Annotated in this window: 112 protein-coding genes (1 of these 112 running past the window's edge); 39 read left to right on the top strand and 73 right to left on the bottom strand. The window is 55.3% G+C overall.

Annotated features, from left to right (window positions below):
- From carA to greA, 3 genes are all read left to right on the top strand, one after another.
- Positions 1-533, top strand: the end of a protein-coding gene (gene carA / locus HOL66_06040) for a glutamine-hydrolyzing carbamoyl-phosphate synthase small subunit (protein MBT5243785.1). 658 nt of this gene lie to the left of the window's left edge; the window shows 533 of its 1,191 coding nt (coding positions 659-1,191); the start codon falls outside the window, past its left edge; its stop codon occupies positions 531-533.
- Complete coding sequence (carB, locus tag HOL66_06035) at positions 533-3,784, top strand: carbamoyl-phosphate synthase large subunit (GenBank protein ID MBT5243784.1); 3,252 nt, start codon at positions 533-535, stop codon at positions 3,782-3,784. The genes carA and carB overlap by 1 nt, the downstream gene beginning before the upstream one ends.
- Before the next feature lie 89 nt (positions 3,785-3,873).
- Positions 3,874-4,347 (top strand): transcription elongation factor GreA, encoded by a 474-nt coding sequence (gene greA, locus HOL66_06030; GenBank protein ID MBT5243783.1) that lies wholly within the window; start codon positions 3,874-3,876, stop codon positions 4,345-4,347.
- 4 nt (positions 4,348-4,351) lie between these two features.
- On the opposite strand, the gene HOL66_06025 is transcribed toward greA, so the two are convergent.
- Positions 4,352-4,747 carry a hypothetical protein gene (locus tag HOL66_06025; protein MBT5243782.1) on the bottom strand — a complete coding sequence of 132 codons (396 nt, stop codon included), beginning with the start codon at positions 4,745-4,747 and terminating at the stop codon, positions 4,352-4,354.
- The gene (locus HOL66_06020) at positions 4,744-5,244 is read right to left on the bottom strand and encodes an Lrp/AsnC family transcriptional regulator (protein ID MBT5243781.1); all 501 of its coding nucleotides are present in this window, start codon (positions 5,242-5,244) and stop codon (positions 4,744-4,746) included. The genes HOL66_06025 and HOL66_06020 overlap by 4 nt, the downstream gene beginning before the upstream one ends.
- A 125-nt stretch (positions 5,245-5,369) precedes the next feature.
- On the opposite strand from HOL66_06020, the gene trxB reads away from it, so the two are divergent.
- Together trxB and HOL66_06010 are read left to right on the top strand one after the other, a co-directional pair.
- Positions 5,370-6,317 (top strand): thioredoxin-disulfide reductase, encoded by a 948-nt coding sequence (gene trxB, locus HOL66_06015; GenBank protein ID MBT5243780.1) that lies wholly within the window; start codon positions 5,370-5,372, stop codon positions 6,315-6,317.
- A 7-nt stretch (positions 6,318-6,324) separates the two neighbouring features.
- Complete coding sequence (locus HOL66_06010) at positions 6,325-7,233, top strand: LysR family transcriptional regulator (GenBank protein ID MBT5243779.1); 909 nt, start codon at positions 6,325-6,327, stop codon at positions 7,231-7,233.
- Between the two features lie 467 nt (positions 7,234-7,700).
- Here HOL66_06010 and HOL66_06005 read toward each other — a convergent pair whose 3' ends face one another.
- The 3 genes from HOL66_06005 to HOL66_05995 form a co-directional block, all read right to left on the bottom strand.
- Positions 7,701-9,722 (bottom strand): elongation factor G, encoded by a 2,022-nt coding sequence (locus HOL66_06005; protein MBT5243778.1) that lies wholly within the window; start codon positions 9,720-9,722, stop codon positions 7,701-7,703.
- A 215-nt stretch (positions 9,723-9,937) separates the two neighbouring features.
- Complete coding sequence (locus HOL66_06000; protein ID MBT5243777.1) at positions 9,938-11,140, bottom strand: pyridoxal phosphate-dependent aminotransferase; 1,203 nt, start codon at positions 11,138-11,140, stop codon at positions 9,938-9,940.
- Between the two features lie 44 nt (positions 11,141-11,184).
- A complete protein-coding gene (locus tag HOL66_05995; protein MBT5243776.1) occupies positions 11,185-11,826 on the bottom strand; it encodes a class I SAM-dependent methyltransferase in 642 nt (213 codons plus the stop codon).
- A 265-nt stretch (positions 11,827-12,091) separates the two neighbouring features.
- Here HOL66_05995 and uvrB point away from each other — a divergent pair, with 265 nt between their 5' ends.
- On the top strand, positions 12,092-14,236 hold the full coding sequence (gene uvrB, locus HOL66_05990; protein MBT5243775.1) for an excinuclease ABC subunit UvrB: 2,145 nt from the start codon (positions 12,092-12,094) through the stop codon (positions 14,234-14,236).
- Positions 14,237-14,363: 127 nt separating this feature from the next.
- Positions 14,364-14,768 carry a hemerythrin family protein gene (locus tag HOL66_05985; GenBank protein ID MBT5243774.1) on the top strand — a complete coding sequence of 135 codons (405 nt, stop codon included), beginning with the start codon at positions 14,364-14,366 and terminating at the stop codon, positions 14,766-14,768.
- Here HOL66_05985 and sixA read toward each other — a convergent pair.
- The 7 genes from sixA to HOL66_05950 all read right to left on the bottom strand — a co-directional run bounded on the left by sixA (position 14,765) and on the right by HOL66_05950 (position 22,553).
- The gene (gene sixA, locus HOL66_05980; GenBank protein MBT5243773.1) at positions 14,765-15,226 is read right to left on the bottom strand and encodes a phosphohistidine phosphatase SixA; all 462 of its coding nucleotides are present in this window, start codon (positions 15,224-15,226) and stop codon (positions 14,765-14,767) included. The two genes, HOL66_05985 and sixA, sit on opposite strands and share 4 nt — an antisense overlap.
- A 26-nt stretch (positions 15,227-15,252) precedes the next feature.
- A complete protein-coding gene (gene atpC, locus HOL66_05975; GenBank protein ID MBT5243772.1) occupies positions 15,253-15,654 on the bottom strand; it encodes an ATP synthase F1 subunit epsilon in 402 nt (133 codons plus the stop codon).
- Positions 15,655-15,668: 14 nt separating this feature from the next.
- Positions 15,669-17,093, bottom strand: coding sequence for a F0F1 ATP synthase subunit beta (atpD, locus tag HOL66_05970; GenBank protein ID MBT5243771.1), 1,425 nt, complete (start codon positions 17,091-17,093; stop codon positions 15,669-15,671).
- A 49-nt stretch (positions 17,094-17,142) separates the two neighbouring features.
- Positions 17,143-18,036: a F0F1 ATP synthase subunit gamma gene (locus HOL66_05965; protein MBT5243770.1), complete on the bottom strand. Its 894-nt coding sequence runs from the start codon at positions 18,034-18,036 to the stop codon at positions 17,143-17,145.
- Positions 18,037-18,050: 14 nt separating this feature from the next.
- On the bottom strand, positions 18,051-19,583 hold the full coding sequence (locus tag HOL66_05960) for a F0F1 ATP synthase subunit alpha (GenBank protein ID MBT5243769.1): 1,533 nt from the start codon (positions 19,581-19,583) through the stop codon (positions 18,051-18,053).
- Entirely contained in the window at positions 19,583-20,143 is a 561-nt protein-coding gene (locus HOL66_05955; GenBank protein ID MBT5243768.1) for a F0F1 ATP synthase subunit delta, read from the bottom strand. Before HOL66_05955 ends, HOL66_05960 begins: the two co-directional genes overlap by 1 nt.
- 208 nt (positions 20,144-20,351) lie before the next feature.
- Positions 20,352-22,553 (bottom strand): primosomal protein N', encoded by a 2,202-nt coding sequence (locus HOL66_05950; GenBank protein MBT5243767.1) that lies wholly within the window; start codon positions 22,551-22,553, stop codon positions 20,352-20,354.
- A 46-nt stretch (positions 22,554-22,599) separates the two neighbouring features.
- Between HOL66_05950 and HOL66_05945 the strand changes: the two genes are divergently transcribed.
- The 3 genes from HOL66_05945 to HOL66_05935 all read left to right on the top strand — a co-directional run bounded on the left by HOL66_05945 (position 22,600) and on the right by HOL66_05935 (position 25,288).
- Positions 22,600-23,316, top strand: coding sequence for a DUF484 family protein (locus HOL66_05945; protein ID MBT5243766.1), 717 nt, complete (start codon positions 22,600-22,602; stop codon positions 23,314-23,316).
- A gap of 26 nt (positions 23,317-23,342) precedes the next feature.
- Positions 23,343-24,248: a tyrosine recombinase XerC gene (locus HOL66_05940; GenBank protein MBT5243765.1), complete on the top strand. Its 906-nt coding sequence runs from the start codon at positions 23,343-23,345 to the stop codon at positions 24,246-24,248.
- Between the two features lie 113 nt (positions 24,249-24,361).
- Positions 24,362-25,288 (top strand): hypothetical protein, encoded by a 927-nt coding sequence (locus HOL66_05935; protein MBT5243764.1) that lies wholly within the window; start codon positions 24,362-24,364, stop codon positions 25,286-25,288.
- Between the two features lie 24 nt (positions 25,289-25,312).
- Here the strand turns inward: HOL66_05935 and HOL66_05930 are convergent, their stop codons facing one another.
- The 18 genes from HOL66_05930 to HOL66_05845 all read right to left on the bottom strand — a co-directional run bounded on the left by HOL66_05930 (position 25,313) and on the right by HOL66_05845 (position 47,194).
- Positions 25,313-26,473 carry an MFS transporter gene (locus HOL66_05930; GenBank protein ID MBT5243763.1) on the bottom strand — a complete coding sequence of 387 codons (1,161 nt, stop codon included), beginning with the start codon at positions 26,471-26,473 and terminating at the stop codon, positions 25,313-25,315.
- Positions 26,474-26,536: 63 nt separating this feature from the next.
- Positions 26,537-26,893, bottom strand: coding sequence for an STAS/SEC14 domain-containing protein (locus tag HOL66_05925; GenBank protein ID MBT5243762.1), 357 nt, complete (start codon positions 26,891-26,893; stop codon positions 26,537-26,539).
- Positions 26,894-26,931: 38 nt separating this feature from the next.
- Positions 26,932-28,335, bottom strand: coding sequence for a dihydrolipoyl dehydrogenase (locus tag HOL66_05920; GenBank protein MBT5243761.1), 1,404 nt, complete (start codon positions 28,333-28,335; stop codon positions 26,932-26,934).
- A gap of 23 nt (positions 28,336-28,358) precedes the next feature.
- Positions 28,359-29,612: a 2-oxoglutarate dehydrogenase complex dihydrolipoyllysine-residue succinyltransferase gene (odhB, locus tag HOL66_05915; protein ID MBT5243760.1), complete on the bottom strand. Its 1,254-nt coding sequence runs from the start codon at positions 29,610-29,612 to the stop codon at positions 28,359-28,361.
- Between the two features lie 38 nt (positions 29,613-29,650).
- On the bottom strand, positions 29,651-32,635 hold the full coding sequence (locus HOL66_05910) for a 2-oxoglutarate dehydrogenase E1 component (GenBank protein ID MBT5243759.1): 2,985 nt from the start codon (positions 32,633-32,635) through the stop codon (positions 29,651-29,653).
- Between the two features lie 59 nt (positions 32,636-32,694).
- Entirely contained in the window at positions 32,695-33,570 is an 876-nt protein-coding gene (gene sucD, locus HOL66_05905) for a succinate--CoA ligase subunit alpha (GenBank protein ID MBT5243758.1), read from the bottom strand.
- Positions 33,571-33,575: 5 nt separating this feature from the next.
- Positions 33,576-34,769: an ADP-forming succinate--CoA ligase subunit beta gene (gene sucC, locus HOL66_05900; protein MBT5243757.1), complete on the bottom strand. Its 1,194-nt coding sequence runs from the start codon at positions 34,767-34,769 to the stop codon at positions 33,576-33,578.
- 61 nt (positions 34,770-34,830) lie between these two features.
- Complete coding sequence (gene mdh / locus HOL66_05895; GenBank protein ID MBT5243756.1) at positions 34,831-36,180, bottom strand: malate dehydrogenase; 1,350 nt, start codon at positions 36,178-36,180, stop codon at positions 34,831-34,833.
- A 146-nt stretch (positions 36,181-36,326) separates the two neighbouring features.
- A complete protein-coding gene (gene nadC, locus HOL66_05890; protein ID MBT5243755.1) occupies positions 36,327-37,292 on the bottom strand; it encodes a carboxylating nicotinate-nucleotide diphosphorylase in 966 nt (321 codons plus the stop codon).
- Positions 37,174-38,169: a quinolinate synthase NadA gene (nadA, locus tag HOL66_05885; protein MBT5243754.1), complete on the bottom strand. Its 996-nt coding sequence runs from the start codon at positions 38,167-38,169 to the stop codon at positions 37,174-37,176. The genes nadC and nadA overlap by 119 nt, the downstream gene beginning before the upstream one ends.
- Positions 38,170-38,282: 113 nt before the next feature.
- Positions 38,283-39,365 (bottom strand): cell division protein ZapE, encoded by a 1,083-nt coding sequence (locus HOL66_05880; protein ID MBT5243753.1) that lies wholly within the window; start codon positions 39,363-39,365, stop codon positions 38,283-38,285.
- Positions 39,366-39,434: 69 nt separating this feature from the next.
- A complete protein-coding gene (locus tag HOL66_05875; protein MBT5243752.1) occupies positions 39,435-40,790 on the bottom strand; it encodes a Gfo/Idh/MocA family oxidoreductase in 1,356 nt (451 codons plus the stop codon).
- 15 nt (positions 40,791-40,805) lie between these two features.
- On the bottom strand, positions 40,806-41,582 hold the full coding sequence (locus HOL66_05870) for a succinate dehydrogenase iron-sulfur subunit (GenBank protein ID MBT5243751.1): 777 nt from the start codon (positions 41,580-41,582) through the stop codon (positions 40,806-40,808).
- A gap of 1 nt (position 41,583) precedes the next feature.
- Complete coding sequence (locus HOL66_05865) at positions 41,584-43,374, bottom strand: succinate dehydrogenase flavoprotein subunit (protein ID MBT5243750.1); 1,791 nt, start codon at positions 43,372-43,374, stop codon at positions 41,584-41,586.
- 7 nt (positions 43,375-43,381) lie between these two features.
- A complete protein-coding gene (gene sdhD, locus HOL66_05860) occupies positions 43,382-43,765 on the bottom strand; it encodes a succinate dehydrogenase, hydrophobic membrane anchor protein (GenBank protein ID MBT5243749.1) in 384 nt (127 codons plus the stop codon).
- Between the two features lie 13 nt (positions 43,766-43,778).
- A complete protein-coding gene (gene sdhC, locus HOL66_05855) occupies positions 43,779-44,198 on the bottom strand; it encodes a succinate dehydrogenase, cytochrome b556 subunit (protein MBT5243748.1) in 420 nt (139 codons plus the stop codon).
- 1,062 nt (positions 44,199-45,260) lie between these two features.
- A complete protein-coding gene (locus HOL66_05850) occupies positions 45,261-46,319 on the bottom strand; it encodes a MaoC family dehydratase (GenBank protein ID MBT5243747.1) in 1,059 nt (352 codons plus the stop codon).
- Positions 46,316-47,194 carry a CoA ester lyase gene (locus tag HOL66_05845; protein MBT5243746.1) on the bottom strand — a complete coding sequence of 293 codons (879 nt, stop codon included), beginning with the start codon at positions 47,192-47,194 and terminating at the stop codon, positions 46,316-46,318. Before HOL66_05845 ends, HOL66_05850 begins: the two co-directional genes overlap by 4 nt.
- Positions 47,195-47,397: 203 nt before the next feature.
- On the opposite strand from HOL66_05845, the gene HOL66_05840 reads away from it, so the two are divergent.
- Positions 47,398-47,985 (top strand): response regulator, encoded by a 588-nt coding sequence (locus HOL66_05840; protein ID MBT5243745.1) that lies wholly within the window; start codon positions 47,398-47,400, stop codon positions 47,983-47,985.
- A 6-nt stretch (positions 47,986-47,991) separates the two neighbouring features.
- Here HOL66_05840 and HOL66_05835 read toward each other — a convergent pair whose 3' ends face one another.
- From HOL66_05835 to ffh, 9 genes are all read right to left on the bottom strand, one after another.
- Complete coding sequence (locus HOL66_05835; GenBank protein MBT5243744.1) at positions 47,992-49,011, bottom strand: aspartate-semialdehyde dehydrogenase; 1,020 nt, start codon at positions 49,009-49,011, stop codon at positions 47,992-47,994.
- Positions 49,012-49,252: 241 nt separating this feature from the next.
- Positions 49,253-50,362, bottom strand: a complete 1,110-nt coding sequence (gene leuB, locus HOL66_05830) for a 3-isopropylmalate dehydrogenase (GenBank protein ID MBT5243743.1) — start codon at positions 50,360-50,362, stop codon at positions 49,253-49,255.
- A 27-nt stretch (positions 50,363-50,389) separates the two neighbouring features.
- Complete coding sequence (gene leuD, locus HOL66_05825; GenBank protein MBT5243742.1) at positions 50,390-50,995, bottom strand: 3-isopropylmalate dehydratase small subunit; 606 nt, start codon at positions 50,993-50,995, stop codon at positions 50,390-50,392.
- Positions 50,995-52,401: a 3-isopropylmalate dehydratase large subunit gene (leuC, locus tag HOL66_05820; GenBank protein MBT5243741.1), complete on the bottom strand. Its 1,407-nt coding sequence runs from the start codon at positions 52,399-52,401 to the stop codon at positions 50,995-50,997. The genes leuD and leuC overlap by 1 nt, the downstream gene beginning before the upstream one ends.
- A gap of 86 nt (positions 52,402-52,487) precedes the next feature.
- A complete protein-coding gene (rplS, locus tag HOL66_05815) occupies positions 52,488-52,988 on the bottom strand; it encodes a 50S ribosomal protein L19 (protein MBT5243740.1) in 501 nt (166 codons plus the stop codon).
- A gap of 57 nt (positions 52,989-53,045) precedes the next feature.
- Complete coding sequence (gene trmD, locus HOL66_05810) at positions 53,046-53,765, bottom strand: tRNA (guanosine(37)-N1)-methyltransferase TrmD (GenBank protein ID MBT5243739.1); 720 nt, start codon at positions 53,763-53,765, stop codon at positions 53,046-53,048.
- A 4-nt stretch (positions 53,766-53,769) separates the two neighbouring features.
- Positions 53,770-54,309: a 16S rRNA processing protein RimM gene (gene rimM, locus HOL66_05805; protein MBT5243738.1), complete on the bottom strand. Its 540-nt coding sequence runs from the start codon at positions 54,307-54,309 to the stop codon at positions 53,770-53,772.
- A gap of 20 nt (positions 54,310-54,329) precedes the next feature.
- Positions 54,330-54,977 (bottom strand): 30S ribosomal protein S16, encoded by a 648-nt coding sequence (gene rpsP, locus HOL66_05800; protein ID MBT5243737.1) that lies wholly within the window; start codon positions 54,975-54,977, stop codon positions 54,330-54,332.
- Positions 54,978-55,039: 62 nt separating this feature from the next.
- Positions 55,040-56,440: a signal recognition particle protein gene (gene ffh / locus HOL66_05795; GenBank protein ID MBT5243736.1), complete on the bottom strand. Its 1,401-nt coding sequence runs from the start codon at positions 56,438-56,440 to the stop codon at positions 55,040-55,042.
- A 328-nt stretch (positions 56,441-56,768) separates the two neighbouring features.
- Between ffh and HOL66_05790 the strand changes: the two genes are divergently transcribed.
- From HOL66_05790 to ftsY, 5 genes are read left to right on the top strand one after another with little or no spacing between them, the layout of a single operon-like run.
- Positions 56,769-57,164, top strand: coding sequence for a helix-turn-helix domain-containing protein (locus HOL66_05790; GenBank protein ID MBT5243735.1), 396 nt, complete (start codon positions 56,769-56,771; stop codon positions 57,162-57,164).
- A gap of 36 nt (positions 57,165-57,200) precedes the next feature.
- Entirely contained in the window at positions 57,201-57,902 is a 702-nt protein-coding gene (locus HOL66_05785; protein ID MBT5243734.1) for a hypothetical protein, read from the top strand.
- Positions 57,903-57,951: 49 nt separating this feature from the next.
- Positions 57,952-58,785 (top strand): diaminopimelate epimerase, encoded by an 834-nt coding sequence (locus tag HOL66_05780; GenBank protein MBT5243733.1) that lies wholly within the window; start codon positions 57,952-57,954, stop codon positions 58,783-58,785.
- Between the two features lie 5 nt (positions 58,786-58,790).
- Positions 58,791-60,047, top strand: coding sequence for a tRNA (N(6)-L-threonylcarbamoyladenosine(37)-C(2))-methylthiotransferase MtaB (gene mtaB, locus HOL66_05775; protein MBT5243732.1), 1,257 nt, complete (start codon positions 58,791-58,793; stop codon positions 60,045-60,047).
- Entirely contained in the window at positions 60,044-60,976 is a 933-nt protein-coding gene (ftsY, locus tag HOL66_05770) for a signal recognition particle-docking protein FtsY (protein ID MBT5243731.1), read from the top strand. The genes mtaB and ftsY overlap by 4 nt, the downstream gene beginning before the upstream one ends.
- Positions 60,977-60,988: 12 nt before the next feature.
- On the opposite strand, the gene HOL66_05765 is transcribed toward ftsY, so the two are convergent.
- From HOL66_05765 to HOL66_05755, 3 genes are all read right to left on the bottom strand, one after another.
- Positions 60,989-62,266, bottom strand: a complete 1,278-nt coding sequence (locus tag HOL66_05765) for a S8 family serine peptidase (GenBank protein MBT5243730.1) — start codon at positions 62,264-62,266, stop codon at positions 60,989-60,991.
- Positions 62,267-62,386: 120 nt separating this feature from the next.
- Complete coding sequence (locus HOL66_05760; GenBank protein ID MBT5243729.1) at positions 62,387-62,611, bottom strand: hypothetical protein; 225 nt, start codon at positions 62,609-62,611, stop codon at positions 62,387-62,389.
- A 260-nt stretch (positions 62,612-62,871) separates the two neighbouring features.
- Complete coding sequence (locus HOL66_05755; GenBank protein MBT5243728.1) at positions 62,872-63,072, bottom strand: hypothetical protein; 201 nt, start codon at positions 63,070-63,072, stop codon at positions 62,872-62,874.
- A gap of 232 nt (positions 63,073-63,304) precedes the next feature.
- Here HOL66_05755 and HOL66_05750 point away from each other — a divergent pair, with 232 nt between their 5' ends.
- A complete protein-coding gene (locus HOL66_05750) occupies positions 63,305-65,239 on the top strand; it encodes a hypothetical protein (GenBank protein ID MBT5243727.1) in 1,935 nt (644 codons plus the stop codon).
- On the opposite strand, the gene HOL66_05745 is transcribed toward HOL66_05750, so the two are convergent.
- The 5 genes from HOL66_05745 to HOL66_05725 form a co-directional block, all read right to left on the bottom strand.
- A complete protein-coding gene (locus HOL66_05745) occupies positions 65,228-66,421 on the bottom strand; it encodes a phosphoglycerate kinase (protein ID MBT5243726.1) in 1,194 nt (397 codons plus the stop codon). The two genes, HOL66_05750 and HOL66_05745, sit on opposite strands and share 12 nt — an antisense overlap.
- Positions 66,422-66,516: 95 nt before the next feature.
- On the bottom strand, positions 66,517-67,851 hold the full coding sequence (locus tag HOL66_05740; GenBank protein MBT5243725.1) for a sensor histidine kinase: 1,335 nt from the start codon (positions 67,849-67,851) through the stop codon (positions 66,517-66,519).
- 9 nt (positions 67,852-67,860) lie between these two features.
- The gene (locus HOL66_05735) at positions 67,861-68,532 is read right to left on the bottom strand and encodes a response regulator transcription factor (protein ID MBT5243724.1); all 672 of its coding nucleotides are present in this window, start codon (positions 68,530-68,532) and stop codon (positions 67,861-67,863) included.
- Positions 68,529-68,936: a hypothetical protein gene (locus HOL66_05730; GenBank protein ID MBT5243723.1), complete on the bottom strand. Its 408-nt coding sequence runs from the start codon at positions 68,934-68,936 to the stop codon at positions 68,529-68,531. The genes HOL66_05735 and HOL66_05730 overlap by 4 nt, the downstream gene beginning before the upstream one ends.
- Complete coding sequence (locus HOL66_05725; GenBank protein MBT5243722.1) at positions 68,933-69,634, bottom strand: cytochrome B; 702 nt, start codon at positions 69,632-69,634, stop codon at positions 68,933-68,935. The genes HOL66_05730 and HOL66_05725 overlap by 4 nt, the downstream gene beginning before the upstream one ends.
- A 172-nt stretch (positions 69,635-69,806) precedes the next feature.
- Here HOL66_05725 and HOL66_05720 point away from each other — a divergent pair, with 172 nt between their 5' ends.
- The 6 genes from HOL66_05720 to HOL66_05695 are packed head-to-tail and all read left to right on the top strand — an operon-like array spanning position 69,807 to position 73,534.
- Positions 69,807-70,928, top strand: coding sequence for a cytochrome B (locus HOL66_05720; GenBank protein ID MBT5243721.1), 1,122 nt, complete (start codon positions 69,807-69,809; stop codon positions 70,926-70,928).
- 17 nt (positions 70,929-70,945) lie between these two features.
- Positions 70,946-71,368, top strand: coding sequence for a DUF1924 domain-containing protein (locus HOL66_05715; GenBank protein MBT5243720.1), 423 nt, complete (start codon positions 70,946-70,948; stop codon positions 71,366-71,368).
- Between the two features lies 1 nt (position 71,369).
- Positions 71,370-71,897, top strand: a complete 528-nt coding sequence (locus HOL66_05710) for a cytochrome C (GenBank protein ID MBT5243719.1) — start codon at positions 71,370-71,372, stop codon at positions 71,895-71,897.
- 16 nt (positions 71,898-71,913) lie between these two features.
- Complete coding sequence (locus HOL66_05705; GenBank protein ID MBT5243718.1) at positions 71,914-72,582, top strand: class I SAM-dependent methyltransferase; 669 nt, start codon at positions 71,914-71,916, stop codon at positions 72,580-72,582.
- A gap of 6 nt (positions 72,583-72,588) precedes the next feature.
- Positions 72,589-72,810: a hypothetical protein gene (locus HOL66_05700; GenBank protein ID MBT5243717.1), complete on the top strand. Its 222-nt coding sequence runs from the start codon at positions 72,589-72,591 to the stop codon at positions 72,808-72,810.
- Complete coding sequence (locus HOL66_05695; protein ID MBT5243716.1) at positions 72,803-73,534, top strand: hypothetical protein; 732 nt, start codon at positions 72,803-72,805, stop codon at positions 73,532-73,534. The genes HOL66_05700 and HOL66_05695 overlap by 8 nt, the downstream gene beginning before the upstream one ends.
- 4 nt (positions 73,535-73,538) lie before the next feature.
- Here HOL66_05695 and ccmI read toward each other — a convergent pair whose 3' ends face one another.
- The 10 genes from ccmI to HOL66_05645 all read right to left on the bottom strand — a co-directional run bounded on the left by ccmI (position 73,539) and on the right by HOL66_05645 (position 81,563).
- Positions 73,539-74,699, bottom strand: coding sequence for a c-type cytochrome biogenesis protein CcmI (gene ccmI / locus HOL66_05690; GenBank protein MBT5243715.1), 1,161 nt, complete (start codon positions 74,697-74,699; stop codon positions 73,539-73,541).
- Between the two features lie 3 nt (positions 74,700-74,702).
- Positions 74,703-75,266: a cytochrome c-type biogenesis protein CcmH gene (locus HOL66_05685; protein MBT5243714.1), complete on the bottom strand. Its 564-nt coding sequence runs from the start codon at positions 75,264-75,266 to the stop codon at positions 74,703-74,705.
- Entirely contained in the window at positions 75,263-75,799 is a 537-nt protein-coding gene (locus HOL66_05680; GenBank protein ID MBT5243713.1) for a DsbE family thiol:disulfide interchange protein, read from the bottom strand. Before HOL66_05680 ends, HOL66_05685 begins: the two co-directional genes overlap by 4 nt.
- Positions 75,796-77,781 (bottom strand): heme lyase CcmF/NrfE family subunit, encoded by a 1,986-nt coding sequence (locus HOL66_05675; protein MBT5243712.1) that lies wholly within the window; start codon positions 77,779-77,781, stop codon positions 75,796-75,798. The genes HOL66_05680 and HOL66_05675 overlap by 4 nt, the downstream gene beginning before the upstream one ends.
- Positions 77,778-78,257 (bottom strand): cytochrome c maturation protein CcmE, encoded by a 480-nt coding sequence (gene ccmE, locus HOL66_05670; GenBank protein MBT5243711.1) that lies wholly within the window; start codon positions 78,255-78,257, stop codon positions 77,778-77,780. The genes HOL66_05675 and ccmE overlap by 4 nt, the downstream gene beginning before the upstream one ends.
- A complete protein-coding gene (ccmD, locus tag HOL66_05665) occupies positions 78,258-78,410 on the bottom strand; it encodes a heme exporter protein CcmD (protein MBT5243710.1) in 153 nt (50 codons plus the stop codon).
- Positions 78,411-78,435: 25 nt separating this feature from the next.
- A complete protein-coding gene (locus HOL66_05660; GenBank protein ID MBT5243709.1) occupies positions 78,436-79,158 on the bottom strand; it encodes a heme ABC transporter permease in 723 nt (240 codons plus the stop codon).
- Between the two features lie 65 nt (positions 79,159-79,223).
- The gene (gene ccmB / locus HOL66_05655; GenBank protein ID MBT5243708.1) at positions 79,224-79,889 is read right to left on the bottom strand and encodes a heme exporter protein CcmB; all 666 of its coding nucleotides are present in this window, start codon (positions 79,887-79,889) and stop codon (positions 79,224-79,226) included.
- Positions 79,886-80,515 carry a heme ABC exporter ATP-binding protein CcmA gene (ccmA, locus tag HOL66_05650; GenBank protein ID MBT5243707.1) on the bottom strand — a complete coding sequence of 210 codons (630 nt, stop codon included), beginning with the start codon at positions 80,513-80,515 and terminating at the stop codon, positions 79,886-79,888. Before ccmA ends, ccmB begins: the two co-directional genes overlap by 4 nt.
- Before the next feature lie 346 nt (positions 80,516-80,861).
- Positions 80,862-81,563 (bottom strand): helix-turn-helix transcriptional regulator, encoded by a 702-nt coding sequence (locus HOL66_05645; GenBank protein ID MBT5243706.1) that lies wholly within the window; start codon positions 81,561-81,563, stop codon positions 80,862-80,864.
- A 107-nt stretch (positions 81,564-81,670) separates the two neighbouring features.
- Between HOL66_05645 and HOL66_05640 the strand changes: the two genes are divergently transcribed.
- Positions 81,671-82,831 carry an acyl-CoA dehydrogenase gene (locus tag HOL66_05640; protein ID MBT5243705.1) on the top strand — a complete coding sequence of 387 codons (1,161 nt, stop codon included), beginning with the start codon at positions 81,671-81,673 and terminating at the stop codon, positions 82,829-82,831.
- A 10-nt stretch (positions 82,832-82,841) separates the two neighbouring features.
- Complete coding sequence (locus HOL66_05635; GenBank protein ID MBT5243704.1) at positions 82,842-83,360, top strand: flavin reductase; 519 nt, start codon at positions 82,842-82,844, stop codon at positions 83,358-83,360.
- A 31-nt stretch (positions 83,361-83,391) separates the two neighbouring features.
- On the opposite strand, the gene HOL66_05630 is transcribed toward HOL66_05635, so the two are convergent.
- The 8 genes from HOL66_05630 to HOL66_05595 form a co-directional block, all read right to left on the bottom strand.
- Positions 83,392-84,621 (bottom strand): alpha/beta fold hydrolase, encoded by a 1,230-nt coding sequence (locus tag HOL66_05630; protein MBT5243703.1) that lies wholly within the window; start codon positions 84,619-84,621, stop codon positions 83,392-83,394.
- A gap of 186 nt (positions 84,622-84,807) precedes the next feature.
- Positions 84,808-86,043 carry an AMP-binding protein gene (locus HOL66_05625; GenBank protein ID MBT5243702.1) on the bottom strand — a complete coding sequence of 412 codons (1,236 nt, stop codon included), beginning with the start codon at positions 86,041-86,043 and terminating at the stop codon, positions 84,808-84,810.
- A 5-nt stretch (positions 86,044-86,048) separates the two neighbouring features.
- On the bottom strand, positions 86,049-86,864 hold the full coding sequence (locus HOL66_05620) for an ABC transporter ATP-binding protein (protein MBT5243701.1): 816 nt from the start codon (positions 86,862-86,864) through the stop codon (positions 86,049-86,051).
- A 91-nt stretch (positions 86,865-86,955) separates the two neighbouring features.
- On the bottom strand, positions 86,956-88,275 hold the full coding sequence (locus HOL66_05615) for an ABC transporter substrate-binding protein (GenBank protein MBT5243700.1): 1,320 nt from the start codon (positions 88,273-88,275) through the stop codon (positions 86,956-86,958).
- A 93-nt stretch (positions 88,276-88,368) separates the two neighbouring features.
- Entirely contained in the window at positions 88,369-89,448 is a 1,080-nt protein-coding gene (locus HOL66_05610) for a branched-chain amino acid ABC transporter permease (protein ID MBT5243699.1), read from the bottom strand.
- Positions 89,449-89,452: 4 nt separating this feature from the next.
- Positions 89,453-90,388 (bottom strand): branched-chain amino acid ABC transporter permease, encoded by a 936-nt coding sequence (locus tag HOL66_05605; GenBank protein ID MBT5243698.1) that lies wholly within the window; start codon positions 90,386-90,388, stop codon positions 89,453-89,455.
- 21 nt (positions 90,389-90,409) lie between these two features.
- Complete coding sequence (locus HOL66_05600) at positions 90,410-91,198, bottom strand: ABC transporter ATP-binding protein (protein MBT5243697.1); 789 nt, start codon at positions 91,196-91,198, stop codon at positions 90,410-90,412.
- Positions 91,198-93,141, bottom strand: a complete 1,944-nt coding sequence (locus tag HOL66_05595) for an AMP-binding protein (GenBank protein ID MBT5243696.1) — start codon at positions 93,139-93,141, stop codon at positions 91,198-91,200. The genes HOL66_05600 and HOL66_05595 overlap by 1 nt, the downstream gene beginning before the upstream one ends.
- 253 nt (positions 93,142-93,394) lie before the next feature.
- Here HOL66_05595 and acnA point away from each other — a divergent pair, with 253 nt between their 5' ends.
- Positions 93,395-96,076 (top strand): aconitate hydratase AcnA, encoded by a 2,682-nt coding sequence (gene acnA, locus HOL66_05590; GenBank protein MBT5243695.1) that lies wholly within the window; start codon positions 93,395-93,397, stop codon positions 96,074-96,076.
- A gap of 12 nt (positions 96,077-96,088) precedes the next feature.
- On the opposite strand, the gene HOL66_05585 is transcribed toward acnA, so the two are convergent.
- Positions 96,089-97,771, bottom strand: coding sequence for an aminotransferase class V-fold PLP-dependent enzyme (locus tag HOL66_05585; protein ID MBT5243694.1), 1,683 nt, complete (start codon positions 97,769-97,771; stop codon positions 96,089-96,091).
- A gap of 74 nt (positions 97,772-97,845) precedes the next feature.
- Between HOL66_05585 and HOL66_05580 the strand changes: the two genes are divergently transcribed.
- The 4 genes from HOL66_05580 to HOL66_05565 all read left to right on the top strand — a co-directional run bounded on the left by HOL66_05580 (position 97,846) and on the right by HOL66_05565 (position 101,519).
- Positions 97,846-98,580 (top strand): DUF1223 domain-containing protein, encoded by a 735-nt coding sequence (locus tag HOL66_05580; GenBank protein MBT5243693.1) that lies wholly within the window; start codon positions 97,846-97,848, stop codon positions 98,578-98,580.
- Positions 98,581-98,644: 64 nt separating this feature from the next.
- Positions 98,645-100,120: a DNA-3-methyladenine glycosylase 2 family protein gene (locus HOL66_05575; GenBank protein MBT5243692.1), complete on the top strand. Its 1,476-nt coding sequence runs from the start codon at positions 98,645-98,647 to the stop codon at positions 100,118-100,120.
- Positions 100,117-100,611: a methylated-DNA--[protein]-cysteine S-methyltransferase gene (locus HOL66_05570; protein ID MBT5243691.1), complete on the top strand. Its 495-nt coding sequence runs from the start codon at positions 100,117-100,119 to the stop codon at positions 100,609-100,611. The genes HOL66_05575 and HOL66_05570 overlap by 4 nt, the downstream gene beginning before the upstream one ends.
- Positions 100,612-100,622: 11 nt before the next feature.
- Complete coding sequence (locus tag HOL66_05565) at positions 100,623-101,519, top strand: DMT family transporter (GenBank protein ID MBT5243690.1); 897 nt, start codon at positions 100,623-100,625, stop codon at positions 101,517-101,519.
- Here the strand turns inward: HOL66_05565 and HOL66_05560 are convergent.
- Entirely contained in the window at positions 101,497-101,976 is a 480-nt protein-coding gene (locus HOL66_05560) for a YchJ family protein (protein ID MBT5243689.1), read from the bottom strand. The two genes, HOL66_05565 and HOL66_05560, sit on opposite strands and share 23 nt — an antisense overlap.
- The gene (htpG, locus tag HOL66_05555) at positions 101,976-103,886 is read right to left on the bottom strand and encodes a molecular chaperone HtpG (GenBank protein ID MBT5243688.1); all 1,911 of its coding nucleotides are present in this window, start codon (positions 103,884-103,886) and stop codon (positions 101,976-101,978) included. The genes HOL66_05560 and htpG overlap by 1 nt, the downstream gene beginning before the upstream one ends.
- Positions 103,887-103,997: 111 nt before the next feature.
- Between htpG and HOL66_05550 the strand changes: the two genes are divergently transcribed.
- Genes HOL66_05550 through HOL66_05535 form a run of 4 tightly spaced genes read left to right on the top strand, consistent with a single transcriptional unit; the run spans position 103,998 to position 108,311 of the window.
- Positions 103,998-104,684, top strand: a complete 687-nt coding sequence (locus tag HOL66_05550; protein MBT5243687.1) for a protein-L-isoaspartate(D-aspartate) O-methyltransferase — start codon at positions 103,998-104,000, stop codon at positions 104,682-104,684.
- Between the two features lie 10 nt (positions 104,685-104,694).
- Complete coding sequence (locus HOL66_05545) at positions 104,695-107,160, top strand: disulfide oxidoreductase (GenBank protein MBT5243686.1); 2,466 nt, start codon at positions 104,695-104,697, stop codon at positions 107,158-107,160.
- Positions 107,157-107,543 (top strand): RNA-binding S4 domain-containing protein, encoded by a 387-nt coding sequence (locus HOL66_05540; protein ID MBT5243685.1) that lies wholly within the window; start codon positions 107,157-107,159, stop codon positions 107,541-107,543. Before HOL66_05545 ends, HOL66_05540 begins: the two co-directional genes overlap by 4 nt.
- Positions 107,544-107,582: 39 nt before the next feature.
- Entirely contained in the window at positions 107,583-108,311 is a 729-nt protein-coding gene (locus tag HOL66_05535; protein MBT5243684.1) for a TerC family protein, read from the top strand.
- Here the strand turns inward: HOL66_05535 and HOL66_05530 are convergent.
- Positions 108,298-108,894 carry a DUF938 domain-containing protein gene (locus tag HOL66_05530; GenBank protein MBT5243683.1) on the bottom strand — a complete coding sequence of 199 codons (597 nt, stop codon included), beginning with the start codon at positions 108,892-108,894 and terminating at the stop codon, positions 108,298-108,300. The genes HOL66_05535 and HOL66_05530 overlap by 14 nt on opposite strands.
- Before the next feature lie 93 nt (positions 108,895-108,987).
- Here HOL66_05530 and HOL66_05525 point away from each other — a divergent pair, with 93 nt between their 5' ends.
- The 3 genes from HOL66_05525 (at position 108,988) to HOL66_05515 (ending at position 110,659) form a co-directional block, all read left to right on the top strand.
- Positions 108,988-109,464, top strand: coding sequence for a TerB family tellurite resistance protein (locus tag HOL66_05525; GenBank protein ID MBT5243682.1), 477 nt, complete (start codon positions 108,988-108,990; stop codon positions 109,462-109,464).
- A gap of 42 nt (positions 109,465-109,506) precedes the next feature.
- The gene (locus tag HOL66_05520; protein MBT5243681.1) at positions 109,507-109,842 is read left to right on the top strand and encodes a ferredoxin family protein; all 336 of its coding nucleotides are present in this window, start codon (positions 109,507-109,509) and stop codon (positions 109,840-109,842) included.
- A 271-nt stretch (positions 109,843-110,113) separates the two neighbouring features.
- Complete coding sequence (locus tag HOL66_05515; protein ID MBT5243680.1) at positions 110,114-110,659, top strand: CarD family transcriptional regulator; 546 nt, start codon at positions 110,114-110,116, stop codon at positions 110,657-110,659.
- A 64-nt stretch (positions 110,660-110,723) separates the two neighbouring features.
- On the opposite strand, the gene HOL66_05510 is transcribed toward HOL66_05515, so the two are convergent.
- Genes HOL66_05510 through HOL66_05500 form a run of 3 tightly spaced genes read right to left on the bottom strand, consistent with a single transcriptional unit; the run spans position 110,724 to position 113,426 of the window.
- On the bottom strand, positions 110,724-112,193 hold the full coding sequence (locus HOL66_05510; protein ID MBT5243679.1) for a M48 family metalloprotease: 1,470 nt from the start codon (positions 112,191-112,193) through the stop codon (positions 110,724-110,726).
- 16 nt (positions 112,194-112,209) lie between these two features.
- Complete coding sequence (locus tag HOL66_05505; GenBank protein ID MBT5243678.1) at positions 112,210-113,007, bottom strand: thermonuclease family protein; 798 nt, start codon at positions 113,005-113,007, stop codon at positions 112,210-112,212.
- A gap of 2 nt (positions 113,008-113,009) precedes the next feature.
- Positions 113,010-113,426, bottom strand: coding sequence for an OsmC family protein (locus tag HOL66_05500; protein ID MBT5243677.1), 417 nt, complete (start codon positions 113,424-113,426; stop codon positions 113,010-113,012).
- 90 nt (positions 113,427-113,516) lie between these two features.
- Here HOL66_05500 and pip point away from each other — a divergent pair, with 90 nt between their 5' ends.
- Both pip and HOL66_05490 read left to right on the top strand, forming a co-directional pair.
- Entirely contained in the window at positions 113,517-114,506 is a 990-nt protein-coding gene (gene pip / locus HOL66_05495; GenBank protein ID MBT5243676.1) for a prolyl aminopeptidase, read from the top strand.
- A 97-nt stretch (positions 114,507-114,603) separates the two neighbouring features.
- Positions 114,604-115,098, top strand: a complete 495-nt coding sequence (locus HOL66_05490; GenBank protein ID MBT5243675.1) for an acyloxyacyl hydrolase — start codon at positions 114,604-114,606, stop codon at positions 115,096-115,098.
- 9 nt (positions 115,099-115,107) lie between these two features.
- Here the strand turns inward: HOL66_05490 and HOL66_05485 are convergent.
- Positions 115,108-115,343: hypothetical protein (locus HOL66_05485; protein ID MBT5243674.1), on the bottom strand; the 236-nt coding region annotated here is incomplete at its 5' end.

The following is a 115,343-nucleotide window of genomic DNA, read 5'->3' as shown; positions in this document are numbered from 1 at the left end:
AGAACATCTTACGGTGTCTGGCCGCTGCCGGCTGCAAGGTCACCGTGGTTCCCGGTAACACCACGGCCGAAGAAATTCTCGGTCACAAGCCGGACGGCGTCTTCCTGGCCAACGGTCCCGGCGACCCGGCGGCCACCGGTGAGTACGCGGTGCCGATGATCAAGGCGATCATGGATGCGGACATGCCGCTGTTCGGAATTTGCCTGGGCCACCAGATGATAGCGCTGGCCATGGGTGCGAGCACGACAAAGATGCACATGGGCCACCGCGGCGCCAACCACCCGGTCAAGGACCTGAAAACCGGCAAGGTCGAAATAACCAGCCAGAACCACGGTTTCGTGGTCGAGCGGGACAGTTTGCCCGAAGGCGTCATCGAAACCCACACGTCATTATTCGATGGCACCCTCGAAGGCCTCCGCATCGAAGGCAAAAAGGCCTTCTCCGTCCAATACCACCCCGAAGCCTCCCCCGGCCCGCAAGACAGCCACTATCTGTTCGAGCGGTTTGTCGAGATGATGGGGGAAAACGGTTAATGCCCAAAAGAACCGACATAAATTCCATCATGATCATCGGCGCTGGCCCTATTGTTATTGGCCAGGCGTGTGAGTTTGATTATTCCGGGGCGCAGGCTTGCAAGGCGCTTAAGGAAGAGGGCTTTCGGGTAATCCTCGTGAATTCCAACCCGGCGACAATCATGACCGACCCGGCGATGGCCGACGCCACCTATATCGAGCCGATTACCGTCGATATGCTGGAGAAAATCATCGCCAAGGAGAAGCCCGACGCGATCCTGCCGACCATGGGTGGGCAGACGGCCCTGAACGCCGCCATGGATCTGGAGGCCGCCGGAATCCTTGAGCAACATAACGTCGAGCTGATCGGCGCCAACTCCGCCGTCATCGCCAAGGCCGAAGACCGCCAGCAGTTCCGCGACGCCATGGAGAAAATCGGCCTCGACTGCCCGAGAAGCCAGGTCGTCGCAAACATGGATCAGGCCCGCGAGGCGATGAATGATATTGGCCTGCCGATGATCATCCGGCCGTCCTTCACCATGGGTGGCATCGGTGGCGGTATCGCCTACAACAAGGCCGAGTTTGAAGACATTGTCGCAGGCGGGCTGGACGCCTCGCCGGTGACCGAGGTACTGGTCGAGGAATCGGTGCTGGGCTGGAAAGAATACGAAATGGAGGTTGTCCGCGACCACGCCGACAACGTCATCATCATTTGCTCCATCGAAAACGTCGATCCCATGGGTGTGCATACCGGCGACAGCATCACCGTCGCCCCGGCCCTGACGTTGACAGACAAAGAATACCAGATCATGCGCAACGCCTCGATCGCGGTGTTGCGCGAGATTGGCGTCGATACAGGTGGATCGAACGTGCAGTTCGCGGTTAATCCCGAAGACGGGCGGCTGATCGTTATTGAAATGAACCCGCGTGTGTCGCGCTCATCGGCGCTTGCCTCGAAGGCGACGGGCTTCCCGATCGCCAAGGTCGCCGCCAAACTGGCCATCGGTTACACCCTTGATGAGCTGATGAACGACATCACCGGGGTGACACCAGCCAGTTTCGAGCCGACCATCGATTATGTGGTCACTAAAATCCCGCGCTTCACCTTCGAGAAGTTCCCCGGCACCGATGCGCTTTTGACCACCGCCATGAAATCGGTCGGCGAGGCCATGTCCATTGGCCGGACCTTTGCCGAGTCCCTGCAAAAGGGCCTGCGTTCCATGGAAACAGACCTGACCGGCCTCAATGAAGTGGTCATTGAAGGCGCTGAAGGTGGCGACAAAAACGCCGTCAAGCTGGCCCTGACAATTCCCAGCCCGGAGCGCTTGCTGGTTATCGCCCAGGCCTTCCGCCATGGGTTGAGCCTTGCCGAAGTCCAGGCCGCGTCCAAATACGATCCCTGGTTCTTAGGGCAGATCGAGCACATCGTCGCCACCGAGGAGCAGATCAAACAGGACGGCCTGCCCAAGGACGCGCCGAGCCTGCTTAAGCTTAAAAAGATGGGCTTTTCCGACGACCGTCTGGCTGAGTTGATCGGCTGCAAGGGCCGCGACATCGCCCGCATTCGCGGCACACTTAACGTCCACCCGGTTTACAAGCGGGTCGATACCTGCGGCGGCGAATTCCCGGCCAAAACCCCCTACATGTATTCCACTTACGAAGGCGACGGGGTCAACCCGCCGCAATGCGAAGCCGACCCGTCGGCGCGCAAGAAGGTGGTTATTCTGGGTGGTGGCCCCAACCGGATCGGCCAGGGCATCGAATTCGACTACTGTTGCGTCCACGCCGCCTATTCGACCAAGGAAGCCGGTCACGAGGCGATTATGGTCAACTGCAACCCGGAGACCGTCTCCACCGACTACGATACCTCTGACAGGCTCTATTTTGAGCCCCTGACGGCCGAGGACGTGATCGAGCTTATCCGGGTCGAACAATCAAACGGCACGCTTCTGGGTGTCATTGTGCAGCTTGGCGGGCAAACGCCACTGAAGCTGGCCGAAGCGCTGGAAGCCGCCGATATCCCGATCCTGGGGACCTCGCCCGACGCCATCGACCTGGCCGAAGACCGGGAACGCTTCCAGGCCCTGCTCCACGACCTGAAGCTCAAGCAACCGGCTAACGGCATTACCCGCTCGGTCGAAGAATCCGTCGCCGTTGCAGACAAAATCGGCTTCCCGCTGGTTGTCAGGCCTTCCTACGTGCTGGGCGGGCGGGCCATGGAAATCGTCCACGATCACCAGTCCCTGCATCGCTATATGACGACGGCGGTGAAAGTTTCCGGCGACAGCCCGGTACTGCTCGACAGCTACCTGCAGGACGCCATCGAGATTGATGTCGACGCCCTAAGCGACGGCGCCCAGGTTTATGTGGCCGGTATCATGCAGCATATCGAGGAAGCGGGCATCCATTCAGGCGACAGTGCGTGCTCGCTGCCGCCCTATTCCCTGTCCGAGGCGATGATTGCCGAAATCAAGGTTCAGACCACATCCCTGGCGCTGGCCCTGAAGGTCGTCGGCCTGATGAACGTGCAATTCGCGATCCAGGGCGAGGATATTTATATTCTGGAAGTCAACCCGCGGGCCAGCCGCACCGTGCCGTTCGTCGCCAAGGCGACCGGCATCCCCATAGCCAAAATCGCGGCCCGGGTGATGGCCGGTGAGAAGCTCGCCGACTTCGACATCCAGGAAAACCCGAAGCGGGCCCATGTGGCGGTCAAGGAAGCGGTGTTCCCGTTCCAGCGCTTCCCCGGCGTCGATATTATTTTAGGGCCGGAAATGAAATCAACCGGCGAAGTGATGGGCCTGGATACGGACTTCGGCCGGGCCTTCGCCAAATCGCAACTGGGTGCCGGCATGCACGTGCCGGAGGCGGGTACGGTCTTTATTTCCGTCAAGGACAAAGACAAGCCTGCCGCCGCCGAACTGGCCCGGCGTCTGGCGGCAAAGGGCTTCACCTTGCTGGCAACCGGCGGCACAAGCACTTACCTGAGCGAACAGGGGCTGGATGTTAAGCACGTCAATAAAGTGCTCGAAGGACGCCCCCACTGTGTCGATGCGATCCTCTCAGGTGAGGTGCAGCTTGTCCTTAACACCACCGAAGGGGCGCAGGCTATCGAGGATAGCTATACGATCCGTCGCTCGACCCTGACCAATAACATTCCCTACTACACAACCATGGCCGGGGCGGCAGCGGCAGTTGGCGGGATCGAAGCGTTAAGTGACGGCGGACTTGAAGTTGCGCCGTTACAGTCCTATTTTAGCCCTTCGTTCTAATTCTCATTTTGATGATTGTTAGCGCGGCCTCTTAAAAGGTGGAGGGCGCGGGATAAATTTTTTGTTCGCAGTGAAGAAAGTTTAAGGCCATGGATAAGTTACCGATGACCAAAGAAGGTGTTGTCAGACTGGAAGAAGAGCAACGCCGCCTGCTGGAAGAAGAACGCCCGGCGATCATCCGGGCCATTGCCAGCGCCCGCGAACATGGTGATCTTTCCGAAAATGCCGAATATCACGCGGCCCGCGAACGCCAGAGCTTTGTCGAGGGCCGCCTGGCTGAACTGAAATCGATTATCTCGCTTGCCGAAATCATCGACCCTGGGGCGCTGTCCGGCGATGTCGTGCGCTTTGGCGCCACCATTGAACTGGCCGACGAGGAAACCGACGCCGAGTCCACCTATCAGATCGTCGGCACCCACGAGGCCGACGTCAACAGTGGCCGCCTGTCGGTAACAGCCCCCCTGGCCCGCGCCCTGATCGGCAAATCCCTGGGCGACAGCATCGAAGTTGTCAGCCCCGGCGGTTCCAAGTTCTATGAAATCATCAAGGTCGATTATAAGTAACAGACTAAATCTCTTTTAGTACCTGCAAGGGATCGTCTTCTTTCAGGCGTTGTTCGGGTTTGTCGTCTTTTTTGTTCGCCTGTTGCTGGGCGTACAGGTGGGCACGCTCTTCCCGGTCATACATGATACGACTGAGCAGTAGATTGATCTTGGCCTTTTGGGACACCAGTTTTTTACTGCCCCGGGTAAACAACTCGTCGATGGAAGCCAGAAACGAGCGCCTGACATCCGCGTCGCTGTCGCGTGAAAACAGGGCGCTGACGATGACGTGCATACAGGCCTGAAGTTTTTCGGTGCTGTCGGCGCGCTCGATATTGGCCATCAGGCCGTTTTCAGGATGCTGGAAGACGCTTGCCCAATCTACTGACCCGTTTGGCAGTGTCGGCCACTTGTCTTTCACGAACCAGCACGGAAAATATCGATTGGTACGCCCGGTTGATGCTTGGAGGTGCGAATGGTTTCCAGGGTCGTTACCTTGATGACGTTATCAGCCGCCGTCAATTTCATGGTCAAGGCGTCTCGCTGTTCTTTGTCGCGGGCGACGATCTTAAGCAGAAAGTCACCACCGCCCCTGATCATGTGACATTCGCGGACTTCCGGCCAGGCCGCGACCTGTTCTTCGAATCCTTGCAGGACGGACTGTGCCTGCGAGGAAAGCCCGACCAGGGCGAAGAACATTTCCTTGAAGTCGAGGCGGGTCGGATCAATTTCAGCGTGATAGCCCAGGATGAAACCGTCGTCTTCAAGGGCGCGCACCCGGCGCAGGCAGGGTGGTGCTGAAATACCGGCGTTTTCGGCCAATTTGACGTTGGTAATGCGGCCATCGGCCTGCAAATCATGTAAGATTCGCTGGTCAATCTGGTCAAGTTTGACCTTTTTGGGTTCTTTGTTGTTCAGGGCACCCTCCAATTTGGGTAATTATATTACAATGGACGCCGGTAAAGTCAAAGAACACTGGCGTCTCCATCAATCCCTTTCTATTTTAGGGGAATCATTTAATTCACATCGGAAGTTTCCACACCATGTCTGATCGTCACCACTCCAAAGCCCTTATTCTGGGTTCCGGCCCGGCCGGTTATAGCGCCGCCATTTACGCCGCCCGCGCCAGCTTGCAGCCTATCCTTGTCAAAGGCCTGCAACCGGGCGGACAATTGACCATCACCACCGAGGTTGAAAACTATCCGGGCTTTGCTGAAGCCGTGCAGGGCCCCGATCTGATGATCGCCATGCAGGCCCAGGCCGAAAACGTGGGCTGCGAAATGTTTGATGACATTATTGTCGAGGCCGATTTATCCAGCCGTCCGTTCACCCTGACCGGCGATTCCGGAACGGTTTATACCGGCGACACGCTTATTATCTGTACCGGCGCGCAGGCCCGCTGGCTTGGTTTGCCGTCGGAAGAAAAGTACATGGGGATGGGCGTATCGGCTTGCGCCACCTGTGACGGATTTTTCTTTCGCGAAAAGGAAGTCTGCGTTATCGGCGGCGGCAACACGGCTGTAGAAGAAGCCATCTATCTGACCAATCATGCCTCGAAGGTGACCCTGATCCACCGCCGTGATGAGCTTCGCTCGGAAAAAATCCTGCAAGAGCGGGCCATGGCCAATCCGAAGATCGAAATTCTGTGGGATAGCGTTCTTGAAGAAGTTCTTGGACAGGACAGCCCGCCGGGGGTAACCGGTGTGAAGGTCAAAAACGTTAAAACCGGTGACTTTTCCGAACTTGATCTGGACGGTGTCTTCGTCGCCATTGGCCATACTCCCAACACCGGGCTGTTTAAAAGCCAGGTCGACATGGATGATGAAAACTACATTCTGACAACCCCGGGCACCACCAAGACAAACGTCCCCGGGGTTTATGCCGCAGGAGACGTGCAGGACAAAATTTACCGCCAGGCCGTCACCGCCGCCGGCACCGGTTGCATGGCCGCCCTTGAAGTTGAAAAGTTTCTCGCCGAACAGGAGACTTAAAGTCGTTATGGATTGGGATAAACTTCGCGTCTTTCACGCCGTTGCCGAAGCAGGCAGTTTCACCCATGCGGGTGATGCCCTGAACCTGTCCCAATCGGCGGTCAGTAGACAAATCAGCGGCCTGGAGGAAAGCCTCAATGTTTCCCTGTTTCATCGCCACGCCCGCGGCTTGATCCTGACGGAACAAGGCGAACTTTTGTACCGCGAAGCCCATGATGTCTTTAACAAACTGTCACTCGTCGAACAACGGATCAGCGACACCAAGCACAGTCCCGAAGGGTCCTTGAAAATTACCACCACCGTCGCTTTTGGTTCGGTTTGGCTGACCTCCCGGATGGCTGAATTCCTGAAACTTTATCCCGGTATCGAGGTCTCGCTGGTGCTTTCGGATGTCGACCTTGATCTTTCCATGCGGGAAGCCGACGTCGCCATCCGCATGGCGCCACCGACCCAGGGCGACTTGATCCAGCGCCACCTGATGAACATGCCGTTTAAAAATTTCGCCAGTCCCGATTACCTGAAGCGTCACGGTATCCCCAAAGACGTAGCAGATCTGGACCGGCATAAACTGATCGTCTATGGCGAGGATGCCAACCCGCCCATTGAAAAAGTAAACTGGCTGCTTGAAGTGGGTCTGAAAATTAATCAGAAGCCGCGCCCTGCGGCCCTGCGGGTAAATTCCATCTACGGCATCTTCCGGGCCGTCGAGGGGGGCCTGGGTATTGGCGCCCTGCCCGATTATATGCAGCGGGAATCATCGCAACTGGTCGAGGTTCTGCCTGAAATGAAAGGCCACCATATTGACGCTTACTTCGTCTATCCTGAAGAACTCAAAAACATGAAACGAATCGCCGTTTTTCGTGATTATCTGATCCGTCGAATCGCCGAAGATGGCCTTATGCACAATAAATCATGAAATTTCAGCTTTAATATTGATCAGTAAATTCGTCTAATTTATTGATTTTAAACTGGTTTTTATAAGCCATGTGAATTTTGCATGGCTGGGATGCCAAAATGTTCATGGCGGACCCGAAAATCCCCCCCTATATTTCCATTATGCAATGTTGCAGTGCAGCATTACACAGAGTTTTGGGCGCAACGCCCGAAAAAAGGGACCACCCATGTGGCCCCTTGCGTCCCCCCCGACGCGAAACCTCCCTGTTAAACTCGCCGGACCTTTTTAGGTCCGGCTTTTTTTTGCCTGAAAATATTTTTACACTTTACATACATTAGAATTTCATTATATTAGAAAAACATCATGAATTCGATGTTGGGACCGGCCATCTTCTCTCCCCCCATGATATCCGGCCCCTTCGTCTTTTGGACGTAAAGCCTCCTCTGTTGAACTTGCCGGGCCTTCGGGTCCGGCATTTTTTTGCTCTCTCAGCCAGACCGGCCGGACTGGGCGGCGACAACCTTATCGGCTTGTTTGCCGACAAATTCCTGCAAGTGATCAAAGCTCCAGCTAAACGTGCCAATGCCCAGTGTCATGGAACGCAGGTCAATAATCAGGTCATGCATTTCCGACTGCGGCAACTGCACAGAAACCTCATCCCAGCCCTTCCAACCCTGTTTGGCGTCGAAGCCCAGGATGTGGCCTCGACGGCCGCTAACCAGGCGCTGAATTTTCGAGGTAAATTCATTGGGAATGGAAATATCAACTTTGCAGATGGGCTCCAGCAGCACCGGCTGGCAATTTGGCATAGCCGTGCGCATTCCCAGTTGCGCCGCCGCCCTGAACGCCATTTCAGAACTGTCAACGGCGTGGAACTGGCCGTCTGTCAGGGTGACGGCGATATCGACCACGGGGAAACCCAAAGGCCCGCGCTTCATGTAGTCATTGATACCGTGTTCAACAGCGGGAATGTATTGCTTGGGCACAACCCCGCCGGTGATGGTGTCGTTGAAGTTAAAGCCCGAACCGCGGGCCAGCGGCTTGATGTCCAGATGAACATCGCCGAACTGGCCATGACCGCCGCTTTGTTTTTTGTGTCGGGCGTGTTGGGATATGGGTTTCTTGATGGTTTCCTTGTAGGGAACTTCAGGACGGGCGACGGTGACAGTCATGTTAAAGCGGTTGCTCATACGATCAATGGCGATCAACAGATGCATCTCGCCTTGCCCCCAAAGCAGCAACTCGCCGCTGTCCTGACTTTGTTCGATGGCCAGGGACGGGTCTTCCTCAACCAGTTTTGTCAAAACGCCTGAAAGTTTCACTTCGTCAGAGCGATTTTCTGCATGAACCGCCATGGAAAACAACGGCGTCAGCGGGGCGGGCCATGCATCGGCCAATTTGGCGCCCTTCTCGCTTAGAGATTTTCCCGTCTCGGCATTATCCAGACGCCCCAGGGCGACCACTTCACCAGCTGTGGCAAGGGCCTGTTTATTTTGCTTTTGACCCAAAAGTCCATAAACGCCACTGACCCGCTGCCCATTCAGATCCGATCCATCCTTGATGGAGCCCGCGAAAACCCGCACATAAGAAAGTTTGCCGGCGTGCCCGGCGTAGAGGGTCTTGAAAACCTGCGCGCTGGGGGCGGACTTATCCAAACCCAGCCGTTCGGCTGTCAGGTCGGCCTCGGGCGCTTCATGACGAAGAGCTTTTAGCAAACGCACGACCCCATGGTCATTTTCGGCGGAACCAAAAAATACCGGAACGATACTGTCCTGTTGAAAATCACGAGTCAGGTTTTGATATATCTCTTCCGTTGAGGGGGCAATATCTTCAAGCAATTCTTCCAGTAACTTGTCATCGAAATCAGCCAGGGTTTCCAGCATTTCGGTTCGCGCGTCAGCTTCCCGAGTCTCGATGGATTCGGGAATTTGCATCAGGTCGGAAGCCTTGCCTTCTTTCCACTCGAACGCCCGCTCACTGACCAAGTCAACATGGCCGCTGACCGTCTCGCCATCGCGCATGGGAATTTCACGAAGAACAAGCGGCCGTTCGGAAACCGCCTGCAACCCTTCAAGCGTCGCCTTAACGCCGACGGAGGCACTGTCCATTTTATTGATAAATATAATGTGGGGGATTTGGTGGTCATCGAGGAATTTGAGTAACGGAGAAATCATCAGCGCCTTGTCGAGTTCAGGTTCGCAAACAATAACCGCGCAATCGGCCACCATCAGGGCGTTATAGGTTTCCTGAATCAGTTCGACAGAACCTGGGCAATCAATAAATGACCACTTCTCATCAATGTATTCTGCATTTGCGACGCTCAATTCCGTGCCCATTTCGCGGGATTTGGATTCAGGCGAGCCATCGCCAACGGCGTAGCCTTCTTTGGCGTTTCCTTTTCGGCTGATGGCTTCGCAGACTACGAGAATGCTTTCAAGCAGGGCCGTCTTACCACTCAGGTAAGGGCCCACAAGGGCCGCCACACGGGGTCCGGATGGAGTTTTAGTCACGACTGCGCCTCCCAGGTTTGATTTGTCTCAACCACTTTGGACGCTTTTGATTAATTGAACTGCGTTTAATGAAACACAGGTTGCTCTTGGGCGCTTTTGTTCGAGCGCCCATTTAAAGGCGTCACCCAGAAGGTTAGGACTCTGGCTTAAGGGAGTCCAAGAAAAAAGGCGAACATAAGCCCTCCTTTTTCTTTTAATCATTCCAAAGATATCAATTATTGCAAAGCGGCACAGGCCCGTTGAATGCGTATGCAAGCTTCCTCAAGCAGTTCCGTCGAAGTCGCATAGGAGACTCGAAAGTGTGGCGACAACCCAAAGGCTTCACCATGGACGGCGGCCACGCCCTCGCTTTCCAGAAAATACCCAACGACATCTTCGTCGGTTTCAAGGGTTTTACCCTCCGGCGTCGTCTTGCCGATCATCCCTGCACAGGAAGGATATACGTAAAACGCGCCGACCGGTGTTGGACAGGACAGGCCCTTGGCCTGATTAAGCATGGAAACGACCAGATCACGGCGCTCCTTGAAAACAGCGTTGTGTTCAGCGATGAAGTCGTGTGGTCCGTTCAGGGCGGCAACGGCGGCAGCTTGACTGACCGACGCCGTGTGGGTCGTGCTTTGCGACTGGATCTTGTTCATGGCTTTGATGATTTCGTCAGGACCCGCAGCGTAACCAACGCGCCAACCGGTCATGCAATATGCCTTTGAAACACCGTTCAGGGTCAGTGTGCGATCAAACAGGGCCGGCTCCACCTGAGCCGGCGTGACGAATTCAAAGTCGTCATATACAAGATGTTCGTACATATCATCGGTCATCACCCAGACATGGGCGTGCCTGACCAGGACGTCGGTCAGCGCCTTCATATCGGCATGGCTGTACCCGGCGCCAGTCGGGTTTGACGGCGAGTTCAGGATCAGCCATTTGGTCTTCGGCGTGATCGCCGCTTCCAGGGCTTCCGGGGTCAGCTTGAAGCCAGCTTCCGCCGGGCAATTAACAATCACCGGATTACCTTCGGCCAGCAGGGTAATATCAGGGTACGACACCCAGTAAGGGGCCGGGATGATCACTTCGTCGCCCGGATCAAGGGTCGCCATCAGGGCGTTATAGATATTCTGCTTTCCGCCGCAACCGACCGAAATCTGGTCGATGGTGTAATCCAGATTATTATCGCGCTTCAACTTGTCGACAATGGCCTGACGTAATTCGGGGGTACCGGCGACGGCGGTGTATTTTGTATCACCCCGGTCCATGGCCGCCTTGGCGGCTTCCTTGATATGGTCGGGGGTGTCGAAATCCGGTTCCCCGGCGCCTAAGCCAATAACATCACGACCGGCGGCTTTCAGTTCGCGGGCCTTGGTGGCGACGGCAATTGTCGGGCTCGGTTTGATACGCGACAGACGGGCGGCAATAAAGGGCATTTTTTTGTTCCATTTAAACGCTTGATTATAAATCCGGCGGCAATTTACGCCTTGAGAACCCGTTGCGCAACATTGAAGACGACGGCGTAGTGATAGGGCGGCAATTCAACGACTTCCTTAAGGGCAAATCCGGCGGCGCTGACCACCGCCTTTACACTTTCGGGGGACATCCGCATCTCGTCTTTTGGGCCCCGCGGCTGGCCAAGAACGACCGTCTCCGCGCGGGGCCGGGTATGCCAGTTGATAATCATGTATGACCCACCCGGCTTTAGCACCTTTGCGACAGTTGTCGACAGGGCTGGCTGGTCGGGAACCCCGTGAAATGTATTGGCAATAACCAAGGCGTCCGCCTTGATATTTGCCGCGAGAACCTGATCGAGTCTGCAGGCATCGGCCTCGATCCATTGACAAGACGCTGCCGGGTTTCCTTGCGTTGCTTGTGCGACCCGCAGGCGCGCCTGCTCCAGCATATTAAAATCAAGATCAACGGCGATAACTTTACCCTTTGGCCCAACAAGGCCGGCCAGAGCCGCCGTAAAATGACCATTTCCACAGCACAGATCGATGACCGTCATACCGGGAACAATGCCAATCGAGGTTAGAGTACCTGCAAGGTCTGGCCACAGCGCCTGCCACCAGTCATCGTCGGGCATCATGGTTGCCGGGAATAGAACGCCTTCTGCCATAGAGGGACAGTAACACAGGATATTTTGAGGGGGAATTCAGGATGACGCCGGAAGGGATTTGGGGAAAGGGGGCGGGAGTATCAATCCCTTCCGGAGACTCCTGCAAAAAAAAGCAGAAGCCCGGTCGTCGATCCTGATGAGGATCATCGTATAACCCAGTATTTTAGTCAAGTATTAATTGATAAACTTTTTAAACCACGGCAAATAAATTCCCTTGCCCCACATGGGACTCGCATCCAGAGCGGCCCACGCTTATAAAACAAGGATGAACAGCGCCCTGACAAAACCCCTTTTCATCCCCAATAAACGCCCGGCCCTGAAGCCCGGCATCCCCTTCCGGCTGGACTCTGATTTCACGCCGGCTGGCGATCAACCCGAAGCCATTGCGGCACTGACCAAAGGCATCAATGAGGGCGAACGTGACCAGGTTCTACTCGGCGTTACCGGTTCGGGAAAAACGTTTAGCGTTGCCCATACCATTCAAAACCTGCAACGCCCGGCCTTGCTGATGGCCCACAACAAAACCCTTGCTGCCCAGCTCTATGGCGAAATGAAAAGTTTCTTCCCCGATAACGCCGTCGAATATTTTGTCTCGTACTATGATTATTACCAGCCGGAAGCCTACGTGGCGCGGACCGACACCTATATCGAAAAAGACAGCTCCATCAACGAGCAAATTGACCGTATGCGCCATTCGGCGACCCGCGCCCTGCTGGAGCGCCCCGACGTCATCATCGTTGCCTCTGTCTCCTGCATTTATGGCATCGGTGATGTTGAAACTTACGCTGGTATGACTGAAAAACTGGTCGCTGGTAGCCGCATTGACCGCAATGACATGCTCAAACGCTTCGTCGAATTGCAGTACCGGCGCAATGATGCGGATTTTTCCCGTGGCTCGTTCAGGGTTCGTGGCGATGTTGTCGAAATATTCCCGTCCCACTACGAGGACCGGGCGTGGCGGCTGTCGCTTTTCGGTGATGAACTGGAAACGATCTGGGAAATTGACCCGCTTACGGGGGAAAAGGTGTCCTCCATGGAAAGCGTCACCGTTTATCCCTCAAGCCACCACGTCACCCCCCGGCCAACGCTGATGCAGGCCCTGCCCAAGATCAAGGCTGAAATGAAGGCCCGCGTCGAACAATTGACCGGCGAAGGCCGCCTGCTGGAGGCGCAGCGTATTCAGGAGCGCACCACCTTCGATCTTGAAATGCTGGAAACAACCGGTTTTTGCAGCGGTATCGAAAACTATTCTCGCTATTTGAGTGGACGCAACCCCGGCGAGCCACCGCCAACCCTGTTTGAATACCTGCCCGAAAACGCCCTGCTGTTTGTCGATGAAAGCCATGTCTCTGTTCCCCAGATCGGTGGCATGTACAAGGGCGACCGCAGCCGCAAGGCGAACCTGGCGGAATACGGTTTCCGGCTGCCCAGCTGTCTTGATAACAGGCCCCTTAAATACGAAGAATGGGACGCCATGCGGCCACAAAGTGTATTCGTATCGGCGACCCCGGCGCCCTGGGAGCTGGAACGCACAGGCGGAGTTTTTGTCGAACAACTGGTCCGCCCGACCGGCCTTATCGATCCGTTGTGCATCATTCGCCCGGTCGAAACCCAGGTCGATGATCTTCTCAAGGAAGTCAAGGAGTGCGCGACCCGGGCCGAGCGGGTGCTGGTCACCACACTGACCAAGCGCATGGCTGAAGATCTGACCGAATACCTGCACGATCACGGAGTACGTGTGCGCTATATGCATTCGGATATTGATACCCTGGAGCGTATCGAGATCATTCGCGATCTTCGTCTGGGCGCTTTCGATGTCCTGGTCGGCATTAACCTTCTGCGTGAAGGACTGGATATTCCCGAATGCGCCCTGGTCGCCATTCTCGACGCCGACAAGGAAGGTTTCCTGCGCTCGAAGACCTCGCTCGTCCAGACCATCGGCCGGGCCGCCCGGCATGTCGAGGGACGGGTTATTCTTTACGCCGACAAGATGACCGATAGTCTCGATTACGCCATTGGCGAGACCAATCGCAGACGCGAAAAACAACAGGCCTACAACGCCGCCAACGGCATTACGCCAGAAAGCATTCGCTCAAAAATAACAGACGTTCTGGGCAGCGTTTACGAAGAGGACTACGTCACCGTCGATACCGGCGTTTCAGGTGACAAGCACCTTGTCGGGCATAATTTACGTGGCCACATAAAAGATCTTGAGGAACGCATGAAAGCCGCCGCCGCCGACCTTGAATTTGAAGAAGCGGCCAGATTGCGTGATGAAGTGCGAAGACTTGAAGCCTCTGAGCTGGGCCTGAACAAAGCCGGGATCGCCCCCAAAGCAGCGGCCAAAAGTGGCTGGGACTCGAAGGCCAAGGCAAAAACAAAAAAGTCCTGGAAACGGCGAAAATCATAGAATTATCGTCCCCACCCGTGCGGATAGGGGGCACCTTGACTCTCGCCTTCCTTGCTGTATTTTGACCCTATTCTTGAAGCCACGTAAGGTTTGTTGGGAATAATTATAGGGTGGGGGCCCATAAAAAATGAGTGCAATGCACATCCAGTGGAAGGACGAATACTGCGTCGGCCATGCGCTGATCGATTACGACCACCAAACACTGGTTAACATTACCAACGAACTGTTTTCTTGCGTTAGCAAAGGTCTCAGTTCTGAAGAAACCTCGACCGTCATCAAATACCTGATTAACTACGTCGAGTTGCATTTCCAGCGCGAAGAGAGCCTGTTTCTGGAAAGCGACTACCCCGATGGCGCGGCGCATATGAAAAAACACCGCGAGATTGAACAGGTGGTGCGCGGCATTTCAGACCAATACGCCACAGACCCGTCAGCTATCAATATTAATGATGTTATGAAATTCCTGGAAAACTGGCTGATCAACCACATCATGCGCACCGACCGCGCTTACGTACCGTTCCTTAACGCTTAAAGCGGCTCCCCCAGCAAAGATGGCCTGAGCATCCAGTGAAGGCTCCAGTTGCCCTCCTCGCCCTTTTTCAGGCAAACCACCGTGCCCGGCTCAAAGGACACCGTATCAGCATCCGGTGTGCCGCCCACCAGGTGCGCAACCAGGCGGCCCATGAACGGCAGGTGGCCGACAATCATGACGTCCTCGTCCCAGCTTTCGATCAGGTTTTTAACAGGTTCCGTCGGATCGTTGGGAGCCAACCCGATATCAATTTCCTCGACCTCACCGCCCGATAACAATTGGGCCGTTTCCATGGCCCGGGCTTTGCCGCTGTGAATAACACGTGCTGGCCTGATGCCCCTGTCAGCCAAAAACGAGGCCATGGAGCGCACGTCCTGCAGGCCCTTTTCACTTAAAGGGCGCAAAGGGTCCTGGGCCTTACCAAGGGCGTCACCATGCTGAACAAGATAGAGCGTCATGATTGCACTCTACTTCAATGAAAGAATTAATCGGCGGCGGAAACCATGGCTTCGGCGGCAGTCACTTCGGGGCCATCAAGACCATCGACATGATCCTTGTCAGCGCCCTGGGCCGCTTTGGCGTCAGTCAGGCGCTTTTCGGCTGCTGCCTTGTCAATGTCGGCGACCATCATCGCCGTCTCCACAAGTACCGTGCAGCGCTCGTCGGTCACTTCGGCAAACCCGCCTTCAACGAAAACCTGGGCCGTGACCTTGTCACCGTCGTAAATATCAATGGTACCGGCCCGCACGGTTGAAAGCATCGGTGCGTGACCCGGCAGCATACCAAAATCGCCTTCCCCGCCAGGGACGACAACCATGTCGGCGGCGCCGCTGAACAGCAGCTTGGCCGGGGTGACAATTTCCAGTTCTATTTTTTCTTCGGCCATCGGATGGTCCTAACCTAAGCCGCTTCTTCGGCCATCTTCTTGGCTTTTTCTACAGCCGATTCAATGGTTGAAATCATGTAGAACGCCGCTTCAGGCAGGTGATCGTATTCGCCATCGACGATGCCCTTGAAGCCCTTGATGGTGTCTTCCAGGTTGACGAACACGCCCGGCGTACCTGTAAAGACTTCGGCAACATGGAACGGCTGGCTGAGGAAGCGCTGGATTTTACGGGCCCGGGCGACCGTCACTTTATCGTCTTCGGAAAGTTCATCCATACCCAGAATGGCGATGATGTCCTGCAGCGATTTGTAGGTCTGCAAAATACGCTGAACTTCACGGGCGGTGTTGTAATGTTCGTCGCCGATAACCCGCGGCTCAAGAATGCGCGAGGTGGAATCGAGCGGATCAACAGCCGGGTAAATACCAAGTTCGGCGATTTGACGACTCAGCACCGTCGTTGCGTCCAGGTGGGCGAACGATGTCGCCGGGGCCGGATCGGTCAAATCATCGGCAGGAACATAAATCGCCTGCACCGAGGTAATCGAACCCTTGTTGGTCGAGGTAATGCGTTCCTGCAAGGTGCCCATATCGGTGGCCAGGGTCGGCTGGTAACCAACGGCCGAAGGAATACGACCAAGCAGCGCCGACACTTCCGAACCAGCCTGGGTGAAGCGGAAAATATTATCCATGAAGAACAGCACATCCTGGCCTTCTTCGTCGCGGAAATATTCGGCCATGGAAAGCCCCGAAAGGGCGACCCGGGCGCGGGCACCTGGCGGCTCGTTCATCTGGCCATAGCAAAGCGCCGCCTTGGAATTGTCGCCTTCCAGGTCGATAACGCCGGATTCAATCATTTCATGGTAAAGGTCGTTACCTTCACGGGTACGCTCGCCAACACCGGCAAACACCGAATAACCGCCGTGGCCTTTGGCGATGTTGTTGATCAACTCCATGATCAGAACCGTCTTGCCGACACCAGCGCCGCCGAACAGGCCGATCTTGCCACCTTTCACGTACGGGGCCAGCAGATCGACGACCTTGATACCGGTGGCGAGAATTTCCGTTTCCGTCGATTGCTCGATGAATTCCGGGGCGGCCCTGTGAATGGGGAAACGCATCTTGGTATTGACCGGGCCGCGTTCATCGACCGGCTCACCGATAACGTTGACGATACGACCCAGTGTTTCGGGTCCAACGGGAACCGAAATCGGCTCGCCCGTATCGGTCACTTCGTGTCCACGGACAAGGCCGTCGGTGGTGTCCATGGCGATGGTACGAACCGTCGATTCACCCAGATGCTGGGCAACCTCAAGGACCAGTCGGTTGCCGCCATTGTCGGTTTCCAACGCGTTCAGGATATTGGGCAGATCACCTTCAAAATGGACATCGACGACAGCGCCGGTGACCTGGGTAATAGTTCCAACATTATTCTTACTCATGGCTCAGGCTCCTAAAAATGCCTTCTTCGTTAACTTTGCCAGCGCGACCCTAAAGGGCCTCGGCGCCGGAGATGATTTCAATCAGTTCGCTGGTAATAACGGCCTGACGGGTACGGTTGTAGGTCATGGTCAAATCGTCGAGCATGTCGCCGGCGTTGCGGGTTGCATTGTCCATGGCACTCATTCTGGCACCGTGTTCCGATGCATTGCTCTCCAATAGCGCCCTGAACAATTGCACCGACAAATTACGCGGCAGCAACTCATCAAGGATTTCTTCTTCCGAAGGCTCCATCAAATACATGGCGTTCTGCGATTTATCGGCGGCTGCGTCTTGCTCGTCCACTTCGGGAACCGGGAACGGAATCACTTGCTGGACGGTGACGTCCTGGGAAATCGCCGAAACAAAACGGTTGTAGATGATGGTGCAGATGTCAAATTCTTCGGCCTCGAAACGTTCGACCAGATTGACCGCCACATCGCTAACCATGTTGTATTCGACGCCTGTCTTGGTCAGGCCTTCCAGGGTATCGATGATATCGTTGGGGAAATTCCGGTTCAGGCCATCGCGGCCCTTGCGACCAAGGCAAAGAATTTTGACTTTTTTACCTTGCGCCTGCAAATCGATTACCTGACGCCTGGCTTCGCGGATGATCGATCCGTTAAAACCGCCGCACAGGCCACGATCAGCGGTGATGGCGACGATCAGGTGGGTATCATCGGCACCGCTACCCGAAAGCAGTTTCGGCGCGCCGTCCATGGTCGACAGGCTGGAAGTCAATTCCCCCAGCATCCGTTCCATGCGTTCGGCATAAGGACGACCTTCTTCCGCAGCACTTTGGGCCCGTTTGAGCTTCGATGCGGCAACCATTTTCATGGCCGACGTGATCTTACGCGTCGATTTGACGCTGTTGATCCGGATTCTCAGGTCTTTCAGGTTAGCCATAAGACGGTGCGCCCTTAAGCAAATGCCTTGGTGAATTTTTCAAGGAAATCCTTGAGCTTGTCCTCGGTCTCCTGGCTCAGGTCACCGCTATCACGAATGGCTGCAAGGATGCCTGTGCCGTTGGCGCGCACATCATCAAGCAGCGATTGCTCAAAGCGGGTGACGTCGCCCGTCCCGATACCATCAAGATAGCCATTAACACCGGCAAAAATGACGACAACCTGCTCTTCAACGGGGTAAGGCACGAACTGGCCCTGCTTGAGAACTTCCGTCAAACGGGCACCACGGGCCAGCAAACGCTGGGTCGAGGCATCAAGATCGGAGGCAAACTGCGCGAACGCAGCCATTTCACGGTACTGGGCCAGTTCCAGCTTGATCGAGCCGGAAACTTTCTTCATGGCCTTGACCTGGGCGGCAGAACCGACACGAGACACCGAAATACCAACGTTCACGGCTGGCCGGATGCCCTGATAGAACAGTTCCGTTTCCAGGAAGATCTGACCGTCGGTGATCGAAATCACGTTGGTCGGGATATAAGCCGAAACGTCCGAAGCCTGGGTTTCAATAACCGGAAGCGCAGTCAGTGAACCAGAGCCATTGTCTTCGTTCATCTTGGCGGCGCGTTCCAAAAGGCGTGAATGCAGGTAGAAAACGTCACCCGGGAAAGCTTCACGTCCAGGCGGGCGGCGAAGCAATAGCGACATCTGCCGGTAAGCGACGGCCTGTTTGGACAAATCGTCATAACAGATAACCGCGTGCATACCGTTATCGCGGAAATATTCGCCCATGGTGCAGCCGGTGTACGGGGCCAGGAACTGAAGCGGCGCCGGTTCCGACGCGGTGGCAGCGACGACAATGGAATATTCCATAGCGCCATTTTCTTCCAGGGTTTTAACGATCTGGGCGACGGTCGAGCGCTTTTGGCCGATCGCAACATAAATGCAGAACAGTTTTTCGCTATCGTCCTTGGCGGCGTCGTTGGTTACCTTCTGATTAATGATGGTATCCATGATGATGGCGGTTTTACCGGTCTGACGGTCACCAATGATCAATTCGCGCTGACCACGGCCAATGGGGATCAGGCTATCAATAGCCTTAAGGCCGGTCTGCATGGGTTCATGCACTGATTTACGCGGGATAATGCCCGGCGCCTTGACCTCAACACGCATCCGCTCGGCATCGACAATCGGGCCCTTGCCGTCAATGGGGTTGCCAAGACCGTCAACAACACGGCCCAGCAGGCCCTTGCCGACAGGCGTATCAACGATAGCGCCGGTTCTTTTAACCGTGTCGCCTTCCTTGATCGAACGGTCATCGCCGAAAATAACGATACCGACGTTATCTGATTCCAGGTTCAAGGCCATGCCTTTGATGCCGCCCGGAAATTCAACCATTTCACCGGCCTGAACATTGTCCAGTCCGTAGGCGCGGGCGATACCGTCACCGACTGAAAGAACCTGTCCGACTTCGGCGACTTCCGCCTCGGTCCCGAAATTGCTGATCTGATCCTTGAGAATAGCGGAAATTTCCGCCGCCCGGATGTCCATTATCCAACCCCTATCATGGCTAACCGCAACTGTTGCAGCTTGGTGCGAAGAGAACTGTCAATCATACGCGAACCAACCTTGACGACGAGGCCGCCAAGCAGTTCGGGATCGACAGAAGTGTCTATGGTAACCTTGGTGCCGATAGCTTTTTTAAGCTGATCACCAAGGGCTTTAACCTGTTTGTCTGAAAGTTCGGATGCTGAGACGACTTCAGCAGTCGCCTCGCCCCGATGCACTTTAAGAATTTCCCGAAAAGCACTAATAATCGCCGGCAGCACGAAAAGACGCCGGTTATCGGCGACGACGCTGATAAAATTACGGGTCAACGCATCAAAACCGGCTTTTTCGGCAAGCGCCGCCATCGCCTTGGTTTGATCGTCACGTGAAATCACCGGCGAGCCAAGAAGCACGCGCAAATCATCACTTTCCTCGATCATGGCGCTGAGCTGTTCAAGGTTGCCGGTCACAGCATCAAGCTGTTTGTCGGCGACAGCCAAGTCGAAAAGGGCGGAGGCATATCGGCCTGCCAGCCCGCTGGTGCCTGATTTGTCGGATGACAACTGGGAAATCCCTTAAGTCCGAAAGTCGATAATTTATTAAAAAAGGCGCTTTAAAACGCCCGGTGATTTGACTGTTATCTATCATACTCATCTTGGCCATGCAAGATGACTCATAAGTACTTATTAACAACAGAAAAATGGCTGAATTCCAATGAAAATCAGACACTCGCATATTAGCAAAACGTAGAGTATCCCCGGATAATCCTGCTCACAGGAAACTATAGGGGTCGATATCTACCTGGATGCGCACTTTGCCGCCACTTGGGACCTGCGCCAACCAATCATTTAGCAGCCCCTGAAGATCGACCTGTTTTGCCGCCCTGACCAGAAAACGTCTGCGATGACGCCCCCTGATCCGGGCCAGCGCGGCCGTCGCCGGACCCAAAATCATAACGTCTTTATAGTTAGGCGCCTTACGGCCCAGAAGGGCGGCGACCTTATCCACTTCCGCCTCCAAAGGACCTGAAACAATAAGCGCCGCCAGCCTTGAAAACGGCGGCATGTCGGAATTTTCCCGGGCCTTTGTTTCCGTTTCAATGAAACGTTCGCGTTCGCCCGACAGCAACGCCTGCATGACCGGGTGATCAGGCATGTAGGTTTGCAGCGCCACCCGGCCCGGGCGCTTTGCCCGGCCGGCCCTTCCTGCGACCTGATAAAGCAACTGGTATGTGCGTTCGGCAGCACGCAGATCACCCCCTGACAGTCCCAGATCAGCATCAACCACCCCGACCAGTGTGAGGAGCGGAAAATGATAACCCTTGGCGACAATCTGGGTGCCAATAATCAAATCGATCTGGTGGGCTTCAATACGGGCCACCAGTTCCGCTGCCGCCTTCGGTCCGGCAATCGAGTCGCTGGCCGCAATATCGGTGCGGATATCCGGAAACAATTCGGCCACTTCTTCGGCCAGCCGTTCGACACCGGGACCACAAGCGGCCAGTGTATCCTTTTCGCAGGTCGGACAATTTTCAGGCATCGGGGTTACATAACCACAGTGATGACATTGCATTTTCCCGGCCCCGCGACGGTGACTGACCAGCCAGGTGCTGCAGTTGGGACAGGCGAAACGATGACCGCAGGTGCGACACAGGGTTAGCGGCGCATAACCCCGGCGATTAAGAAACAGCATCGCCTGCTCACCGGCGGCGAAGGTTTCTTTCAACTGATCAACCAGCTGCGGCGAAAGCCAGTGCCCGCCTGTCGGGGCCTCGGCCCGCATATCAATGAGTGAAACATCAGGCAATTCAGCACCGCCATGGCGTTCAGGCAAATGCAACAAGCGGTACCTGCCGCCTTTCGCATTTACCACCGATTCCAGGGACGGCGTCGCCGATGCCAGCACGATCGGGATATCGGCAAGACTGGCCCGCACCACGGCCATGTCGCGGGCATTATAAATGACCCCCTCTTCCTGCTTGAACGCCCCTTCGTGTTCTTCGTCGACAACAATCAGGGCGAGATCCTTGAAAGGCAGGAAAAGAGCCGAACGCGCGCCGACGACGACCCTGGCGCGACCTTCACTGACGGCCCGCCAGGTATCGCGACGGGTGGCCGGTGTCAAATCCGAATGCCACTGGGCAGGGGCGGCACCGAAACGGCGCTCGAAACGATCCAGCCACTGAGCGCTTAAGGAAATTTCCGGCAACAACACCAAAGCCTGACGGCCCTGCTTCAGGGCTTCGGCGACAGCCTGAAAATAAACTTCGGTTTTGCCCGACCCCGGCACCCCGTCAAGTAACGAGACGGCGAAACCGCCTTTGCTCACATCCCCGGCCAATATGGTCCCGCTTTCGGCCTGACCCGGCGACAGGTCGGGTCCTGGATGATCGCCGTCGGGCGCAGCAACGGCAAGATATGGCTGAACTTCTATGGAAAGCAGCGCGCCGACCTTGACAAGACCACTGACAACGGACGTTCCGACGGCTGCCTCGCGGGCCAGTTCAGCCGCTGCTCTGGGCGGCTGGCCGTCTTTCAGGACATTGAGCACCCGCTGCCGGGCCGCTGTTATTTTAATGTCAGGCAGGACGGGATTGAGTTCGTAAGCAATAACCGGTTTTGGTTTTTGCAGGGCGGCAGGCACGCTCATCGCCATTTTCAAAACCGCGCCGGGGGGCGAAACCGTATAACCGGCGACCCAATCAAGAAAGCGTCTGAAATTCCCGTTCAGGGGCGTTACCTCAAGCTTTGCCAGCACCTCCCTGATCTTGCTTTCTGCGACAGTCTCGCTGCCCGCGCCCCAAACGACACCGCTGACTTCGCGTCGACCCAGCGGCACACGGACAAAATCACCGTCTTCAAGGGTCATGTCTTCAGCAACCCGGTAGTCGTACGGCGCGGGCAACGGAAGGGCCAGCAGTACGGCGACACGGGAACCGGGAAGATGACAGTGTTTGGCAGGAGACTCGGGCATGGGGTACACTTTAAGCGAATCTGGTAGATGACAGGAACACCTGAAGATGAGTGGACTTAAAAATGATGCCGCCAGTGAAGCGAGCAGGGACTTGAGTGAAGAGCAGGTCAGCGACTTTCTTTCCGAAAATCCTGATTTTCTGACCCGCAATCCCGAAGTTTTAAAAAACATGATGGCCCCGTCCCGCTGGAGCGGCGACGGTGTTGCCGACATGCAGCAGTTCATGCTTGAGCAACTGCGCGGTGAAATCGACAACCTGCGCGACTGCGCCCAGGACGTGATCGAAACCAGCCGTACCAACATGTCCATTCAAACCCGTACCCATACCGCCGTGTTGGCTTTGTTGTCGGCAACCAATTTCAATCAGCTGATCCGGGTCATTTCCGAAGACTTCCCCCTGCTTTTGGATATTGATGTTACCAAAATCGGTTTTGAACCGGCCAACACACCGGGGACCGAACTGATGTCTAGCGGCGTCATCCGCTTCCTGCCCGGCGATGTGGAGCGCCATCTGGGTCCTGATCAGGATGTTCTTCTCATGCGCGATGTCGCCGACGATGGCGGTCTGTTTGGTGAAGGGGCGGGGCTTGTTCATTCAGCCGCACTGGCCAGGCTCAGACCCGGACACCAAACGCCGCCCGGTCTGCTCGCCCTGGGCTCCAGGGGCAGCGCTTTTTATCCCGGCCAGGGCACAGAACTAATCGGCTTTTTAGCCAGGGTTTTGGAGCGGTGTATCGATAAATGTCTGGTGATAAAGACCTGAACTTACTGAATGCCGAACCGGGCGTCATGTCCGCCATCGAAAGCTGGCGCGACTGGCTGATCCACGAGCGGCGCTGTTCGCGTCATACCATTGATGGCTACGGCCGCGACCTAGGCTTTTTTTTATCCTTCCTGAACGATCATCTGGGTTTCCCGGCAGGGTTAAAGGATCTGGAAAAATTAAAAACCGCCGATTTCAGAAGTTTTCTGGCCCGCCGCAACGCCGATGGACTGTCCCGCGCTTCCATGGCGCGCGGGCTTTCAACGTTACGCAATTTTTTCAGATTCCTGGAGCGCCGTGACCTTGCTCATAACGCCGCCATCGGCGGGATGCGGACCCCCAGGTTGCCAAAATCGGTCCCCAAGGCCTTGACCGAAGAAGATGCCCTGGAAGCGGTATCGGCCATTGACGAGCTGGCGCTTGAACCGTGGATTGGCAAACGCGACGTCGCCCTGATGACCCTGCTTTACGGCTGTGGCCTGCGCATTTCAGAAGCCCTGGAGTTGAACCGCAGCGAAGCGCCAAGCGGTCAGGCGATGATGATTACTGGCAAAGCTAATAAGCAACGGGTGGTGCCCCTGCTATCTGTCGTCGTCGAGGCGGTTAATGCCTATATCGATGCCTGCCCCTTTACCTTAAGCCCCGAGGGCCCCCTGTTCGTTGGCGCCCGTGGCAAGCGGTTGAACCCCGGTGTATTCCAGAAACAGGTGCGCAATCTGCGCCATTATCTGGGCCTGCCCGAAACAGCGACCCCGCACGCCATGCGCCACAGTTTCGCGACCCATCTGTTAAGTGGTGGTGGCGATCTGCGCACCATTCAGGAGCTTCTGGGTCATGCTTCATTATCGACCACCCAGCGTTATACGGACGTCGATGCAGGACGTCTAAGCGCCGTCTACAAACAGGCCCATCCCCGGGCCAAAAGTCGCTGACAACTTTAATCTATTGAAATTAAAGCGTTTATTTGTGTGCGCATGATACTACCTATCTTCAAAGGCCAACCTTCTATACTTTAGCAACTTGTAAAGTAAGGGGAGGACGTCCAATGAAGAGAATTCTTAAAGTGGCCCTGCTGGCCATTTTCGCTGTTAATTTTAGCCTTGCCGACGCATCCGCCGCGTCGAAACCGAAATACAAACCGTTTGTTCTGGCCTCAAAAGGGGCCGGTGAAATGGCGACCACAGTCACTGAAGTCAGCGCCAAATTGACGGCTGCCGGACTTGAGATTGTCGGCACCCACAGCCCCTATCCAACCACCACCATTCTTGTCGTCACCAACGATGCCATGAAGAAGACGGCTGCAAAATCCGAGCGTGGCGGCTTCGGCGCGGCCCAGCGGGTTTCAATAACCAAACACGGTGGTGAAATTCAGGTTTCCTACACCAACCCCTACTATATGGCCGGTGCTTACCGCATGGATGGCAATCTGGACTTCGCCGCCAAAGCCCTTGAAGGGGCGCTGGGCAAGACAGAAGAATACGGCATGAGCGGTGGCATGAGCGACAGGGCGCTTCGTGATTACCACTACATGTTCGGCATGGAATACTTTACCGACCCGCATTATCTGTCGCGCTTCCTGAACCACGCTGACGCGGTCGCCGCCGTCGAAAAGGGCTTGGCCGCCGGTACAAGCGGCATCAGCAAGGTCTATCGCATTGATATTCCGGGCAAAGACGAGGTTCTTTTCGGCGTCGCCATGAACGGCGCCAAGGGCGCAGGCGATCAACAGGATGACAAATTCCTGATGAGCGAGATCGACTTCAAGGACATCCGCTCTTCTGCTCATTTACCCTATGAAATGCTGGTAACCGGCAATCGGGTCTATGCCTTGTCAGCGCGTTTCCGTATCGCCATCAGCTTCCCTGATCTGGCAATGATGGGTGACAACAGCTTCATGAATATCATGGACAGCCCTAACACCATCAAGGCCGCACTGATTAGTGTCGCCGGTGACGTCTGGGCCAAGAAGTAGCTTTTTAAGGGCTGATCCTGGTCATCACGTGTGATCGGGGTCAGCCCGAAATATTCTGAGAGCGACCGGGCCCATGGCGACGGCCAGTCCGGTAACGACGAAAGCCAACCCCCAGGGCGACACGAACGCCGTGCTTGCGCCAACATCAAGCATCACCCCGAAGATCAGCGGGCCCAGAAAAGCACCGGAAAAACCGATGCAGGAATGAACCGCCATGGTCGCCCCCCGGTAGCCCTTTGGGGCAGAGGCGACGACGCCTGATGTAATGGACGCCGAGTCCGCCGTCACCGTAATCCCGTAAATAATAAAGCACCCGATAATCAGCCAGTAGGGAACGTTTCCGGCAAGAAAGCCGATAACCGCCGAAAGCACCGCTGAGGATAACATGACAACGGTGATCACCCGATTCCTGCCGAAACGGTTGGACAACTCGTTACCGATAACGCTTGAGGGTAATCCCAACAACGTGACAAACGTCGCCGCCGCCGTGGCGCTCCACATTTCATACCCCGGTTTCACCAGCCCTTGAGCAAAAACCAGATAAGCGACCATCCACGAGCGCAAATTAAACAACTCGAAATTATGGGCCGTGTAGGCAAGGACATATCCCATGGCCGCCCGGCATTTCAGCACCGGCCTGAAATCAAGCAGATGGGTGTCCGGTTCCTCATGATCATGGGGGAGTTCCCGTGGCAGCACCGGCGAAACCAGCATCATCGCCAGTAAAGGGCCGCCAGCGGCGACAATCGAAGCCCATCGCCAGTCATAAAGACTGGCAATTTCACCGGCCATCAGGAAAGAAAGCGCCGCACCGATGGAGAAACTGGCCGTATAAAACGCAATGGCGCGGCTTTGAAAGGGCCCTTCGATATGATCGCTGATAATTTTCAAGCCCGGCATGTAGGTGCCGGCCAGGCCGATGCCGATAAGGGCGCGAAAAAGCAACCCCGTCCACAGACCTTCGGCGAACAGGGCAAAGCCAATACACGCGATACCGCTTAAGGCCATGGACAGGAAATAAATGCGCTTGGGTGGCAGTCGGTCGGTCAGACTGACCAGAACCGGAACCGCCACCAAATAACCGCCGTAAAGAATGCCGTTAATCCAGCCCGCTTGCGTATTGCTTAAGGACCATTCATGGATGAACCCGGGAAGCAGGGCGGGAAAGACCGAAAACCCGGTCATCCCGACAATTTCGGCCAGACACAAAACCACGCTCAGGCGTAAAGGAGAGGCCGAAATCGTCACTTATTCTTTAATCCAGTCCCAGGCGGCATCGCGATCACACAAGTCAAAATAACGGACATCGCCGCGAATCAACAAGTCAGCCGCCTTGGCCGCCAACCGTTCCCAGGTCGCGTCACCAACCAGGGCCATTTTTTCAAAATGATGCCAATGGGTCATACCGAAAGTGAAATCGTCCCACGCCGCATACATGTCCCAACCGGCGAACCCTTCCATATCGACCAACAGCCTGATTTTGCCGTATTCGTCGATCCGCTCTTCGATTTTGGGCATGAACGTCTTGTAGTCGGAATCCGTCAAGCGGCCACTGGCGTGAATGCCAACAACCTTGCCTTCGCTGCCTGATAAAAGTTCGAACACGGGGTTTGCCTCCCCTCAATAAAGGTAAAGCTTACACCTTACATATGGATGGCGCGACCGCCAACCGCAAGGGCCGCTTCCTTGACCGCTTCGGAAAGTCCCGGGTGCGCATGACAGGTGCGCGCGATATCTTCAGCAGAACCACCAAATTCCATCACCGAAACAGCCTCGGCAATCAAGTCACCCGCTGCCGGTCCAACGATATGAACACCCAGCACTTTGTCCGTTTTGGCGTCGGCCAATATCTTCACAAAGCCTTCGCTATCAGCATTGGCGCGGGCCCGTGAATTGGCGCTGAAGGGGAATTTACCGACGCTGTATGCGACGCCTTCCTCTTTCAAGGCTTCTTCGGTCTTGCCCAGGGACGCCACTTCCGGCCAGGTGTAGACAACGCCCGGAATCACGTCGTAGTTAACGTGCCCGGACTGACCTGCCAAATGTTCGGCAACGGCGACACCTTCTTCTTCGGCCTTGTGGGCCAGCATGGCCCCACCAATGACATCGCCAATAGCGTAGATACCGGCCACATTGGTCTGCAAATCATGGTCCGTGGTGATAAAGCCCCGGTCCGTGGCGACGCCGACCTTATCCAGGCCTAACCCATCGCTATAGGGTCTGCGACCGATAGCAACCAGAACCACGTCAGCCTTGATTTTTTCGGCCTTCCCGCCATCGCGCGACTCGACGCTTAAGCTAACCCCGGCTTTCGATGCCTTGGCAGCCGTGACCTTGGCTTGCAATTTGAACGTCATGCCCTGCTTTTTCAGTGTCCGGGTCATTTGTTTAACCACTTCACCGTCCATGCCCGGCAGAATGCTGTCGAGGAATTCAACGACGGTAACCTCCGCCCCCAGTCTGCGCCAGACAGAGCCCAACTCCAGACCGATCACCCCGCCGCCAACGACGACCATGGATTTCGGCACTTTGGTAAGGGCCAGCGCACCGGTCGAACTGACGATCTGCTTCTCGTCAATGGTTACGCCGGGAAGCGGGGCAACATCCGAACCGGTGGCGATAACAATGTTCTTGGTTTTAAGAACCTGCTTCTTGCCCTTTGCCGGTGTCACCTCAAGGGTACCTGCGGCCTTGATGACGCCTGTACCGATAATGTAATCGACCTTGTTTTTCTTGAGCAGGAACTCGATGCCCTTGGTCAGGTCATCGACGACCTTGTCCTTGCGCCCGAGCATGGTTTTCAGATCAAGGGCGACCTTGCCGGTCTTTACACCGTGGGCGGCGAATTCATGAGACGCCGCTTCAAAATGATGAGACGACTGCAACAAAGCCTTCGAGGGAATGCAACCGACGTTCAAACAAGTGCCGCCAAGGGTGCCGCGTTTATCGACGCAGGCCACTTTCAAACCCAGCTGGGCGGCGCGGATGGCGCACACATAACCACCGGGACCACCGCCAACAACAATGACATCATAGGAATCGCTCATGGTTTAAGTTGTCCTTATTATTATCAGGTGTCCAGCATGATGCGCTGCGGGTCTTCGATGCAATCCTTGACGCGAACCAGGAACGATACCGCCTCGCGGCCATCGACGATGCGGTGATCGTAGGACAGGGCCAGATACATCATCGGCCGGGCCTCAATCGAACCATCTGGCATGACCATGGGTCGTTGCTGGATTTTGTGCATTCCCAAAATACCTGATTGCGGCGGGTTGAGGATCGGCGTCGACAACAGCGAGCCGAAAATGCCGCCATTGGTGATGGTGAACGATCCGCCCTGCATTTCGTCCATGGTTAGTTTGCCATCACGGGCACGGCGGCCATAGTCACCGATTTGGGCTTCAATTTCGGCGAAACTTGCGGCGTCCGTATCGCGCAGTACCGGCACCACCAGGCCTTGCGGCGAGCCGACGGCGACACCAATATCATAGTAGTTTTTATAAATGATCTCATCGCCACTAATTTCCGCGTTGACACCCGGGAATTCGCGCAGGGCAACGACACAGGCTTTCGCGAAAATCGACATAAAGCCGACCTTAACGCCGTGCTTCTTCTCGAAAATTTCTTTGTACTTGGCCCGCATCGCCATCACTTCGGTCATGTCCACTTCATTGAACGTTGTCAGCATGGCCGCCGTGTTCTGGGCTTCTTTCAGGCGCGCCGCGACCATCTTGCGCAGGCGCGTCATCCGGACTTTTTCCTCGCGCGGACCAGCTGGCCGGGCCGGATAACTCGCCGCCGCAGGGGCTGGCGCACTGGCGGCAGCGGGGGCGGCGGCAGGAGCAGCAGCGCCACCTTCCAAAAAGGCCAGCACATCGCCCTTGACCAGGCGGCCGTCCTTGCCGGTGGCTGGAATGGCTGCCGGATCGAGGTTGTTTTCTTCGACCAGCTTGCGGACCGCTGGCGATAAAGTTGCGCTTGCGGCTGCGGCAGGTGCCGGAGCGGCTGCGGGTACTGGTTCAGGGACCGGGGCGGCAGGGGCCGGTTCGGGCTTGGCCGCCGGTTTGGCGGCAGGGGCGCCGGCGCCTTCTTCCAGCATCCCCAGCAATGCGCCGACTTCAACTTCGGCCCCTTCATCGGCGCTAATGGCGCTTAAGGTCCCAGCCTTTGGCGCATTCACTTCAAGTGTTACCTTGTCGGTTTCAAGCTCGACCAGGGGTTCGTCAAGGGCAACCGCGTCGCCAACCGATTTCATCCACTTGGCAACTGTGGCCTCGGTTACGGATTCTCCCAGTGTTGGTACTTTTATTTCCGTCGCCATGTCATCCTCGATGTCTGAGTTAAATCAAATAATAAAATTTAGTAACCGCTACGCATAAACGGTTGCGGCAGGTCTTCAATCGCCACATGCAGGGCACGTTCAACGATTTCATCCTGTTCGGCCTTGTGAACCTTGGCAAAGCCGGTGGCTGGTGAAGCCGCCGCCGTGCGTCCGATATAGGTCGGTCGTTTGTTTTTTCCATCCAGCTTGTCGAACATGGACAGGAAGCGCGGATAGACAAAGAACCAGGCGCCCATGTTGGCAGGTTCTTCCTGAACCCAGACAATTTCAGCGTTGGGATAGCGGCTCAATTGCTGATAAAGCGACTTGCGCGGCCACGGATAAAGTTGTTCGACCCTAATAATCGCCACATCCTTGGTGCCCGCATCACGGCGGGCTTGCAGAAGGTCATAATAAATCTTGCCGGTGCAGACCACGACCCGTCGAATATTCTTGTCCAGTCCCAAGTTGGCCGTTTCGGGAAGAACACGGCGGAAGCGGGTGTCGGGGCCCATTTCACCCAGGTTGGAAATCACCTGTTTGTGACGCAGCAGTGATTTTGGTGACATCACGATCAGGGGTTTGCGGAAGTTGCGCCGCATTTGCCTTCTCAGCGCATGGAAGTAATTGGCCGGGGTGGTGATGTTGACGACCTGCATGTTGTCTTCGGCGCACAATTGCAGATAGCGCTCAAGCCGGGCCGAGGAATGCTCTGGTCCCTGACCTTCAAAACCATGAGGCAGCAACATGCAAACGGCTGACATCCTGAGCCATTTGGATTCACCGGAGCAAATAAACTGATCGATGATGACCTGTGCGCCATTGGCAAAATCGCCAAACTGGGCCTCCCACAAGACCAGTGTTTGCGGATCGGCGAGCGAATATCCATACTCGAAACCAAGCACACCGGCTTCTGAAAGCGGGCTGTCCATAACCTCGAACTGGGCCTGTTCATCACGAATTTCACTTAACGGGAAATAACGGTTTTCGTTGTTTTGGTCGACCAAAACGCAATGCCTGTGGGAAAACGTGCCACGTCCGGAATCCTGACCGGAAAGCCTGACACCCGTGCCCTCGACAAGCAAAGTCCCGAAAGCCAACGCTTCTCCCATCGCCCAGTCGATACCTTTGCCGTCTTCAATCATCTTGCGCTTGGCATCAAGTTGGCGAACGATTTTTTTGTTCAGTTCGATGTTTTCGGGCACCCGCGCAATGGACAGGCCAACTTCTTTGAGCAGTTCCATGGAGACTGCGGTGTCGTCATCGAGCATTTCTTCATCGCCGGTGAGTTGGATCAGTCCCTTCCACTTGCCTTCAAGCCAGTCGGCCTTGTTGGGTTTGTAGGTGCTTGCGGCGGCAAATTCCTTTTCAAGTTCGCTATCAAAGCCCTGCATGATTTGCTGGGCCTCACCTTCACCAAGCACGCCTTCATTTTCAAGCTGCTGGGCGTAGATGTCGCGGGTCGTCGGATGCTTCTTGATCGCCTTATACATAATCGGCTGGGTGAACATCGGTTCGTCACCCTCGTTATGGCCATGGCGGCGATAGCAGAACATGTCGATGACCACGTCGCGGTTAAATTCATGGCGGAATTCGGCGGCGATCCGGGCGACGTGAACAACCGCTTCGGGATCATCACCGTTAACATGGAAGATCGGCGCCTGAATGCCCTTGGCGATATCTGAAGGATACGGCGAGGAACGCGATTTGGACGGTGCGGTGGTGAAACCGATCTGGTTATTAACAATAAAATGAACGGTGCCGCCGGTCCGGTAACCCTTCAGTTGTGACAAATCCAGGGTTTCAGGGACCAGTCCCTGACCGGCGAAAGCGGCGTCGCCATGCATCAGAAGGCCCATAATGCTCTTGCGTTCTTCATCGCCGATTTGCGCCTGTTTGGCCCGCACTTTGCCAAGCACCACGGTGTTGACCGCTTCCAGATGCGACGGGTTGGCGGTCAGAGACAAATGAACTGTGTTGCCATCGAAGATGCGGTCGGCTGATGTTCCCAGGTGGTATTTGACGTCGCCCGACCCCATGATGTCGTCCGGCTTTGAGGCGAGTCCCATAAATTCGGCAAACATCGACAGATAAGGTTTATTCATGATCGAAGCGAGCACGTTGAGGCGGCCCCGGTGGGGCATACCGAGGACCACTTCCTTGACGCCCAGTTGGCCACTGCGTTTGATGATTTGCTCTAAGGCGGCAATCAGGCTTTCGCCGCCGTCCAGGCCAAAGCGTTTTGTGCCGGTGTATTTCTTGTCGAGGAACTGCTCGAACCCTTCGGCTTCGACAAGGCGTTGATAAATGAAGCGTTTGCCTTTGAAGGTGAATTCCGTGTGGTTGTGGGCGCCTTCGATACGACGCTGAATCCAGGCGCGTTCTTCGGGTTCCTGAATATGCATAAACTCGACGCCGATGGAGCCGCAGTAGGTTTCCTTCAAAATCTTGAGAATTTCCCGGGGTGTCGCGGTTTCCAGACCGAGCACATTATTGATAAAGATCGGCCGGTCCATATCTTCTTCATGGAAACCGTAGGTCTTTGGATCAAGCTCCGTATGAAGGTCCTTGCCCTCCAGCCCAAGGGGGTCAAAATTGGCATTCAAATGACCCCGCACCCGATAAACCCGGATCATCATCAGGGCGCTGATCGAATCAAGGGTCGCCTGACGGATTTTGTTGGCATCAGCGCGTCCGTCAAGACCGCGGGCCATGGTCGGCAGACCGCCACCCAGCATTTCAGCTGCCGAACCGCCAACATGGGAAACGGCGACCTGATCCAGGGAGGCCGCTATTTCTTCTGCGACGAGGCCCCCGTTGGTGCCAATAACGCCGGATTCCGACGGGGCCCAGCTGGCACCGCCCAAATCGCTCTTCGTATCGTCCAGATCATCAGCCAGGTCGGTAAAAAAATCGACCCAGGTCTGATCGACCAATGTGGGGTTTTCAAGAAAGCGTGCATAGAGCTCTGCAACATAAGTCGCATTGGCACCGGTCAGGAAATTATCAATTGACGAAGACATGATGTTCATATGGGCGGATTTCAGCTGATCCGCCTCCCCTCCCTTTGATGATTAGATCGTCACCCGGCTATCGCTTCAATCATGGTTGAGCCGATCGCCGCCGGTGAATCGGCAACGAAAATTCCGGCGCTTTTCAATGCTTCAATCTTGTCCGCAGCGGTTCCCTTGCCACCGGAAATAATCGCCCCGGCATGGCCCATTCGACGGCCTGGAGGCGCGGTCATCCCGGCGATGAAACTGGCAACCGGTTTTTTGGTTTTCGACTGCTTGATGAAGTCGGCGGCTTCTTCTTCGGCGGTGCCGCCAATTTCACCGATCATGACGATGGCTTCGGTTTGCGGATCGCCCAGGAACATTTCAAGACAATCGACGAAGTTTGTCCCGTTGATGGGATCGCCGCCGATACCGATACACGTCGACTGACCAAGCCCTGCGGCTGTGGTCTGGGCCACCGCTTCGTAGGTCAGGGTGCCTGAACGCGAAACAATGCCAACCTTGCCACGGGTGTGGATGTGGCCGGGCATGATGCCGATTTTACATTCGCCGGGAGTAATAACACCGGGACAATTGGGGCCGACGAGCCGTGTTGAAGAGCCTTCAAGGGCGCGTTTGACCTTGACCATATCCAGCACCGGGATGCCTTCGGTAATGCAGACAACCAGGGGCAGTCCGGCGTCAATGGCCTCGACGACGGCGTCACCGGCAAACGGCGGTGGCACGTAGATGACCGAGGCTGACGCCCCGGTCGCGTTGGCCGCATCGGCAACGGTGTCAAAGACCGGCAGATCCAGATGGCTGGTGCCACCCTTGCCGGGTGTTACCCCGCCAACCATTTGGGTGCCATAGGCAATGGCCTGTTCGGAATGGAATGTGCCCTGGGCGCCAGTGAAACCCTGACAAATGACTTTGGTATCTGAGTCGACAAGTACAGCCATAGCTCTTAAGCCTCCTTCACGGCCTGGACGACCTTTTCGGCCGCTTCGGCCAGATCGTCGGCTGAAACAATGGCTAACCCTGACTCGCTCAGAATCTTCTTGCCCAGTTCAACATTGGTGCCTTCAAGACGAACAACCAGCGGCACATTGAGGCTAACCTCACGTGCGGCGGCGACGACGCCTTCGGCAATCACATCACAGCGCATAATGCCGCCGAAGATGTTGACCAGAATGCCTTCGACATTAGGGTCTGATAAAATCAGCTTGAAAGCGGTTGTTACCCGCTCTTTGGTCGCCCCGCCCCCAACATCCAGGAAATTGGCCGGATCACCGCCGTAAAGTTTGATGATATCCATGGTCGACATGGCAAGCCCGGCACCATTGACCATGCAGCCAATGTTGCCATCAAGTTTGATGTAATTGAGTTCATGACGGGCCGCTTCAAGTTCGGCGGGGTCCTCTTCGTCCTCGTCGCGCAGTTCTTCCACATCCTTGTGGCGGAACAGGGCGTTGTCGTCGAAATTCATTTTCGCATCCAGGGCGATGATGCCACCGTCACCGGTGACCACCAGCGGATTGATTTCCATCATCGAGGCATCAAGTTTGATAAACGCATCATAAAGCGCCAACATGAATTTGGTCGCCGTGCCGACCTGCTTGCCTTCAAGGCCCAGTCCGAAAGCCAGCTGACGGGCGTGGAAGGGCAACATACCGGTCGCAGGGTCGATTGAAACTTTAAGGATTTTCTCAGGCGTCGCTTCGGCGACTTCCTCAATTTCCATACCGCCTTCGGTCGATGCCATCAGGGTTACCCTTGAGGTCGAACGATCAACCAGCATGGACAGATAAAGTTCACGGGCAATGTCGCAGCCTTCTTCGATGTAGACCCGCTTGACTTCCTTACCCGTAGGACCAGTCTGCTTGGTGACAAGAACATGGCCGAGCATTTCCCCGACGCTTTCCTTCACCTCATCCATGGATGTGACGACGCGAACGCCGCCTTTGCCATCCGGGTTGTCGGCGAAACGGCCGGCACCGCGGCCACCGGCATGAATTTGTGATTTGACGACCCACACAGGACCACCCAGATCGTTGGCGACGGTTTCAGCCTCTGGCGGTGTATAAGCAACACCCCCGCGTGGCACAGCGACACCGAACTTGGCCAGCAACTGCTTGGCCTGATACTCGTGAATATTCATAGGTTTCCTTTAAGTTCCCTTGCTTTACGGGCCTTGCGGACCATCAAAATCACAGCAGACTTTACTTTTTCTTTCTGGCAGCAGCCTTACGAGCGGGCTTTTTCTTTGCTGTCGCTTTCTTCACTGCTTTTTTGACCGCCTTTTTCACAACCTTTTTCTTGGCAGGAGCTTTTTTCACTGCCTTTTTCTTGGCCGGGGCTTTTTTCACAGCCGCTTTTTTCACGGCTTTTTTGACAACCTTTTTCACAGCTTTTTTCACAGTCTTTTTCTTGGCGACCGCCTTCTTCCTGGCCGGGGCCTTCTTCTTGGCAGCCTTTTTAGGTGCAGCCTTTTTCTTGGCCGGAGCTTTTTTTACTGCCGCCTTTTTGGCTGCTGGTTTTTTCCTGGTTGGTTTTTTCTTGGCCGCAGTTTTCTTTTTGGCCGGAGCTTTTTTCGCAGCAGCGGCTTTCTTGGCAGCCTTTTTCTTCAGGCCGAGGATGACCCTGATCAAACCTTTAACGGCGCGAACCGACTGGTTGAAGCCGGCTTTTTCTTCCTTATCGAGCTTGATCTCAACGATCCGCTCCACACCCCTGGCGCCAATGACGACCGGAACGCCAACGTACAAGTCTTTGACCCCGTATTGACCTTTAAGAAATGCTGCGCACGGCAACACACGCTTTTTGTCATTCAGGTAGGCATCGGCCATCTGAATGGCGGCGCTGGCAGGGGCATAAAAGGCCGAACCGGTTTTAAGCAGACCGACAATTTCAGCACCGCCATCACGGGTGCGTTGGACTATCTCATCAATGCGTTTCTGGGTCGTCCACTTCATCTTGACCAGATCGGGCAGCGGCACGCCACCGACTGTGGAATAGCGTGGCAGCGGCACCATGGTATCGCCGTGGCCGCCAAGGACAAAGGTCGAGACATCCTCCACCGAAACCTTGAATTCCTGCGACAGGAAATAACTGAAGCGGGCTGAATCAAGCACACCGGCCATACCGACCACCTTGTTGTGGGGCAAGCCGGAGGCTTCACGCAGCACCCAGACCATGGCGTCGAGCGGATTGGTAACGCAGATCACGAAGGCTTTGGGGCAGTTTTCCTTGATGCCCTGACCGACGGATTCCATAACCGAGGTATTGATGCCAAGCAGGTCATCGCGGCTCATGCCCGGTTTACGAGGCACGCCGGCAGTCACGATAACAACGTCTGCACCACGGATGGCGGCGTAACTGGATGCGCCCCTGACTCCGCAATCGAAACCTTCAATGGTTGAAGATTGTGCCAGATCAAGCGCCTTGCCCTGTGGCACGCCATTAACAATGTCGAACAGAACAATGTCGCCTAGAGCTTTCAGTCCGGCCAGATGTGCAAGTGTTCCACCGATATTTCCGGCGCCGATTAGGGCAATCTTGTTACGTGCCATGAATCCATCCCCTCGCTTATTGTAAAATCTTGTTAAAATGTCGCCGCAACGATTGATTTTGCAGCACAATCATCAATTTTTTTAACGCTAATTAGACCCTAGGGCAAGGGGAACCTACCTGAAAGGGTTGCCGGATATTGTTGGATTTATAGTGGCTCTATCATATCAAGACCAATATCGACGGCCCCTGCCGATTGGGTGATGTGACCGACAGAAATAAAATCGACCCCGGTTTCGGCAATCGCCCTGATGGTCTTAATATTGACCCCGCCCGAAGCCTCTAGCGGAATGCGCCCTCCGGACATTTCCACCGCCTGCCTAAGCTCATCATTACTCATGTTATCAAGGAGAATTTTATCGGCCCCTGCGGCCAGCGCCTGTTCGACCTGCTCAAGGGTGTCGCATTCCACCTCGATATCCTTCAGGCCCGCTTGCTGCGCCAGTTTCAGGGCCTGGGTTACCGAACCTGCTACGGCGATATGATTATCCTTGATCAACACCCCGTCATCGAGACGCATACGATGATTTGTCGCGCCACCCAGGCGCGTCGCGTATTTGGAAAGCTCTCTCAGGCCCGGAATCGTTTTGCGGGTATCGAGAAGAACCGCGCCGGTGCCGGCAATGGCATCGACAAAACGCCCTGTCTCGGTGGCAATGCCCGAAAGCATCTGAACGATGTTCAGGGCCGTACGCTCGCCGCTTAGAAGCGCCCGTGCCGGTCCTTTCAACAACATCAACTGGCCGTCCTTTGGCAGTCGTGCGCCGTCTTCGCTCAAACATTCAATATGGGCATCGGGGGCCAGGCGCCTAAAGACCTGAAGGGCAATATCGAGACCGGCGACGATGATGTCCTGACGCGTCGCCATCACCAGTTCAATGCGCGTATCCTTGCCGAGTGTTGCCGCAGACGTCAGATCACCGGCGCCCAAGTCTTCTTCAAGGGCGTCGTCGATCAGCCGTTCTATGGTTCGTTGGTCCGGGGTGGTCACACTTTTACTCTGCCGCTTGCGACGCCGCACCAGTGCCCTTCGGCGACATTTCGAGCATCCGCTCAATGGGTTTGAGCGCACGCAGACGTAAATCTTCGTCCATTTCGATACGGGGGCCGTCATTCTTTATTGCCAGATAGAGTTTTTCCATGGTGTTCAGGGCCATGTAGGGACAATTGGTGCACGGACAGGCATCGACATCGCGCGCCTCGCTAACCCCGGGAGCGGCAATGAAGGTCTTTTCCGGATTGGTTTTTTGCATCTGGTGGATGATGTGGGGCTCGGTGGCGATGATAAATTCCTGAGACGGGTTGGTGGCGACAAAATTAAGGATACCCCTGGTCGAACCAATATAATCCGCCAGTTCGAGGATCGTGTCGGGACATTCAGGATGGGCGGCGACTTGTGCGTGGCTGTGTTCGGCCTTCAACTGCAAAAGCAGGTCTTCGGAAAATTCTTCATGGACGATGCAACTTCCCGGCCACAGAACCATGTCACGACCGGTCTTTTTATTGAGAAAATTTCCCAAATGACGATCAGGGGCGAACAGGATCGGCTGATCTTTGGGTAACTGATTGATGATCGCTTCGGCGTTTGACGATGTCACGATAATGTCCGAAAGCGCCTTAACCTCAGCCGAGCAATTGATGTATGTCAGCGAGATATGGTCAGGATGAGCGTCGCGCCAGGCCTGGAATTCCTGTGGCCCGCACGCCTCTTCAAGGGAGCAACCGGCATCGCCGTCGGGCAACAGCACGGTGCGGCGCGGGTTGACGATCTTGGCGACTTCGGCCATGAAACGTACGCCGCAAAAAACAATTACATCAGCGTCGGTTTCAGCTGCCTTGCGCGACAGATCAAGGCTATCACCAACAAAATCGGCAATGTCCTGAATTTCATAGTCCTGATAATAGTGGGCCAGAATGATCGCATTCCTGTCCTGCCGTAACCGATCAATCTCGGCTTTCAGGTCAAGGCCGGACGCGATGGAATTGGTCAAATCTGTATCGGGTAATACAACGGTATCGCTCAACGAATGTCTCCACTGGATGGGGTTTACTCTCCTGATTTAGTCGTAAGTAGCCAATTGCACAAGGGCAAGGGCAAACCCTGTCAGGCGGGCTGGTCCCGGCCAAGATAGTCTTCGGATTGCATTTCCATCAACCTTGATGCGGTCCGTTCAAACTCGAAAGACCCGTCACCTTTTGTATAAAGTTCCGATGGCTGGGCGGCTGCCGAACAGACCAGATTGCCGCCACTTTCATAGAGCGCGTCAATCAGGGTCACAAAACGCTTGGCCTCGTTGCGATTTTCAGGCCCCATGCACGGAATATCGTAAAGCAGCAGGGTGTGATAACGCCCGGCCACGGCCAGATAATCCGCCGGACCCAGCTCAGTCCCGCACAATTCATCAAAGCCGATCATGGCGACGCCGTCAGCGGCCATGGGAATATCCAGTTCGCGACCGTTGACAATGACCGGTTCGGAAAGTTCTTCGGCTTCGCTGGTCAGGCGCTCAAACAACTGACCCAGGTGCTTTTCTGATTTCTTGCTGTGCGGGGTCAGATAGACACCGGCTTGACGGATGGTTTCGCGGCGATAGTCCAGGGCCCCGTCAAGCATCAGCAGATCGAGTTTTTCTTCCAGAAGGTCGATAAACGGCAGGAACAGGGCACGTTGCAGGCCATCTTTATAAAGATCGGACGGCGGCCTGTTCGATGTCACCACGACAACCACGCCTTCATCGAAAAGAGTTTCAAACAGGCGGCTTAAAATCATCGCATCGGCAATGTCATGAACCTGAAATTCATCGAAGCACAGAAGGGTTGCCTCTTCAGCCAGGCGCTTGGCGATCGGCGGGATCGGGTCATCGCCACGGCCCTTCCATTTGCGGTACTCATTCAGGCGGGCATGAATTTGCTGCATAAAAGCATGAAAGTGGACACGTCGCTTGTTCTGCACCGGTGCGGTTTTGAAAAACAGGTCCATTAGCATGGATTTGCCACGCCCGACGCCGCCGAACATGTACAGGCCCTGGGGCGGATCTTCACGTCTGCGGCCCAGGCCGAAACGGTCCTTCCAGCCTTTGCGTCCGCTCGCCGGCTCATAAGCGGCAAGGGCATGATGAAGGCTTTGCAGTTTTTCCACAGCAAGGCCCTGGGCCGAATCGGGTCGCAGTTCCCCGGCCTCTAACATGCGACGGTAATCGTTGAGCGGACCTTCCAGTTTAGCCACCTTTAGCTTCCGAAATAACCAAATGTCATTCTAAATCAAGCCACCGACCGGATCAAATGTTGCTTCCATCTGGCGGCGAAACTGAAACGCCATGCTTGTTTCATCTATTTCAACATCAGAAAATTTAATCAACTGACCGTTGGCAATATGGGTTTTTAAGGTGACGCCACTGGCAAGCCCCATGGGCAGATAACCGTTATGACAGGATTTGGCCGCCCCCATCAACGTGCCGTAAACGGTGTAGCCGCCTTCGCCGTCGAGCACCTCGCCGGCTTCCAGTCCGCGTTTTGCCGTTGCAACCACGTCGCCCCGAAAATCCTGCGCCACACCGGTTGGCTGACCGGTAAGCCCTGCTGCAATGACGCTGATCCCCAGTTCCAGGCCGATCAGATGGAACGGCCTGTAAAGAGCGCAGTAGCGTCCACTGTCGTCAGTACGAACACCGTATTGTTCAAAACAGGTCCGCACATAATCCGATGGCGCTTCAAAGGAAACAAACACGCCCCATCGTAAATCCCGTTCGACTTCCCGCCCGTCGCGCTGAAGACTCGAAATGACCTCGACCATGCCCTTTTCGGCCAAAACACCGCCATCCGCTTGCGGACGCAGAACCTGGGCCAGTTCGTCGATCCCGCACGGCGGAAATTGCAAACCGTCATCAGGCGGCGCGAGGTCGCAGGCGTTGGCCACCGCCGCCATCTCAATGGCCGACTTGGTGCCGTCCAGAAACGAGTTAAACATCTTGGCGTTCATGCCCGCCGCCACCGCTTGCTTAGGCGTCAGTCCGTAATGGTCCCAGACCGTTTCGGGCGTCGAGGCATGATACTGGGGCAGATACTTGGTTCCCTTACCCGCCGAAATGACCTGGAACCCACAAGCCCGGGCCCAATCCACCTGCTCGGCAATCAGCGCCGGTTGATCGCCGTAAGCCATGGAATAAACAACATTGGCCTCTACCGCCCGTCGGGCCAGCAGGGGGCCTGCCAGGGCGTCGGCTTCCACATTGACCATGATCACATGACGACCGCGCTCGAAACATTTCAGGGCGTGAGCGATACCGGCTTCGGGCTCCCCGGTCGCCTCAATCACCACTTCGATACCGCCGGCCCTTATCAGTTCGTCTGCATCATCGGTAATATAGGTGGTGCCCTCGGCCAAAGCCTTGGCTGGCGACGTGGCCTGATAACGCTCAGGCGGCCAGCCGGTGGCCGCCAGTTGTTCGCGGGCGCGGGCGACATCAAGATCGGCGATGGCGAGAATATGCAAGCCCGGTGTGTGCAACGCCTGGCTTAGGAACATGGTGCCAAACTTTCCAGCCCCGATCAGGCCAACCCGCAAAGGCATATCCTGTTCGGCCCGCTGCTGAAGCATGGCATACAAGTTCATGGGGAGTACCCTAAACTACAAACGTTTGACTTGCGCCTTCTTTATCTCGGCGATGGCTTTGCCGGGATTGAGGCCCTTGGGGCAGGTGCTGGTGCAATTCATAATCGTGTGGCAACGGTATAACTTGAACGGATCGTCCAGATCATCAAGCCGCTCGCCTGTCGCCTCGTCCCGGCTATCGGCAATCCACCGGTAAGACTGCAACAACACGGCCGGTCCCAGATAGCGATCACCGTTCCACCAGTAACTGGGGCAACTGGTCTGGCAGCAGAAACACAAAATACATTCCCACAAGCCGTCCAAGCGGGCGCGCTCTTCGGGGCTTTGCAATCTTTCACTGTCAGGGGCTGCGGTGTCCGTGCTCAACCACGGCTTGATCGATGTGTACTGGGCGTAGGGCACCGTCAGGTCTGGCACCAGATCCTTGATCACCGGCATGTGCGGCAGCGGGTAGATTTTAACATCACCCTTGATCTCGGAAATCGCCTTGGTACAGGCCAGGGTATTGGTGCCGTCAATATTAAAGGCGCATGACCCGCACACACCTTCACGACAGGAGCGCCGGAAGGTCAGGGTGGTATCCATTTCGTTCTTGATCTTGATCAGCGCGTCCAGAACCATCGGCCCGCATTTATCGAGATCAACCTCGAAGGTATCGAGGCGCGGATTTTCACCGCTGTCCGGATCAAACCGGTAAACCTTGAAGTTCTTGATCCGGGTCGCCCCGTCGGGGGCTTTGCGGGTTTTGCCAGGGCCGACTTTGGAGTTCGCAGGAAGGTTGAATTCTACCATGTCAGTACACCCGCGCTGCCGGTTCGATGTAGTCAACGTCGTCGCTGAGTGTCCAGGTATGGACGGGACGGTAGCTTAAAGTGACCTTACCGTTCTCGTCGATCCAGGCCAGCGAATGTTTCATCCAGTTTTCGTCATCCCGGTCGGGGAAATCTTCGCGGGCATGGGCGCCACGGCTTTCCTGACGGGCGACAGCCGAATGAATGGTCGCCTGGGAGCAGGCCAGAAGATTTTCAAGCTCCAGCGCCTCAACAAGATCGGAATTCCAGATCATGGAACGATCCGAGACACCTATCTGATCCATTGAGCCTGTAATCGCGTCGACATTTTTTTGGCCTTGTTCCATTGTTTCCCGTGTTCGGAAAACGGCGGCGTCACGCTGCATGGCGCGCTGAAGCTCACCCCTGATCTCGCTGGTTTTTGATGCTCCGTCGGCATGACGCAAGACGTCAAGGCGGCCCAGCGCGCGATCTGCCTGATCCATGGGTATCGGTTTGGGTTTCGAGCCCTTCTTGATCGTTTCGACAGCGCGGATCGCCGCGGCCCGTCCGAAGACGACAATATCGAGAAGCGAATTGGTGCCCAGTCTGTTGGCCCCGTGAACCGAGGCACAGGCGCATTCACCAATCGCCATCAGGCCACCGACGACAGCGTCGGGATCGCTTTCAGTGGGGCGCAAGACTTCGCCGTGATAATTGGTTGGAATGCCACCCATGTTGTAGTGAACCGTCGGCAACACCGGAATCGGCTCGCGGGTTGCGTCAACGCCGGTAAAGATTTGCGCCGATTCGGTAATCCCCGGGAGCCGCTCGAGCAGCAAGTCTTCGCCCAAATGCTCAAGATGCAGGAAGATATGATCATCCTCGTCGCCAACGCCGCGGCCTTCGCGTATTTCAACGGTCATGGCCCGGCTGACAACATCACGCGAGGCCAGATCCTTGGCCGTTGGCGCGTAACGTTCCATGAAACGCTCACCTGCCGAATTGGTTAGATAACCGCCCTCGCCGCGCGCCCCTTCGGTGATCAGGCAACCCGAACCGTACATGCCGGTTGGATGAAACTGGACAAACTCATGATCCTGCAAAGGCAGGCCCGCACGGGCTACCATGGCGTTGCCGTCGCCGGTACAGGTATGGGCCGACGTGCACGAGAAAAAGGCGCGGCCATAACCACCGGTCGCCAGCACCGTTTTGTGGGCGCGGAAGCGGTGCAAGGTGCCGTCATCCAGATTCCAGGCCATAACGCCGCAACAATCGCCCTCGTCGTCCATCAGCAAATCAATAACGACGAATTCGACGAAGAACTCGGCGCCGCGCTTCAGGCATTGCTGATAGAGCGTATGCAGGATGGCGTGACCGGTCCGGTCGGCGGCGGCGCAGGCGCGTTGCACAGGGGCCTCGCCAAAATTGCGCATATGGCCGCCAAAAGGACGCTGGTAGATTTTGCCTTCTTCATTTCGCGAAAACGGCACCCCGAAGTGCTCCAGTTCGTAAACCGCCGCTACCGCCTCGCGGCACATGTACTCAATGGCATCCTGATCGCCGAGCCAGTCCGAACCTTTAACGGTGTCGTACATGTGCCAGCGCCAGTTATCTTCGGCCATATTACCAAGCGAGGCACCGATACCGCCCTGAGCGGCAACCGTATGGCTGCGGGTCGGGAACACCTTGGTGATACAAGCGGTTTTAAGGCCGCCGTCCGCCATTCCCAGTGTCGCACGAAGGCCGGCCCCGCCAGCCCCGATAACCAGGACGTCATGAATGTGATCGGTAATTTCGTATGCAGGGGACATGATTTTATTAACTTCCGAAAGCAACGCGGAAAATAGCAAGCAGCGAGGCAATTCCGCCAAGATAGGCAAAGGCTTTAACCGCGATCAGGGCGGTTATTTTACCGACTTCGCTTTGAACATAATCTTCGACAACAACCTGCAGGCCCTGTTCGGAATGATAAAAGACGGTCACCACCGTCAGCACCATAAGCAGCGTGTTGCCGGGATCCGAAACCCAGGTCATATAATCATTATGGTCGGCGCCAACAAGACCGAGGGCGGAAATCACGAACCACAACATCAACGGCAGCAGCGCCATCGAGGTCAACCGCTGGGCCCACCAATGACTGGTGCCGCCATTTTTTGCCGGACCGAGGCCGCGAGCATGGGCGAGAGGTGAGCGCATTTCCATTCGCGGGGCTCCTTTAAATGATCCCGGCGCGCACGTAGGCGACGACCCAGGTTAACGCTGTCAGTCCAAAGGCGATAATAACAACGACAATACCGGTCGCCCGCAACATCGGCATTTCAAAACCAAGGCCGACATCCCAGATCAGATGACGAATGCCGTTGGCAAGATGATAAAACAGCGAGAAAGTCAGGCCCAGCAAGATGAGTTGGCCGATGGGAGAACCAAAAAAAGCTTGGGCGCGAGCGAAGGCATCCGGGCCATAAGCCGCTGCCGATAACCAGTAAATCAGAAACACACTGCCAAAAGACAGGGCGACGCCCATCATCCGGTGCAGGATCGACAGGACAGATGTGATCTGCGGGTTGTAGACCTGAAGGTGCGGCGAAAGCGGCCGCGCCCTTGTCACACCGGGTGTTGATTTCTCAGCCGTCATGAAAAGTCCGAATGATTATAAACAAGCTTCCCAACCCGTTTAAACGCTCAATTCAGGCAAGTCAACTTTCACAACCCCAACCCGAAGGGAATAAAAAAAATACTCTTATTACATTAGTTTATTCTAAATTAAGTTTTAAACTCGAAACCCTAATCTGTTGATTCCAAAGAAAACCCACCAAAGCATGTGAACACAGTTGTGGAAAACATGTGTGTCAAATGTGGGCATGTGGAATTTTTATTCACAGAAAAGTTGTTTTCCCACAGATATTTATATTGAAGCCACAACCGATTTTTCAGACCATGTATCGCGTATGTGAAAGTGCCGATGCCGTGAATTTTGAGATTGTTTCCTGATCGCCCTTCGGGACCTGATGGAGGCGTTATTGATGAATTTTCGGCCTTTTGAGCGCCCACGCGGTGTCCGCACCGTCGGCGTTCGGAAGATAGTGTCTTTCGTGAAAGGTTTAAGTCCGCGCTTCGGCCCGGATTTGATTTTACGGGGTCGCCGCGAAAAAACTGACCTCACTAAAGTGGGGCGGACCTTTCGCTGGCAGGCTGCTCTTCCCTGGTGGAGACTGGTCGCGCTTAGCGAAAGAGCAAACCTCAAATTCCGGTCTCGGCCGGAACGACGGGAGAGCTAGGGGACAGGGAGGTTCAGACTGTTATGCAGCCAGAACACCAGTCGTTCCGGAAGGCCTTGCCTTCCAGGGTTATCTGAGGATCAAGAAGTTTCGGCTTTTTTATTTTTTGGGCACCCGCTTTTAGTCCGCAGCACTGAGGACGGCGATGGCGCGTCGGAGAATTGTTGGAATTTAAGATTTTTCACGCCGGTGCAAGCCGGGGTGGGGATTTTAAAGGAAGGCAGTTCACACCACCAACGGTCAAGGGCGGTTCTCTGCCCAGGGTTCGTCCATGAACCGATGGTGATGATGGCGACAAGCCCGCTTTTCATATGCACGGAGCCTGGCCGGCTCCAATTAGAGGCGTCAGGTGCGCAGCTTAGGCCGCGCGTTATACAGGTTTCCCAGGATCTGTATACCTGACGCCTCTTTCATTTTCCTTAACATCTTTTTGGAATAAGCACCGTGTAGTCAAAATCAAGGACTACGGATGGATCGTATTTGCCGTCTTCTCCCTTATCGGGGAAGTTCTCGCAAGCCTGGTCCTTACTGGCCACCGTGCGTAGACGTAAGGCTCCCAGATCATCGTGCCCAGACAATGCGGATTTACCGAGAACTTCGCTCCACGCATAGATCGTATCACCGCCAAATGTCGGCGCCACGTGATTGCCGCCATTGATGGCGGCAACCTTGAAGGCATTGCCCAGGCCATTAAACGACAACGCCCGGGCCAACGAAATAACATGACCGCCATAAACAATACGGCGCCCAAAGCGGCCTTCCTTCTGGGTATGCTGGTTGAAATGCACCTTGGCTGTATTTTGATAGAGTCGTGTCGCCAACATATGATCGGACTCCTCAATCGTCATGCCATCGACGTGATCGATTTTTTCGCCCGTCTGATAATCGTCCCAAAGCATATCGCTTCCCGACAACATGGTGTCGAAACCGCCCATTTCCAGACTGTCAGGAACAATCAAATCTTCATCGGCAACGAAAACCGGCAATTCAGGAACGACGGGTTCCGGGGCCGGGCTGGCCGGATCGCGTTTGTTGACCATCACCCAGCGAATAAAATCAAGTACCGGCTCGTCGCGCTGGTTATGGCCAACTGAATGAACAAATACAATGCCGGTTTTGGCGTTGGAATTTTCCTTTAAACCAATCACCCGCGATGAAGCCCTGAGCGTATCTCCCGGATAAACGGGAACCCCGAAACGTCCCGCCGCATAGCCCAGGTTGGCCACCGCGTTTAATGAAATGTCGGGGACGGTTTTTCCAAAGACGACATTAAACGCCAGCATGTCATCAATGGGTGCGGCCTCGAAGCCTAGGGACATGGCAAACATGTCAGATGAATGAACCGCGAAGCGGGTCCCATAAAGAGCCGTATACAGTGACGCGTCCCCTTCGCTTAAAGTCCGCGGTGTGGCGTGAACAATTTCCTGACCCAGAGAAAAATCTTCAAAATAATTGCCGGGATTTGTTTTATTGCTCATAGGCTATCCTTGCCTGCGATCGCTTCTGCCATAGCGACCAGACGCAGGGCGTTTTCCACATGCAGGTTCTCAATCAGTTTTCCCTCCACGACGATCACACCCTTGCCTTCTTTTTCAGCTTCTGCGTGGGCAGCGATAATTGTTTTGGACCACTCTACCTCTTCAGATGACGGTGCGAAAACCTGATTAGCCACATTAATGGTCTTGGGATGGATCAGTGACTTGCCATCAAATCCCAGCTCCAGCCCCTGGGTGCAGGAATGCCTGAAACCTTCTTCGTCATCAAGATCAAGATGGACGCCATCAACAATGGCGACCCCGGCCGCCCGTGCCGCCAGCAGACAAAGCCCCAGACTGGTGATCATCGGCAGGCGGTCCCTTGTGTGGGCGGCGTGCAAATCCTTGCCCAGGTCCGATGTGCCCATAACGAAACCAACCAGTCGGGTGCTCGAAAAGGCAATTTCTTCGGCGTGAAGCATACCCAGCGGCGTTTCCATCATGCACCAGATGCCTAAATCATCAGGGGCGCCGGCTTCTGTCATCAGTTTCTCAGCATCCTGAACCATCGCCGCACTCTCGACTTTTGGCAGCAAGATGGCATCGGCCCCGGATTTGGCCATGGCGCTGACATCATCACGGCCCCAGTCCGTATCAAGGGCATTGACCCGTACGATCAATTCGCGCTCGCCGTAGCCGCCGGAATTCAAGGCTTCGATGATCTGCGAACGTGCACCTTCTTTGGCATCAGGGGCGACGGCGTCTTCCAGATCCAGAATCAGGCCGTCGGCATCAAGGTTGCGGCCCTTGTCCAGGGCCCTTTCGTTAGAGCCCGGCATATAAAGAAAGCTGCGTCGGGGGCGTGCGCTCTGTGCCATGATGAAACCTCATGAGTTGTTTTGCAGTTGCGAGAAGCTACATCCGGATTATGTCTGAAAGCAAGACCGCCTTTCACATCGTGAAAACCGCTGCCCGTTCTTTCCTTTCCGGGTAGATTTTAAGATTGTTTATTAACCCCTACACTATAGACTCCCTATGGCCCAACATTGCCGATACGACAACAGACACTGGACACGCCTGAATGGCCGACGCCTATCTTGCCAATGTTAAATTCCTCGTCGTCGAGGATAACAAATTCATGCAAACCGTTGTCCGGCGGGTACTTAATTCGCTTGGCACCAAGGAGGTGCGCGAATGCGCCGACGGTGCTGATGCCTTAAAGGTGCTTAAAACTTTCCCCGCCGATATTGTCATAACCGACTGGGCGATGGAGCCGCTGGACGGTATCGAATTGACCCGAATGATCCGCAACGCTTCTGACAGCGTAAACCCGTATGTGCCGATCATCATGCTAACCGCCTATTCGGAAATGATCCGGATCGTCGAGGCGCGGGACGCCGGGGTCAACGAATTTGTGGTCAAACCCATCTCCGTCAACACCCTGTTCAGCCGTATTCAGGCGGTGATCGAGAAACCGCGACCGTACATTCGCATCAATAACTTCTTCGGTCCTGACCGCCGTCGCAAGGACATGCCCTTTGAAAAGCCCGACAGGCGCACGGGAAGAAGCACACTGCCCGACAGCGTAGGCTCAGACGAACCCGAACTCGACCAGGACGAAATCAACACGCTGATGAACCCCGGCGAGGGTGAAGGCGAAGTGAGCTAAACCCCCTTACAGGTGATTTTTGACCAGCTCTTCGGCGATCTGAACCGTGTTCAGGGCCGCACCCTTGCGCAGATTATCGGCAACAACCCAGATGTTGAGGCCATTATCGATGGTCGGATCACTGCGAATGCGGCTGACATAAACCGCATCTTCACCGGCACATTCCGCCGGTGTCACGTAGCCTTCGTCGGCCCTGTGGTCGAGCACGACAATGCCCGGTGCACCTTGCAGGACCTCGCGCGCCTGATCGTCTGAAACCGGTTTTGCAAACTGGATATTGAGCGCTTCGGCATGGCCGATAAATACCGGCAGGCGAACACAGGTTGCTGTGACCTTAATCTTGGGATCGAGAATTTTTTTCGTCTCGACCACCATTTTCCATTCTTCCTTGGTCTGCCCGTCGTCCATAAAGGTGTCGATATGGGGAATGCAGTTAAAGGCGATCTGCTTGGGAAAAACCTTCTGGTTTGAGGCCACCGGATCGTTGACGAAAATGCCACGGGTCTGGTTGAACAACTCGTCCATGGCATCCTTGCCCCCGCCGGAAACCGACTGATAGGTGGAGACGACGACGCGTTCAATCTTCGCCAGATCGTGCAGCGGCTTTAGGGCCACGACCATTTGGATGGTTGAGCAGTTGGGATTGGCGATGATGTTCTTTTTTGTGTAACCGGCGACAGCCTCGGGGTTAACTTCCGGCACCACCAGCGGCACGTCAGGGTCCATGCGGAAGTGCGAGGTGTTGTCGATGACAACAGCCCCGGCTGCCGCAGCTTTAGGCGAAAATTCAGCCGAGACCTTGGCCCCCGGACTGGACAGCACAATATCGACGCCACTGAAATCAAAAGTCGCCAGATTTTGCACTTTCAGGATATCGTCCTCGCCAAAGGATATTTCCTTGCCGACGGAACGCTCTGACGCTAACGCGATCACGTCGTCAGCCGGGAATTTCCGTTCCGACAAAATATTCAACAGTTCATGGCCAACGTTTCCGGTGGCCCCGACGACTGCAACTGTGTAACCCATTTTCTTACTCCATAGTCTCTATCGGCCTTAAGTTCCGTTCTGAAAGGCATCCGCCAGATAAGCGAAAGGCCCGTCGGATGAAACCGCGGGCCTTTTGTTCGCGCACAAAGAAAGACCCCGGCTAGCCGCCAGTGGTTGTTTTCTTGGTTGTTTTGGTCATTGTGATGCGCATCGTGCCTGATCCTTTAAAATAACGGCCACACTCATACCCCGATGGGGGCGGAAAAACAAGGGCTTTGCATTAGCCCGCAAGCTTTTCCATCTCGGCGACAATGGCTTCGCCCATGGCTGTGGTCGAGATGGCCGTCATACCGTCGGAGACAATGTCGGCGGTGCGCAGGCCTGCGCCCAGGACGTTTTGCACGGCCTGTTCGATCAGGTCGGCGTCATCGCCCATGTCGAAAGAATAACGCAGGCACATGGCGAAGCTTAAAATGGTGGCGATGGGATTGGCCATGTCTTCACCGGCAATGTCAGGGGCCGAACCATGGACCGGCTCGTACATGGCGCGACGGCGACCGCTTTCGTCCGCTTCGCCAAGGCTTGCCGACGGCAACATCCCCAGCGAGCCTGTTAGCATCGCAGCACAATCGCTTAAAATATCGCCGAACAGGTTGTCGGTGACAATCACGTCGAACTGCTTGGGATTGCGGACCAGCTGCATGGCGCAGTTGTCGGCGTACATGTGGCCCAATTCAACATCCGGGTAGTCCCCGGCGATGCCCGAAACAATTTCGCGCCAGAAAACACCGGATTCCATGACATTGGCTTTCTCCACCGACATCAGGCGACCGCTACGCTTAGCGGCCATCTCGAAGCCAAGACGGGCGATCCGCTCAATTTCTTTATCCGTGTAGACTTGTGTGTCAAAACCGCGACGGCTGCCATCAGGCATGGTTTCGATGCCGCGCGGTTCACCAAAGTAGACGCCAGCGGTCAGTTCACGCAGGATCAGAATATCCAGCCCCTGAACCACTTCAGGCTTCAGGGTCGAGGCGTCGACAAGCGCGTCAAAAACAATCGCCGGGCGCAGGTTGGCGTACAGGTCCATTTCCTTGCGCAACCGCAGAAGACCGGCTTCCGGGCGGTGCTCGCGGGCCACATCATCCCACTTGGGGCCACCGACCGCACCCAGCATCACCGCATCGACGCTCATGGCGTCGGCCATGGTTTCATCGGTCAGGGCGCTGCCGTGGGCATCATAACAAGCGCCGCCAACAAGACCTTCGGTCACATCGAAACTGACGGTGCGCCTTTTCGCCATCCAGTCGGTGACACGGCCGACCTGTGTCATCACTTCCGGGCCGATGCCGTCACCGGCCAGAATCAGGAGTTTCTTGTTGGCTGACATAATTTGATGGCTTTCTTTATTTGTTGCTTACAGCCACGGCTGGCTGATTTTGTTTTTTTCTTCAAAGGCGGTGATCTTGTCCGCCTTTTCCATGGTCAGGCCAATATCGTCCAGACCATTAAGCAGACAATTCTTGCGGAACGGGTCCATCTCAAAGCTGATCTCGCCGCCATCGGGGCCGTTGATCGTTTGATTTTCCAGATCAATGGTCAGGGTGGCGTTGGCGCCGCGCTCGGCGTCGTCCATCAGTTTATCAACGTCTTCCTGTGGCAACTTGATGGGCAGAATGCCGTTCTTGAAACAGTTGTTGTAAAAGATATCGGCGAAGTCGGTGGAGATGACGCAGCGGATACCAAAATCCAGAATTGCCCACGGCGCATGTTCGCGCGACGAGCCACAGCCGAAGTTATCGCCGGCGACCAGAATTTCAGCCTTGCGGTAAGCAGGCTTGTTGAGGACAAAGTCTTCGACCTCGTTACCCACATCGTCGTAGCGCATTTCAAAAAACAGGCTCTTGCCCAGGCCGGTGCGCTTGATGGTTTTCAGGAACTGCTTGGGGATGATCATATCGGTGTCGATGTTGATCATCGGCAAGGGCGCTGCGACGCCGGTCAGTTTGATGAACTTTTCCATTAATCCTCTCCCAGCTTGCGAACGTCGGTCAACTTGCCGGTGATGGCGGCGGCGGCGGCCATTTCGGGCCCGACCAGGTGGGTGCGCCCACCGCGACCCTGACGGCCTTCGAAGTTACGGTTCGATGTCGAAGCACAACGCTCGCCCGGTTCCAGCTTGTCGGCATTCATCGCCAGGCACATGGAACAACCTGCGTCGCGCCATTCAAACCCGGCGTCCGTGAAGATCACATCAAGGCCTTCGGATTCGGCCTGTTCCTTGACCAGTCCGGAGCCAGGCACGACCATGGCGCCAACACCGTCAGCGACCGTGCGACCCTTGGCAACGGCAGCGGCGGCGCGCAGGTCTTCGATACGTCCGTTGGTGCACGAACCGATAAAGACCCGGTCGACCGCGATATCTTCGAGAAGCGTTCCCGCCTCAAGTCCCATGTATTCCAGCGAGCGGACGATGGCCTTGCGTTTGCCTTCATCCGGCTCATCAGCAGGATCGGGAACGGAGCCTGAAATCGGCAGCACGTCTTCGGGCGATGTGCCCCAGGTGACTTGCGGGATCAGGCTGCCGGCATCAAGGGTGATTTCAGCGTCGTAGGTAGCCCCCTCGTCAGTGACCAGTGACTTCCAGTACGTGATAGCAGCTTCCCAGTTGCCGCCCTTGGGCGCCATCGGGCGGCCCATAAGATACGCGAAGGTGGTCTCGTCGGGTGCAATCAATCCGGCCCGGGCGCCAGCCTCGATGGTCATGTTGCAGACCGTCATGCGGCCTTCCATGGACAGGGCTTCAATAGCCTCGCCGGTATATTCGATCACGTAGCCGGTGCCGCCAGCGGTGCCTATTTTGCCAATCATGGCGAGGATCAGATCCTTGGCCGAAACGCCAGCCGGCAGGCTGCCGGTAATGTTAAAGCGCATGTTTTTGGCAGGCTTCTGCAACAACGTCTGGGTCGCCAGCACGTGTTCGACTTCCGATGTGCCAATACCGAAGGCAAGCGCCCCGAAAGCACCATGGGTGGCCGTGTGGCTGTCGCCGCAAACGATGGTCGTACCGGGCAGGGTGAAGCCCTGTTCGGGGCCAATGATATGGACGACGCCCTGGCGGATATCATCCATGGACAGATACGGCACATTGAATTTTGCGCAATTGGCCTCAAGGGTTTCAACCTGAATGCGCGACTGTTCTTCAATGATGCCTTTATCGCGATCAATGGTCGGTACGTTGTGATCGGCAACGGCCAGGGTGGCTTGGGTGTTGCGAACGCTGCGTCCGTTATTTTCCAAACCCTCAAAAGCCTGCGGGCTGGTGACTTCATGGACCAGATGGCGGTCAATGTAGATGAGACTGGTTCCGTCGTCCTGAACATCGACGACGTGGTTTTTCCAGATTTTATCGAACAGTGTATCAGCCATCGTGATCAAGGCTTCCCGTTTCGTGTTTGAAAAAACACCGGCAAGGCGGGCTAAGGAATATCCTTTAGCCCGCCTTAATCCGGCTGTTATTCTTCCGTAGCGGCTTCGTCGGCCTTGGCGGCGGCTTTCTTCTTGCCCTTCTTGGACTTGGATTTGCCTTCGGCGCGAGACTTCGCCTTGACGGCAGCGGCTTCGGCCTTTTCGGCGGTGGTCAGCTTACCTGCATAGCCGTCGACTTTTTCGGCGATACGAGCAGACTTACCGGTGCGTCCACGCAAATAATACAACTTGGCGCGGCGAACATCACCACGACGAATCACATCAATGCTGGAGATATTCGGCGAGTAAAGCGGGAATACACGTTCGACACCTTCACCCGAAGAAATCTTGCGAACGGTGAAAGACGAATTAAGGCCATCGTTCTTGCGACCGATGCAAACACCTTCATAAGCCTGAATACGCTCGCGGGTTCCTTCAACGACCTTGACATTGACCCGAAGGGTATCGCCAGCGGCGAATTCCGGCATGTCGCGATCTGCGGTCAGCTTGCCAACCTGTTCTTTTTCAATCTCTTCAATAACGTTCATAGTTCTCTTCCTTACGTCTTTGAGGGTCTTATTAATTTCGACACCTCGTTAGATCCTCTAATTCTTTTTCTCAAAGGCGGCCCACAAGTCGGGTCGCCGCGTTCTGGTCATTTCCTCGGACTGACGTGTTCGCCAGGCCTTGATCTTTTCATGGTGACCGGAAAGTAAAACTTCCGGCACCGTCATGCCCCGCCACTCCTGGGGCCGTGTGTAGTGGGGATATTCCAACAATCCCCGCTCGAAACTTTCTTCCTCGCCCGACATATCCGACCCCATGATGCCCGGCAGCAACCTGACACATGCGTCGATCATAGCCATCGCCGCGGGCTCTCCGCCCGATAACACGAAATCGCCGAGGCTGACCTCTTCAATTTCGTGGGCCTTAAGGACCCGCTCGTCGACGCCTTCGTAGCGTCCGCAAAGCAAGGCCAAACCCGTACCAGCCGCCAATTGCCGAACCCGTTCCTGGTCCAGTGGGCGGCCCCGCGGCGAGAGATAAATCAGTGGTCTTTCGCCGCTTTCGGCCTTGACCTTCTCTATCGCCGCATCAACCACATCGGCCCGCATGACCATTCCAGGGCCACCGCCGAAGGGGGTATCATCCACGGAGCGGTGTTTATCGCTTGCAAAGCCGCGAATGTCCACCGTTTCCAACGACCAAATGCCGTCTTTCAGACCCTGTCCCGCCAATGACTGGCCCAAGGGTCCCGGAAACATCTCCTCGAACAGGGTCAGAACCGTTGCCTTCCAAGGGCTATTAGGTGCTGTCCCTGTCATTTTCCTACTCCATCGCCTCCGGCTCGGCCGGTTCCAACAGTCCCGGCGGAGGGTCAATAACGACCCGGCCACCCTTCGTATCCACTGTCGGCACTGCGGCCCGGGTAAAAGGCACCATGACGACACCTAAAGCGCCGCCTGTTACCTCAAGGATCGCACCGGCGCCAAAATCGTGCACTTCCTTGACAAAACCCAGCTTGCCACCATCGACCAGCTCAGCCTTCAAACCAACCAGGTCCGAAAAGTAGAACTCGTCTTCCGCAGGCTCCGGCAGTGCCGCCTTGGGCACATACAGGCGCGTCCCCTTCAGGGCCTCCGCCGCCGTTCGGTCATCAATGCCGCCCAGACGGGCAAAAACTTGCCCCTTGGACTGGCCGATAACCCGGATCGAATAGCTTTTCACGCCGTTTTCCTCGAAAACATCCCCGTAACTGGAGACCCCCTTCGGGTCGGCGGTGAAGCTTTTGATCCTGACTTCGCCTTTCAGGCCCCGGGCGCCGGTAATCGCACCGACGAGAATCAATTCCGGGGAGGTGTCCGACATCGCTCTACCGGCTGACCGGATCAACCGGCCGCCTTGTCCTCTTCAGTTTCTTCAGCCGGAGCTTCCTCAGCCGGAGCTTCCTCAGCAGCGGCTTCCTCGGCGGGCGCTTCCTCGGCGGCAGCTTCTTCAACCGGAGCTTCTTCAGCAGCAGTTTCCTCAGCCGGAGCTTCTTCAGCAGCAGCTTCCTCGGACGGCACTTCCTCTGCAACGGCTTCTTCGGCAGGAGCTTCTTCAGCAGCAGCTTCTTCGGACGGCACTTCCTCTGCAACGGCTTCTTCGGCAGGAGCTTCTTCAGCAGCAGCTTCTACCGGTGCTTCCTTGGCGGGAGCATTGGCTGCTTCTTCTGCTTCTTTCAGGCGTTCCTGAGCCTTGGTCTTCGGCAGATGCTGCTTGGTTTGATCGTGAACCACAGGTTTCTTGCCCATGCCGGCGTCGGCCAGGAAACGGGCGACACGGTCTGTTGGCAGCGCGCCTACGCCCATCCAGTATTTAATGCGTTCATCTTTAAGCACCAGTCGTTCGGGATGGTCCTTGGCGACCATCGGGTTGTAGGTGCCAACCTGTTCGATAAAGCGGCCATCGCGAGGGCTGCGGGAATCGGCAATAACGAGGTGATAGAAGGGACGTTTTTTTGCGCCGCCCCGGGATAATCTGATTTTCAAAGCCATGGTGAATACTTGTCCTTTTGGTTTAAGTGAAACGTGTTATTTAAAAAATCTTGAATTCGTCATCAACGCATGCCGGGAGGCATCATGCCCGGGGGCATTCCGCCGCCCATTCCGCCGAGCATGCCTTTTTTGCCCATCTTGCCCATTTTTTTCATCATCGTGCCCATTTGCTTGAATTGCTTGAGCAGCCTGTTGACATCCTGAACGGAGGTTCCCGAACCGGCGGCAATACGGCGCCGCCTTGATCCGTTAAGTACTTTCGGTTTTTCTCTTTCGGCTGCCGTCATTGAGGAAATGATCGCCTGCTGACGAATGATCGTCTTGTCATCAATATTGGCTTCGGCGACTTGTTTTTTCATCTTCGACATACCGGGAATCATACCCATCAGGCCGCCGACATCGCCCATCTTGCGGATTTGATCCAGCTGGCTGGCCATGTCATTGAGCGAGAACTGGCCCTTCATCATTTTCTTGGCCAGTTTTTCGGCGTCTTCCTTGTCGATGGTCTCGGCTGCTTTTTCGACCAGTCCGACGATATCACCCTGGCCCATAATGCGACCGGCGACGCGGGTCGCCTGGAAGCTTTCCAGTTCGTCAAGCTTTTCACCGACACCCATCAGTTTGATCGGCTTGCCTGTAACGGCGCGCATGGAAAGGGCCGCACCACCGCGTGCATCACCATCGACCCTGGTCAGGACGATACCGGTGATGCCGACTTTTTCATTGAATTCGCGGGCCATGGTGACGGCGTCCTGGCCGGTCATGGCGTCAGCGACAAGCAGGGTTTCTATTGGATTTGTGGCGGCGCTGACTTTTGCCACCTCGTCCATTAGTTCCTGATCAATATGCAGGCGGCCAGCGGTATCAAGGATGACCACGTCGCAGCCTTCCCGGCGCGCACTATCCATAGCCCGTTTGGCAATCGCCAGGGGCTGTTCACCCATGACCATGGGCAAGGTCGGCACCTCGGCCTGTTCACCCAGCACGGCCAGCTGTTGCTGGGCCGCCGGGCGGTAGACGTCAAGTGACGCCATCATGACTTTTTTCTTCTCACGCTTTTGAATTCTTAAAGCCAACTTGGCGCTGGTCGTGGTTTTACCAGAGCCCTGCAAACCAACCATCATAATGGCGACGGGAGCGGTACCGGCCAGATTGACCCCGGTTTCATCAAGCGCGGGCGCGTCGCCAGCAGCACCATCGCCACCCAGCATTTCGACCATGTGGTCATGAACAATCTTGATGACCATCTGGCCCGGCGTGACACTGCGCAGAACTTCTTCACCAACGGCCCGTTCCCTGACCGCTTCGATGAAGTCCTTGACCACATCAAGGGCGACATCGGCCTCCAGAAGGGCGAGGCGAATTTCGCGTAATGCCGCATCGACGTCGGCTTCAGAAAGCGCGCCGCGCTTTGTCAGGCCGTCGAAAATATCACCCAGTTTACTTGTCAGGCTATCAAACATCTTGTTCTTACAGGCCTTTTAAGGGTCGTCCAAAAATTCCAAACACAAATGCGCCAGTGCGCGAAACTCGCGGACTGGCGGCGCCCCATGAGGCGAAAAAAATCATGGGCATCGGTGTAAGGCGCGCACTCTATGGAGATGGCCCCGGCAAGTCAAGCCCCGCTTGATCAAAGTGATCGAGCGATCCTGCAGCGAACGCTTTCGGCTTGGAATAGGGGCCACTCCATGATACTCCTAAAGTAGCAGTAATACAAAATATACACCTATAAGTATCTTTTTGAACTGCCCTCCTATCGTCTTTTTTAAAACACGAGCAGCGCCATTAGCGATGAAAACCAAATCAAATAAAAACCACCAGAAAGCCATTGAACAGCACATAGGCATACGCTTGCGTCAGCAACGACTGGCCCGTGGCCTGACGCATGAAGCCGTCGATGAGTTGATCGGCGGCACAGCCGGAAAAACAAAAGCCTTTGAAGAAGGCAGACGTTTCGTCGGGCCGGGCGATCTTGTCGCCTTGAGTTCAGCCCTTGATGTCGATGTCTCGTTTTTCTTTAAAGGAGCCGAAAAAACCATCAATAAGCCGGTCCCCCTGATGGACACACCCGCTGTCGTCGAAGACGCCCAAAAAATGGTCCATGCCTATTACAACATCGAGGATCCCGGATTACGGCGCAGTGTTGTTGATCTGCTCAAGGATCTGGCAGAAGACGAAAGCATCTGAACCCCCTTGACGGAGCGGCCTTTCTGGACATTGTAGGTGATTATGGAGATCACCCCGGACCCTATTGACGAAGCCCTGAGATCAACTGGACTGCGCAGGCTGGGCAGCTTTCAGCCGGAACCCTCGGACGGCGTTCCTGATTGCCAGGAGACGAGCACCCTTATCCTTGTCGGAAACGCCGGGCCGGACATGTGGCGGGTTTTTTCATCATCAGATATTGATGAGAACGATCCCAACCCCCTTGATAACTGGTCAAGGCGGGTGCTGGGCGATGTTGCTGAAGTTCTTACCCGGCGCTTAAGCGTTTACGTTCAGGCGCTTTTTCCCTTCGATGGGCCGCCATACATGCCATTTCAGCGCTGGGCCCTGCGTTCGGGTGCTGTTCACCCCTCGCCTATCGGGCCGCTGATCCATGGCGATTATGGTTTGTGGCATGCTTACCGTGGGGCTTTGCTGATCGCCGCAGAACTAAAAGACGCCCCCCCCGATCAAACCGTGAGCCCGTGTCTGGTTTGCACTGAAAAACCGTGCCTGACAACCTGTCCGGTCAATGCTTTTTCTGAACATGGCTACGACGTTCCCGCCTGTCTGGATTTATTGGAAAAACACCCGAACGGCGACTGTCTTTCGGCCAGTTGTCTGGCCCGCAGGGCCTGCCCGGTTGGTCGCGCTTATATTTATGAGCAGGACCACGCCCGCTTTCATATGGAAAAATTTCTTAAAAGCCAGCGCCCGTAATTCCTAAAACAGTGGACTTCCGGTGCCGTAGCGACATATTAAGCCCGTTATGGAAACGCTATCGTTCATAAAGATGCACGGTATCGGCAATGATTTTGTCGTAATTGATGCGCGCAAACAGCGGCTCGATTTGAGCCGTGAGCAGGCGCGCGCGATCGCCAACCGCCATACCGGCATCGGTTGCGACCAGTTGCTCATCATCGAAAACCCTCGCGATGAACACGCGGACGCTTTTATGCGTATCTTCAATACAGATGGCAGCCCATCAGAAGCCTGTGGCAATGGAACACGCTGCGTCGCCTCGTTGATTTTAAGCGAGAGCGACAGCCGCCATTGCATTATCGAAACTCTGGCCGGTTTACTCGATTGCGAAGCTGTTGGAAATGGTCTGGTTTCTGTCGACATGGGCCCGGCAAATCTTGATTGGCGCGATATCCCCTTAAGCGAAGCCATCGACACCTTGCACTTGAATATTGGATCCGGCCCCCTGCAAGACCCTGTCGGGGTCAACATGGGAAATCCGCACGCGATCTTCTTTGTTGATGATGCAGAAGCCGTTGATCTTGACATTCACGGCCCGATTATCGAACACCACAAACTTTTCCCCCGGCGCGTCAACGTCGAAGCCGCCCAGATTATTTCCCCTGAACACATACGTTTGAGGGTCTGGGAGCGCGGCGTTGGTGAAACCCTGGCCTGCGGATCTGGCGCTTGCGCCACCCTCGTCGCTGCCTGTCGGCGAGGCTTGACCGAAAGGCAGGTCAATATCGATTTAAACGGGGGAACTTTGCAGCTGCAATGGATGCCCGACAATCACGTCATGATGACCGGTCCCGTGACGACCAGTTTTTCCGGGTTCATTGACCCGGCCCTGATGGCTTAAATCAGATGTCAGCCCCGCAAGTCGTCACCCTTGGTTGTCGCCTGAACACCCTGGAATCGGAAATCATGCGATCCCGGGCGACCAAAGCCGGCCTTAACGATACGATTATTATCAACACCTGCGCGGTCACCGCAGAGGCCGAACGTCAGGCCCGTCAGACAATCCGCCGCCTGCACCGTGATAATCCGGCCAAACGCATTATCGTCACCGGATGCGCGGCACAGTTAAGACCTGAAAAATTTGCCGCCATGGATGAAGTCGACCGGGTTGTTGGCAATTCCGAAAAGATGGATGACGGTTTGCTGGAGGGGCCAGGGTGCGAAGCCGTTGCCGTTTCTGACATTATGGAAAGCCCCCGGAATTTCAACGTGCCGATGATTTCCGGATTTGCAGAGCGCACCCGCGCCTTCGTTCAGGTTCAGCAAGGCTGCGACCACCGCTGCACATTTTGCATCATCCCCTTCGCCCGCGGCCCCAACCGCAGTGTCCACCCGAGCCATATTATCGAGCAAGTGCAGACCCTCACCGCAAACGGCCACTTTGAGGTGGTGCTGACCGGTGTCGATGTTTCCTCATACGGGCAAGATGATGCCGACCTGCCGAGCCTGGGCGCTTTGGCCCGAGACATTCTTGATCAGGTCAGCGATTTAAAACGCCTGCGCATCACATCCCTTGATCCGGCCTTCATCGATGAGGATATTCCTGCCTTGCTGGCAGGTGATGAGCGTTTCATGCCGCACTTGCACCTTAGCCTGCAAGCCGCCGATGATATGGTCCTCAAACGAATGAAGCGCCGCCATAGCCGTAAGGACGCCATTGATCTTGTTGCCCGAATACGCCGGGCAAGACCAGACGTTGTCTTCGGGGCCGACCTGATTGCCGGTTTTCCCACAGAAACCGGGGCGATGTTTGAAAACACCTTGAGCGCCGTCACTGAAATGGGCCTGACCTACCTGCATGTCTTTCCCTACTCGAACCGGCCTGGTACGGCGGCCAGCAAGATGCCTGCCCTTGACGGGGCGCTTATCAAACAGCGCGCCGCGCAACTGCGCGAAGCCGGGAAGGAAGCTCTTTTGAGCTACCTGAACTCCTGCATCGGCGAGACCCATGAAGTTCTGGTCGAACAGGACAGGAGCGGTCACACCCGCCACTTCGCACCGCTCGAGTTGACCTCGGACACCGCGCTCGGGGCTATCGTCAACACAAAGGTGGTTAGCGTGGACACCGAAAAGGGACGGCTTGTCGCTGATGTGCTCACATGAGTGAGGAACAAAAAAGTGGTTGGCTTAGTCGTCTAAAACAAGGCCTGAGCCGCACCACCGCAAAGCTCGCCGATCCGATTACCGCCGCTTTTACCAAGCGCCGTCTTGATGCAGCCGCCATCGAAGAATTGGAAGAGCTTCTCATTGGCGCCGATCTTGGCGTTGCCACGGCCAGTAAAATCACCGGCAATTTTGCCCGCACCCGCTTTGACAAGGAAGTTGAAAGCGATGAAGTACGAACTGCCCTGGCTGAAGAAATCGAGAAAATTCTTGAACCGGTGGCAAAACCTTTCAGCGTTGATGCCAGCCTGAAGCCCCATGTTGTGCTGGTTTGCGGCGTCAATGGCAGCGGCAAGACAACATCCATCGGCAAGCTGGCGTGGCAGCTAAAAGCACAGGGACAGACTGTCATGATGGCCGCCGCCGACACCTTCCGCGCCGCCGCCATCGAGCAGCTGCAAATCTGGGGGGAGCGAACAAACTCCGCCGTTATCACCGGCAAGCCGGGTGCCGACGCAGCCGGTCTGGCCTATGACGCCTTTACCCAGGCAAAAAGCCAGGGCGTCGATGTGTTGCTGATCGACACCGCCGGGCGCTTGCAAAACAAAGCGGATTTGATGGCGGAGCTTGAAAAAATCATCCGGGTGATCCGTAAAATTGACGAAAGCGCCCCCCACGACTGCCTGCTGGTGCTCGACGCCACCGTCGGCCAGAACGCCCACTCCCAGGTTGAGGTATTCAAAGACCTTGTCGATGTCAGTGGCCTGATGCTGACAAAACTGGATGGCACCGCGCGGGGTGGCGTCGTTGTTGCCCTGGCTGAAAAATTCGCGTTGCCCGTCAATGCCATCGGTGTCGGCGAGGGCGTTGACGATATGCGACCGTTTGAAGCCCGCGCCTTCGCTCGGTCGCTTATGGGACTTTCTTAAATTATTTAAAGATTAGCACTTCGGTTTACGACGGGCGAAACCCCAACCGAAGACGTCATCGCGGCCAGGAAGGCCCAGATCTTTAATATTTTTCCTTAACAGCGCGTCCAGGGCGGAGACTGTCTTGGCGTTGCCTTTGGCGATTTCCAGACCCATCAGGGCCGTGATAAACGGTGTCGCGAATGAGGTGCCGCTTTGCAGGCGCCCGCCGCCGCCGGGGGCCGCCGTATAAACCTTAACGCCGGGGGCGGCAAAATCGATGTATTTTCCAGTATTGGCCTTGGAATAGATCAGGCCTTGATCGCTGATCGCCGTCACCGCGATGACGCCTTTGTAGGCGGCCGGATAGGCCGGTTTGTCCGCACGGCCCCAGTTGCCGCCGGCTGCGACCAACACCAGCTTCTGTTTAAGGGCTTTTTGGAAAATCCGCCGCAGGACCTTGTTGTCCGCGCCAGCGACGCTGAGATTGATAATGTGAACATTCTCGTTAATCAGCCAGTTGGCGGCTTTCAGCAGACCGATGGCGTTACCGACCTTTCGGCCTTCTTCATTGTATTCAAACATGTTGGCGGCGCGCAGTTCAGCTCCCGGCAGAAGGCCGCCCCATTCGGGCGTCCCAACCATGATGCCGGCGACCGCCGTACCGTGATCCTTAGGGCCTTCCTTGCGGCCCGCTTTATGGAACGACTTGTAGACGACTTTCTGCCCTTTAAGGGCCGGATGGGTGACATCGACACCGGCGTCGATCATGCCAATCCTGACCCCTTTGCCACAGTTGGCCGGAGCCTTGGTCCATCGGATCAGGGCGCGTGCGGTCTTTTTTGGAAATTCGACTTTTCCCGAAGGATCAAACTGGTGGTTGGCATCAATTTCAACACCGGGAAAGCGGCCACGCAGTTGTTTTATTGCCTTGGGAACACTGACCCCGGGCGGCACACGCAAACGCTGGACAACCATTTTCAGTCCGGAAATCTTGACCGTTTCAATAACCTGATAACCCATGGAACGAATGCCCGAGGCAAAACTCCTGGGTGGGTTGATGACAATCAGTTCGCCCTTTTCAAAGCTGGTGTCAGGGTTAAAGGTTTTGGCCCCCCCCGTAGCCTTGTCCTTGCTTTTACTCTTCGCCTTATTATCGACGTCACTTTCCTGATAGCCGATAACCCGACCCTGGGCGTCGTATTTCAAAATTTTGGTTTTGGTCTTGGTTTCCTGTGCTGACAGACTACCGGCAAACAGGGCAATAAAGAGCCCCGCCGCCAGCAAGCAAACGATGTTTTTTAATTTCATTCCCTAAAACCTTCCCCCGCCAAAATGCCGATGCGTGCGCCAGCGAGCACGCTTCGCCCCTGTTCCATATCAGTTTAACAGGAAATGGAAATAAATAAAATCAATGCCGTGAAAGAAGAATTAGACCTTGATGTCCAGATAATATCCGCGCGGGACATCAGCCCGGGGCGGGTTGACGTTTGCCAACACCTTGTCAAGGCGGCCCAGGGCCCGGCGTTCATGGGGCGTCTCGTTAGGATTGGTAACGGCGGCCCGATTGCGGACCTGCTCGGCGATCGAATAACCCTTGGGCCGTTGGCTGGTCAGCGCGATGGCGCGGGCGGGAATGCTCGATATCTGGCTCATGGTCTCTACCATGACCTCAAATGGTTAACGGAATCTGTAACGAAATGAAGAATCATTGTTTTGCCCGAAATTCAGGCACAACAATGGGCCCGAAGCCTGCGCCGGGTCTCTTTAAAGCAGCCCCCACGGGGACCGCAAACGCCTTGGCCACCAAGGCCCGGGGTCATACCAGGCGATACGGCAGGGCCAAAGAACCTGCGGTCCTCCTAAGGGATCAAGCGACCAGAAATCCTTCTCACTCCTAGAGGATGAGAAAAATTCTAGGCGTCAGTGTTGATATGCTGACCCCGGTTCGAATCCGAACCCACGCCAGAAATATCATCGTCCTGCCCCGCTTGAACCGGGGGTGCTTGTGCTTGGGATAAGGCTGCTGCCGCTACTTTATCCTGTCTGAGAGTCCGTTTAAGGGTCTCGACGGCAAGATTAAAGTTAACCGGCGGCGCAGCCGGTATGATTGTCATTCTGACCTCCTTTTGCCACTTCTATGTCACCGCCCAGCTTTCAGCTGAGCCCGTAGCCTTCTGCCACGAACATGGAGTATGGCATAAATGGCGATAAAAGGGAATCGGATTGTCAAAATAGCCAAATGCTGGCTAAACAGCCAAGAGAGTCTTTGGTTTTGACGCCAAGCCCCTGATTCTGTTATATAATAGTCCGTTAGACGAAAACCTTAAGGCAAACCGGGAGCATCCTATGGCCGTTGAGCCATTTTCAGGTGATAGAGTAAAGGGTCAGTCCGGACCCGAATCCGACGACTTCCAGGACCGCACTTTTATGGGCGGGATTGGCCTGTCAACACGTTCCTCGTTGTTCGTCTTGTTGGGTATCGCTGTTCTGATCAGTGGCGGTTTTGGGCTGAATCATGTCGACAAGGAACTGACCAAATCCGACATAACGCTAAGCCAGGCAAGCGCCCTTAACGCTTCCGCCGCCGTGATCGAACGGGATATCTGGCGGATCAGGGCCGAACAGGGCGATCTGTCGAAACAAACTTCTGACGCCGCCCGTGCCGCCACCCAGCAACATCTCGCCCTGGCTGCTGCCCTGGGTCAAAAGCTCGACGAACTATACCAGCGCCCCGAAGCCGCCCCGATGGGTGAGCACGTTTCAACCCTGCGTGAGGCCGTTGCCCAATACGGCGAGCAGTATGAAAAATCCAGGCAGAAGGCAGAAAATTCGGGACCCGATTTAACCGGTCTGGAGGCCAACATGCGCCGGGCCATCCGCAGCATCGGCAAAACCCTGAGCGCGCTAGATTCCCTTAGTATCAATGAAACGATGATGGCGATCAGGGCCGCAACCACCGATTTTGTCGAAAGCGGAATAAGCCGGGACCTGATTGTCATTGAAAGCCATCAAAAGGAATTCTACCGGCTGCTGATTTCCATTCCCATGGCCCCGGAAACCAAAAGCACCCTGCAGCTTGGGATTAACGACTTTAACAACGCGCTTACCGCCTACGCCAAGGTCAAGCTCGTCGCCAACAACACGCGCGACCGTCTTGATGAAATCATTTCCTACATGGCCCCCAGCGTTGACGCCATCACCGACTTTGCCGGCAACAATTTTGTCGAAGCAGAAGCCGGACGCGCAACCCTTCGTCAACAATATCGGACCCTGATCGCCGCGGGCGGCGCGGCCGCCGTCATGCTGATACTGTTGTTCGGCCTGGCCATGTTGCGGTCCATATCAGGGCCCGTTACCGCCGCTGCCCAGGCGGCGAAAAGCCTCAGGCGCGGTGACACGGATATTGTCGTCTGGGGACTGGGTAACGAGGATGAGACCGGAGACATCGCTCGCGCCTTCTGGGCCTTAAAGGGAAGCCTGATAGAAGCCAGAAAACTTGGCGAGGAAATGGAAAAAGCAAAGAGCGACGCCGAACGCGGAAACGCCGCCAGCGCCGAAACGGAATGGCTGCGCCGGGATTTGCAATCCATGAAGGCAGAAGCCGACAAGGGCAAGGAGGCACTCGCCGAGGTCGCCCTTCTGCGCAAGGTCATTGACGCCACCGCCGATGACATCGGCGAAAAACAGATCGCCAAAGACAAAGAAGCACCACCGGCCCCCGCCCCTGAAGCCGCGACCGAAATGTCCATGGACAGTATTTCTTCAATCAGCAGACAGGTTGCGCGATCTTCCGAAAGCGTCACCGCCGCCGCCGATGAGGCTGAGCGAACCGGCACATTGATTAGAAACCTGTCGGACGCGTCAGGTAAAATTGGTGCTATCGAAAGTCTGATCGCCTTGATCGGTGAGCAATCGGACATGCTGGTTATCAACGCGCCGCCACAAAACCCCGATACCAATCTTGTCATTCTGAACGGCGATGCCCGTTCAAACGGGGATACGAATTCCGATGCCATTGCGCAGCGTTTCGAGGCCATTCGCGCCGCCGCCAGCAAAGCCAACTGGGCCGTTCGTGATATTGGTGCCCTGATCAGGGACTCGCGGGATGTCGCCCTCGACATCGCCCGCCTGTCATCAAGCGAAGCGCTTGAAGTGACCACAGACCTTTTGCAGCAATCGGAAAATCTGCGTGGTATGTTGGATAATCTGGTCAACAAAATGCAAGACCAGATCACCGATGTTCCGGATCAAAAAAGCAGCGACGAAGATTTACTTTCTTAGCACCTCAACGCCGGGAAGTTTCTTGCCTTCCATCCATTCCAGGAAAGCCCCGCCGGCTGTTGAGATGTACGAGAAATCATCACTGACCCCGGCGTGAGCGAGCGCCGCAACCGTGTCGCCACCACCGGCGACACTGGTCATTTGGCCTGCGGCCGTCATCCGCGCTGCGGCTTGGGCGACGGCGTTGGTGCCGGCATCAAAGGGCGGTATTTCAAAAGCACCGAAGGGGCCATTCCAGACCAGTGTCTTGCAGTGCTCGAGTTTTGCCGTGACGTCAGCAACCGAGGCCGGGCCGACATCAAGCATCATCGCGTCCGCCGGTATGGCGTCCAGGGCGACGGTTTGGCTCTCCGCCCCGGCTTTAAACTCGCGCGCAACGACGGCGTCTACGGGAAGCACAATATCGCAACCAGCCTTTTCGGCGGCGCTGAGGATATCGCGGGCCGCGTCAGCCATCTCTTTTTCGCACAGGGAATTACCAACATTAATCCCCTTGGCGAACAGGAATGTGTTGGCCATGCCGCCGCCGATGATCAGAACATCGACTTTTTGCGCGAGGTTGCCCAGCACTTCCATTTTTGTCGACACCTTTGCCCCACCGACAACAGCGGCGACCGGCGATTGCGGATTTTCCAGGGCGCGCGCCAGGGATTCCACTTCGACCTGCATCAGTCGACCGGCAGCCGATGGCAGCAAGCGCGCTAATCCTTCGGTTGAGGCATGGGCCCGGTGCGAGCACGAAAACGCATCGCTGACATAAACATCCCCCAGATTCGACAGCTTGACGGCAAAGGCTTTGTCGTTGGCTTCTTCATCGGCATGAAAACGCAGATTTTCCAGCATCACAATGTCGCCTTCGGCCATCGCGTCGATGGTCATTTGAGCGCGCTCGCCAACCGTGTCGGTGGCAAAGGCGACGGGCTGGCCGCATGAAAGGGACAGGGCCTCGGCAACAGGGGCCAGCGACATCTCGGGAACAACCTGTCCTTTGGGGCGACCGAAGTGCGAGATGACGATGACTTTGGCGCCCTTGTTGGACAGCTCCGTTAACGTCGGCACGGTACGGTCAATGCGGGTGGTGTCGGTGACCCGCCCGTCCTGCATGGGAACGTTCAGGTCAACACGCACGAGAACCCGTTTACCCGCGACGTCGAGGTCGTTAATGGTCTTGAAATGTGACATGGCTGAAAAGTCTTTCTTCCAGGAAAAATAAAGCTGATGAGTTATCCTCATTGCCGACCTGAAACACAACACCCCTTGGGGTGGGGAGCTGACGCTTAACCTGCGGGCAGTTTCAGCCTTGCCGCCAGTCCGCCCAGGGTTGAATGGGATAAATCAAGTTTTCCTTCGTAGAGTTCAGCGACATCACGCACGATGGAGAGCCCAAGGCCACTACCCGGAGTCGTCTCATCCAGCCTGCGGCCCCTGTCGATAACATCCGAAAGCGCCGTTTCGGGAATACCCGGGCCATCGTCTTCGATACTCAACAGCAACCACTGGCCTTCTTGTCTGCCATCCACACGGACCTTCGCCGCCGACCATTTACAGGCATTGTCCATCAGATTCCCGAGCATTTCCTCAAGATCCTGACGCTCGCCCTGGAATGACAGCCCTTCCACACCGTGCACCGTGATCTCCAGATCTTTCTCATCATGAATGCGGATCAGGGTGCGCTGCAAAGCGAGGACGGTTTCCCCCAGGTCGGCGCGAGCACCCAGAACCCCACGGGAGCCTGCGGCCCGGGCTTTTGACAGATGGCGATTGATCTGATCGTTCATCATCGCCGCTTCATGGCGAATGCTGTCGGCGACCTCGCCTTCAACGTGATTAGCCTCGTTCAACAAAACAGCCAGTGGTGTTTTCAGGGCGTGAGCCAGATTACCAGCCTGGGTGCGGGCACGCTCAAGGATTTCCGCATTATGATCAAGAAGCCCGTTAAGATCATCGGCAAGAGGTTCAATTTCAGCCGCAAACGGGCCGATCATGCGGGTCGCCCGACCGGCCCGCACCTGGGCCAGTTCTTCACGCATTTGAATAAGCGGCCTGATCCCGAAACGGACCTGAAAGAAAGCTGCCGCAATTAATCCGAACCCCAGCAGGGAAAGCGCGATAGCCAGAATTCCGGCAAAACCGCGGGTCGCCGTTTCAATATCGGCAGCAGGACCCGCTACCAGAATGGTCAGCGGCGCCTTGGCGTCAGGCAAAGTGTAGGTACGGGCAACGGCACGCAATGACTCTTCCCTTGGGCCAATAAGATAGAAGGCCGTTTCGCGCTCCCGGGAAAGCTTTTCAGGTGGAATCAGGCGCTGATCCCACAGGGAGCGGGATTTATCGATCGGCTCACCGGCTGAAAGAATCTCCCAGTACCAGCCCGAAAGCGGCCTGTTGTAGCGCGGCTCAACCGGGTGACGGGTGAAAATGGTGTTACCGTCCGCGTCCGTGGCGGCAAGGGCCAGCAATTCTTCAAGCTGATCATGCATTTCCTCGTCAAAATTGATTTCCACATGATTGCGAAACAATTCCGTCAACACAAAGCCCGTGACCAGCAAAGCGACGGCAATCCACAATGTGGCGCCGAGCATCAAGCGACGATTGACGGAAGGTCCGGTCATAGTCCCTCTTCAGGTTTCTTTTTCTGACGGCGACAGGGAATAGCCGCGACCGCGGTGGGTTTTGATGGCCCCGCTCCCGAGTTTTTTGCGCAGGCGGCCGATAAACACCTCAATGGTATTGGAATCGCGATCAAAATCCTGATCGTAAATGTGTTCGGTCAGTTCTGTACGCGAGACAACCCTGTCCAGATGATGCATCAGGTAAGAGAGAACTTTCAGCTCGTTGGCCGTCAACGTTATCGGCATACCCTCGAGCGTGACCCTGCCACTGCGGGTGTCGAACTGAATCGGTCCGCAATCGATAAGGGGCGTCGCCAGCCCTGCTGAACGTCTAATCAAGGCGCGTAGCCGGGCCAGCAGTTCTTCCATGTTGAAGGGTTTTGTGACGTAATCATCGGCCCCTTTGTCAAAGCCCGAGACTTTTTCGCTCCAGGTTTCCCGCGCTGTCAGGATCAGCACCGGCATGGTTTTTCCTTGCCCGCGCCAGCGCTCAAGAACCGTCAGGCCATCGACCTTGGGTAATCCCAGGTCGAGGATAACAGCGTCATAGGGTTCGGTCTCGCCAAGAAACTCACCTTCCTCGCCGTCGTTTGCGATGTCGATGGTGTAACCGGCTTCCTGCAGCGCCTTGCCAATCTGCGAGGCCAGTTCGACCTCATCTTCAACAATCAGAACCCTCATGGTTCTTGCTCCCTTTCCGGCATCTGGATGTTTTTGCGAGCCTCCGCTTCACCATACCCCTTGACCTCGATAAGTTCTGCGGTTCGAGCATCCAGCTTAAGTTTCAGAAGATTACCCTGCGGCGTCAACAGTTTGATTTCATAGATAAAGCCGCTCATAAAATGCTTGCTGCCCGCGTCCTTATCGTCTTCATTCTCGAAGCCCTCATCACCTTCGTCTTCCAGTTCGACCTCGATGATCGAGCCTTCGTAAATGGATTCAACTTTCTCAAGAATCAGGGACAGGGCAACAATATCGCCATTTTCGACAGCCATGCGGGCGCGTTCATGATCGGATTTGTCATCGGCCTGGGCCTGCCCGGTAAACAGGCAGATGGCGGCGAGGAGGAAAAGAAAGTGCTTCACGGTAGCAATTGCCATATAGCGGCAATGGAAAGGCTGACCGCCAGGGCAACCCGCCACCAGCCAACACTTGCGATGCTTGAAATATTGCGTCCGGCGGGGACTGATTTGTTGCCGTTCCACATGGACCGCGGCAAATTCTCGCCCGACATCAAACCATGCCCGATAACGCCCAGCACGTGAAAGCCAATCAGGAAACCAAGCAGTCCGGCAACCCCTTCATGCAGATCACCCATGGCGTTCGATAGCCATGGCGATACCGTGTAAACCAAAGGTCCTGAATAACCATCATCGGATATGAACAAACCACTGAAAGACGTCACCGCCAGACTGACCAGAAGGGCGATGATCATCCAGCCGCCAACAGGATTATGACCGGCGTGAAAGGGCGCTTTGAACATGAACAGGTTTTTAGCGTATGCGCGGACTTTCGACCAGCCCTTGACGAAATCCGTAAACAGGGCATGGCGTGAACCGATGACGCCCCAGATGATACGAAAAACAATCATCGCCAGAATGATGATTCCCGAAACGATATGAATGTTGAACAACGCTCCGTCGGCCTCTGACGATATCCAGGCGACAGCGACAAGCACCAGCAGCACCCAGTGAAAGACCCTGGTTGGCAGGTCCCAGATACGGACGCTCTTTCGCTCTGAAATATTGTCAGGCGACACCTCTACAGCCGTTGATTTGTCCATTGTGAAACAGCTCTCCAGACACAGCCCACTGAAAGCCCAAAGTACCCTCAACCGAGCCCTCTGATAACTGTAAGAGTTCTAAGATGAACGCTACCTGAACCGGGACATCAGGTGTGGTTCAGCTTATAATGTATACCTTGCCAGCCATAGATAAATAAGGACCCCGCTTGCCGTGTCTGACACTGAAATTAAAGATCACAAAGTCAAGGTATGGGACTTGCCGACAAGGCTGTTTCACTGGTCGCTTGTCTCCCTGGTAGTGATCGGTCTGATGACCGGTTTCCTGTCCCCCGAATGGTGGATGGGCGTTCATTTATGGGCTGGTTATGGTACCGTATTGCTGGTGATCTTCCGCCTTGTCTGGGGTATTTTCGGCTCTGAATATTCAAGGCTGGAAACCTTTACTTTTACACCCGCAGAAGTCCTCGCCCATATCCGGGAAGTGTTTTTCCTGCGCCCAACCCATTACATTGGCCACAATCCGGCGGGCGCGCTGATGATTTTTGCGCTTATTTTCATTCTCGCCGGGATCACCTTAAGCGGTCTTTTGGTGCTTGGCGGAGAGGAAAACCAGGGGCCACTAGCAGGGGCCGCCAATTATCAGGTCGGCGATATGGCTGCGGGCATTCATGGCGCCCTGACCATTGTCCTGATGGCCCTGGTTGTCTTTCATATTTTCGGCGTCTTTACAGAAATCCGCCTGAGCGGGGAAAACCTGATCAAATCCATGATCGACGGATACAAGCGCGTCCCCGATAACGTCAAGCCACCCACCCACCGGGACGCCCGACCGCTTGCGGCGATAACCGCTATGGCCGGTTTCGCGATGATTGCCGGTTCCCTGTTATGGGCCTTTTCGACGATGCCGCCATCGGGCCTGCTCAAAATGGCCGAAAACGAAGATTTCCAAACCGAGTGCGGCGATTGTCACGAGGTTTATCACCCAAGCCTTCTGCCGCGCGCATCGTGGACAGGCATGATGGCCAGTCTGGATGATCATTTTGGCGAGGACGCCAGCCTTCGCCCGAAAACGGCAATTGCCATTACCGCCTATCTTTCCGCCCACGCTGCCGAAGAATGGGACACGGAAGCATCAAACCGTTTTCGCGTCGTATCACCCGCAGCACCCAACCAGATTTCAGCAACCCCGTACTGGGTTCGCAAACATGACGACATCGCCCCGGACGTTTTCAAACGAAAAGGTGTGGGTGGTAAATCCCATTGCAAATCCTGTCATCAGGACGCCGCCAGCGGCCGTTTTGATGACCAGAACATCAAAATCCCGAAACAATAGGAGTGACCCCAATGAAGATGTTAAGTCTTGCTATCGCCCTGAGTGCCGTTTTGTTTAGCACCCTTGGCACTGGTGCCGCCCAGGCCAATCCGGCCCGCGACGCCATCGTCGCCGCCTTCACCGCCCAGGCCAAAGCAGATAACCCTGCCTTTGCCGGTTTTTCTGCTGCCGCTGGCAATACCCTGTTCACCACAAAACATTCAGGGGGCAAGCCCGATACCCCTTCGTGTTCCACCTGCCACGGGGCAACACCGTTTGCCACCGGCGAGACCCGCGCCGGAAAGGTCATCGACCCCATGGCCGTCTCGAAAAATGCTGCCCGTTATACGGATACGGAAAAAGTCGACAAGTGGTTCTTCCGCAATTGCAGAAGCGTCCTTGGCCGCGAATGCACGGCCCAGGAAAAGGGCGACTATCTAACTTTTATGATCTCGCAATAAGATGATCCGTATCCTCACCCTTTGTGGATTGCTTGCCGTTCTCGCCTCACCGGCGATGGCCGGCGGCCCCTTTCCACCAATTGCCAGCGAGGCGGTGAAAACCGAATGCGCTGAATGTCATCTTTTGTACCGTCCGCAGATGCTGCCGGCGAAATCATGGGCTGCCATGCTGGCCGACCTTGCCAATCATTTTGGTGAAGACGCCAGCCTGTCGCCCGCAACATTGAAGGAAGTGACGGACTATCATTTGGCGCACGCTTCGGATGTGGACCCGCACCGGCGGGCCCAGAAGTTTCTCGCCGGGGTCGATCTGAACAATCCGCCCATGAAGATTACCGACACACCGCGCTTTATCCGCAAACACGACGATGTTCCCGCCGCCGCTTTCACCAGCAAGGCCGTTGGCTCAAAAGCACGTTGCCAAAAATGCCATACCAAGGCGACGGAGGGGAATTTTGAAGATGATTTCGTCGTCGTACCGGGTTATGTCAATGCCTTCGGCATTCTGGTTAAGAAAGTATGGGAATAGGATTGGGCGCGATTTCATGAGCAGTGACGATCGGGAAGCATTTCTCCGCCAGGTTTACGGAGCGCAAAACGGCGAAGAACTGACGTCCATATACGATGACTGGGCGACCCGTTACGACAGTGATCTGACAGCATTCGGATACCGAAATCCCGCCGTCGCCGCAGGCTTGATCGGACGGCATATTGACGCTGATAGCGGCACCCTTCTTGATGCCGGTTGCGGGACCGGCTTACTGGGCGAGATCCTGTCTTACATGGGCTACCTTGATCTGGCCGGGATTGATCTTTCCCAAGGGATGCTGGATCAGGCGGCGGTAAAATCCGTCTACACAAACCTTAAGCAAATGGCGTTGGGCACAGAACTCGCCTTTGAGGACGGCCGGTTTGCTGCCGTTGTATCCTTTGGCGTTCTGACTGCCGGACACGCACCGCCCCAGTCGCTTGACGAAATGATCCGGATTACCAAACCGGGTGGGCACCTGATCTTTTCCTTAAGCAATCTGGTCTATGAACCCCTTGGTTTTAAAGACAAACTCGCCAGCCTCGCGGCCCAAGGGAGGTGGCGAGAAATTGAACGCACGCCGTTTTTCCCGGTCCTGCCGGGCTCTGTTTCAGAAGCCACCGTTGAAAGCTGTATTTTCGTATTTCAAACCGAACAAATCCCCCTACACGTGAGAGAGCAATAAGCAAAGATGGTCACGACAGAACACATCTATTTTGGTGGCTATGCTATTGTCATCGGGGGATCACTTATTACCGTTTTAATCGCCAGAAGAGCGGCCAGGGTCAACGACCTGGAAGAAGCAAAACGGAAGCTGGACGCAAATCGCCACCCTGAACCCGTTCCTGCGGTAGAAAATGAAACCCCGCAGGGTACCCAAGAGTTGCCAGAAGGAAGAAAAGAAGATGAATGAGGATCTTCTCAATATCGTCAAGATTATCCGGGCCAAAATGAACATGATCATTTTTGCTCTCTTTATCTCAACCTCGATGATCGCCGGGTGGTCCGTCGTTCAGTTGTTCATTGAACAGCCCTATCTCGAGCAAACCGATGAAATGTTGGAGCGCGTCGCCCGCGACGATTTGAAATTGCTGGGTATCGTCAATGATATTCGCTACGACATCATTCAGGTTCAACAATACCTGACCGATATTTCTGCAACCCGCGGCCTGGATGGCCTGGATGACGGTTTTGAACAGGCCGCTTTATACGCCAAGGATTTAAAAAAAGCGGTCGCCGAAGCCCACGAAATCGCCGGTACGGTCAATCTGACTGAAATGACGGGTCTTCTTAATGATATCACGGAAAAATTCGACCCTTTTTATGACCATGGTATGATCATGGCGAACCGTTATATCGCCGAAGGGCCTGCTGGCGGAAACAAGATGATGCCGGAATTTGATTCCAGGGCAAAGACACTTTCCGGGAGTGTCCACAATTTAATCACCCTGATCAGAGAAAACGCCAGCGATGATCTTATGGAAACGGAAGAATCCATCGATACCTTGAAGGATAACAATTCGACGATGATCCTTCTCGCCATTTTCCCGGCCCTGCTCGGCGTTCTCGCAGCCGTCTTCGGGATCGTCGCGGTGAGAAGAATATGCAGGGTGCTGGAATCCGACTCCAGCCGTTAAGTTTTTACGGAAGCAGGGCGGCGCGGGCGGCCGCTTCGTCGGCTTTGTCGACCTCACCCAGGACACGGTAGGCGCGCTCCAGCCGTAACCAGCCTTCCTTGTTCTTGGGATTATCTTTCATTTTACCAGCCAACCGTTCAACCATGCTGCGGATCATCTGGTTGCGATCCCCTTCGGACATTCCCATCGCTTCCTTGACATCCGCTGTGGTCGGCGCTGGTGCTGGCGCCTGCGTATTTTGCTGAATCTTTTTTGCCAGCGCCAAGGCTTCGGCGCTGGGCGCAATTGAGGCCGGGTCGATGCCTGAATCACGGGCGGCGCGGTCAATCTGCTGGTTTAATATCGGCACCCACGGGGCCTCCGGCGGCGACATTGTCGCCAGATCAATCCACGCCTGCATGGCGCCACGGACGTCGTCCTGCTGGGCCTTGAACATACCCAGATAATAACGGGCCTTGGCATCGGTAATATCGGCGGCGAGAGCTTTTTCAAACAGCCTACGCGCCTTCTCGGAAATTTCAGAATCCGCCGCCAGTGTCAGGGCTTCGCCATAATCAACAGCAAGATCGGCACTTTCCTCGCTGACCCGATAAGCCTCGGCGTAGGCCATGGCCGAGTCCGGATAACGACCCAGCGACAGATAGGTACGCGCAAGTAATGTCCAGCCACGCAGATCGTCAGGATTATTTTTCAAAAAAGCCGCCAGCTTATTTGCCGACTGGCTGATTTTTTTGTGTTCTTCGCTCTGCGCCGTGGTCGCCTCGAGAGCCCGTCCTGCCAGCGGCTGGTCAGCCCGCTCGGGGCTCCCCAGGTTGAGGTACAACAACACAGCACCGACCGGCATCAACACCGTCAGGATGGTAATCATCAGGCCGTTTGATCCCGACCCGGCCGTTTCAGTCACGGTCTCTTCACTGTCAGCGGAGGCCAGCATCCGGCGTTTGATTTCAGTGCGCGCGGCCTCGCCCTGACCGGCGCTTAACAGGCCGCGCTCAAGGTCGGCCTCGATCTCAAGTAACTGATCCTTATAGACATTGATGTCGTAGTCTTCGCGTGGCGCATTTTCAGCGGTCCGCCTTTTAACAAGCGGCCACAACATAATCGCCAGCACGCCAAGCGCGAGGACGGCGGCTATGGCCGACAATTGCAGTGCCTCGGCGCTCATAATCTAGCTCTCGTCCTTCATCAGGGCTTCAAGGCGGCGACTTTCCTCATCGCTTAGGGCAACCGGCACAGCCTCGACGACATCTGTACTGCCACGGCGTCGGTAGAAGACAACCACCACGAACAGTCCAAGACCAATGATCAGCAAGGGTCCCAACCACAGGGCGTAGGTGGCGGCCTTGAAGGGCGGATTGAGCAGGACAAAATCGCCGTAGCGCGAGACCATGTAGTCAGTCACTTGGATGTTGCTGTCACCGGCGAGGAGCCGTTCGCGAACCAGCACCCGCATATCCCGGGCCAGATCGGCGTTGGAACCGTCAATGGACTGATTCTGACAGACCACACAACGAAGCCCTTTGGAAATTTCCCGGGCCCGCTCTTCCAGCACCGGATCATCCAGAATCTCGCTCGGTTCAACGGCCATAGCTGGCGAAAAACCAAGGGCCAGCAGCACGAAAACAAGCGCGACAAGCGCTGCCAAGCCCGTGACCGTGGGCCGCCGCTTATGCGGCGAGCCAAGAGAGCGTAGCGAACGCCCGGCGCTTGAGGGGGAAAGATGATTGTTCATAATTTTCGCAACTCCTGGACAATCGGCCACAGAGTGCTTTCCCAGTTTTCAGGGGTGATCGGGCCGACATGCTTGTAACGGATGAAGCCGCGCCTATCGATGAAGAAGGTTTCCGGTGCACCGGTGACGCCAAAAGCTATTGCCGCCTTGCTTTCCGGGTCGTCGCCAATCAGGGTGTAAGGATCACCGCGACGGGCCAGCCATTTAGGTCCCGCCTCCGGGTCTTTCTCGCGCCAGTCGATGCCGTAAATGGGAACAAGTTTCTGTTCGTGAATTTTCATCAGCATCGGATGTTCGGCAAGGCACGCCACACACCACGAGCCAAAAATGTTGACCAGTGTCACCTGCCCCTTAAGGTCTTCGCTTGAAAATCCCCGCATTGATCCCTTAATCGGCTTCAGATCAAACGGCGGCACCTCCTGATCAATCAGCATGGAAGGCATATCGCGCGGATTGAGGGTCAATCCCTTGGCGAAATATCCGGCGATAACCAGAAAGATCGCCAGCGGCAGAAGGTAGATCATACGGTTCATGGATTTGCCGCCATTGCAGTTTTGCGCTTGCGGCGGGCCGGGGCGCCAATACGGTATCGCCTGTCAGAAATACTGATCACCCCGCCGAATACCATCAGCAGCGAGCCTACCCACATCCAGGCGACCAGCGGATTGAAATAGATACGGGTTACGAAGCCGCCGTCCTGACCATCGGGATCGCCAATAACCGCGTACAAATCGCCTGAAAACAGGGAATGGATGGCCGCTTCGGTGGTCGGCATCTGACGCACCGGGTAATTACGTTTCTCGGCCTTTAAGGTGGCCACATCCTGGCCATCTTTTGTGACCTGAAAAGTTCCTTCAATGATCGTGTAGTTCGGCCCCTGATCCTGACGCGCGCCAAAAAAAGTGTAATCATAGCCTGCAACGTTGACCTGATCACCGGGCTTCATGACCTGAATACTTTCGACTTTCCAGCCACCCGCCCCGGCCATACCGGCAATGGCGATGGCCATACCCAGATGCGCAAAGGTCATCCCCCACGAGGCCCGCGGCTGACGCAACAAACGCCCCAGTGACGTCGTCAAAGGTTCTTTGAACAGTTTGATCCGCTCAGCCAGTTCCACCAGTGTCGAGGTCATAAGCCAGGCCGCCAGACCCAAGCCAACCAGTCCCAGGAACGGGCCCTCGCCAGCAATCGCCACAGCCGCCGCGACGGCCACACCGGCAACGACAAAGGCGATTTTAAGGCGCAGCGCTGCCTGTACGATGTCGGCGCGCTTCCACGACAGGAACGGGCCAAAGCCCATGGCCATGAACATCGGCACCATCAGCGGGATAAATACGGAATTAAAAAACGGCGGGCCAACAGAAACTTTCGAGCCGCCAACCGCGTCAAGGAACAGCGGATAAAGGGTGCCCAGCAGAACCACTGCGCAACCTGTCGACATCACAAGATTATTCAAAAGCAAACCACCTTCGCGCGATATCGGTTTGAAAACACCGGTGCTGCGTAAAGCCGGGCCGCGCATGGCGAACAGCACCAGTGAACCACCAATGACAATCATCAGAAGCATCAGGATGAAGACACCACGTTCAGGGTCGGTGGCGAAAGCGTGGACCGATGTCAGCACCCCGGAGCGCACCAGGAAAGTGCCAAGCAAGCTCATGGAGAAAGCCAGAATGGCGAGGAAGATCGTCCACGTCTTCATGGTGTCGCGCTTTTCTACAACGATCGCTGAATGCAGCAGCGCGGTTCCAGCCAGCCACGGCATGAAAGAAGCATTCTCGACCGGATCCCAGAACCACCAGCCACCCCAACCCAGTTCATAATAAGCCCACCAGGAACCAAGGGCGATGCCGATCGTCAAAAACGACCAGGCGGCCAGCGTCCATGGCCTGACCCAGCGCGCCCACGCCGCGTCGACACGGCCTTCAATCAGGGCGGCAATGGCGAATGAAAAGGCCATCGAGAAACCGACGTAACCCAAATACAAAAACGGCGGATGGAAAGCCAGCCCCGGGTCCTGCAACAGCGGGTTCAGGTCGCGACCATCCATAGCCGGCGGGAACACCCGCTCGAACGGATTGGAGGTCAGCAACATAAACAGATAAAAACCGACGGCGATCAATGACTGCACGCCAAGCACCCGGGCCCTCAGCGTCGGCGGCAAATTTGCACCAAACAAAGCGACGGCTGATCCAAAAGCAGCGAGAATGAACACCCACAACAGCAGTGAGCCTTCATGATTGCCCCACACACCGGCGACCTTGTAGAGCATCGGTTTCAGGGAATGGGAATTCTGAACAACGTTGACGACGGAAAAGTCGGAAACAACGTGCGAATAGGTCAGGCAGCCAAAAGCAAAAGAAACCAGCAGCACCTGTGAAATGGCCGAAGGCTTGTCCATGGACATCCACACGGCATTACCCCGGTGAGCGCCGATCATCGGCACCACCGCCTGAACAATGGCGACAAACAGGGCCAGGACGAGGGCGAAATGTCCGGCTTCGGCAATCATTTCGTGGTTTCCCCGGGGACATGTCCCTGACGCTTCATTTCCTCGCTCATATCATCCCACTTGCCGGATTTCTTCAAAGCATCAGCAACTTCCGGGGGCATGTAATTCTCATCGTGCTTGGCCAGCACCTCATCAGCGGTGAACACACCGGCGCTGAACGTCCCCTCGGCAACAACGCCCTGTCCCTCGCGAAACAGGTCGGGCAGGATGCCCCGGTAGCTGACTTGAACCGAATTGGCCATGTCGGTGACTTTAAACATAACCACCGCGTCAGGTAATTTCTCAACACTGCCTTCCTCGACCAACCCTCCCAGCCGCAAACGCTGCGTTGCCGGAACCGATTTCTCGACGATATCCGTCGGGCTGTGGAAGAAGACGATGCTTTCCTCAAACGCGCTTAGGATCAGGCCCGCGGCGGCGGCAATCAGCAACAACGCCAGGCCGACGAATGTCAGTCTTTTATGCTTTCTTTTCACTTAAGACTTATCCTCTGTTGATACCTCAAGGGATTGCAGTGTCGCTTCATTTTCACGAAGCCCGCGCAAACTGGTAACCAGCATCACGATCATCACCACGGCGGTGACCCCGTAACTGGGCCAGATGTACGCACCGTAACCACCCATATCGATAAAGTCCTTGATCATGCTCATGTCCTTAACCGTGAACCTGTTTTAAGCGCGCAATGCGGATTTTGTTGCCGATAATTTCAGCCCTGATCCGGATTAACAGCACCCACAGATAATATGTGGTGAAAGCAACCGCCATTAACAACAACGGCCACAACATGGAGGCATCAATGGAAGGGCCCCCCATTTTGATAACACTGGCCGGCTGATGCAGGGTATTCCACCAGTCGACGGAAAACTTGATAATCGGCACGTTGATAAAACCGACCAGCACCAGAATCGAAGACGCCCTGGTGCCACGGGTGGGGTCATCAAAGGCATTAACCAGCGCGATATAGCCAAGATAAAGGAACAGCAGCACCAGCATGGAGGTCAGGCGCGCGTCCCAGACCCACCAGGTCCCCCACATGGGCTTGCCCCAAAGCGATCCCGTAAACAGCGCCAGAAACGTAAAGCAGGCGCCAATCGGGGCCGTCGCCTTGGCCGCCACATCGGCCAGCGGGTGCTTCCAGATCAAGCCGACAGCAGCGGCGATGGCCATACTCGAATAACAGAACATCGCCATCCACGCCGAAGGCACATGCACATACATGATACGGACACTGTTGCCCTGCTGGTAATCGGCAGGTGAGTTGAAAAGCCCAAGATAAAGCCCGGCACCGCCAAGCAGCACCGTCGCCCATGCCATCCATGGTTGGACGACACTGGCGATACGCAGAAAACGGGTTGGATTGGCAAAACGGTGTAGCATGTAATTCTCTGACTAAAAGGGGCTTGCGGGAAGGAAGTTTTAACGCCTGGCTTGCTAATTGTCACTCATTCGATGGCTTGCCTGACACCTGCAGCCGCCGCCCATGGACAAAGTGCTAACGCCCCCATCAGGAAAGCGCCCAGAATCAAAAGTTGAGCATTGGCTTCAAATCCGCCAATGACGGCATCAATGGCGCTGACACCAAAAATAAGCACCGGAATATAGAGCGGTAAAATCAGAAGCGCCAGCAGTACCCCTCCACGGCGCGATCCTAAAATAAGCGCCGCCCCGACCGCCCCGATTAGGCTTAAAGAAGGGGTGCCCAGCAACAGCGCCAGAATAAGCATGGGGAAGCCTTCGGTATTCATGTTGAGCAACACCGCGAGCAGCGGTGCTGCAATGATCAGCGGCAGGCCGGTGGTCAGCCAGTGAGCCGCCACTTTTGCCAGCACCGCCACCTCAAGGGTAATCGGTGACAGGCTGAGCAATTCAAGCGAGCCGTCTTCAAAATCCGTCTGAAATAATCGTTCCAGCGACAGCATGGAAGCCAGCAAGGCCGCCACCCAGATCACCCCGGCGGCGATACGGGCCAGGATATTGGGTTCAGGGCCGACACCAAAAGGGAACAGCACCACGGCAATGACGAAGAACATCACCACCATCATGTTATCCATGCCCTGGCGGGTCGCCAGGTGCAGGTCGCGCTTGAGGATGGCTAGAAAGCCGTTCATGAGGCTTGCCTGATGGCATAGTCGGCCAGATCGAGCACCTCAAAGCTCTCAAGATGCATATCCGAATGGGTCGAGATGACAACCATGCCGCCACCTGCCCGATGGGCCGAGATAGTCGCCTCCAGCTCTGCAATGGTTTGCTTGTCGAGGGCCGTTGTCGGCTCATCAAGCAACCACAGGGGAGCCGGTGCGGCAACAATGCGGGCCAGATTGACCCGGCGCTTCTGCCCGGCCGAAAGAAAGCGTCCCGGAACATCGGCCAGATGGGCAATGCCAAAGGTTTCAAGGGCCGTCATGACATCAACCGCGCCGCCGCGCAGGGACGTCCAGAAGTTGACATTTTCGGCAACACTGAGAACCGGTTTGACGGCGTCATGATGGCCAACGTAATGCATCCGGCCGCCGTGGGCTTCCGGGTCTTCGCTGATCGCTTCATCATTCCAGCTTAAACGTCCGCCAGCTTGCGGAAGAAGCCCCGTCATCAACCTGAGCAGACTCGACTTGCCACTGCCGTTGGGACCAATCAGGACCAACGCGCCACCAGCGTCCAGGTTGAAATCAAGGCCGCTAAAGACGGTCCGCTCACCACGCACACAGATCAGGTCTTGGCCGCAAAAAATGCTCATGAAATTCTTATGACAAAGTGGACAGAGAGGTTGAGGAGCGCAAAAGGTATCCTATTTAAGCCCCTGCTGAAAAAGAAAAAGTCGACCGAACCACAGGGGAGCTGAGTTCGGCCGACAAGTTGAGGCTATAAACGCCTTTTTGAGGGACCAGAGAGGGGGGTCTCTGGATATGCAGCATGGGATGCGGCATAGGGAGTATTTAAAGGGGGGAGTGTGGCGACTTTATGACCCATTTAACCCGAAATAAGGCGAAACTGTGATTTTGTGTAACCAGAGGGTAACAGCCAGATGTCGAAATCCGTTGAAGCGCTGATGGATATTCACTGGAACCAGTTGCCCGAAGAAATCAAGGACGGCTTAAGACGGCAGTTGGCGCAAAATGACTAAGTTTGAGCGCTTTTGGGAACGTCTCACAAACATCACGAGCGCCATCAAGGGTCAAATCTCCCGCTCTTAAAGCGTCCTTTATTTTCAACATGCCCATCCATATTTCGGCCATTGTGCGAATTGACGACGAAACAAAAACATCAATTTCATAGCCAGGATCCTTTAGACATACATCAACAGTCTGATTTTCCATTAACAGCCACCAGCGACGTTGCTTTACGGGCACGCCCGTAAATTCAAACTGAACAACAAAACGCCGGTCTTGCGGAATGAAATCAAAATCAATATTTCGATGCATATCCCACATCAAAAGTGACGGGTCCAGGTCCTTGTCCTGCAAATCCTGCTCGAGCCATTTTTGCGCCCACTCGCCCTGCATTTCAATGATCGGACGCAGGGCTTCCCCCGCTTCAGTCAAATAATATTCAAACCCTTTGCCTTTTCGTGCGGGGTTGCGCCGAAGAATCCCGGCCCACTCCAGATCTTGCAAGCGCGCTGATAACAGGCTTGGTGACATAAGCGGCACGCCTTTTTTTATATCGCTGAATCGATAACTGCCGCACATCAGTTCACGAATAATAACCGGGGTCCACTTAACCGCCAGCACTTCGGCGGCTTTGGCGACCGGGCAAAACTGCCCATATCCATTTTTATCTTTCATGTTTCCAGCCTAATTCAGGTGGCATCAAATTCAAGTACAGATTTAGTACTATAAAAAAATTACCCGTCGGCGTCTATTGCACTCTCATCAAACAGAAGGAGGGCGACATGGACGCCTATGCAGGAAAAATGAACACCACAGATATTATTGATCAGCTAGGCCCTGGTTTCGCTTCCCGGGTCACGGAAAATGACCAGAACGACCTGTTCGTGCAGGAAAACTTCGACGAGTTGAAAGCCAACAAAATGTTTTCGGCCCTGGTTCCCCGGGAACTGGGTGGTGGCGGTGTAAGCCATTCGGAGATGTGCCACACCATCAGGAAAATTGGCCGGCATTGTCCATCGACGGCCCTGACGTTTTCAATGCATCAGCACATCATCAGCGCCGCCGTGTGGAACCATATGCGCGGAAATCCCGGTGCGGCGTTACTGGAAAAGGTCGCATCCAACGAGCTTGTCCTGGTCAGTACGGGAGCAACGGATTGGCTTGGATCGAACGGCGAAATGACGAAAACCGAAGGCGGATATCTGGTTTCGGCGCGAAAATACTTCGCCAGCGGCTGTATGGCAGGAAACGTGCTGGTGACATCCGCCCCGTACGACGATCCGGGTGACGGCAGGATCGTCATGCATTTCCCTGTTCCTATGAAAGCTGAAGGCGTCAGTATTGAAGAAAACTGGCAAGCCATGGGCATGCGGGCGACCGGATCGCATTGTGTTGTACTTGAGGATGTTTTTGTCCCCGATGATGCCATCGGCCTGAAGCGCCCGGCCGAGAAATTTCACCCGGTCTGGAACACAGTCCTTGTTGTCGCCCTGCCCCTCATCGTATCGGGATATGTCGGGATTGCTGAAAAAGCAGCAGAGAACGCCCGCGAAAACGCCAAGGGCAAAATCAACGACGCCGCAAGACCCTACCTGTTGGGTGAAATGGAAAATGCATTAACGACGGCCCAGATCGCCCATCAAAGCATGATCGATATCGCCGACGATCTGAATTTTGATGCCAGCGAAGAACTGACCAACGAAATCGTTAAACGCAAGACGATTGTTGTTAAAGCCGTCATTGAGACAACAACCAAAGCACTGGAAGCATCCGGTGGCCCGGGTTACATGCGCGGACAAGTGATAGAACGGCTGGTTCGTGACAGTTATGCGGCAACCTTCCATCCCATGCAGGAAAAACGGCAACTGCTGTTTAGCGGACGCATGGCCATGGGCTTGCCGCCCATTGCCGCCAATGAAATGACAGAACCTGAAAATGGTTGAGGAAGACGTCATGAACCACATCCACAAAGTGAAGCCTCAAGAAACTGTTCTTTCGCTTCGTCAAACTTATCTTGATGCGATGAGTTGTATCGCCTCAAGCGTCAATGTCGTCACCACCGACGGCCCCGCCGGACGCGGCGGGGTTACGGTGACGGCCATGTCTTCGGTTTCGGCAGACGCCAGTCCCCCTGTCCTGCTTGTTTGTCTTCATCACTTAAGCCGGGCGACGGAAGCTATCCGTGAAAATGGTGCGTTTTGTGTCAATGTTCTGGGCGAAGACCAGCACGAACTTTCAAACGTGTTCGCAGGCCGGGGAGATGAAGAGCGATTTTCACCCGGCACCTGGACGCCGATGGAAACCGGTTCGCCACGGCTCCACAAATCACTCGCTGCATTTGATTGCCGTGTTAGCCAATGTCTTCTCATAAACTCACATTTCGTTGTCTTCGGTGAAGTCGAAGACATCTTCATGGGAGAGCCGCACCCGCCTCTTCTCTATGCCAACCGGGATTATGCAAAAATCTGCTGATCCGAAAGCCGGGGCATCTGCCTTGAGAGGCCTATTCGTTCAGGCTTGCCTCAATAAGGATCTCCCCTGTGATCGTTCTGTGGACAGGACAACGCTCTGCAATTTCAAAGATGCTTTGGCGTTCTTCCTGACTCAGATCACCGGTTATGGAAATTTCGGTTTGTATCCGGTCGATTTTGCCGTTTTCTGTTTCACAAGCCTCGCAATCGTCAGAGTGAATTTTACTGTGGCTTAAGCGAACCTCTGCACGACCTAACTTATAACCTTTACGCTCGGCGTACATACGCATGGTCATCGACTTGCAAGCACCAAGTGCGGATAACAGGAGATCATAAGGTGTGGGACCGGAATCATCCCCCCCTACAGATTGTGGCTCATCTGTATTGAGGATATGCCCGGACCCGGTAACAATGACGTTTGTGAACTTTCCTGTTCCCGTTTCAGCGACAACAACGGTCCCGGGCCTGGCAACGGGGGCCGGGTTTGCCGCCAGCCCGGCGTTTCCTATGTAACGTTCGGCCCAGGCAGATATAACGTCTGCAACATAGACCGCGTCTTCTCGTCTCGATATCAAATGATCTGCGTCATCGAGAGAAACAAAGCTCTTGGGGTGTTTTGCCGATTGAAAAATCTGGGCGGCGTTTTCTATGCCGACGGTTTGATCCATGGGCGCATGGAAAATCAGCAAGGCGGCGTTTAGGGAGTTGACGGCGGCTTCCATGTTTTGTTGCTGAATATCTTCAATGAATTGTTTTTTAATGCGAAATGGCCGACCGGCCAGCAAAACCTCGGCCTCGCCGTTAGCTTCAATTTCTCCAATGGCGGCCTGAAAGTTATGAACGACATGTGCTGGATCAGCTGGTGCGCCAATTGTCGCAACGGCTTTTGTTTCAGGAATAAGGCTTGTGGCTGCCAGAACCGCGGCTCCGCCCAGGGAATGACCAATCAGGATTGAAGGGGCCATGAAGTGGTCACGCATGTAATCGGCTGCGCAAACAAGATCACTGATATTGGAGGAAAAATTGCTGTTGGCAAATTCACCTTCACTGGCTCCAAGGCCGGTAAAGTCGAACCTTAGCACGGCAATGCCTTCGAGGGTCAGGCGCTCGGAAATACGGTTCGCGGCATAAATATCTTTCGTACACGTAAAACAATGCGCAAACAAAGCATATGCCTTGGCCTGGCCCGGGGGCATATCCAGCCTTGCCGAAAGATCACCGTCGCTACCAGGAAATACCAGACGTTGCGTTGCTGCGGCCATATTCTTAAAACTCCTTGCTCAGTCAATTTATCGTGCGCAGGCTAAAATAAAACAGGTGTTCAGTTGGCGAAATGACATTCACCAATTAATACCCGTTTTTTCAAGAATTTCATTTCACAAGCCTGTTACAATCCTGATGGATTGACACGGGTTGCGGATCACGTCCGCCGTGACGATGACAGGAAATCAGTCGTAAGAGCGCTTGTCCTCAATCACCAGGCCGTCATTTGGAAGCGAGCCTGGGGCGGCGAAACTGACGGTACCTTTAAGTTTGCAGACGCTTTGCAGGGTCTCATTGATGGCGGCCTCAAGGGCTTCACCTTGTTCGCCTGTTTCGCAGGTCAACGTCATGGCGTCTTTATCATTGACGGTCTCGACAACCAGCCGGGCCCGTTCAATTTCCTTGTGGCGGCCAACGATTTGAGCAACCTGCTCGGGATGCACAAACATGCCCTTGATTTTGGTCGTCTGATCGGCCCGGCCCATCCAGCCTTTTAGCCGCATGTTGGTGCGTCCGCACGGGCTTGGGCCAGACATCACCGCCGACAGATCGCCTGTCGCGAAGCGAACCAACGGATACTCCTTTGAGAACAGGGTGACGACAACTTCGCCGACTTCACCTTCGGGAAGCGGATCGCCGGTGCCGGGACGGACAATTTCAACGATCACGCCTTCATCGACGATCATCCCTTCGGCGGCGTCAGACTCGTAAGCTATCAGGCCAAGATCGGCCGTTGCGTAGCACTGATAGGCAAGCAAGCCGCGTGCGGCCCATTGATCGCGCAAGGGTGGCGGAAAATATTCGCCGCTGACCATGGCGCGCTTAAAGCTTGAGGCGTCTTTGCCTGCTTCCTCGGCTTTTTCCAAAAGAATTTTAAGAAACGACGGGGTACCCGTATAGGCGGCGGGTTTCAGATCGGCAATGACATCAAGCTGCTGCTCTGTATTGCCGATACCGGCAGGGATGACGGCACAGCCCAAAGCGCGGGCCCCGGAATCCATCATGAAGCCACCCGGCGTCAGATGATAGGCGAAGGTGTTATGGACCAGATCGCCTTTGCGAAAACCGGCTGCATAAAGAGCCCGCGCAAGGCGGAAGAAGTCATCCGTCCTGCCTTCGGGTTCATAGATCGGTCCCGGCGACTGGAAAATACGGGCCAGACCACCGCTTGCCATGGCAGCAAGCCCGCCAAACGGATGGTCTTTTTTCTGCCCTTCAATAAGGTCAGACTTGCGGGTAACAGGTAAACCGGCAAGGGCCTGTGCCGTATTGACAGTCGCGGCGTCAACGTCAGCAAAAAGAGCGGAGAAATAGGGTGCATTTTCCCTGGCGAAGGCAACCTGATCTGCCAGCGCCGTCATCTGGGCGCTCATGCGTTGATCGCCAGAGCGGGTTTCAAGATCGTCGTAAAATGTGCTCATCTTATTTAAGCCAGCCAGCGTTTACGCCTGCGGTAATGTTTGACATCACGGAAGCTTTTGCGACCGCCAGAACTCAGGCCCAGGTAAAATTCCTTAACGTCTTCGTTTTCGGCAAGCGACTTGGCGTCGCCATCCATGACAACGCGACCGTTTTCCAGAATGTAGCCGTAATCGGCATGTTTCAGGGCGACCATGGTATTTTGTTCGGCAAGCAGGAAGCTGACGCCTTCTTTTTTGTTCAAGGCGTCGACAATTTCAAAAATTTCCTCGACCAGTTGCGGGGCCAGTCCCATGGACGGCTCATCAAGTAAAATCATTTTCGGGTTGGCCATAAGAGCGCGGCCAACTGCCGTCATCTGCTGCTCACCACCCGATGTATAGCCGGACTGGGAGGTGCGGCGCTCTTTCAGGCGCGGAAAATAATGGTAGACCTTTTCCAGCGACTGGTTGATGGCGCTGGTCCCGTCGGTGCGGGTATAAGCACCGGTCAACAGGTTTTCCTCGACCGTCAGATGCTCGAAACAATGGCGTCCTTCCATCACCTGGACGACGCCTTTTTTAACAAGGTCGGACGGCGTCAATTTATCGATACGCTCGCCCCGGTATTCAATATTGCCTTTGGTAACATCCCCACGCTCAGCCCCAAGCAGGTTGGAAATTGCCTTCAAGGTCGTCGATTTTCCGGCCCCGTTGGCGCCCAGAAGGGCAACCACGCCACCTTCGGGAACTTCAAGGGAAACCCCTTTCAACACCAGGATCACATGATCGTAAATGACCTCGATATTGTTAACAATCAGAAGCGGGCTTCCGTTTTCAGTCATCGTAAACTAACCGTTGCTAAATTTCTTTGGGCAGACAGAACGAATTGGCCGAACCCTGTATCAGGCGGGTTCGGCCAATCCTGATCCTGGTTTAGTTGCAGGTACGAGGCGTAATGCCTTTTTCTGCAGCGTATTTGGCCGCTGATGCTTCGATCATCGGGCGGACAATGTCATTCATGGGCTCGATCCAGTCGGATACGAATTCCCACTGCTGACCTTTCCATTCCTGGATACGAAGCGGCGTGCCGCCTTCGTGGTTCAGGCAGGTAATCTTGATCGGTTTCATGAAGCGGCTAAGGCCAAGCTTGGACAGTTTGGCATTGGTCAGGTTGAGGTTTTCAAAGCCCCAGCGGATTTGTTCACCCGTCATCGCCTTGTTGCCATATTTGCTCATGGCGGTACGGATCGCTTCGGAAACGAAGACCGAATTGATCAGGCCACGGTTATAAAGAACTTCACCGACCAGTTCATCCGTCGTCGTTCCATTGCCGTTGCCATAGACATGTTTGAAGATGTCCTGGTGAACAATGAAGTTGGAACCGGGTGAATGGAAAGCAGCCGATTTGTAACCGATCGCGGCTTTACCGGCCGGGCGGGTATCAGGTTCGGCACCGGACCACCAGCCACCGATGAACTTGTTCATGGGGAAGCCAACAGCCGCAGCTTCCTTGATGGCGGTCTGGTTCATAACACCCCAGCCCCACATGAAGACCCAGTCAGGACGCAGCTTGCGACCGATGCTCAGCCAGGTGGCTTTCTGTTCCAGGCCCGGATGGGTAACAGGGAACTTGTGGAACGTGTAACCATACTTTTCGGCCAAAGCTTCAAGCGTCGCAATCGGTTCTTTGCCGTAAGCCGAGTCATGATAAACAAGAGCGATTTTCTTGCCTTTCAAGTTGGCCATGCCGCCTTCCTCACCGCCAACATAGCGAACCAGAGCCGAAGCCTGGCTCCAATACGTGGAGGGTGCGGTGAAGACATAAGGGAAGACCCGGCCGTCAGAAGCATCGGTACGCCCATAACCCATGGAGAAGACCGGAATTTTATCTTTCGCGGCACGCTCGATAATGGCGTAGGTGATGCCGGTGGAAAGCGGACTAAAGGCCGCCGCGCCGGTTTCGCCTTTGCCTTTTAGGCGTTCGTAACATTCGACGCCACGGTCGGTGTTGTAACCGGTATCGCATTCTTCAACGACCAGTTTGACGCCGTTGATGCCGCCGTCACGGGCGTTAAGCATTTTGTAGTAATCCATAGCGCCATCAGCGAACGGAGTGCCATTAGGAGCGTACGGGCCGGTCCGATAGACCAGGCTCGGAATGAATTGTTCGGCTGCTTTGGCTTCACTAACGGCAAAGCCGCTAACGCCAACAGCCAGGCCAACAGCGGCCAGGATCAGTTTGGTAAATCTCATTGGAATCCTCCCTTTTGGATATTCTTGGTGCTTACGTTAATGATTAAATCGGTTGATCTCAAGTAAACCCTAAACTCATGTCAAAATTGTGCCCTAATAGGGGAACGGCCACAAACGCAATTTTTCCTTTCCGATTTGCCACAAGCGGGCCAGTCCGTGTGGTTCGACGATCAGGAAAAAGATAATTAACGCCCCGAAAATCATAAATTCCATGTGACTGATCAAATCGACGGAGATATTCAGACCAAACATGGTCGGCGCATTGGACAGGAAAATTGGTAGCAGGACAATAAAGGCCGCGCCCATGAACGAACCCAGTATGGAACCCAGTCCGCCAATGATAATCATGAACAATATTTGGAAAGAACGTGTAATATCAAAGGCTAAAGCCTCAACACTCGAGGTATAGATGAACGCCCACAAGGCCCCGGAAATGCCGCAATAGAAAGAACTGACGGCAAAGGCGCCAAGTTTCGTCTGCAACGGTTTGATGCCGATGATCTCCGCCGCGATGTCCATATCGCGGATCGCCATCCAGCCACGACCGATATGAGAGCGGACAATATTTTTCGCCGCCAGCGCCAAAACGCAGACAATGGCCAGGGTAAACAGGTATTTATTTATCGGACTGGCCGATGAACCAGTGACAAAAAAGTCACCAAAGACGGCCCGCGGCGGCGCGCTGATCACGCCGGAGGAAGAATAATTGGTGAACCAGGGAAACTTGTTGAACATCCAGACCAGGAAGAATTGCGAGGCCAACGTCGCCACTGCCAGATAAAAACCCTTGATCCGTAAAGACGGAAGACCGAACAAAACGCCGACTGCAGCAGTGATAAGGCCAGAAAGAAGGAACACGATGATAATGTTCATTTCCGGAAAAGCGACCGCCAGTTTGTAAGCCGCAAAAGCCCCGGTGGCCATAAACCCACCCGTCCCCAGGCTTAATTGACCGGCGTAACCGGTCAGCAGGTTGAGGCCGAGGGCGGCAAGCGAGAACACCAGAAACGGCAGCATAATGGTCGACAACCAGTATTCACTGGCCAGCAGCGGCACCGCAACGAAGGCGACGACCAACATCAACGCCATCATGATACGGTCCTGCAGGATCGGGAAAATCGCCTGATCCTTGGCGTAGCTGGTTTTGAATTGTCCGGCCTCGCGATACAACATGACCTTAAACCCTCTCGATAATTTTTTCGCCGAACAGTCCTTGCGGACGGAACAGCAGGAACGCCAGCGCCAGCATATAGGCGAACCAGTCCTCGATAGCACCACCGAAGGCAGCGCCCCAGAATACTTCGGCGACCTTTTCACCCATGCCGATGATCAAACCACCGATAATGGCACCGGGAATTGAGGTAAAACCACCCAGAATGAGCACCGGCAGTGCTTTCAGGGCAACCAGGGTCAGCGTGAACTGAACGCCCAGCTTGGTTCCCCACATGATGCCTGCAACCAGGCCAACAAGACCGGCAACCGCCCAGACAATGGCCCAGATGGTTTTCAAGGGAATACCCACGGAAAGCGCCGCCTGATGATCATCGGCAACGGCGCGCAACGCCCGCCCGATGCGTGTTTTATGGAAAAAGATGGCAAGAACGGCGACAAGGGTGCCGGCCGAAGCGGCGGCGACCAGATCAAACTGGTTGACCAGAATGCCTGAAAATTCAATAGGCGCGCTGGGAATGCCCAGATCAAGTACCTTGACGTCACTGCCCCACAGGGTTTGGCCGAAGCCATCAAGGAAATAACTAAGCCCGATGGTCGCCATAAACAAAATGATCGGCTCCTGGTTGACCAGTTTTCTTAAGACCACCTTCTCGATGGCCATGGCCAGGACAATCATCACGATGATCGTGCTGATCAGCGCCAGCCAGATGGGAAAGCCGTGTTCTATCAGGCCGACCAGGGTCAACGCGGAAAACAGCACCATCGCGCCTTGTGCGAAATTGAAAACGCCTGAGGCCTTGAAAATCAGCACAAAACCAAGCGCCACCAGCGAATACATGACACCGGCCAGCAGGCCGCCCAGTACCACTTCGATGAAGAACAGGGGATATTCATAAATCTCGACAAACGGTGAGACAAAAATGGCGGTCAGGAATTCCATTATGAAGACGCCTCGCAGGTGTTAATCATGGGCAACCCCCAGATAAGCATCAATAACAAGCTGATTGGAGCGCACTTCATCAGGCGAGCCGTCAGCCAGCTTGCGTCCGTAATCGAGAACCACCACATAGTCGGAAATATCCATGACCACGCCCATGTCGTGTTCGATAAGGACAATGGTGGTGCCGAATTCGTCATTAACGTCGAGGATATAGCGGCTCATGTCCTCTTTTTCTTCAAGGTTCATACCGGCCATCGGTTCATCAAGCAAAAGCAGTTCCGGTTCGGCAGCCAGCGCCCGGCCCAGTTCGACCCGTTTTTGCAAGCCATAAGGCAAACGCCCGACCGGGGTTTTGCGAATGTGCTCGATTTCCAGAAAATCAATGATGTTCTCAACGAATTCACGGTGCTCAAGCTCTTCCTTACGGGCCGGTCCCATATGCAGGGCTTGCCAGAACAGGTTCTTGTGCATCTTCGTGTTGCGCCCGGTCATGATGTTATCGAGGGTCGACATTCCCCTGAACAGGGCGATGTTCTGGAAGGTGCGGGCAACACCCTGACGGGCCGCCTGGTGCGGTTTCATCTGGCGGCGGGTTTCACCTTTGTAGGTAATGGTGCCATGCTGGGGGTGATAAAAGCCGTTGATGACATTCAGCATCGAGCTTTTACCGGCCCCATTTGGGCCAATGATGGCCAGCACCTGGCCATCGCGGACTTCAAAATTGATGTTGGCAAGAGCCTGAACACCGCCAAAGGATAGCGAGACATCGTCGACACGAAGGACAACGTCGCCGAAGGTGCGGGCATCCATTATCCGGCCTCCTGCATGGGTTGGGCCTTGTGCAGTGCTGCTTCGCGGATTGCCAGATCGGCCTTGATGACACCCTTGCGGCCATCCTCAAACGTCACTTCGGCCTCAACCGGGATATGGGTTTTGTCCGAATACAACGCGTCGATCAGCTCCTCATATCGCTCGGCGATGAAGTTGCGGCGCACCTTGCGGGTGCGAGTCAACTCGCCATCATCGGCGTCCAGTTCCTTGTGAAGGATCAGGTAGCGTTTGATTTGCGAGCCTGACAAATGCTCATCGGCTGCCAGATCGGCATTGACCGTCTCCACACATTCCTGAATCAGATCGTAAACCTCAGCCCGACCGGCAAGGTCGGTGTAGCCGGAATAAGCCAGGTTTTGTCTTTCAGCCCAGTTGCCGACGGCTTCCAGATCGATATTGATGAAGGTGGCGACGTAATCCTTTTCGTTACCGAAGGCGACGACTTCCTTGATAAACGGGAAGAATTTAAGTTTGTTTTCAAGATACTTGGGGGCAAACATCGAGGCGTCATTGAGCTTGCCTACATCTTTCGCCCGGTCGATGATTTTCAGGTGCCCGTCGGCGTCAAAAAAGCCCGCATCGCCGGTGTGAACCCAACCGTCCACCTTTGCTTCGGCAGTTGCTTCATCGTTCTTGTAATAACCCTGGAAGACACCGGGGCCTGTAAACATGACCTCGCCATTGTCTTCGATGCGAATTTCCACACCGATGGCCGGTTTGCCAACCGTATCGGCGCGAACCTGGCCGTTAGGCTGGGTTGTGATAAAAACGGATGCCTCTGTCGAGCCGTAAAGCTGTTTAATGTTGATGCCCATGGATCTGTAAAAATCGAAAATTTCCGGGCCGATAGCCTCGCCAGCTGTATAGGCGACGCGAATACGCGAAAACCCCAGGACATTTTTCAGTGGCGCAAAGACCAGAATGTTTCCGGCCATATATAACAGGCGATCGATCAATGAAACCGATGCCCCATCAAGAATACGGGTGCCGACACGCCGCGCATGTTCCATAAAGTATTTAAACATCTTGCGTTTAAAGGGGGCGGCATCTTCCATGCGGATTGTCACGGTGGTCAGAATGTTCTCGAAAATCCTTGGTGGCGCGAAGAAGTATGTCGGGCCGATCTCGCGAAGATCGGTCAACACGGTTTCGCTGGATTCCGGGCAACTGACGCAAAAACCCGCCACGTAAGCCTGGCCTAGGGAAAACACGTTGTCACCGACCCAGGCCATGGGCAGATAGGCCAGTGATTCCTCATCTTCATGCAGATTGTCCGAAGTAATGCCGTTACGGGCGGTGATAATCAAATTATCATGGCTTAGCATCACGCCCTTGGGCTGACCCGTCGTCCCTGAGGTATAGAGCATGATGGCAATGTCGCTGCCCTTACCGGCATTAATTTTTTCTTCTGCAAAACCCGGATGATCGGCGTCGAACTGGCGTCCCTTTTCCTTCACTTCTTCTATGGAATGAATGAACGGCTGGTCATAGTCGCGCAAGCCCCGCGGGTCTTTATAAATAATGAGCTCAAGCTTGGGGCAGCGGTCTTTGATTTCTAGCAGCTTGTCGACCTGTTCCTGGTCTTCGGCGATGGCGAAACGGGCGTCGGCGTGCTCAAGCACGAACTGCATTTCTTCGGCCACCGAGTCCTGATAGACCGGCACCGGAACCCCGCCATCGAATTGCGCCGCTACCATGGCCCAATACAACTGCGGGCGATTGTCGCCGATGATTGCCAGACGGTCGCCTTTTTCAAACCCGTATGCCGCAAGGCCACAAGCCAGGGCGCGGATTTCTTTTTCACTTTCGGCCCAGGTCCAGGCTTGCCAGATACCGAAATCTTTTTCACGAATGGCGGGACGCGAACCACGCACACGGGCATTTTCAGCCAGCAGCTTGGGAAATGTATCGAGATTGTTAATTTTTAGAGCCTCCGCAGGGTAGAATGTGTCCTTTTTCTTCGTTCCGGACTTATTTTTCCCGGTTCCCTTTAATCAACACAGGCGGCACTGAGCCGCAAGCAGTTTTTAAAGTCAAGTGGAAGTTGACGTTAACGTCAACCCGAGATGCTTTATTTCATTGTGCGGGATCAAGTTTCCTACTGGTAGACGTGGACTTCAATGCAAAAGTATATTATCGAAAGCAACCGTTTCCCGGACATTTAAGGACCGAACCATGACCACCTTCGGAACCGACACCCTGAAAACCCGCCGCAGCCTCAACGCCGCCGGAAAATCCTATGATTATTACAGCCTTGAGGCCGCCGCCGAGGCGGGTCTCGGCGACATTTCCAAGCTGCCGTTTTCGCTGAAAGTGCTGCTGGAAAATCTATTGCGCTGGGAAGACGGGCGCACCGTCACTGTTGAGGATGTCAAGGGCATGGCCCGTTGGCTCGACAACCGCCGCTCCGACAACGAAATCGCCTACCGTCCGGCCCGGGTGCTGATGCAGGACTTTACCGGTGTCCCCGCCGTCGTCGATCTGGCGGCCATGCGCGACGCCATGGTCGCCATGGGTGGCGATGCACAGGCAATCAATCCATTATCGCCCGTTGATCTGGTTATCGATCATTCGGTGATGATCGATTATTCCGGCACTGCCGACGCCATGGAAAAAAACGAAGCCATGGAGTTCAAGCGCAATCAGGAACGTTATGAATTCCTGCGCTGGGGACAAAGCGCTTTCGATAATTTCCGCGTCGTACCGCCGGGAACCGGTATCTGTCATCAGGTCAATGTCGAACATCTGGCTCAGGTCGTCTGGACTGGCGGCGAGGATGGCTCGGTTGCCTACCCTGACACCCTTGTTGGTACGGACAGCCACACCACCATGGTCAACGGACTGGCCGTGCTCGGCTGGGGCGTCGGCGGCATTGAGGCAGAGGCCGCCATGCTGGGCCAACCGGTGTCCATGTTGATACCCGAAGTTATCGGCTTCAAACTGACGGGCAAGATGTCAGAGGGCATCACCGCCACCGATCTGGTCTTGCGCATCGTCGAGATGCTGCGAGCAAAGGGCGTCGTTGGCAAGTTCGTCGAATTTTTCGGACCTGGCCTCGACAGCCTGTCCCTGCCGGACCGGGCGACAATCGCCAACATGGCCCCGGAATATGGCGCCACCTGCGGTTTCTTCCCCATTGATCAGGAAACCATCCGCTATCTGGAATTCACCTCGCGCGAGCCGGACCGTGTCGCCTTGGTCGAAGCCTACGCCAAGGCCCAGGGCATGTGGCGTGACGCCGACACCCCGGAGCCGCTTTTCACCGACACGCTGGAGCTTGATATCGCCAGCATTGAGCCGGCTATTTCCGGACCCAAGCGACCACAGGACCGCATTTCTCTCAATGCTTCTGCCGGCGCTTTTGAGGCGACCCTGAAGGATATGGCCGGAGTTGACGCACCGCGCAGCGCTGCCGTCAACGGATCGGACCATGACCTTAAAGACGGTGATGTGGTCATTGCCGCCATCACCAGTTGCACCAATACCTCCAACCCTTCGGTGCTGGTCGCCGCTGGCCTGCTGGCTCGCAACGCCGCCGAAAAAGGCCTGCGCTCCAAACCCTGGGTCAAAACATCGCTGGCCCCGGGATCACAAGTTGTCGCCGATTACTTGCAAGCCGCGGGATTGCAGGATCATCTCGATACCCTGGGCTTTAATATCGCCGGTTTTGGTTGCACAACCTGTATCGGTAACTCAGGACCATTGGCCGAGCCGATCGCGAGCGCAATCGAGACGGAAGACCTCGTCGCCACCGCGGTACTGTCCGGCAATCGCAATTTTGAAGGCCGCATCAGCCCGCACGTCAAAGCCAACTACCTGGCCTCGCCGCCATTGGTCGTCGCCTATGCGCTGGCCGGTTCCATGACCCGGGATCTGGGGCACGATCCGCTTGGTAAAGACTCCGAAGGAAACCCGGTTTACCTTAAGGACATCTGGCCGTCGAACGCCGAAATTCGCGAAACCATCGATAAGGCCCTGACCCCGGCAATGTTCAAGGCGCGTTACGCCAATGTTTCGGAGGGACCCAAGGCATGGCAGGAAATTTCTGTCGCCGAAGGGGAAACCTACAACTGGCAGCCGGGTTCAACCTACATCCAGCACCCGACGTTCTTTGAAGGCCTTAGTGGCGCCCCTGCCGAGATCACCGATATTAGCGGTGCCCGTCCACTGGCCATTCTCGGTGATTCGGTAACCACCGATCACATTTCACCGGCTGGCGGCATTGCTACAGATGGCCCGGCCGGCAGTTACCTGAACGAACACCAGGTCGCGCCCGCAGACTATAACTCCTATGGCTCACGGCGCGGTAATCACGAAGTGATGATGCGTGGCACCTTCGCCAATATTCGTATCCGCAATGAAATGGCGCCGGGCACTGAAGGCGGCGTCACCCGCCACATGCCTTCGGGTGACGCGATGAGCATCTTCGATGCGGCTATGCGTTACGCCGATGAAAACGTGCCGCTGATTGTTTTTGGCGGCAAGGAATACGGCACCGGCTCAAGCCGCGACTGGGCCGCCAAGGGCACCCGCCTTTTGGGCGTCAAGGCAGTCATCGTCGAGAGCTTCGAGCGCATTCACCGCTCCAATCTGGTCGGCATGGGTGTGCTTCCGTTGCAGTTCAAGGGCGGCATGACCCGCCAGACCCTGAAGCTGGACGGTTCGGAAACCTTCGAGCTTACAGGACTTTCCGGCGGCCTGACCCCGGGCATGGACGTCGCCCTTCATATCCACCATGCTGACGGCGTCAAAGAGGAAGTCACCCTGACCTGCCGCATCGACACCCTGGACGAAATCGAATACGTCAAGGCAGGCGGCATCTTGCAGTACGTTTTGAGGAATATGGGTAAGGGCTAAAAGCCCCCCCCCTCACATCCAGCCCTGATGGAATTCTTCGGGCAGGGGGAACCAGCGCAGGGTTTCGGCACTGTTGGAAAGAGGGCCTGTGGATTCTGCGGGGCTATTGGTGGTTGCGTCTGCTTGCTCGAGGATGGTTCGGGCTTCTTCAAGGTATCCCGCCAGGGCGTCTTCACTGACGGTTTCCCCCCCTGATGAGGCGGGATTGAAAATATCCAGTTCTTCCAGCCCCATCGGCGCAAGATCGGCAACGTTATGATGACGCCAGACCCCGGTACCCGGATCGAATGTATATTGTGGCAGCAGTTTCCAACCATGCTTGGCAATCAGATTGACGGCCTCGATGATGTAATCTGCAATCGTGTCCGAGAAGAAGTAGTTGAACCCTAACCGTACCCAGCCGGGTTTAATGCCGTTACAGCCTTCGACGATACTGTCTTCAAAGGCCCGGGACTGATCAAGATCGATATGCAGCAACCGGTGCCCATAGGGTCCGGCGCACGAACAGCCGCCACGGGACTGGATGCCAAACAGGTCATTGAGGACGGAGACGACAAAGTCGTGATGCAGGTTCAGTTTTCCGTGGCGGATAACAAACGAGATGATCGCCAGACGCGGAAGATCAGGATTGCCGAGAACCTGAATGTTGGGGTTGGCAGTCCAGGTTTTCAGGGCGCGGTGGACGAATTCCTCCTCACGCTTTTCTATCAAATCAACCCCGACACGATCTTTGAGCTGAAAAACCAGACCGGCGCGGATGCTTTCAATAATAGCCGGGGTGCCGCCTTCTTCACGGTGCTCATGATCGTCGATGTAAACGTGTTCCTTAGGGTTAACGTAACTGACCGTGCCGCCGCCCGGACGAGCCGGAACCTGATTTTCCATCAGCGATTTACGCATCACCAGCAAACCCGGCGAGCCCGGACCGCCGACGAATTTATGGGGCGAGATAAACAGGCCGTCCATGGCCTGAATATCTGCATCACCGGTGATATTAATTTCAACATAGGGCGCGGCAGCGGCGTAATCCCAAAACGACAAGGCGCCATGGGCCTTTAGCAAAGCTGAAATCCCGACCCGGTCAGAAATAATGCCGGTGACGTTAGAGGCCGCCGAAAAGCTGCCAATCACAAGGTCCCTGTCTTTGTAAATTTCGAGTTGTTGCTCGAGATATTCTAAATCTATCTGGCCATCGGCATCCTCGTTGATGGGGATCACATCGGCGATGGTTTCACGCCATGTCAATTCGTTGGAATGATGCTCGTAAGGGCCGATGAAAACGACGGGGCGTTGATCGGCGGGAATATTTTTTGACAGCTCAAAGCGGGCATCCAGATTGGCGGGGATCCGGATATTGAGAATATCGATCAGCCGGTTGATGGCCCCGGTCGCCCCCGAACCACAAAAAATGACCGCGTATTCTTCATCGGCGCCAAGAGATTTGCGAATAAGGGCGCGCGCCTGCTCCCGGTAATGGGTCGTCTGCAAGCCTGTCAGTGAGGTTTCCGTATGGGTGTTGGCGTAATAGGGCAAGACCCGGTCGCGAATGTAATCTTCGATGAAATCCAGCGCCCTGCCTGACGCCGTATAATCGGCGTAGGTCAATCGTCTGGGCCCGAACGGCCCGCGAAAGAGATGGTCATCGCCAATAACCGCGTCGCGGATTTTACCAAGAAGGTCTTGCTGGTCTGTCATTTCCTTAAACGCCTTCACTTGTATGTGATTGCTTGTGATTAGCATATTTTATGCAGGCAGTTTATCAACAAGCGATGATTTACCGGTTAAAAAAATTTTCGACTCTCATTTTCTTTATCGCCGTCTCGCTGTCACTGCCCGTCTCCATGGCCGTCGCAGACACGGACAAACCCCTGACCGTGGTCGAATTGTTCACATCCCAGGGATGTTCTTCATGCCCACCCGCTGATGCCTATCTTGGTGAACTGGCTGCTCTGGATGAAAGCCGGGGTATTTTGGCGTTATCCTTCCATGTGGATTACTGGGATAATCTGGGTTGGAAGGACCCCTATTCCAGTGCCGCCAACACCAGCCGCCAGCGTACTTACGCCCAATATATGGATCTGCGCTACATCTACACGCCGCAAATGGTCGTGCAGGGAACTCTACAGGGAACCGGGTCTGACCGCCAGACCATCGCCAGGCAAATCAAGGAAGCCCGTAAATTGACCACTGTCGATGTGCACTTGCAGCGCAACGGCAGCGCGGTGCAGGTCTTGCTCGAGGATGCGAACCGGCAGCTCAACGCCGATATCCACATGGTGATTTATGACAAGGAGCACACCACCAGCGTAAAACGCGGCGAGAATTCCGGCAAATCCATTACCAATCGCAATGTCGTCAGGTCCGTCAAAAAAATTGGTTCCTGGAGCGGCAATAAAACAAGCCTGTCCCTGCCGCTTGATGACAGCGGCGATGCCTGCGCCGTTATTATCCAATCCCGCGCCACCGGCGCAATCCTGGGTGCGGCCAGCATCACCATCAATTAATTTAAACTTTAGTCCATGTCCGAAAATGGCCAGTCAAAATCCTGATTAAGGATATACTGGAACCATGGAATATGATTCTAAAACCTGTTACAGGGCCGTCAAAAGCCGTGACCCGCGTTTCGACGGACGTTTTTTTACGGCCGTGGTGTCGACGGGTATCTTCTGTCGACCTGTTTGCCCCGCAATCACGCCCAAGCAGAAAAACTGCCAGTTCTTTGAAAATGCCGCCGCCGCCATGCATGCCGGTTTTCGGCCCTGCCTGAGATGCCGCCCGGAAGCCGCCCCCGGTGGCCCCGCCTGGAACGGTGTTTCGACAACTGTCAGCAGGGCTCTGCGGTTGATTAACGAAGGGGCGTTGGACACCTCCAGCGTCGACGATCTGGCAGCCCGTCTGGGTGTCGGCGAGCGTCACTTGCGGCGTTTGTTTCTTGAGCATGTCGGTGTCGGACCAAAAGCAGTGGCGCAAACCCGTAGGGTCCTGTTCGCCAAAAAACTGGTCAACGAGACGGCCCTGCCGCTGACCGACATCGCCCTGGCTGCAGGGTTTGGCTCGATCCGCCGCTTTAATTCCACATTCCAGAAAATCTACGCACGCCCACCGCGCGAACTGCGCCGCATGAACGAAGATCGTGACGGCAGCGATGACGCTGGCCTGACCCTGAAACTGGCCGTCAGACCCCCATATGATTGGCCCCGCTTGATCGGTTTTTTACAAACCCGCGCCATTCCCGGCGTTGAAAGCGTCAGTGACAATTCATACCGGCGTACTATTGCCATCGAAAAACAACAGGGCATTCTGGAAGTCCAACATGCCGCCGAAGGCGACCACCTTAAGGTCACGGTTTCCCTTGCCGATACCAGTAACTTGCAAACGGTGATCGAACGCAGCCGCCGCCTGTTCGATCTGGACGCTGACAGTGTTGCGATCAACGCCCATCTTTGTCGCGATCCGTTGCTGGCAAAATCGATCAAGACGCGGCCCGGGTTGCGCATTCCCGGAGCCTGGGAGGCGTTTGAGATTGCCGTTCGCGCCGTGCTTGGCCAGCAGATCAGTGTCGCCGCCGCCCGCACCTTCGCCAGTCGGCTCGCCACAGCCTATGGGGCCCCTATAAAAAATCCCAACGGTTCGGAACTAAGCCATTTGTTCCCGACCCCTGAGGCATTGGCCGAAGCCGACTTATCAAACATCGGCCTGACCAAGCGTCGTACCCAAACCCTGCGCGGTTTAAGCCGGGCCTTTGCAGATGATGATTTGGGTCTGGACGTATCCTCAGGCCTTGAAGATGCCCAGGCTCGTCTAACAGCTCTTCCCGGCATCGGGCCGTGGACGGCCCAATACATCGCCATGCGGGCGCTGGGCGAACCGGACGCCTTCCCGACAGGCGATCTGGGTTTACTCAACGCGTGTAAAGCCTTGGGGCTAGAAATGAGTGCCCGCGAACTGGACGAGCGGGCCGAAAACTGGCGACCGTGGCGGGCCTACGCCGCTATGCATTTATGGGCGATGTTGCCGTCGCCAAAAAGGAAATCAAAACCATGAAACTTATTTTCGATACTTTTTCGACCCCCTTGGGCGAGATGGCCGCGGTGGTCCTGGGCGACGCCCTGTGCGTTCTGGAATTCAGCGATGACCCTGAGCGTATTGAGCAACAGTTAAAGCGCTTCGGCCCTTATGAAAAAGCGGCACAGAAAAACCCGCTTAACATTCGCGGGCGTGTCAGTGCCTACTTCAAGGGCGAGCGGGACGCCTTCAGGGGCCTGAAATTGAACGTCGGTGGCACCACTTTTCAGCAAGCCGTCTGGAAAGCGCTGCAAAAGATTCCCCACGGCGGCACCCTTTCATACCGCGAGCTTGCCAGTAACATTGGCAGGCCGAAGGCCCAGCGCGCCGTCGGTACGGCCAACGGTCGCAACCCGGTAGCCATCATTATTCCCTGCCACCGGGTCATCGCCAGCAATGGAACATTGGCCGGTTACGCCGGCGGGCTCGAGCGCAAGCGCCAGCTTCTGGCACTGGAGGGAAGTCTTTGAGCGGCCCCACCATGGCCCCGCGCGAATGGTTCCTGCTGGTGCTCCTGTCGTTGATATGGGGTGGCCCGTTTTTCTTTGCCGAAATTGTCTTGCGGGATCTTGAACCGCTGACCATTGTTGCCGGCCGCGTCTCACTGGCCGCCGTCGCCCTGCTTGCTTACGTCTATTTGAGCGGCAAACGAATGCCACTGGATGCCCGCAGCTGGGGGCAATTTTTCGTCATGGGCGGCCTTAACAACATGATCCCGTTTTCACTGATCGTCTGGGGGCAGTCCTATATTGATAGCGGCCTGGCTTCGGTGTTGAACGCGACGACGCCGCTGTTCACCGTCGCCCTCGCCCACCTGCTGACCACGGACGAAAAACTGAACGTCAACAAGGGTGTCGGCATTTTCTTCGGTATTTTCGGCGTTAGCGTCCTGATCGGCCCGGACGCCCTGGACAGCATGGACGGTCAGGCTTGGGGCAAGATCGCCATACTGGGAGCCGCCATCTGTTATTCCTTCGCAGGAATTTACGGTCGCCGCCTGAGCCGCCATCCCACCTCGGTGGCGGCGACGGGAATGCTGGTTGCCTCCAGCATCATCATGCTACCGGTTGCACTGATTGTTGAAAGCCCGCTTGAAGCGAGTCCGGACATGGCAAGCCTGGGCTCATTGCTCGCCATGGCGCTGGTTAGCACGTCGGTGGCCTACCTGATCTATTTTCACATTCTGGCGAAAGCCGGGGCGACAAACCTGCTGCTGGTCACCTTCCTGGTGCCCGTCAGCGCAGTCATGCTGGGCATCGTCATACTTGGCGAGAGGCTAAGCCAGAACGCTATCATTGGCATGATTCTGATTTTTACAGGACTCGCCTGTGTCGACGGGCGGGTGTTTGGATTATTTAAGCGCCGCAACACTTCTTGAATTTTTTACCTGAGCCGCAGGGACAGGGATCGTTTCGACCGACCTTTTGGGCGATGCGCTGTTCCGGCTTGGGGTTGATTTCCCCGCCCAGGCAGTACCAGCGATCACCCTCGCGGCGAAAACCGGAGCGCTCGTGGTGTATGCCGGCATTATTGCCGATTTTGTATTTGGCGACGAACTCGACGCTGCCCTTGTCGTCACCTTCCCCGCCTTCGCTGAAATCGCGTATTTCAAGCCCCAACCACTTCATGTTTGCGGTTTTGCTGACGTCTTCCTCGTCATCATCATCGCGCATTTCGGGGGCCAGGGTTTCGATCAGGTAGTCTTTGTTGCCCAGGGAATAAGCTGTGTAGCGCGAACGCATCAGGGCGAGGGCCGTTGGCGCTGGCTTTCCCGCAATAAAAGGTTCGCAGCACGCTTCAAATTGAAGGCTGGAGCCGCAGGGACATGTGCTCATCAGACCAACCCACGTTCCATCATCGAGCTCATGCGGCGGGCGAACTCGGCAACGTCGGACAGGGTCTCGCCTTCTACCAGACGCGCCTGATCAAGCAGCAGAAAGGCGGCTTCTTTGATCTCGTCGCTGCTGCCCTTACCCTCTTTGGCCAGTCCGGCAAGCTTAACGATGAGTGCGTGATCTGCATTGATTTCAAGAATGCGCGGCGTTGACTGGTCCAGTTGCTTGTGTTGTTTGAGCATCCTTTCCAGTTGAATATCCATGTCACCTTCGCCGGAAACCAGACAAACCGGACTGTCGGTCAGGCGTTCGGAAACGGCGACATCCTTAACCGCGTCACCTAATGAAATTTTCAACGAGGCGATCAGTTCGTCAATTCCCGGCGCCTGCTTCTTATCTTTCTTCTTTTTGTCTTTGGTGTCCTTGTCAGCGTCTTCTTCCTTGATGTTATCAAGGTCGGCACCACCCCGGGTTACCGATTTGAAGGGCTTGTCCTCGAAAGAACCGACAGCAGGCAGCCAAAATTCATCGACCGGGTCGGTCATCAACAAGACCTCGACCCCGCGCGACCGGAAACCTTCAAGCTGCGGGCTTTGGCGAACCGTCTCAAGATTGTCACCGGTAATATAATAGATCGCGTCCTGGCCTTCTTTCATATCGGCGACGATGTCAGACAGGCTGCGCAGTCCATCGGATGCGGTCGTCTGAAAACGCGACACCTCGAGAATTTTCTCCCGGTTGGTCTGATCCTCATAAATACCTTCTTTGAGGACAGCCCCGAAATTTTCCCAGAATGCGGCATATTCCTCGGGTGTTTTCTCGGCCTTTTTCTTCAGTTCGGTCAATACCCGTTTGGTCAGGCCGGTTTTTATTTTGGCGAGACGCGGGTCATGCTGGAACATCTCGCGGCTGATGTTCAGGGGCAGGTCTTCGGAATCGACAATACCGCGCAGGAAGCGCATGTAAGGCGGCAACAGTCCTTCGCAATCTTCGGTGATGAAAACCCGGTTAACGTACAGTTTGACATGGCCTTTTCGTTCCGGCGTGAACAGATCGAATGGCGCCATTGTTGGGATGAACAACAGATTGGTGTAGCTCATCACGCCCTCGACCCTGTTGTGCAGGGTCAGCCACGGCTCATCAAAAGCATGGGCTACATGATGGTAGAATTCCGTATAGTGTTCGGGCTTGATCTCGCTTTTTTGCAACGTCCATAGGGCCGAAGCAGAATTCAGGGTTTCCTCGCGCTCGCCATCCTTAAAGATAATGGGAATGCCGATGTGGTCCGAATGGGCCTTGATGATATGGCTGATGCGCGGCTCGTCCAGGTATTCCTTGTCTTCCTTGTTCAGGTGCAGGGTCACGGTGGTGCCGCATCCGTCGCGCTTGGCGGTTTCGATGGTGAACTCACCCCTGCCGTCCGAACTCCACAGGAAAGCCTCTTCCTGACCAGCCTTGCGGGTCAAAACATCAACCTGGGAGGCAACCATAAAGGCCGAATAGAAACCGACCCCGAACTGGCCGATCAGCGAGACATTATCCTTATCCTTGGATTTGCCTTTCTTTTCAGCCTCCGCATTGGCGTTTGCCTGGGCCAGAAAAGCCTCGGTGCCAGATTTGGCGATGGTGCCCAGGGTTTCAATCAGTTCTTCGTGACTCATCCCGATGCCGTTATCGGATATGGACAGGGTCTTGGCTTTGGCGTCGACGCCAAGGATAATTCTGAAATCGCCTTCTCCATCACTTAGGGAAGGATCGGTCAGGACGGCATAACGCAGTTTGTCACAGGCGTCTGATGCATTTGAAGCCAGTTCGCGCAGGAAAATTTCCTTCTGGCTGTATAATGAACGCGCGACGATATCGAGAAGCTTGCTGACTTCCGCCTGAAATGTAAATTTTTCCTTAGCCATAACGTCCTTGTTATCCCCACTCACCGATTGAAAAAAAATTATATGCGGGAGATATGTGCGAGAATCCACATGGACGCAAGTCCCGTTTTGAAAACTTTGAATTTTTTACCGATGACCGGAAACAAAATTGACGAGATGCAGCAGCGGTTACTCTGCGAAATCCAGGATAACGCGCTGGAGACCGAGACCTATACCGGCCGGCGAAGTTTCTCCGATACCGTCATGGCGGCGCTGGCGCATGTGCCGCGTCACAAGTTTCTGCCGCCGGGGCTGAAAAAGATAGCCTACATCAACCGCCCCCAACCCATTGGTTTCGGCCAGACCATTTCGCAACCCTACATTGTTGCCGTAATGACCGACTTGCTGGACCTGAAACCAACGGACCGGGTGCTCGAGGTCGGCACCGGATCAGGTTATCAGGCCGCTGTATTGTCAGGCATCGCCGATTCTGTGTTTTCCATGGAAAGCGTCAAATCCTTGGCCGAAAGTGCAGCCGAGCGACTCAAAGACCTCTCCCTCGACAACGTCAAGGTTCGCCATGGCGACGGCTATAAGGGGTGGCCGGAAGAAGCGCCGTTTGACGCTATTATGGTAACCGCAGCGCCCGTTAGCATTCCCCAGGCCCTTTGCAGACAACTTAAAGGAGGCGGTCGCATGGTCGTGCCCGTAGGCCCACAATATTCAACACAGCTTTTGAAAGTGGGGGTCAAACAGGACGACGGTAAAGTCCATTTTCGCACTACCCTGCCCGTCGCTTTCGTGCCTATGGTCAAAATGCCTGACAGCACGTTAAACTGACCAAGACGCCATGAACAATCAGCCCCGCATCCTTGCCGTCCTCGGCCCAACCAATACCGGCAAGACCCACTTCGCCATGGAGCGCCTGCTCGCCCATCGCTCCGGGATCATTGGTTTTCCCCTGCGTTTGCTGGCGCGGGAAAATTACGAGCGCGCCGTTGCCGCCAAGGGGGCAGCCGCTGTTGCCCTGATTACCGGTGAGGAAAAGATCCTGCCCGCAGGGGCCCGTTATTTTATCTGCACCGTTGAATCCATGCCGCTGGACAAACCTGTCGCGTTTCTCGCTGTCGACGAAATTCAGATGTGCGCCGACCCTGAACGTGGCCATGTCTTCACCGCCCGCCTGCTGCACGCCAGGGGATGCGAGGAAACCCTGTTTCTGGGTGCCGAAACAATCAGGCCGCTGATCAGAAAACTCGTGCCCGAAGCTGCCTTTGACCAGCGACCGCGCTTTTCAACCTTAAGCTACGCAGGTGAGCGCAAGATCAACAGGCTCGCCCCGCAAAGCGCCATCGTCGCTTTTTCGGCGACCGACGTTTACGCCATCGCCGAACAAGTGCGCCGCCACCGGGGCGGGGCGGCGGTGGTGATGGGGGCTTTAAGTCCCAGAACCCGCAATGCCCAGGTCGCCATGTATCAGGCAGGCGAGGTCGATGTCCTTGTCGCGACCGACGCCATCGGCATGGGCCTGAATATGGATGTCGATCACGTCGCCTTCGCCGCCACTCGCAAGTTTGACGGCAAACGCTCCAGGCCCTTAAGTCCGCCGGAACTGGCGCAGATTGCCGGACGCGCCGGACGCCATATGAATGACGGCACCTTCGGTCTGACCGGCGATGCCACGGTCCCTGATCCGCAAACCATCGAAGACATCGAACAACACCGCTTCCGACCCATTAAGCTGATTTACTGGCGCAACCCGGAACCGGATATGCGCACCCTTGGCGCCCTGCAAGACTCGCTTGCCATGCCCCCGGAACTGCCGGGCCTGATACGGGCCGGTGGGGCCGACGACGAGGCGGCCCTGACACTATTGGCCGGCGATCATGACATCGCCGCCATGGCGACAGGCCCAGCCGCCGTCGCCCTGCTATGGGATGTTTGCCAGATTCCCGATTTCAGGAAAGTCATGAGCGACGCCCATGCCAGTTTGCTTGGTCGTATCTATGGTCATCTTGTGGCCGGCAAATTACCAACAGACTGGATCGCCGATCATGTGCAGCGAATTGACCGCATCGACGGCAACATCGAAACCCTGACCGGCCGATTGGCAAACATCCGCACCTGGACCTATGTCGCCCACCATGGCGACTGGCTGGTGGACGCCGGTCACTGGCAGGAATGCACCCGCGCCGTTGAGGACCGCCTGTCCGACGCCCTGCACGAGCACCTGACCCAGCGCTTCGTTGATCAACGTACCGCGGTTCTTGTTAAACGTCTGCGCGACCCTGCGGGTATGCTCGCCGCCGTCAGTCGCGACGGTACGGTGATGGTCGAAGGGCACGGGATCGGGCAACTTGACGGTTTCTGCTTCATTGCCGACGCCGCTGATAAATCGATCCTGCAAGCGGCAAGGCAGGCCCTTGGCCCGGAAATCCAAACCCGTATCCAAAACCTGGAACAAGCCCCTGATAGCAAGATTTCCTTAAGCGAAAAAGGTGACGTTGTTTTCGCAGGCTTCACCATTGCCCGCCTCAAACAAGGGTCGGAACCGCTGTCGCCGGATGTCGACGTGCTGGTCTCGCAATTGCTCGATACGACGGCCCGCGCCCGTATCCACAAGCGGCTCACGCTCTGGCTTGAAGGCAAATTCAACGATCTCCTGAAACCCCTGAGCATCGCCCGCAAGGCGACCCTCGGTGGTGCTGCCAAAGGGCTCGTTTTCCAGCTTGCCGAAAACCTTGGCTGCCTGACGCGAGCAAAAGCAGAAAAGCAAATTGCGGCCCTCGGCCGGGAGGATCGCAAAACTCTGCGGGCCCTTGGCATCGTCATTGGCCGGGCCAGTGTTTATCTGCCTGGCCTGTTAAAACCCGCCCCGGCCGGTTATCTGGGCTTGTTGTGGGCACTGTCCAATGGCTTAAAAGAGCCGCCAGACATTCCCCATCCGGGAAGGGTATCCCTGCCGACGGATGATTTCCCGCAAGGTTACCTTGCTGCCATCGGCTACCGCCCGGCAGGAAGGCTGGCGCTTCGTCTTGATATTCTTGAGCGGATCGCCGCCCATGCCTGGGGCTTAGGTAAAAAGGGGCCTTTTGCCATCGACAGCCAATTGCAATCATTGGCCGGGTGCGGGGCCGAAGATATGAGCGCCATCTTGGACGAGCTCGGTTTTCATAAAGATGGCGAACAGTTTTCCATTCGCCGTAAAAACAAGGCAAGGCCAAAGCAATCCCGAAAGACCAAGCCGGTAAAGAAAGTTCACTACGATCCCCATTCGCCGTTCGCCAAACTGAAAGAACTGGCCTTGCCGCGATGAGCGAGGAAACCCTGCGCATCGACAAATGGCTGTGGTATGCACGGTTTTTCAAGAGCCGTACCCTGGCGACCCGGTTGTGCGCGTCGGGAAAGCTGGTGCTGGGCAATCAATTCATCCGCAAAGGCCACGCGACACTTAAAGTTGGCGACAAACTGACCTTCCCCAAGAATGACGATATCCGGGTTATCAAGGTTGTGTCTTTAAGCACCCGGCGCGGTCCTGCAAGCGAGGCCGTGACCTTGTACGAAGACCTTCAACCACCCCAGCCTGCCGAAAAGAAAAGGGCCCGACGAAAAGAAATCGTCGCCGAGCGCGAGCCCGGTGCCGGTCGCCCAACCAAGGCCGAACGGCGGGCCATCGACAAATTGCGTGACCATGATTAAAAATCACACCCCTGATCACATAAAAAGGACAAGGCACCGATGATCGAACTCCTGACCGACCCACACGCCTGGATATCCCTGCTGACGCTGACGGTAATGGAGATCGTGCTCGGCATCGATAATCTGATTTTTATCGCCGTCCTCGTTGACCGCCTGCCGCCCGAGCAACGCGATAATGGGCGGCGCATTGGTATTGTCCTGGCTTTGGGAACAAGGTTGATACTGCTAACTGTCCTGTCCTGGATAATCGGCCTGACCGAACCCCTGTTTACGGTACTTGATCACGCCGTATCCCTGCGCGACGTCATTCTTATTAGCGGCGGCCTGTTTCTGCTGACCAAGGCGACGCGTGAAATTCACGAGAGCATCGAAGGCGATGAGGAAGCCGGACCGGAAAAAGGCAAACACGCTGCCTTTGGCGCGGTGATAGTGCAAATCGCCGTGCTCGATATTATCTTTTCTATCGATTCCGTGATTACCGCTGTCGGCATGGTTGACGATTTGCTGATTATGTCGACCGCCGTGATTCTGGCGGTGGTTGTTATGCTGTTGGCCTCTGGGCCGGTTACCGGCTTCGTCTCGCGTCACCCGACGGTCAAAATGCTGGCTTTCAGCTTTTTGTTGCTAATCGGCACCACCCTGATCGCCGACGGTGCCGGTTTCCACATTCCAAAAGGCTACCTGTACGCGGCGATGGCGTTTTCCGTATTCGTTGAATTTCTCAACACCCTGGCCCGCGGAAGACGAAACCGGCTTAAGTCTGTGTGAAAATAACCGACTGGTTGTTGGCTGGCATGGCGACGGTTTCAACGTGGGCCAGTCCATGGAGGGCGGCCTCAGTGATGACGTCCTCCAGGTCACGGATTCCCCACGCGAGATCCCTGCTCCGTAAATTTTCATCAAAATCCTGATTACTGGGTGCTGTATGGGCGCCATTGATCTTATAGGGGCCGTATAGATAGAGCACCCCACCGGCACTCAATATTCGCCCGGCACCTGCGATCAGCGCAACACTCACCGACCACGGTGATATATGAACCATATTACAACAAACGATGGCGGCAGCCTGCTTAAGCGGCCATGGCTGGATCAGGACATCAAGATCGACAGGGTCGAGGAGATTTTCACTACCGATATCTTCTGCCCAGGCGCGTATTGAGGCGCGATTATCGGCGTCCTTGGCGCTGGGCTGCCATGTAAGACTGCTTAGGTGCTGCGCAAAATAGCTGGCATGTTCGCCACTACCCGAGGCCACTTCCAGGACAAGACCTTCGCTGGGCAAGACACGCTTGAGCACATCAAGTATGGGATCGCGGTTCCTGAGCGTTGAGGGAGCGTGTTCTTTTGTCATAGCTCAAAGAAATAATCCAAAGACCTTCTCCCAAACAAGGAAAAACGAGCACGCCCTTGTTTTCCTGTGCCGCGCTGTGATAGGCAAGCGATCATGATTAACAAACTGAAATCCCTTCTTGGACGCAGGCAAGGCAAGGACGCCGAAATCACCGCCGACGCCGAGACGCTAAAGCTGGCCACCGCCGCATTATTGATGGAAGCCGCCTGCATGGACGGCCACGCCGACGAGGGCGAAATCGCCACGGTTACGGCGTTGCTTGGCGAACATTTTGACCTTCAGCCAGCCGAGGCAGATGAGCTGACGCTCGCCGCCCGCGAGGCCGTGGCCAAGTCCGTCGAACTGTACGGCTTTACCCGCGTCATCAAGGACAGCTTTAACCACGAAGACCGGGTGCGGATGATTGAAATGCTGTGGCAGGTCGCCTATGCCGATGGAATCCTGCATGAATTTGAAGCCAATCTGGTGCGCCGGGTCTGTGGATTGATCTACGTTCCCGACCGCGAAAGCGGCGAGGCGCGAAAACGGGTGCTTGAACAGCTTGACTTAAACGGTACAGACGTTTCATAACCCACTAACAACTTTTTTTAAGACCCCTTATCGGAGATTTCCATGACTTACGTTGTCGTCGAAAATTGCATCAAGTGCAAACATATGGATTGTATTGAAGTTTGCCCTGTCGATTGCTTCTACGAAGGTGAAAACTTCCTGGTCATCCATCCTGATGAATGTATTGACTGCGGTGTTTGCGAACCCGAATGCCCGGCCGAAGCGATTTTGCCCGATACGGAAGACGGTATCGAAAAATGGTTGGAAATTAATACCAAGTACTCTCTTGAATGGCCCAATATAACCCGCCAGGGCGTGCCACCTTCGGACGCCGCCGAATGGGATGGAAAGCCAAACAAGGCCGAACTTTTGAGCCCCAACCCGGGCAAGGGCGACTAAAGGCCCTTTAAACCACCCTGTGGGGGTGTTTTTTTCATAAAAATGTGCTATATTAGCTTCTCCGGCCAAGAATTCCTGGCCGGTTTTGGCTGTTTGGTACTCATTTAAGAGAATAAAACGACGAAACGTCATCAATAATTGAAATCACTGTCTGCCCTTTAGGCAAGACCAGGACTCTCCAAAAATCCTTTTTTCAATCCGCGCCATGACCGGCACGGAATTTTGCGGCCCTGGTTTCTGGACGGTTACAGTTAGAATTAGAAGGTTAAATATGGCTAAGGAATTGATGTGTGCCCCGGGCGATTTTGTCGTCTATCCGACCCACGGTGTCGGCAAGGTTGTCAATATCGAAACCCAGGAATACGCAGGACACAAGCTCAGGCTATTCGTTATTTCGTTTGACCGCGACAGGATGACCCTTCGCGTACCGACGGATAAGGCCGGTGTGTCGGGCTTACGCAAATTGAGTTCCAAAAAAGTAATGGAAAATGCGTTGACCACCCTGAAGGGCCGGGCCCGTGTCAAACGCACCATGTGGAGCCGCCGTGCCCAGGAATACGAAGCCAAGATCAATTCCGGCGACCCCATCGCCATTGCTGAGGTTGTGCGAGACCTGCACCGTAACACCGGCCAGCCCGACCAGTCATTCAGTGAGCGCCAGATTTACGAATCTGCCCTCGACCGTCTGGCTTGCGAAGTCGCCGCTGTCGAAAAGACAGACCCTGAAAAAGCTACCGAAAAACTGGAAGATTTGTTAACCGCTGCAGCCCCGCCACCACCCGAACCCGAACCCGAACCGGAACCGGCGGCAGCTTAAAGCTGTTGGTGAGATATACATTGAAAAGGCCCGCAGATCATCTTCGGGCCTTTTTTTGTGCTCATTATTGGGAAATGACCCGGACCTGACTGCCCGGCTTCAGGGCATCACCCGCTTTAATGTTATTGAGCAACTCAAACCACCGGAGATTAAACTTCTCCATGGGCATCCTTGCTGCAATTTCCTCGACAGTGTCGCCCTCGCCAACCGTTTCAAATCGAATTCTTAAAGGATGGATGGCGGCGATTTCATCGTCGCTCAAGCGCCTGAAACTATAGGTCGTGCGTCTGAAAGCAACCGCCATTTCCGCCGTCCTTTTGGGTTCGGTGCGAAACAGAAGCTGGAAAATCTGATCGCTGTTCTTGCTGATAACCAGCAACCGCACATCCACCTCACCAACTTTTGCAGTACCGGTGACAGCATTCATACCGTTAATGTCGAGGCCTTCAATATCCTTGAATCTGAAGCCATTGATATTGATGGTGGACAGATATTTGCTGATACCGCCAAGTTCACGAACTTTCTTGGCCGGGGCCATATCAAAAATCACCGCTGCCCCGTTTCCGTCTTTGGCGATAACGCTGCTTGGCGAGTTGGTCATGGTGAACCCGGGGGGCACTTCAAAACGAATGCCTAGCTCCGGGTGTTCAAAAACCCGGCCACGCCGAATACCCTCTTTCGGGTCATCACCGAAAATCAGTCCGTCAATTTCCTTGGCGAAGGCTGCTTCTCCACGTAACGTTCCGTTTGCATCAGCTTCGGCAGCAAGTCTTTCGGCCTCGGTAATGCGCTCAGACGTCAGCGGATGGGTTGACATAATGTTGAAACCTTCCGACTTGTCTTTCTTGTCCTGCATGGCCGCTTCCAGTTCGCTGTGAGCCTGCAATTTATGGAAAAAGCCGGTCATGGCGTCCGGATCGTAACCGGCCCGGCTCAAATAACGCACGCCCAACTCGTCGGATTCCAGCTCCTGCTCGCGCGAATAACTTTTCAACGCCGCCTGCGCGCCAAAGGATGCCAACTGGCCGGTCCCGGTCGGCGCACCGGCAACACTGCCAAGCACACCCAGAACCTGCAGGCCGATATTGGTGGCCATGGTGGCGCTGTATCGCTGGGCCGTATGACGGGCTGTGATGTGGCCTATTTCATGGGCCAGGACGCCGGCCATTTCCGCCTCATCTGTGGCGATGGCAAGCAAGCCGCGGGTAATGTAAACATAGCCACCGGGAACGGCAAAGGCGTTTACTTTTTCATCATTAAGGATGGTGAACGTGTAATCCAGATCCGGCATTTCCGAAAATCGCGCCAGACTGGCGCCGACGCGAGCCACATAAAATCCCAGTTCAGGTTCGTCATAGACCCCGCCGAACTGCTCAATAATTTTCGGATGCTCCTTGGCGCCGACTTCCTTTTCTTTCTCAGGTGACATAAAGGCGGTGAAACTCGACTTACCCGTCGCCGGATTGACCGAACAGGCGCCGACGCCAAAAAGCGGCAGCGTCAGAACAAGACTGAGAAGAATTTTTTTAATCATGTGCATGGCCATCATCTTATCGGTTTATGGCTCCATCACCCAATACTTCGATTTGTTCGGGATGCGTAACCTCGATCATCGGGCCATTGCGTTTTTTAAGCCAGCCGCGCACCCGAATAGCTCTCGCCTTCAGAAGCAAGGGGTCAAGGCCATTGCCGCTGAACAGACGCAGGGCTTTTTTGTCTATGGTTATGGTGAAGTCCTCTCGCCAGTCATCGCTGAAATTAAGGTACGTCCACTTGCCCACCGTGGCCGCGTCATGAACAACACCTTCGATCACCTGAAAGGTGCCAATCAATTTGCTAAGATTATCAGGTGATCGCAGCTTGTAAAAAAAGTTGCTCCAGATTCCCTGCCCGGCAAGGCGGGCCTCCCCTTCCAGGGTCAGCATGTCGGCGACAGCGGTCCGGTTATCAGGAAAGCTGTAGACCCTGGCCATGCCGGAGGACAGCATCGCCCCCTGGACCCATGTATTTTTCCCGACAAAAAGGTGGGCCAGTAGTCGTCCATGGCGGTCCATACGCCGACCGCCGAATTTTAACGTCACCACACGGCCAAGAACGAGGGCTTCGAGTTTTGCCTTGGAGCCGTCGGCCAACGGCCACTTCTTGAAATCCTGGCGTCCAAGCGGCAATTTAGGGGCCTGAATGCCCACCAGTCGAACTTCTTTTGAGCCTTCAATGACCGTATCGAGCACTACCGTGTCGCCATCAACAACGCCTGTAACCGTTGCCGTTCCACCATCAACCAGACCACCAGCCGTTGCCAGCCCGACACCAAAAAACAGAAAGTAAAGGGCCAGCAGGATGCGCAAATCTAGACCTCGATAATTTCAAAATCGTGGGTGAGAACAGCGGTTTTACCAAGCATGATCGAGGCCGAGCAGTATTTCTCGACGGAAAGCTGGACTGCCCGTTGCACAACAGCCGGTTTCAGATTATGGCCACTGACAATGTAATGGGCGTGGATACGGGTAAACACCTTGGGGATGTCATCCGCCCTTTCGGCTTCAAGCTCGACCACGCAATCAACAATATCAGCGCGTGATTTTTTCAGGATACCGACGACATCAAACGAACTGCATCCACCCATGCCAAGCAGCAGCATTTCCATAGGTCTGGCGCCCAGGTTACGACCGCCTGCTTCAGGCGATCCGTCCATAACAATGGCATGGCCGCTTGGTGTTTCGCCGACGAACATCACATCCTCGACCCATTTAACACGTGCTTTCATATCGCTGGTCCCGTTGTTGGAGTCTATGAAGCCTTGGTTTTATCCGAAGCCGGGCTGACTGTCCAAGCAATGTGCCTTATACTCACGGCCATGGACGCCAAACTGGAAAATACCGACCTTTACCCGGCCCTGAACCCCATGCGCAGTGGTATGCTTGATGTTGGTGACGGCCACCAAATTTACTGGGAGCAGTCGGGAAATCCTGACGGCCATCCGGTGATTTTCCTGCATGGCGGTCCCGGCGCCGGATGTAGCCCCACCCACAGGCGCTTTTTTGATCCCACCCACTACCGGATTGTTTTGTTTGATCAGCGCGGTTGTGGAAAAAGTACCCCGTATGCCAATACCCAAAACAACACAACCAACCATTTGATTGCCGATATAGAGGCCCTGCGTGAACATTTACTGATCGACAGCTGGCTGGTTTTTGGCGGCTCCTGGGGTTCGACCCTGGCTTTGGCTTACGGCATCGCCCATGCCGATCGTTGCCTGGGTTTTGTTCTGCGCGGCATTTTCCTTGGCACCGCCGCCGAGCTTGACTGGTTCATCAATGGCATTGCGACGATTTTTCCTGAAGCACACCGTGATTTTCAAAATTTCCTGCCCGCCGAAGAACAAGACGAATTAATGGAATCCTACTGGCGTCGGTTAATCGACCCGGATCCCAAAATTCACCTGCCGGCGGCGACCTCGTGGAGTCGTTTTGAAAGCCTGTGCTCCACGTTACTGCCTGGAAGCCTGGCCCAGAGCGCCCCGCCACACCGTGATACTCCCCCGAGCGGAACAATGGGCGGACTGGCAATCTCGCGCCTTGAAACGCATTACTTCCGGAATTCCATGTTTTTGGAAGAAAACTTCATCATCAGCAATCTTGATAAACTGGATGGTCTACAGGCGATCATCGTGCAGGGCCGTTACGATATCATCTGTCCTGCGGTCAGCGCCGACAAGCTGGCCCGCCACTGGCCCGGGGGGGCGAATGCGGTGACAACCATGATCGTCAATGATGCCGGTCATTCGGCACTGGAACCGGGCATCCGCCGCGCCCTTGTTCAGGCTACCGATCGGTTCAGATCTTGAGCACCGCCCTCTTTCCTTCTCGATCACCAAGGTTTATGATGCCGCCCAGATTAACGGGAGCGCTTGAGGGCCAATGATAAAATTCATTAAAACACTGATGCTGGCAGTTGCCGTGTTCTCAGGCGTGGGTGCCTCTTTTCCGGCTTTTGCCGACGACCCGGATTTTCTTTCTTTCAGCGCCGGATCCTATGACTGGAACCGGCAAAAAGAACAGGGTGCTGAGTTCCGTCTGGAATATCGCTCTGATACCAAGCTTTGGATGTTCAAGCCTTTTGCCGCACTGGCCGGGACATCAACGGGTCAGGGCTTTTTAGGTGCGGGGGTTCTGATCGATGTGTTTTTAGGAAGACGTTTCGTCGTGACTCCCAGTTTTGCTCCGCATTTATACACCGGCGGCAATTCAAAACTTGATCTGGATTACCTCGTGGAATTCCGCTCGCAGCTTGAGGTGGCCTATCGATTTGATGACCGCTCGCGCTTAGGCCTCGCCGTATCCCATTATTCTAACGCCAGTCTGGGTGATACCAACCCGGGAACAGAATCAGCGATGCTGGTTTATTCGGTGCCCTTCAACAGCATATTTGGAAACTGATTTAAGGCTTTAAGCCATTGTTTCCTGATCAGGCGCAATGATCGGGCCATCGAGGGCAAAGACCTCGTATTGCTGGGCCTTGTCGATAAGGGCTTGATCCGAAATACCTTCAATGACGACCTTGAGGCGGCTTTTGGTCGCCTCGGCCCAGAATTCGGTCAGCAAAGCCAACGCCTGATCCCCGGTTTCCTCAAACGCTTCCAAATTCAGGCTGACGCCGAAATAATTGCAGTTGGAATACATGG

This window comes from Rhodospirillaceae bacterium (assembly GCA_018662005.1).
GTDB lineage: Bacteria > Pseudomonadota > Alphaproteobacteria > Rhodospirillales > JABHCV01 > JACNJU01.
This window is presented reverse-complemented; position numbering and strand designations above follow the sequence as displayed.

Bases quoted from the DNA above. Each gene is read 5' to 3' on its own strand.
- HOL66_05755 (MBT5243728.1), bottom strand. From the start codon at position 63,072: ATGACAATCATACCGGCTGCGCCGCCGGTTAACTTTAATCTTGCCGTC.
- HOL66_05520 (MBT5243681.1), top strand. From the start codon at position 109,507: ATGACTTACGTTGTCGTCGAAAATTGCATCAAGTGCAAACATATGGAT.
- HOL66_05865 (MBT5243750.1), bottom strand. From the start codon at position 43,374: ATGTCCCCTGCATACGAAATTACCGATCACATTCATGACGTCCTGGTT.
- HOL66_05715 (MBT5243720.1), top strand. From the start codon at position 70,946: ATGTTAAGTCTTGCTATCGCCCTGAGTGCCGTTTTGTTTAGCACCCTT.
- HOL66_05680 (MBT5243713.1), bottom strand. From the start codon at position 75,799: ATGAACCGTATGATCTACCTTCTGCCGCTGGCGATCTTTCTGGTTATC.
- HOL66_05610 (MBT5243699.1), bottom strand. From the start codon at position 89,448: ATGTTGTATCGCGAGGCCGGACAATTCAAAACCAGCTACGCCAAGGAT.
- HOL66_05760 (MBT5243729.1), bottom strand. From the start codon at position 62,611: ATGAGCCAGATATCGAGCATTCCCGCCCGCGCCATCGCGCTGACCAGC.
- HOL66_05835 (MBT5243744.1), bottom strand. From the start codon at position 49,011: ATGGGTTACACAGTTGCAGTCGTCGGGGCCACCGGAAACGTTGGCCAT.
- sdhD (MBT5243749.1), bottom strand. From the start codon at position 43,765: ATGGAAATGCGCTCACCTCTCGCCCATGCTCGCGGCCTCGGTCCGGCA.
- HOL66_05530 (MBT5243683.1), bottom strand. From the start codon at position 108,894: ATGACAAAAGAACACGCTCCCTCAACGCTCAGGAACCGCGATCCCATA.
- HOL66_05705 (MBT5243718.1), top strand. From the start codon at position 71,914: ATGAGCAGTGACGATCGGGAAGCATTTCTCCGCCAGGTTTACGGAGCG.
- HOL66_05700 (MBT5243717.1), top strand. From the start codon at position 72,589: ATGGTCACGACAGAACACATCTATTTTGGTGGCTATGCTATTGTCATC.
- atpD (MBT5243771.1), bottom strand. From the start codon at position 17,093: ATGAGTAAGAATAATGTTGGAACTATTACCCAGGTCACCGGCGCTGTC.
- HOL66_05695 (MBT5243716.1), top strand. From the start codon at position 72,803: ATGAATGAGGATCTTCTCAATATCGTCAAGATTATCCGGGCCAAAATG.
- sixA (MBT5243773.1), bottom strand. From the start codon at position 15,226: ATGACGCTCTATCTTGTTCAGCATGGTGACGCCCTTGGTAAGGCCCAG.
- ccmI (MBT5243715.1), bottom strand. From the start codon at position 74,699: ATGAGCGCCGAGGCACTGCAATTGTCGGCCATAGCCGCCGTCCTCGCG.
- HOL66_05545 (MBT5243686.1), top strand. From the start codon at position 104,695: ATGAACAATCAGCCCCGCATCCTTGCCGTCCTCGGCCCAACCAATACC.
- HOL66_05880 (MBT5243753.1), bottom strand. From the start codon at position 39,365: ATGTTAGAGGCCGGGGAACTGCGACCCGATTCGGCCCAGGGCCTTGCT.
- HOL66_05645 (MBT5243706.1), bottom strand. From the start codon at position 81,563: ATGAAAGATAAAAATGGATATGGGCAGTTTTGCCCGGTCGCCAAAGCC.
- trxB (MBT5243780.1), top strand. From the start codon at position 5,370: ATGTCTGATCGTCACCACTCCAAAGCCCTTATTCTGGGTTCCGGCCCG.
- HOL66_05750 (MBT5243727.1), top strand. From the start codon at position 63,305: ATGGCCGTTGAGCCATTTTCAGGTGATAGAGTAAAGGGTCAGTCCGGA.
- HOL66_05745 (MBT5243726.1), bottom strand. From the start codon at position 66,421: ATGTCACATTTCAAGACCATTAACGACCTCGACGTCGCGGGTAAACGG.
- nadC (MBT5243755.1), bottom strand. From the start codon at position 37,292: ATGACGGCCCCCGTATCGAAATGGACGAAGATTTACGTCTGCGTGCGC.
- HOL66_05600 (MBT5243697.1), bottom strand. From the start codon at position 91,198: ATGGATGCCCGCACCTTCGGCGACGTTGTCCTTCGTGTCGACGATGTC.
- HOL66_05580 (MBT5243693.1), top strand. From the start codon at position 97,846: ATGATTTACCGGTTAAAAAAATTTTCGACTCTCATTTTCTTTATCGCC.
- mdh (MBT5243756.1), bottom strand. From the start codon at position 36,180: ATGGCACGTAACAAGATTGCCCTAATCGGCGCCGGAAATATCGGTGGA.
- HOL66_05995 (MBT5243776.1), bottom strand. From the start codon at position 11,826: ATGGCAGAAGGCGTTCTATTCCCGGCAACCATGATGCCCGACGATGAC.
- HOL66_05845 (MBT5243746.1), bottom strand. From the start codon at position 47,194: ATGGCACAGAGCGCACGCCCCCGACGCAGCTTTCTTTATATGCCGGGC.
- HOL66_05550 (MBT5243687.1), top strand. From the start codon at position 103,998: ATGACCGGAAACAAAATTGACGAGATGCAGCAGCGGTTACTCTGCGAA.
- HOL66_05920 (MBT5243761.1), bottom strand. From the start codon at position 28,335: ATGAGCGATTCCTATGATGTCATTGTTGTTGGCGGTGGTCCCGGTGGT.
- HOL66_05780 (MBT5243733.1), top strand. From the start codon at position 57,952: ATGGAAACGCTATCGTTCATAAAGATGCACGGTATCGGCAATGATTTT.
- HOL66_05490 (MBT5243675.1), top strand. From the start codon at position 114,604: ATGCTGGCAGTTGCCGTGTTCTCAGGCGTGGGTGCCTCTTTTCCGGCT.
- HOL66_05605 (MBT5243698.1), bottom strand. From the start codon at position 90,388: ATGGAATTCCTGACCGCCATTTTTGTCTCACCGTTTGTCGAGATTTAT.
- HOL66_05735 (MBT5243724.1), bottom strand. From the start codon at position 68,532: ATGAGGGTTCTGATTGTTGAAGATGAGGTCGAACTGGCCTCGCAGATT.
- HOL66_05765 (MBT5243730.1), bottom strand. From the start codon at position 62,266: ATGAAATTAAAAAACATCGTTTGCTTGCTGGCGGCGGGGCTCTTTATT.
- htpG (MBT5243688.1), bottom strand. From the start codon at position 103,886: ATGGCTAAGGAAAAATTTACATTTCAGGCGGAAGTCAGCAAGCTTCTC.
- HOL66_05935 (MBT5243764.1), top strand. From the start codon at position 24,362: ATGAAGAGAATTCTTAAAGTGGCCCTGCTGGCCATTTTCGCTGTTAAT.
- HOL66_05560 (MBT5243689.1), bottom strand. From the start codon at position 101,976: ATGAGCACATGTCCCTGCGGCTCCAGCCTTCAATTTGAAGCGTGCTGC.
- leuB (MBT5243743.1), bottom strand. From the start codon at position 50,362: ATGTCAGCCAACAAGAAACTCCTGATTCTGGCCGGTGACGGCATCGGC.
- HOL66_05500 (MBT5243677.1), bottom strand. From the start codon at position 113,426: ATGAAAGCACGTGTTAAATGGGTCGAGGATGTGATGTTCGTCGGCGAA.
- HOL66_05625 (MBT5243702.1), bottom strand. From the start codon at position 86,043: ATGAGCACATTTTACGACGATCTTGAAACCCGCTCTGGCGATCAACGC.
- HOL66_05660 (MBT5243709.1), bottom strand. From the start codon at position 79,158: ATGCTACACCGTTTTGCCAATCCAACCCGTTTTCTGCGTATCGCCAGT.
- HOL66_05615 (MBT5243700.1), bottom strand. From the start codon at position 88,275: ATGAGATTTACCAAACTGATCCTGGCCGCTGTTGGCCTGGCTGTTGGC.
- HOL66_05965 (MBT5243770.1), bottom strand. From the start codon at position 18,036: ATGGCTAACCTGAAAGACCTGAGAATCCGGATCAACAGCGTCAAATCG.
- HOL66_05640 (MBT5243705.1), top strand. From the start codon at position 81,671: ATGGACGCCTATGCAGGAAAAATGAACACCACAGATATTATTGATCAG.
- ccmB (MBT5243708.1), bottom strand. From the start codon at position 79,889: ATGAACGGCTTTCTAGCCATCCTCAAGCGCGACCTGCACCTGGCGACC.
- HOL66_05570 (MBT5243691.1), top strand. From the start codon at position 100,117: ATGAAACTTATTTTCGATACTTTTTCGACCCCCTTGGGCGAGATGGCC.
- HOL66_05525 (MBT5243682.1), top strand. From the start codon at position 108,988: ATGATTAACAAACTGAAATCCCTTCTTGGACGCAGGCAAGGCAAGGAC.
- HOL66_05620 (MBT5243701.1), bottom strand. From the start codon at position 86,864: ATGACTGAAAACGGAAGCCCGCTTCTGATTGTTAACAATATCGAGGTC.
- HOL66_05840 (MBT5243745.1), top strand. From the start codon at position 47,398: ATGGCCGACGCCTATCTTGCCAATGTTAAATTCCTCGTCGTCGAGGAT.
- HOL66_05675 (MBT5243712.1), bottom strand. From the start codon at position 77,781: ATGATTGCCGAAGCCGGACATTTCGCCCTCGTCCTGGCCCTGTTTGTC.
- HOL66_05950 (MBT5243767.1), bottom strand. From the start codon at position 22,553: ATGCCCGAGTCTCCTGCCAAACACTGTCATCTTCCCGGTTCCCGTGTC.
- HOL66_05515 (MBT5243680.1), top strand. From the start codon at position 110,114: ATGGCTAAGGAATTGATGTGTGCCCCGGGCGATTTTGTCGTCTATCCG.
- sdhC (MBT5243748.1), bottom strand. From the start codon at position 44,198: ATGACGGCTGAGAAATCAACACCCGGTGTGACAAGGGCGCGGCCGCTT.
- HOL66_05630 (MBT5243703.1), bottom strand. From the start codon at position 84,621: ATGGCCGCAGCAACGCAACGTCTGGTATTTCCTGGTAGCGACGGTGAT.
- HOL66_05710 (MBT5243719.1), top strand. From the start codon at position 71,370: ATGATCCGTATCCTCACCCTTTGTGGATTGCTTGCCGTTCTCGCCTCA.
- HOL66_05940 (MBT5243765.1), top strand. From the start codon at position 23,343: ATGTCCGCCATCGAAAGCTGGCGCGACTGGCTGATCCACGAGCGGCGC.
- ffh (MBT5243736.1), bottom strand. From the start codon at position 56,440: ATGTTTGATAGCCTGACAAGTAAACTGGGTGATATTTTCGACGGCCTG.
- greA (MBT5243783.1), top strand. From the start codon at position 3,874: ATGGATAAGTTACCGATGACCAAAGAAGGTGTTGTCAGACTGGAAGAA.
- HOL66_05875 (MBT5243752.1), bottom strand. From the start codon at position 40,790: ATGAACTTGTATGCCATGCTTCAGCAGCGGGCCGAACAGGATATGCCT.
- sucD (MBT5243758.1), bottom strand. From the start codon at position 33,570: ATGGCTGTACTTGTCGACTCAGATACCAAAGTCATTTGTCAGGGTTTC.
- rimM (MBT5243738.1), bottom strand. From the start codon at position 54,309: ATGTCGGACACCTCCCCGGAATTGATTCTCGTCGGTGCGATTACCGGC.
- ccmA (MBT5243707.1), bottom strand. From the start codon at position 80,515: ATGAGCATTTTTTGCGGCCAAGACCTGATCTGTGTGCGTGGTGAGCGG.
- HOL66_05540 (MBT5243685.1), top strand. From the start codon at position 107,157: ATGAGCGAGGAAACCCTGCGCATCGACAAATGGCTGTGGTATGCACGG.
- HOL66_05960 (MBT5243769.1), bottom strand. From the start codon at position 19,583: ATGGACATCCGGGCGGCGGAAATTTCCGCTATTCTCAAGGATCAGATC.
- HOL66_05850 (MBT5243747.1), bottom strand. From the start codon at position 46,319: ATGAGCAATAAAACAAATCCCGGCAATTATTTTGAAGATTTTTCTCTG.
- HOL66_05870 (MBT5243751.1), bottom strand. From the start codon at position 41,582: ATGGTAGAATTCAACCTTCCTGCGAACTCCAAAGTCGGCCCTGGCAAA.
- rpsP (MBT5243737.1), bottom strand. From the start codon at position 54,977: ATGGCTTTGAAAATCAGATTATCCCGGGGCGGCGCAAAAAAACGTCCC.
- HOL66_05685 (MBT5243714.1), bottom strand. From the start codon at position 75,266: ATGAACAATCATCTTTCCCCCTCAAGCGCCGGGCGTTCGCTACGCTCT.
- HOL66_05945 (MBT5243766.1), top strand. From the start codon at position 22,600: ATGAGTGGACTTAAAAATGATGCCGCCAGTGAAGCGAGCAGGGACTTG.
- HOL66_06000 (MBT5243777.1), bottom strand. From the start codon at position 11,140: ATGCCCTTTATTGCCGCCCGTCTGTCGCGTATCAAACCGAGCCCGACA.
- pip (MBT5243676.1), top strand. From the start codon at position 113,517: ATGGACGCCAAACTGGAAAATACCGACCTTTACCCGGCCCTGAACCCC.
- HOL66_05565 (MBT5243690.1), top strand. From the start codon at position 100,623: ATGGCCCCGCGCGAATGGTTCCTGCTGGTGCTCCTGTCGTTGATATGG.
- HOL66_05535 (MBT5243684.1), top strand. From the start codon at position 107,583: ATGATCGAACTCCTGACCGACCCACACGCCTGGATATCCCTGCTGACG.
- HOL66_05725 (MBT5243722.1), bottom strand. From the start codon at position 69,634: ATGGACAAATCAACGGCTGTAGAGGTGTCGCCTGACAATATTTCAGAG.
- rplS (MBT5243740.1), bottom strand. From the start codon at position 52,988: ATGAACGTTATTGAAGAGATTGAAAAAGAACAGGTTGGCAAGCTGACC.
- HOL66_05635 (MBT5243704.1), top strand. From the start codon at position 82,842: ATGAACCACATCCACAAAGTGAAGCCTCAAGAAACTGTTCTTTCGCTT.
- HOL66_05585 (MBT5243694.1), bottom strand. From the start codon at position 97,771: ATGACAGACCAGCAAGACCTTCTTGGTAAAATCCGCGACGCGGTTATT.
- HOL66_05985 (MBT5243774.1), top strand. From the start codon at position 14,364: ATGAGTGCAATGCACATCCAGTGGAAGGACGAATACTGCGTCGGCCAT.
- HOL66_05575 (MBT5243692.1), top strand. From the start codon at position 98,645: ATGGAATATGATTCTAAAACCTGTTACAGGGCCGTCAAAAGCCGTGAC.
- HOL66_05930 (MBT5243763.1), bottom strand. From the start codon at position 26,473: ATGACCGGGTTTTCGGTCTTTCCCGCCCTGCTTCCCGGGTTCATCCAT.
- HOL66_05910 (MBT5243759.1), bottom strand. From the start codon at position 32,635: ATGTCTTCGTCAATTGATAATTTCCTGACCGGTGCCAATGCGACTTAT.
- mtaB (MBT5243732.1), top strand. From the start codon at position 58,791: ATGTCAGCCCCGCAAGTCGTCACCCTTGGTTGTCGCCTGAACACCCTG.
- leuC (MBT5243741.1), bottom strand. From the start codon at position 52,401: ATGGCTGATACACTGTTCGATAAAATCTGGAAAAACCACGTCGTCGAT.
- carB (MBT5243784.1), top strand. From the start codon at position 533: ATGCCCAAAAGAACCGACATAAATTCCATCATGATCATCGGCGCTGGC.
- HOL66_05790 (MBT5243735.1), top strand. From the start codon at position 56,769: ATGAAAACCAAATCAAATAAAAACCACCAGAAAGCCATTGAACAGCAC.
- sucC (MBT5243757.1), bottom strand. From the start codon at position 34,769: ATGAATATTCACGAGTATCAGGCCAAGCAGTTGCTGGCCAAGTTCGGT.
- atpC (MBT5243772.1), bottom strand. From the start codon at position 15,654: ATGGCCGAAGAAAAAATAGAACTGGAAATTGTCACCCCGGCCAAGCTG.
- leuD (MBT5243742.1), bottom strand. From the start codon at position 50,995: ATGGAAAAGTTCATCAAACTGACCGGCGTCGCAGCGCCCTTGCCGATG.
- HOL66_05740 (MBT5243725.1), bottom strand. From the start codon at position 67,851: ATGACCGGACCTTCCGTCAATCGTCGCTTGATGCTCGGCGCCACATTG.
- ftsY (MBT5243731.1), top strand. From the start codon at position 60,044: ATGAGTGAGGAACAAAAAAGTGGTTGGCTTAGTCGTCTAAAACAAGGC.
- odhB (MBT5243760.1), bottom strand. From the start codon at position 29,612: ATGGCGACGGAAATAAAAGTACCAACACTGGGAGAATCCGTAACCGAG.
- HOL66_06010 (MBT5243779.1), top strand. From the start codon at position 6,325: ATGGATTGGGATAAACTTCGCGTCTTTCACGCCGTTGCCGAAGCAGGC.
- acnA (MBT5243695.1), top strand. From the start codon at position 93,395: ATGACCACCTTCGGAACCGACACCCTGAAAACCCGCCGCAGCCTCAAC.
- trmD (MBT5243739.1), bottom strand. From the start codon at position 53,765: ATGACAGGGACAGCACCTAATAGCCCTTGGAAGGCAACGGTTCTGACC.
- HOL66_05510 (MBT5243679.1), bottom strand. From the start codon at position 112,193: ATGATTAAAAAAATTCTTCTCAGTCTTGTTCTGACGCTGCCGCTTTTT.
- uvrB (MBT5243775.1), top strand. From the start codon at position 12,092: ATGAACAGCGCCCTGACAAAACCCCTTTTCATCCCCAATAAACGCCCG.